This window comes from Pectobacterium polonicum, from assembly GCF_005497185.1.
Lineage (GTDB): Bacteria > Pseudomonadota > Gammaproteobacteria > Enterobacterales > Enterobacteriaceae > Pectobacterium > Pectobacterium polonicum.
In genome coordinates this window covers 345,701-461,043 of sequence record NZ_RJTN01000001.1, presented here as the reverse complement: position 1 = coordinate 461,043, position 115,343 = coordinate 345,701, and the positions used below count along the sequence as shown (strand labels likewise).

Below are 115,343 nucleotides of genomic sequence, written 5' to 3'. Positions count from 1 at the left end.
CGATGCCCAACGCCGTCCATGCAGCAGGCGTCACTTCAGATGCCGTTGCAGGCTGCTGTGGCATACGGTTTGCGTCGATCGGGTTGAATTTACCGCTGTTACGCAAATCAGCACCAACGATGCCGCCTACGTCTTCAGGCGCAGCGCCTGGCCCAGCCCATTTAAATGGAACCACACCAATAGGACGCGCAGAGTCTACCCCTTGGGTAATCTCTATACGTACTTCCGCGTGCAGCACCGCTGCCCACAGCATTAAAAAGCTTACTGCAACTTTCAGTACTTGCTTCATCTCATCTCCCTTATCCAGACGCGAAGTCTACGATAAATTAGCAGAATTTTAACAAAAACAAACCAATGTCAACAAAACAACATAACCTGGTTTATTTACCATCGTAATAATCTTAAATCTATTGGGTAAACAGCCCGGTTACTGCGGTTTAAAGTCTATTGGCGCATTTTTGAAAGCCTCATAAACATCCGTACTCGGTGGCTTCGGTATTTTGGCCTGTTTGGCAGCCGCAATAGCCGCCTGACATAGCGCCGGATCGCCACCTTCAGCCGTGACATCAATCAGCAGACCATCTGGCGCCAGCTTAATCCGTAATGTACAGGTACGTCCTTTGTAGAGCTGCCAGTCATAAAACTTACTCTGAATGGCTGAACGAACCTGACTACCATAACTATCGAGAGCCGCACCTGATGCACCGCTCTTCTTATTGTTACCCGCGCCCGCAGGTGCGCCACCGCCAGACTTCGGCGCATTTTTCGATGAGGCCAACCCACCCAGCAAATCATCAACGGCGCTTTCCTGCTTAGCCGCTTCTGCTGCCGCTTTCTTTTTATCATCAGCGGCTTTTTTAGCCGCCGCAGCGGCTTCAGCCTTTTTCGCTGCATCAGCGTCAGCTTTTTGTTTCGCTGCCTCTGCTGCTGCTTTTTGTTTAGCTTGTTCAGCCTCTTTTGCTGCCTCTGCGGCAGCCTTGGCTGCTTCTGCTTTCGCGGTTTCTGCTGCCTTTTGCTTGGCAGCCTCAGCGGCTTTTTCTTTAGCCTCTTCTTCCGCCTGCTTCTTAGCAGCAGCGGCCGCAGCCGCTTGTTTCTTCGCTTCGTCTTCCGCTTTCTTTTTAGCGTCCGCTGCCGCTTTCGCCTGCTGTTCAGCTTCAGCTTTCGCTTTTGCCGCAGCGGCTTCGGCCTGCTTCTGCTGTTCTTTTGCCTGCTGAGCCGCCGCTTCAGACTGCTTACGCTGTTCAGCCTGCTCCTGAGCCTGCTTTTTCGCTTCTTCCTGCGCTTGAAGACGCTCTTTTTCTAGCTCTTTCAGCCGCTGCTGTTCAGCGGCTTGCTTCTGTTGAAGCTCTTCGGCCTGCCGTTCAGCCTGCTTTTGACGCTGCTGTTCAGAACGTTTCGCATCGGTCTGCTGCTGCTGTTGGCGGTTATACTGCTCTACCACCGCGCTCGGATCGACCATCACTGCATCAATTGACGAGCCTCCACCGCCCCCGCTGGCATCCATCGTTTGCGTCGACGAACTCCAGAGCAGCAAAGCAATCAGTATGATGTGCAGAACAGCCGAGATAATAACGGCGCGTTTCAGCTTATCGTTTTGTTCGTTTGCCTTTAGCACAAGCGATTCCCAAAAACAGTGTTGCCAGAAATAGGCTTAACGATCATAACCGTGATGCACTCATTTAAATCGGTTGCGTCATCAAACCAACGGACTTTACGCCAGCTTGATGCAACAAATTCAACGCTTTAATGATCTCATCATAAGGAACATCTTTCGCCCCCCCAATCAAAAAGACCGTCTTGGGGTTAGTAGCCAGTCGTGATTGCGCTTCAGCAACCACCTGCTCTGCCGGAAGCTGTTCCATACGGTTTTGCTCAACAACCAGGCTATATTGCCCTATGCCTGAAACCTCTACGATCACGGGCGGATTGTCATTGCTGGAGACCGTTTTTGAATCGGTTGCATCCGGCAGGTCTACCTCAACGCTCTGCGTAATAATCGGCGCTGTCGCCATAAAAATCAGCAACAGCACCAACAGCACGTCCAATAGCGGAACAATGTTGATCTCGGATTTCAGCTCACGACGACCTCTGCGTACTCGTGCCATGATCCCCCCTGATTACTTGCTGTTGTCGCTGGAGAATGCCTGACGGTGCAGGATCGCGATGAACTCTTCCGTAAAGTTGTCGTAGTTCTGCTCCAGTTTACCCACCCGCAGGCTAAGGCGGTTATACGCCATGACCGCAGGAATCGCAGCAAACAGGCCGATTGCCGTAGCAATCAAAGCTTCGGCAATACCAGGTGCGACCATTTGTAAGGTTGCCTGCTTCACGGCGCCCAGCGCGATAAAAGCGTGCATAATCCCCCAAACGGTACCGAACAGGCCGATATACGGGCTGATAGACCCCACGGTGCCCAAGAAGGGAATGTGCGTTTCCAGCGTTTCCAATTCACGATTCATTGAAATACGCATCGCACGGGATGCACCTTCTACCACCGCTTCCGGCGCATGGCTGTTAACACGATGCAACCGCGCAAATTCTTTGAAACCTGAATGGAAGATTTGTTCAGTGCCCGTCAGACTATCGCGACGGCTTTGGCTTTCCTGATAGAGACGCGACAGTTCGATACCCGACCAAAATTTGTCCTCGAACGCCTCAGCCTCACGCGTCGCCGTATTCAAAATTCGGGTACGTTGAATAATGATCGCCCAGGAAGCGATAGAAAAACAGATTAAAATCAGCATGATTAGTTTGACCAGAAGGCTTGCCTTCAGGAACAAATCAAAAACGTTCATGTCAGTCACTGCTTGAACTCCGCGACAATAGACTTAGGAAGCGCAATTGGCTTCATTTGATGTGGATCGATGCATGCGATCAAAACTTCAGCATGGCTTAGCAGGGTGCCCTGAGCATTGAGAATACGCTGTGCGAAAGTCAGAGAAGCACCACGCAGCGAGATAATCTCGCTCTGCACTTCCAGCATGTCGTCGAGGCGCGCAGGAGCAAGATACTCCACCGTCATCCGACGAACAGCAAACGCGACATGCTCACTTAGCAAGGCTTGCTGGTGAAAGTTACGTTCCCGCAACGCTTCGGTTCTTGCCCTTTCATAAAAGGCAACATAGCGCGCATGGTAGACAACGCCACCTGCATCAGTGTCTTCAAAGTAGACTCGAACTGGCCAGCGAAACAACGAATTACTCACTCTACATCCCGGTAATGCATTAAACCTCGCTACTATACGCAAGAGAAATGAGGTTTGGAATGGATTGTGACAGCGGAAAGAAAATAATTATGGGTCGCAAGCAACCCATAACTAAATGGAATAGGAGACTATTTTAACCGAAGAAATAGTACAATCCTGCGCACAGGATCACAAAGGCGGGAAGTGGTGCGAAAAACGCGCGCCAAAGCAGGCGATGTGGACGGAAACCCACGCCATGAACAACGCCAGCGCAAACGGCCCAAATCAACAGCAGCCCCTGCCAAACCGCGAGTTCGCTGGTCCGCGCAGCAAAGCGCGTCGGGTCCCAGAAGACACAGCCAGCGAGTAGCAACGCCATGATAAGGGAAAGAGCCCTTAACGGGCTCTTATCCATCAGGCGATAGAGTTTATCGACCAGATCATTCATTGCTTATCGTCTTCAGCCGCTTTACTTGCCTCACTCTGCTCAATAGCCAGGGCCGTGATGATCCCCAGTGAGCAAGCAAGAAGCGTTCCGAGTATCCAGGCAAAATACCACATAAATTAAGCTCCTTACTTAGTACATAGAGTGAGTGTTTTGCTCAATCTGCTCTTTAGTAATACGACCGAACATCTTGTAGTAGCACCACGCAGTGTAAGAAAGCACGATGGGAACGAAAATAATCGCAACCACAGTCATCACTTTCAACGTCAGCAGACTCGATGTCGCATCCCATACCGTCAAGCTGACGTTAGGCACGGTGACTGACGGCATAATGAACGGGAACATAGCGATCCCAGCGGTCAGAATCACACAAGCGATAGTCAGAGAAGAGAACAAGAATGCCCATGCTCCTTTCTCTGCACGCGCCATAAGGGTAGTCAGCACTGGCAATACCACGCCCAGTACGGGAATAGCCCACAGCACAGGATGGTTATTGAAGTTGACCAGCCAGGCACCTGCCTGCTGAACGACTTCTTTACGCAGTGGGTTAGACTCAGCAGCGGTGTTAATCGCCGACGTCACCACATAACCATCAATGCCATAAATCACCCATACGCCAGCCAGAGCAAACGTCACCATCATCACCAGCGCGGAAATTTGCGCGGCTGATTTGGAACGCACGTGCAAATCGCCCGTGGTCCTCATCATCAGGTAGGTTGCACCCTGAGTAAGAATCATCGTCAGACTCACCACACCAGCCAGTAAACCAAACGGATTCAGCAGTTGGAAGAAGTTTCCGGTGTAGTACAGGCGCAGATATTCATCGACGTGGAACGGCACGCCCTGCAACAAATTGCCAAACGCTACACCAATGACAACCGGCGGCACAAAACTGCCAATAAAGATGCCCCAGTCCCACATGCCACGCCAGCGCGGATCTTCGATTTTTGAACGATAATCGAAGCCGACAGGACGGAAGAACAATGAGGCCAGCACCAGAATCATAGCAATGTAGAAACCGGAGAACGCAGCGGCATAAACCATCGGCCAGGCAGCAAACAGCGCGCCACCAGCGGTGATCAACCAGACCTGGTTACCGTCCCAGTGCGGAGCAATACTGTTAATCATAACGCGACGCTCGGTATCCCCACGCCCCATCAGACGCACCAGAATGCCCACGCCCATGTCAAAACCATCAGTGATGGCGAAGCCAATCAGCAAAATACCGATCAACAGCCACCAGATAAAACGTAAGACTTCATATTCAAACATAGTGGACTCCTGTTTACCGTGCTTCCTGCGCAGCCGCTATAGGTTGTTCAAAATGGTAACGTCCTGTTTTCAGGCTGCTTGGCCCCAGACGTGCAAATTTGAACATCAGATACATTTCTGCAATCAGGAAGAGCGTATACAGACCACAGATCAGTCCCATGGAGAACAGAATATCGCCTGCTGTCAACGATGAGGTCGCGACAGCTGTTGGCAGGATTTCACCGATAGCCCAAGGTTGACGGCCGTATTCGGCAACAAACCAGCCTGCTTCGATAGCAATCCACGGCAGCGGAATACCATACAGTGCGATGCGGTGCAGCCAGCGTTTCTGACCAATTTTGCCACGCAGAACAGTCCAGAAAGAGAGACCAATGATCAACAGCATCAGAATGCCGCAACCTACCATGATACGGAAAGAGAAATACAGCGGTGCTACACGTGGGATAGAATCTTTAACTGCTTGTTTAATCTGAGTTTCTGATGCATCAGAGACTTTCGGCGTATAGCGTTTCAGCAACAGACCATAGCCCAAGTCTTTCTTAGACTGATCGAACGCTTCTTTTATTGCCGGGTCGGTGTTGCCCGCGCGTAATTCTTCCAGCAAGTGGTACGCTTTCATACCATTGCGAATACGCACTTCATGCATCGCCATCAGCTCTTTCAGACCCGTCACTTCTTTGTCAGTTGAACGGGTGGCAATTATCCCCAAAGCGTAAGGGATCTTGATGGCATAGTTGTTTTCCATCGTATCCTGGTTCGGGATGCCAATCAGCGTAAAGGATGCAGGAGCTGGCTGTGTTTCCCATTCGGCTTCAATCGCTGCCAGTTTGGTTTTCTGCACGTCACCCATTTCATAACCGGATTCATCACCCAGTACGATAACAGACAAGACAGAAGCCAGACCGAAGCTTGCTGCGATAGCAAATGAACGCTTGGCAAACGCAATGTCACGGCCTTTCAACAGATAGTAGGAACTGATACCCAGAATGAACATCGCGCCGGTACAGTAACCTGCTGCCACCGTGTGAACGAATTTCACCTGAGCAACGGGGTTCAGCACCAGGTCAGCGAAACTCACCATTTCCATACGCATGGTTTCAAAATTGAAATCTGATGCGATGGGGTTTTGCATCCAGCCATTGGCGACCAGAATCCACAGTGCAGAGAAGTTAGAACCCAGTGCGACCAGCCAGGTCACGGCCATATGCTGCACTTTTCCTAAACGGTCCCAACCGAAGAAGAACAAGCCAACAAAGGTCGATTCCAGGAAGAATGCCATCAAGCCTTCAATAGCCAGCGGCGCGCCGAAAATATCCCCGACGTAGTGAGAGAAATATGACCAGTTGGTCCCGAATTGAAACTCCATAGTCAATCCGGTAGCAACCCCAAGAGCAAAGTTAATTGCGAATAACTTGCCCCAGAATTTGGTCATATCTTTATAGATTTGTTTGCCGGACAGCACATATACCGTTTCCATAATCGCCAGCAAAAACGCCATCCCCAGCGTTAATGGTACGAATAGAAAATGGTACATTGCAGTTAAGGCAAACTGTAAACGTGACAGTTCGACTACATCAAACATTTTGACTCCTTGCTCCTCGCAGGAAGGGATTAGCTTGCAAACGCTGACAAGCCGCCAAACATTCGGCCATTACACCCAAAAAGAACACAACAAGAATTGCTTTAACATCGGCTGTAACAAACACTAAAAATACCGTTCACCAGGGCAGTCACATCGCGATGCCCCGACAGCAAGCTCAAGATAAATCACAAGTATTACAAATAGCGTACCCCATAAGGAGGTAGCCGTATATTACGCCTGTAATCCCCTACAATAAATAGGTTTTTACGTGACCTAGACTAGGTTTTTGGCTTCAAATCAACTTTCCCGCCCAAAGGTGCAAAAGGTGATAATTGACCTCGCGCAATTTAAGCCTATTTCATAAATTATATCCAGAGGCGTTTTTTGATCTAAAACAATTTAACGTCTTTCTGGTGATTAATGCGTTGCATTAATTTCTTTATTGCGCTTATTGTTAATGCAATGTAATTTTTAGGTTTAAGTTAAATTAATTCAGCAATATAATCGCTACTTTCCGTTATCGATTATTTACATACAATAAGGCACATTTTTTATTCTTTTTTTTGTATGTTTTTTATTATTTTATTACTGATTATTCCGTTTTTTTATTGTTTTATAATTGTTGCATGAATTAACAATATTCTCTCATATTTGATCTTATTGAATTCCATTCTCTTTTGCACAAAAAAGCCACCCGGAGGTGGCTGGTATGTTTAATCGACTAATCGATTAACGTGCTAATATTGCTTTTACAGCATCACCGATATCCGCCAGGCTGCGAACGGTTTTGACACCGGCCGCTTCTAACGCTGCGAATTTATCATCGGCAGTACCTTTACCACCGGCAATGATGGCACCAGCATGGCCCATACGCTTGCCTTTCGGCGCAGTCACGCCCGCGATGTAGCCAACAACGGGTTTAGTCACGTGCTCTTTAATGTACGCCGCCGCTTCTTCTTCCGCTGTACCACCGATTTCACCAATCATGACGATGGCTTCTGTCTGTGGGTCCTGTTCAAACAGCTTCAGAATATCGATGAAGTTAGAACCAGGGATCGGGTCACCACCGATACCCACACAGCTGGACTGACCCAGCCCGGCATCAGTTGTTTGCTTCACCGCTTCATACGTCAGCGTACCTGAACGAGAAACGATACCCACTTTGCCCGGCAGGTGAATATGACCCGGCATAATACCGATCTTACATTCGCCCGGCGTGATCACACCTGGGCAGTTCGGACCGATCATCCGCACACCGCTCTGGTCAAGCTTCACTTTCACCGTCAGCATATCCAGCGTCGGGATACCTTCGGTGATACAGATAATCAGCTCGATGCCTGCGTCAATCGCTTCCAGAATGGAGTCTTTACAGAACGGAGCGGGAACGTAGATAACCGATGCCGTTGCGCCCGTCGCTTCTACCGCTTCACGCACCGTATTAAATACGGGCAGGCCCAGATGTTCCGTGCCGCCTTTACCCGGCGTCACACCACCGACCATTTGTGTACCGTAAGCAAGCGCTTGCTCAGAGTGGAATGTCCCCTGACTACCGGTAAAACCCTGACAGATAACTTTGGTATTTTTATTAATCAGAATGGACATTATTTATCCCCCACTGCTGCAACAACCTGCTGAGCCGCACCCGTCAGGCTGGTCGCGGCAATAATATTCAGGCCGCTATCCGCCAGTTTCTTGGCACCCAGTTCCGCATTGTTTCCTTCAAGACGCACAACAACCGGTACGTTAACGCCCACTTCGGCTACCGCGCCGATGATACCGTCAGCGATCAAATCGCAACGTACGATGCCACCAAAGATGTTAACAAAGACGGCTTTTACCTTGTCGTCAGACAGGATAATTTTGAACGCCTCTGTCACACGTTCTTTCGTCGCACCGCCGCCAACATCAAGGAAGTTAGCAGGAGAACCGCCGTGCAGCTTCACGATGTCCATCGTACCCATCGCCAAACCCGCACCGTTGACCATACAGCCAATATTACCGTCCAGCGCAACATAGTTCAGTTCCCACTGTGCCGCATGCGCTTCACGAGAGTCTTCCTGGCTTGGGTCACGCATTTCGCGCAGCTCAGGCTGGCGGAACAGGGCATTGCCGTCCGCACCCAGCTTGCCATCCAGACAGATCAGATCGCCCTGCTTGGTGATAACCAGCGGATTGATTTCTACCAGCGCCAGATCGCGCTCAAGGAACAGCGTCGCCAGACCCATGAAGATTTTGGTGAACTGAGCCACTTGCTTACCACTCAGACCCAGTTTGAAAGCCAGTTCACGGCCCTGATAAGGCTGTGGACCGACCAGTGGATCGATCGCCGCTTTATGGATCAGCTCCGGCGTTTCTTCCGCCACTTTTTCAATTTCTACACCACCTTCGGTGGACGCCATGAACACCACGCGACGCGTGCCACGGTCAACAACCGCGCCCAGATACAGCTCTTTGTCGATATCCGTTGCGGCTTCAACCAGGATCTGATGAACCGGCTGACCCTGTGCGTCAGTTTGATAAGTAACGAGTTTTTTACCCAGCCAGTTTTCAGCAAAGGCGCGGATATCTTCTTTATTGCTGACGACTTTAACGCCGCCCGCTTTACCGCGACCGCCTGCGTGAACCTGACATTTTACGACCCACGGACCCGCACCAATTTTAGACGCGGCTTCTTCCGCTTCACGCGGTGTGGTACAGGCATAGCCGGTCGGTGCCGGTAAACCATATCGAGCAAAGAGTTGTTTTGCCTGATACTCGTGTAAATTCATGATGTTCTATCCATTTAGGTTTGGAGATAAGTCGGCAGACGGTTTTTCATCACCGAGTCTTTCGGTAGAGAAAAGCGCCATTAACTCTCTGATATATTTGGATAACGCCGCTGAGAAGAAGCGGCCTGCATAGCACATAATCTGTGTATTTCGGGCGGAAACCGTCAGGGTTACCGCCCGAAAGTCTACCTGTCGGACTACACGTCTAACAGCAGACGCGCTGGATCTTCCAGCATCTCTTTCACCGTCACCAGGAAACCAACGGACTCACGGCCGTCGACCAAACGGTGATCGTAAGACAGTGCCAGATACATCATCGGCAGAATAACGACCTGACCATCAACCGCCATCGGACGATCTTTAATGGCATGCATACCCAGAATCGCACTCTGCGGTGGGTTGATGATCGGGGTAGACATCAGAGAGCCAAAGACGCCGCCGTTGGTAATCGTGAAGTTACCGCCCAACAGTTCTTCAACCGTCAGTTTGCCGTCACGGCCTTTCACCGCCAGCTCTTTGATACGCTTCTCGATGTCGGCCATGCCCAGCGCATCCACATCACGCAGCACTGGCGTAACCAGACCACGCGGGGTAGACACCGCGATGCTGACATCGAAGTAGTTGTGGTACACCACATCTTCGCCATCAATAGACGCATTCACTTCTGGATAACGTTTCAGCGCTTCGACCACAGCTTTGATGTAGAAGGACATGAAGCCCAGACGCACACCGTGACGCTTCTCAAATGCGTCACCGTACTGCTTGCGCAGATCCATGATTGGCTGCATGTTGATTTCGTTGAACGTCGTCAACATTGCCGTGCTGTTTTTCGCTTCCAGCAGACGTTCTGCAACGCGCTTACGCAGACGCGTCATCGGTACGCGTTTTTCGCTGCGCGCGCCCAGAGTCGGTGCCGGAGAAGCCGCCGGAGCCTCGGACTTAGCCGCTTTAGCAGGCTCTTTCTTCTGGGCAGCCAAATGCTTATCCACGTCTTCACGGGTAATTCGACCGCCTACGCCGCTGCCTTTGATCGCAGCTGCATCGAGATCGTGCTCTGCAATCAGACGGCGGATGGCTGGGCTCAGCGCATCGCTGTTCTCTTCTTCCAGCCCAGCCGTATGGCGCTGTGCCGGTGTTGATTCTTTGCTCTGTGACTTCTCGCTGGTTTCTTTACCGGAGCTATCGCCACGGCGAATACGGCCCAAAAGCTGGCGAGACGTTACGGTCGCGCCTTCTTCTTCCAGCACGGCATCCAGAATGCCCGCTTCAGAGGCAGGCACTTCCAACACAACTTTGTCAGTTTCAATTTCAACCAGCACTTCATCACGCTGAACGCTATCGCCTGGTTTTTTATGCCAGGTAGCAACGGTGGCGTCAGCGACGGATTCAGGCAGGTCGGGTACATGAATATCTACGCTACTCATTATCTATCCTTTTATTTAATCAACGTTCAGCGCGTCATCAACCAGATCTTGCTGTTGTTTCTGGTGTACGGACATATAGCCAACGGCGGGTGATGCAGACGCCGGGCGTCCTGCGTAACGTAAAGAAGCCCCAAACGGAATCACTTCACGGAAATGGTGCTGACTGCAATACCAGGCTCCCTGATTCAGCGGCTCTTCCTGACACCACACGAAATCGTGAACATGGGCAAACGGTTCCAACGCAGCTTGAACGGACTGATGCGGGAACGGGTAAAGCTGTTCGATACGGACGATCGCGACATTCTTTTGCTCGTTCTTGCGGCGCTGTTCCAGCAAATCATAGTAGACCTTACCGGAACAAAGCACGACACGCTTCACGGCTGCCGGATCTAATTCTTCTACTTCACCAATCGCCGGCTGGAAGGAACCATTTGCCAGTTCATCCAGTGAAGAAATCGCCAGCGGATGGCGCAACAGAGATTTCGGTGACATGACCACCAGCGGACGGCGCATACCGCGCAGCGCCTGACGGCGAAGCATGTGATACACCTGTGCTGGCGTTGACGGAATACAGACCTGCATATTTTGCTCAGCGCACAGTTGCAGATAACGTTCCAGTCTGGCAGACGAGTGCTCTGGACCTTGCCCTTCGTAACCGTGCGGCAGCAGCATGACCAGACCACACATCCGGCCCCACTTCTGCTCACCGGAGCTGATGAACTGGTCGATTACCACCTGCGCACCGTTGGCGAAGTCACCAAACTGCGCTTCCCAGATGGTCAGGGTGCGCGGTTCTGCGGTCGCATAGCCGTATTCAAACGCCAGAATCGCTTCTTCGGAAAGTACGGAGTCCCAAACGTTGAACTCGCCCTGCCCGTTGTGTACGTGGTTCAACGGCGTGTAGCTGGAACCATTTTTCTGGTTATGCACGACAGCATGACGATGGAAGAACGTACCACGCCCGCTGTCTTCACCAGACAAACGAATCGGAATGCCTTCATCGACCAATGTGGCGTAGGCCAGCGTTTCAGCTCCGCCCCAGTCGAACGGTTTGTTACCCGCAGCCATCTCAGCACGGTCGGTATAAACCTTGGCAACGCGAGGATGAACGTCAATCCCTTCCGGCACTTCACTGATACGCTTCGCCAGTTCCTGCAAACGTTTCATTTCTGTGGCGTGCGGATAAGGCTCATCCCACTCATGGTTCAGATACGGCGTCCAGGTAAAGGACTGCATATCCATCTCACGCCATTCTTCCACCACACATTCGCCCGCATCCAGCGCATCGCGGTACAGGTTGACCATCTCGGTGGCATCTTCCAGCGTGATGGATTTTTCCTGCTCCAGACGATCGGCGTATACCTTACGCGGCGTCGGGTGCTTCTTGATCTTCTGGTACATCATCGGCTGCGTTGCACTTGGCTCGTCAGCTTCGTTATGACCATGACGGCGATAACAAATCAGATCGATGAATACATCGCGTTTGAAGGTATTACGGAAATCCAGCGCCAGACGCGTAACAAACGCCACCGCTTCCGGGTCGTCTGCGTTAACGTGGAAAATCGGTGCCTGCACCATTTTTCCGATATCGGTACAGTATTCAGTGGAGCGAATATCCAGCGGGTTAGAGGTGGTGAAGCCGATACGGTTGTTGATCACAATACGCAGCGTACCGCCAACTTCGTAGCCACGCACCGTCGACATATTCAACAGTTCCTGCACCACCCCCTGACCACTCACTGCCGCATCGCCATGAATGGTGATTGGCAGAACACGCGGACCACTCTGACTATTAAGACGGTCAAGACGCGCACGAACCGATCCCGTCACGACCGGGCTAACGATTTCCAGGTGCGATGGATTGAACGCCAACGCCAAGTGCACCAGACCACCAGCCGTCTCGAATTCAGACGAGAAACCCTGATGATATTTCACGTCACCTGTACCCAAGTGTTCTTTATGCTTGCCAGCAAACTCGTCGAACAGATCCTGAGATTTTTTGCCCAATACGTTGATCAGCACGTTGAGGCGACCACGGTGTGCCATCCCCAATACCACTTCGCGAGTGTCGTTTGCACCCGCATGGCGAATCAGCTCTTTCAGCATCGGAACCAGTGCATCACCGCCTTCCAGCGAGAAACGCTTGGCGCCGGGATACTTGGCACCCAGATAACGCTCCAGCCCTTCGGCTGCGGTTAGCTCTTTCAGGAAACGGCGCTTTTCTTCTACCGTAAATGACGGCTGCCCCATTACCGATTCGATGCGTTGCTGTATCCAGCGTTTCTCTTCCGTGCTGGTCATATGCATATATTCCGCACCGATAGAACCGCAATAGGTGCGTTTCAGCGCGTCATACAGATCTTCCAGCTTCATGGTGTCTTTGCCAATAGCAAAAGACCCCACATTGAAGGATTCCTGTAGGTCATCCTGCGTCAGGTTATGGTAATCCAGATCCAATTCTGCAACGGGTTCCTGCGGACGCAGGAAGATTGGGTCCAGGTTAGCTTGCTGATGTCCACGGAAACGGAACGCATTGATCAGCTGTAATACCTTGACCTGCTTAGCATCAATATCGGGATCGGTGACTGACGAGGTAAAGCGCGAAGCGTCTTTCGCCAGACGGCGGAAATATTCACGCGTTTTAGAATGGAGTTGATCCGGTTTGACCCCACTCGTAGGCAATTGCTGGAAGATCGAGCGCCAGCTATGTTCGATCGAGTCAGGATCGGTTAAAAAATCTTCATAGAGTTGCTCTATGTAGGACTGATTCGCACCCGCCAAATAGGAGGAATCCAGCCAGGCCTTCATCGCGCCGTTCTGCATTATGATCCCTTAAGCTAATAAGCTTCAGTTTTCGCCATGGTTAACATGTAATTAGTGTCCGTATATCGTGTGCCGTACAAACGGTTCACTTGTCGTACATCGGTACGTGCTTAGAGTATCCATCCCCCTAAGGAACCTTTAAAAACCGGTTCGGGCGCGTAAGCCGGTTTTTAAAGGTTTCCTGCGCCCCCTCTGAAGAATAGCAACTTCAGAGGGAGATACATGTTTTACTACTTAATCTTTATGCAATAACGCGTTACGTAATGGCTATCCGTTACGCGCTGCGATGCAACAGCATCGACTTAATATGGCCAATAGCCTTGGTCGGGTTCAGCCCTTTCGGACACACGTTGACGCAGTTCATGATGCCGTGGCAGCGGAAAACGCTGAATGCATCGTCCAGATCGTCCAGTCGTGGCGTGGTTTCCGTATCACGACTATCAATCAGGAAGCGGTACGCTGCCAGCAATCCCGCAGGCCCAACGAACTTATCCGGGTTCCACCAGAACGACGGGCAAGACGTTGAGCAGCAAGCACACATAATGCATTCATACAACCCATCCAACTTGGCACGTTGTTCAGGCGATTGCAGATGCTCACGCGCCGGCGGATTTTTCCCATTATTCAACAGGTAAGGCTTTATTTTCTCATATTGAGCATAGAACTGTCCCATGTCCACTACCAAATCACGGACAACCGGTAATCCAGGTAGAGGACGGATAACAATTTTGCTTTTTCCGCGCCGTAACGCGGAAACAGGCGTAATGCAGGCCAGCCCATTCTTGCCGTTCATGTTAACGCCGTCAGAACCACAGACGCCTTCACGGCAGGAGCGGCGGAATGAGAGCGTCGGATCTTGCTCTTTCAGCAGCATCAGCGCATCCAGCAGCATCATGTCGCGGCCTTCTTCCGCCTCCAACTGGTAATCCTGCATCCGCGGAGCATCGTCAACATCCGGGTTGTAACGATAAATAGAAAATTCGAGTTTCATCGTTTGATCTCCGCAATTAATAAGTACGTACTTTCGGCGGGAACGCCGGACGCAGTTTAGGCTGCATGTTCACCTCACGGCGCGTCATGCTGTCGGTTTGCGGCAGATACAACGAATGGCACAGCCAATTTTCATCGTCGCGCTCTGGGTAGTCGAAGCGGCTGTGTGCGCCACGGCTTTCGGTACGGAAGTTAGCCGATACCGCTGTCGCGTACGCGGTTTCCATCAGGTTATCCAGCTCCAGACACTCGATACGCTGGGTGTTGAACTCGCTTGAGGTGTCATCCAGACGCGCATTTTTCAGGCGCTCACGGATCACTTTCAGCTCTTCCAGCCCTTTCGCCATTGCATCGCCTTCACGGAAGACCGAGAAGTTATTCTGCATACAGGATTGCAGCGCTTTGCGAATTTCAACCGGATCTTCACCGGAGCGAGTATTATTCCAGCGGTTCAGACGGTCGAGCGAGGCTTCAATATCGGATTCGCTGGCATCACGGCTTTCGCCCTGCTCATCCAGCGATTCTTGCAAATGAATACCGGCTGAACGACCAAACACCACCAGGTCGAGCAATGAGTTGCCGCCCAGACGGTTGGCACCATGCACCGACACGCAGGCAATTTCACCCACGGCAAACAGCCCTGGAATCACCACATCTTCGCCTTTCTCATTTACCGTCAATGCCTGACCACTCACTTTGGTCGGAATACCGCCCATCATGTAGTGACAGGTTGGGATAACAGGAATCGGCTCTTTTACCGGATCGACGTGGGCAAACGTGCGGGACAACTCCAAAATGCCCGGCAGACGGGATTCCAGAACGTCTTTACCCAGATGATCCAGTTTCAGTTTGGCGTGTGGTCCCCACGGGCCTTCACAACCGCGGCCTTCACGAATTTCGATCATAATGGAACGGGCAACCACATCACGACCGGCCAGATCTTTCGCGTTTGGCGCATAGCGTTCCATGAAACGCTCACCGTGCTTATTCAGCAAATAGCCGCCTTCACCACGGCAGCCTTCGGTGACCAGCACACCCGCCCCCGCAATGCCAGTTGGGTGGAACTGCCACATTTCCATGTCCTGCAACGGAACACCGGCACGCAATGCCATGCCTACGCCATCACCCGTATTAATGTGCGCATTGGTGGTGGACTGATAGATACGGCCCGCACCGCCGGTTGCCAGCACGGTTGCTTTCGCTTTGAAATAGACCACTTCACCGGTTTCGATGCAGATCGCCGTACAACCGACAACCGCACCATCCTGATTTTTCACCAGATCGAGGGCATACCACTCGGAGAAGATAGTGGTGTGATTTTTCAGGTTCTGCTGATACAGCGTGTGCAACAGCGCATGGCCTGTACGGTCAGCGGCAGCGGCGGTACGGGCAGCCTGCTCGCCGCCAAAATTCTTGGATTGACCACCGAACGGACGCTGATAAATGCTGCCATCATCCAGACGGGAGAACGGTAACCCCATGTGTTCCAGTTCCAGAATCGCTTCCGGGCCGGTTTTACACATATATTCAATGGCGTCCTGATCGCCAATGTAATCCGACCCTTTTACGGTGTCATACATGTGCCATTCCCAGTTATCCTCATGGGTGTTACCCAGCGCAACGGTAATACCGCCCTGCGCGGACACAGTATGGGAACGGGTTGGGAACACTTTCGATAACAGGGCACAGGACAGGCCCATTTGGGAGATTTGCAGCGCGGCGCGCATACCTGCGCCACCTGCACCAACAACGACTGCATCAAATTCTCTGACTGGCAAATTCATCACGCACCCCACACCACAACAGTTCCATAAATGACGTACACCAACAGCGCTACCACAATTGCCAACTGTAAAGTCAGGCGTAAGGCCAGCGGTTTAATGTAGTCGGTCAGCACTTGCCACATCCCTATCCAGGCATGAACCAGAATGGAAAATAACGTTAGCAGTGTGAATACTTTGGTGAGGGCCATCGCGAAGAAACCACGCCAGATTTCATACGTGATGTCACCAGCCGTAGCAATAAAACCAATAAGATAAATTACATACAGAACAATGACGATGGCGGAAGCGCGAATCAGTAACCAATCGTGTACGCCATTGCGTCCTAACGCAGAAGCATTGCTTACCATACGAGGACTCCAGCCAGAATTGAAAGCACGACAGTAATAATAAAGGAGATATTTGCAGAACGCTTACCTGCGGCAAGGTCTTCTTCTATATAGCCAAAATCCATCAACAGGTGGCGTATACCACCAACAATGTGATAAGCCAACGCGACGAGGATGCCCCAAACGATAAATTTGACGATGAAGCTATCCATAATTTCCGCAGCACGCAGGAACCCTTCCTCTGAAGAAAGAGAAGTGCCTAACAGCCACAGTAAAATACCGACAGCGACAAAGGTGATAACGCCGGAGACGCGGTGAAGAATAGATGCTATCGCAGTAACGGGAAACTGGATCGTCTGCAATTCCAGATTGACAGGTCTTTGTTTTTTCACAGATTTGCCCACACAGCTTTTATTATTGTTTCTTCCTCCGGGCCTGATGTGAGGTCAGACAGCATGAAAGTTACAGCCCTGAGAGTGGGTTTACGATACGCGCTCAAACATCGACATTCCGGTGTCTAAACAGCGCATGATCCTTTCATACTGGGTGCTCCTACTGCAGGGTGATTCCGGAGACCTGGCGGGAGTATAGGTCCTTCACATTCCTATTACAATTCCCATACAAACTGTTTGGTGACATTTGCCTCGAACAGTGATTTAGATCACGAACTTCACAATTTATATAAAATTAATTATCTGATTTGACAAAACTTCAACATTTCAATTACAACTAGGGGATTGAATTTCTTATGATGTGTTAAAGCACGGCGGGACACTTCCACACTGACGTAACTTATGTAACAGTGAAGAGAGTCCACGTAAAAGTCATAGGTAATGGCTACAATCTATTCAGAACGTGATTAATTATCTGATAATTGTTAATCGCCTGGAGAACGAATTTTTCATCCTGAATGCGGCTACCCGCCTTACTCTGTATCCTATTTGACGACTGTGTCACGACAGAGTTTCACCGGCCATTACTCGTCCGGTGCACAGGCATGACGGTATTTCTTCAGTGAGAATTTTTAAAATTAAAGCGCTAAGGAGACTGTAAATGGCTGATAAAAAAGCAACACTTACCCTAGAAGGTAAAGAACCGATTGAGCTAAATGTCCTATCTGGTACGCTAGGATATGATGAGATTGATATTCGTCCCCTCGGTTCCAAAGGTTACTTCACATTTGACCCAGGCTTTACCTCTACCGCATCTTGCGAATCAAAAATTACCTATATCGACGGCGACGAAGGCATTCTGCTGCACCGGGGCTTCCCGATTGCCCAACTGGCTGAAAAATCTAATTATCTTGAAGTTTGTTATATCCTATTGTTCGGTGAAGTCCCTACGGTCGAACAATATGAAACGTTCAAGACAACGGTAACGCGTCACACCATGATCCATGAGCAGATTACTCGTCTGTTCCACGGTTTCCGTCGTGATTCACATCCAATGGCCGTATTGTGCGGCGTCACTGGTGCACTGGCCGCGTTTTACCACGATTCTCTCGACATTAATATCGAGCGTCACCGCGAAATCGCGGCCTATCGCCTGCTGTCGAAAATGCCGACCGTCGCTGCGATGTGCTATAAATACTCACTGGGTCAGCCGTTTGTTTATCCGAAAAACAACCTGTCCTACGCGGGTAATTTCCTGCACATGATGTTCTCCACCCCTTGTGAAGAATATGTTGTGAACCCGGTGCTGGAACGCGCCATGGATCGCATTCTTATCCTGCATGCCGATCACGAACAAAACGCCTCAACCTCTACCGTGCGTACGGCTGGTTCGTCCGGTGCAAACCCATTTGCCTGTATCGCCGCGGGGATCGCCTCGCTGTGGGGACCTGCACACGGCGGTGCGAACGAAGCCTGTCTGCGTATGCTGGAGGAAATCAGCAGCGTGGAGCACATCCCGGCGTTTATCGAACGTGCAAAAGATAAGAACGACTCCTTCCGCCTGATGGGCTTCGGTCACCGTGTGTACAAAAACCACGACCCGCGCGCTACCGTCATGCGTGAAACCTGCCATGAAGTGCTGAAAGAGCTGGGCAGAAAAGACGATCTGCTGGAAGTGGCGATGGAGCTGGAGCATATCGCGCTGAACGACCCGTACTTCATTGAGAAGAAACTGTACCCGAACGTGGACTTCTACTCTGGCATCATCCTGAAAGCGATGGGTATTCCGTCTTCCATGTTTACCGTTATCTTTGCGATGGCGCGTACCGTGGGTTGGATTGCGCATTGGAGCGAAATGCACGCCGACGGCATCAAGATTGCCCGTCCACGTCAGCTGTATACCGGCTACGACAAACGTGACTTCTCGTCCAACCTGAAACACGATTAATCCATTCAGCCTGTGCAATAAGGCCGGACTATCCGGCCTTTGTTGCTTCAGAACCGAATTTCTCTTACTTCTACTACCTCTGGCAGTGCGGGCACCAATAAAACGGGCGCGATGACAGCATCGTTCTTTCAATGATTCCACCGCAGCGCTCACAGCCTTCCCCTTCACGGTGGAAAACCTTGAACGAGAAAATTGCACCATGATGGTGGTTTTCATCAGCGGTGCCGCGCGTGTTGTAGGACAGCCGGGGAATATCCAGCAGTGCCCGACTCAGCGTCTGTAACTGTTCTTCATTCAACTGTGACGCCGTATGTTGAGGTGCCAATCGAGCCTGCCAGAGAATCTCAACGCGCAGGTAATTTCCCAACCCCGCGAGAAAAGCCTGATCCAGCAACAACCCGCTGAACCGGCGGCGACGAAAACGCGGGAGTAACAAACGCTCACAGACCTGTTCTGGCGTCAGCGAAAGATCCAACACATCCGGGCCAATACGTTGCAGAAAAGGATGTGTGGCAAGTGCCTCCGGCGTCAGCATTTCAATATCTGATGCGCTATAGAGCAAAATGGCACGATCCTGCGTTTCTAGCCGGATGCGCAAATCTCGTTTTGTTTCCGGCGACTCGCCCGCATTCACAACTCGCCATACGCCATAGAGCTGATTGTGGCTATACAGCACCCGTTCGTTGCTAAAATAGGTCAGCAACGCCTTCCCGCGCGTTTCGATCTGCCTGACCTGCTGCCCGACCAATTGTGTTTCGTACGGCTTCAGTTCTGGAAACGCAAACCAGACACGCGTCAGCGTTTTCCCCACCACTGCCTCAACCAGCTTATCGGCCACCCGGCGAATTTCCGGTCCTTCCGGCATACTTTACTCCCTGAAATCAGACGCTCTGCGACAGAGCGATTCGCTAGACTAATGTAATGAACCACCAGTCAGTGCCACATCACCCTGCTGCATCAGCGACTGCTTGATCATCACTTCTAGCGCCGTTGTGACTAGCGACGTGGGCATACTCGGCTCACCGGGGTGTTGTGCGGCCTGTTCCGGCGAATAGGGAATATGCACAAAACCACCACGTACCACATCGCCCTGCTGATGGAGATGATGTAAGAGCCCGTACATCACGTGATTGCAGACAAACGTCCCCGCAGTTTGCGATATCGCAGCGGGAATGCCCGCCACGCGTAATGCCTGGACCAGCGCTTTCACCGGCAGCGTCGAGAAATACGCCGCTGGCCCGTTTTCTACCACGGGCGTATCAATCGGCTGGTTGCCTCGGTTATCAGGAATTCGCGCATCATTAATGTTAATCGCCACACGTTCGACGGTAATATCGGCACGACCGCCTGCCTGTCCCACTGCGATCACCACTTCCGGCTGCCATTCAGCCATCGCACGGTAAAGCTGCTCCAGCGACAGATCGAAGACGCAAGATAAACGGCAGGCCACCACGCGCGCACCGCCAACTTCTCGCTGATGAAGGACTTTTACCGCTTCCCAGGAGGGGTTAATCGCTTCCCCCCCAAAAGGTTCAAACGCCGTAATTAAAACGGTTTTCATCGGTTATCCCCGTCATACAAAAATAATGATTACGCGGCAGCAACAGCGATCTGATGCTGGCTAAAACAGTTACGCAGCTTGCGGGCAAACAACAGCGAATGCTGCCCATCGCCGTGGATACATACGGTATCGGCTTGTACGTTAACCCAGGAGCCGTCGATCGCCCTAACCCGCTGGCGCTGAATCATTTCCAACGTCTGCGCCAGTGCCAGTTCATCGCTGTTAATCAATGCCCCAGCCTGAGTGCGTGGTACTAGCGCCCCGTCTGGCAGATAGCAGCGATCGGCGAACACTTCCTGACGCGTCTCCAACCCCAGCCGTTGCCCAGCGCGGATTAATTCGCTTCCCGCCAACCCAACCAAACGCAATGCCGGATTGACGACCTTCACCGCCTTGGCTATCGCATCGGCTAACTCTGGCTGGCTGGCAGCCTGATTGTAAAGCATACCGTGAGGCTTTACGTGCGACAGCGTTCCCCCTTCAGCAGCAACGATCGCACTGAGTGCACCAAGCTGATAGACCATCTGCGCAAAGACAATTTCTGCGGGTACATTCATCGCCTTGCGACCAAAATGTTCACGATCGAGAAAACTTGGGTGAGCACCAAGCGCGACCCCATAGCCCATCCCCCAGCGCACTGACTGGCGCATGGTCTGTGCATCGCCGGCGTGAAACCCACAGGCAATATTGGCCGATGTCACCAACTTCAGCAGCGCTTCATCGTTCTCACCGCCCTCGCCCAAATCGGCATTTAGATCAATAATCATGCAGCCTCCACGCCAATTGTTCGAGGTAACGCCGCTGTTCTTCTGCGGCTTTTTGCGCCTGAGCCGGCGTACAGTGAATAAAATGTATCGGTTCACCGAGCCGGATTTGCGCCAAATGGAATAAATCCGCTTCAATCACACTCGCAATACGCGGGTAACCGCCGGTAGTCTGCGCATCCGCCAGCAATACAATAGGATGACCATTGTGGGGAACCTGGACGACGCCCGGCAACAGCCCATGTGAAGGCAGCTCACGCGGTTTATTACCTGATGACGTAGTGCGCTGTAGCTCAGCCCCCATCAAACGATACCCCATGCGGTTACTTTGCGGGCTCAGTTGCCAGGAGGTGCGCCAGAACAGATCCTGCATCTCTTCGCTGAACTCCTGATACTCCGGCCCCGGCAATGCCCGCACGCGGTTGCTGAATAACAACTGCTTAATACCGACTTCTCGCGTCAATTCACGAATCGGCGTCCCCAACGGAAGCTCATCGCCATCCCTTAATAAACGCCCGTCAAAACCACCAAACCCGGCTTTCAAATCGGTACTGCGCGAACCCAATGCTTCCGGCACATCCACGCCGCCGGACAACGCCAGATAGCTGCGCATTCCGTTACGCGGCAGGCGCATTTTCAACGTTTGCCCCGGCTTCACGGCGAAACGCCAGCCTGTCCAGAGCGGCTTCCCATCCAGCTCGGCATGGCAGTCCGCGCCGGTTAGCGCCACCCAGCAGGCGGTGGTGAATGTTGCGCTAAACTTGCCCAGCGTAATTTCCAGCGCGGCAGCATTCTCCGCGTTGCCCACCAGCAGGTTAGCCATTTGTAGAGCAGGCAGATCGAGCGCACCTGACTGGCTGATGCCCAAACGACGAAAACCGACGCGACCGCCGTCCTGCACCGACGTATGTAATCCGGCATGGATAACCTTCAGCATACGCCCTCCTTCTGTGGCAAAAACCGAACGTTATCACCGGGACGCAGCAGCGTTGGCGGCATCGTTTGTGGATTAAACAATTTCAGCGAGGTGCGACCAATCAGTTGCCAGCCCCCCGGCGTCGCCAGCGGATAAATCCCCGTCTGGGCGCCACCAATCCCGACCGATCCTGCGGCCACGCGCAGGCGCGGCTCAGCGCGGCGCGGCATATGCAGTTTTTCATTTAATCCGCCGAGGTAGGCAAAACCCGGCTGGAAGCCCAAAAAATAAACCACATACTGTGCGGCCGCATGTGCTTCCACAACCTGACTCACTGTCAGGCCACTGTGAGCGGCAACCTCCACCAAGTCCGGCCCTGCATCTCCACCATACACGACGGGAATGTCGATATCGCGTGGGTCAAACGCCAGCGATTCGCTCTCTTCCCACCAGCGCTGCAAGCGTTCAATCGCATCCAGCGCCACCTGCTGTGGATGCGCCAACAGCACCGTCAGATTGTTCATACCCGGAATCGCTTCCAGCACCTCTTCATGGTGATTCAGGCGCTCGGCAAGTCCCCATATCCGCTGCTGGCTCTCCAGAGACATGGGCGGTTCCAGTTCCAGAACGACAGCCCTCTCGCCCAGAAGGTAACACCGTGCTCGTTGCAATTTTTCCTCCTGAATCGCGTTTTATCCATCATGGTGAACATGGCTAAATGATTAGCACTGCTTACTGTTCTATTTTCTTCTCAATAGCTAAGCAACAACGATGCCAACATAAAAAATACGCCATCATTCCTGTGCGATACCGATATTTTCAGCCCATCAGGCCGGGTTAGGAATATCAATAAATGTCACATCAAAACCATGTTGCGCCGCCAGCCATTCACCCAACGCACGAATGCCGCCGCGCTCGGTAGCGTGGTGTCCGGCAGCGAAGAAGTGCAGCCCCATCTCACGAGCAATATGGATGGTTTGCTCAGACACTTCACCAGTAATAAAGGCATCAACGCCGAACCGGGCCGCTTGTTCAATAAACCCTTGGCCGCCACCGGTACACCAGGCCACACGCTGTATCTGTTGCGGTGCATTATCCCCACAATGCAGCACACTACGCCCCAGCCGCTTTTCTACGCGACGGCAAAATGCCTCTGCTGTCATGGGCTGCACCAGCTCGCCATACGGCACCAGCGGTTCGATCATGCCCAGCACCTGAATCTCCAGCAGCGCTGCCAACTGTGCGTTATTCCCCAATTCCGGGTGTGCATCCAACGGCAGATGATAGCCATACAGGTTGATATCATTGAGCAGCAGCGTTTTCAGTCGATTACGCTTCATACCACAGACTATTTGCGGTTCGTTTTTCCAAAAATAGCCGTGGTGAACCAGAATCGTATCGGCCTGCTTTTCTACCGCCGCATCCAACAGCGCCTGTGAGGCCGTTACGCCCGTCACAATACGTTTGACTTCGGCACGTCCCTCAACCTGTAAACCATTAGGCGCGTAATCCTGAAACGCCGCGGTACTCAGCTTCTCGTTAATGACCCTTTCCAATTCCGTATTACGCATACTTACTCTTCTCTTCTCGATCGTTATTCGCCATACCGATATTTTTTGCCGCTTCAAATGCCGCCAACGTATCCTGACGGGCGGTTTTGTGGTCGACGATTGGCAGCGGATAGCTAAGCTTAAAATGTTGTTTGTCTGCCCAGCGATGGGGCTGATGAATGTCTTTATCCGGCACGGCGGCCAGTTCGGGTAGCCAATGACGAATAAACCGACCGTCGGGATCAAAACGCTCGCCCTGCGTTGTCGGATTAAAAATACGAAAATAAGGTGCCGCATCGGTGCCGGTCGAGGCAGCCCACTGCCAGCCGCCGTTATTCGCCGCCAGATCGCCATCCAGCAGTTGCGACATAAAGTAGCGCTCACCTTCACGCCAATCGATCAGTAAATCTTTGACGAGAAAACTGGCGCAAATCATACGCAAGCGATTGTGCATCCATCCCGTTTCATTCAGTTGACGCATCGCGGCATCCACAATCGGATAGCCGGTTTTCCCCTGCTGCCAGGCGGCTAAATCCTCCGGTGATTCCCGCCATGTCACCCACTGCGTCCATGCGGTGAATGGTCGGTGTTTACACAACTGCGGCCAGGAGACGATCAGGTGACGGTAAAACTCACGCCAGACCAGTTCGTTAAACCAGGTAAATGCCCCCCCTTCACGCTGTTCCAGCATCTCTGGGCATTCAGTACGCAGGCGGTTAAAACATTGCCGTGGCGATACGATGCCAAGTGCCAGATACGGAGACAGTTTACTGGTGCCTGGCTGCGCGGGGAAATCCCGCTGCTGATCGTAATCCTGTACCTGTTCTCGGCAAAAACGGCGTAATTGTTGCAAAGCCGCGCGTTCGCCGCGAGGAAAATCCTCACTGTCCACTTCGCGCTGCGGATAGCTGAACGGTGCCAGTTCCACCGTGTTATCTATCGGCTCACCGCGTGCATCCGGTGCCGGTACGCACGTGGTATCCGACTCCAGCAGGCGTTTGATAAAGGCCTGACGAAAGGGCGTAAACACTTTATACATCTCGCCGTTGCCCGTCAGCACGCTGCCAGGCGGCAGCAACAGGCTGTCATGATAGCCGTGACAAACCACGCTCTCCGCCAGCCGATCTTTCATCTGCTTATCACGCAGGCGCTCGTTGATTTCATACTGATAATTGTAGAAAAGATCGGTAGCCTGCTGCTGCGCACAAAAGTGCACCAGCCAGTCAACCGACGCCGCAAAGTCAGCACATTCATGGTAATGCAGCGGGATACCCTTTTCGGCCAGCGCGTGCTGCACCAGCGTCAGGTTCTCTAACAGAAAAGTCGCCTGACGCGGTGCCATATCATGCTGCTTCCACTGCGCAGGCGTCGCGATGAATACCGCCAGCACGGTCGCATTCGGATTCTGACAGGCCGCATACAGTGCCAGATTATCGGTAACGCGCAGGTCATTGCGCAGCCAGACAACATGTGTAACGACAGGCGTGGTCATGAAACCCCTCAGGCGATCAAATTAGTGTCCATAACGCAGGCGCAATGCTTCTGGGTACGGCTCAAAGTAACGCTGCTGAGCCAGATACGCATCGGGATATTCCGCCATGTAATGTTTTAGCAACGTGATAGGTGCCAATAGCGGCTGCAAACCCTGTCTATAGCGATCGATAAGCTGCGCCAGTTCCTGTCGCTGTTGAGAATTTAGCTGACGTCGGAAGTAACCTTGCACGTGCATCAGCACATTGGTGTGGTTGCGTCGCGTCGCAGGTGTCGATAGCAGCTTCATCAACCGCATCCGGTATTCAACAATGTAGTCTTCCAGCGATTCCCACTTATCGATTCCCGCAACAAACGGTCCCAACTCACGGTATTCCGGCTGGGAGTGCGCCAACAGCAGTAACTTATAGCGGCTATGAAAGGCAATAAGCGCACCACGGCTCAGCCCGTTTTGCCATAGCTGATTCAGTTCGTGCAGCGCATAAACGCGCTCAATGAAATTTTCCCGCAAGCCGGGATCTTGCAGTCGTCCGTCTTCCTCAACCGGTAGCCAAGGCATTTGCCGCATCAGCTCCTGCGTAAACAGGCCGATACCACTTTTACGCGCATCCTTTTGCGTTTCATTGTAAACCTTCACGCGCTCCATACCGCAGCTCGGCGATTTGGCGCAGACGATATAACCGCATAAGTGCTGAAGCTGACTGACTTTATCAGCGGAAAACACCGTCATCTGCTGGGTAACATCCAGCGGCGAACCATTGCTGGCGCGTAGTGTGATGTGGCTTTCCCCTTCGCGCACCAGTCTGAGTGCCGGACGCGGTACCGGTAAACCAATTGCCATTTCCGGGCAGACCGGCTCAAAACGAAAATAGGGTGCCAATTGTTCAGCGGCAAACGTCAAACGCTTGTGTCCGCCATCAAACCGCACGGGGTTACCGAGCAGGCAGGCGCTGATACCAACAGGGATGAGTTCGAGCGTCATGATTTATCCTTATACCCGTCATAGTTCAAGCTGCATGTGCGTTGGCATTCTGCAAACCCTCTGACCAGCATAGCGGATTTCACCGCGATTCAGTGCAGTCACAGCAAAGAATAAAGTAATAAATCATAAGATTGGAGAGGGATAATGGGATAGCTGGCGGGAAAGGAAACGGACAGACAGCATCGGAAGATCGCTTAACCGCTACCCCAGCAATAAAATGCGGTTCATTTTTCGTGCTTATCTGCCATTCCCGTTTCAGGTATACAGCAGATAAACACGACAGATCTTACACGCTGGCCTTAATAGAAATCGCAGGCGGCGGCTTCGGACTGCGCCATCCATACCGGCTTATCGCTGGTTTTCAGCCAGACACGGTGTAAATAGCTGTAAAAACGCGCCCGATCGCGGCGGAACAGCATCACCGGTAATGCCAACACGCCGATGGCAACCACGGCGGTGCGACGCAGGAGAATACGGTGCAAGGGATAAGTAGTATAAAGCGACATAACGATCCTCCTCTGGGATAAGCACCCTTGTTCAGCGGCGCTTTTCATAACGATAAAATAAGAACTGTGACATTGGTTAAAATTTTACCGCCTTTCCTGAAAGTTTACTACTCATCTGACCAGTAAAAGATGAAATAATCGCCAATTTTTTCGCCATCGTGTCATTAAGTTACAATAACGTTAATAATAAATTTACCATTGGTTAATTTATAGTTTTTAGATTGGATCAATTCATTCCTTCCGCTTAATACCCTTTTCTTGCCGCAGACGATTTTGTTAATCCCATAACGCCACTCCCCCTTCCATCGCCTACTTTTCATCCCATTTTTATACTTTTTTTACGCTCGCAGATGGGAAATTTGCACCTTCTTTTCCTGCGTTTTCCTACCCTGACGCTGTCTATTTTGTTCTGGAGGTGTGTTGTGACGCTTAGCATCGTCTTAGGCGGCCTACTCGTGCTGCTGTTACTGGTCTATCTGGTTTATGCCTTATTGAAGGCGGAGGAATTCTGATGGCCGCTGATGCTTTTTTACTGATCTTTGGTCTGCTGCTCACCGTGCTGATCGTCGCCCAGCCGTTGGGTAGCGGGCTGGCCCGTCTGATTGAGGGCGAAACAGGTGCGCTCCTGCAAAAGTTTGAAGCGGGAACGACGCGCCTTTTCGCTTTGGATACAACGGAAATGCGCTGGCAGCAGTATGCGGCGGCCATTCTGACACTTAACCTGATCGGCATTCTCGTGCTGTTTGTGCTGTTAATGGCGCAGGGTGCTCTGCCGCTTAACCCAGAAAATATGCCGGGGCTGTCGTGGCATTTGGCGTTAAACACGGCAGTCAGCTTTGTCACCAATACCAACTGGCAGGCTTACAGCGGCGAAAACACGCTGAGCTACCTGAGTCAGATGGTCGGGCTAACGGTACAAAACTTCCTTTCTGCCGCCAGCGGCATGGCGGTGGCTTTCGCGTTAATCCGCGCGTTTTCCCGTCGCTGCGTCGATACGCTGGGCAATGCGTGGCTCGATCTATTTCGCATCACGCTGTACGTGTTGCTGCCATTGTCTCTGCTGCTGGCGCTGTTTTTTGTCAGTCAGGGCGTATTGCAGAACCTGCTGCCTTATCAGCATTTGACCACGCTAGACGGCGCAGCCCAAACGCTGCCGATGGGGCCTGTTGCCTCACAGGAAGCGATTAAACTGCTAGGCACCAACGGCGGCGGCTTCTTTGGTGCCAACTCGGCACATCCGTTTGAAAACCCGACGGCACTCAGCAACATGGTACAAATGCTGGCGATCCTATTGATCCCTACTGCGCTGTGCTTCGCCTTTGGCAAAGCCGTCAGCGATAAGCGGCAAGGCCACGCACTGCTGTGGGCGATGACGCTGATCTTTATCGTCGCGGCGGCTGTGGTGATGAAAATGGAGGTCAACGGCAACCCGCATCTGCTGGCATTAGGCTCGGACAACGTAGCGAATCTGGAGGGTAAAGAGACGCGCTTTGGCGTCCTGACGTCCAGCCTGTATGCCGTTGTCACCACGGCCACCTCGACAGGCGCGGTAAACGCCATGCATGACTCCTTCACGGCACTCGGCGGCATGGTTCCCATGTGGCTGATGCAAATTGGCGAAGTGGTGTTCGGCGGCGTCGGCTCTGGCCTGTACGGCATGCTGCTATTCGTGCTTCTGACCGTCTTTATTGCCGGCCTAATGATTGGTCGTTCGCCGGAATATCTGGGCAAAAAGATCGAAGTCTATGAGATGAAGATGACGGCGCTGGCGATTCTGATTCCCCCTGCGCTGGTGTTGCTCGGTACGGCGCTGGCGCTGAGTACGGAAGCGGGGCGCAGCGGCATTCTGAACCCCGGCGCGCACGGCTTTAGCGAAGTGCTCTATGCGGTGTCTTCCGCCGCAAACAACAACGGCAGTGCGTTTGCTGGCCTCAGCGTTAACACGCCGTTCTATAACGTCCTGCTCGCTGTCGCCATGCTGCTGGGCCGCTTTGCCGTCATGGTGCCCGTGCTGGCAATCGCTGGCTCGTTGGTCGTGAAAAAGCGTCAGCCGGAAAGCAAAGGCTCACTGTCAACGCGCAGCCCGCTGTTTATCGGCATGCTCATCGCCATCGTTCTGCTGATTGGTGCGCTGACGTTTATCCCTGCACTGGCGTTAGGGCCAGTTGCTGAACATTTACAGTTCGGCCTGACTCACTAAGGCTGGAGACTCTTTATGACTCGTCACACGATGAATCATCAGGCAACACAGGAACCGACCTCAGCCCAACAGGGTGAGGCTCGCCACATTGGCAAACGTAAACAACAAACGCTGTTTGACAGCACGTTAATCCGTTCGGCGCTGAAAGATGCGTTGAAGAAACTCGACCCGCGCATACAGTGGCGCAACCCGGTCATGTTTGTGGTGTATCTCGGCAGTATGCTGACCACCCTTGTCTGGCTGACTATTCTGGCAGGTAAAACGGAAGGAAATGCCGTGTTTACCGGGCTGGTGTCACTCTGGCTGTGGTTTACCGTGCTGTTCGCCAACATGGCCGAAGCACTGGCGGAAGGCCGCAGCAAAGCGCAGGCAAACGCGCTGAAAGGCGTCAAGAAAACCAGTTGGGCTAACAAGCTCTCCGCGCCGAATCACGATGCCAGTTCAGAATCGGTACCAGCAGACAGCCTGCGTAAAGGCGATATCGTGCTGGTCAGTGCGGGTGAAACCATTCCGTGCGACGGTGAAGTGCTGGAAGGCGGCGCATCCGTCGATGAAAGCGCCATTACCGGGGAATCCGCGCCGGTGATCCGCGAGTCCGGCGGTGATTTCGCTTCCGTCACGGGTGGCACCCGCGTGCTGTCCGACTGGCTGGTGATTCAGTGCAGCGTTAACCCCGGAGAAACCTTCCTCGACCGAATGATTGCTATGGTTGAAGGTGCACAGCGTCGAAAAACGCCGAACGAAATCGCCTTAACCATTCTGCTGATCGAGCTTACGCTCATCTTCTTGCTGGTGACTGCCACGCTCTACCCGTTCTCCTGGTTCGGCGTACAGGCGAATAACAGTGGCGATGTCGTCGGTGTGACCGTGCTTGTCGCCCTGCTCGTCTGCCTGATCCCGACCACTATCGGTGGCCTGCTGTCAGCGATCGGCGTAGCGGGGATGAGCCGGATGCTGGGGGCTAACGTGATCGCCACCAGCGGCCGCGCTGTTGAAGCGGCGGGCGATATCGACGTTCTGCTGCTGGATAAAACCGGCACCATTACGCTGGGTAACCGTCAGGCTTCCGCTTTTCTGCCCGCGCCGGGCGTGACCGAACAGGCACTGGCTGACGCCGCGCGCCTTGCCTCTTTAGCCGATGAAACGCCAGAAGGCCGCAGCATCGTGGTGCTGGCAAAGCAGCGCTTTAACCTGCCGGAGCAGGACTTAACGTCGCTGGACGCTACCTTTGTTCCCTTTACCGCCCAGACGCGCATGAGTGGTGTCAATTTCGGCCAACGTACCATTCGTAAAGGCGCTGTCGATGCCTTGCGTCGCTACATTGAAGCGAACAATGGCGATTTTCCGCATCAGGTCGAAGAGGCGGTATCCAACGTCGCACGCAGCGGGGGCACACCGCTGGTCGTTGCAGAAGGCAAACGCGTGCTTGGCGTGGTGGAGCTGAAAGATATCGTCAAAAGCGGCATCAAGGCGCGCTTCGCCGAGCTGCGCAGTATGGGGATCAAAACCGTGATGATCACCGGCGACAACCCGCTCACGGCGGCAGCGATTGCCGCAGAAGCGGGCGTCGATGATTTTCTGGCAGAAGCGACACCGGAAACCAAGCTGGCGTTGATTCGCCAGTATCAAGCCGAAGGGCGACTGGTGGCGATGACCGGCGACGGCACTAATGATGCGCCCGCACTGGCGCAGGCCGATGTCGCGGTGGCGATGAACTCCGGCACGCAGGCAGCAAAAGAAGCAGGCAACATGGTCGATCTGGATTCCAACCCGACCAAGCTGATCGAAGTGGTGCATATCGGCAAGCAGATGCTGATGACGCGCGGTTCGCTGACGACGTTCAGTATCGCCAACGATGTGGCAAAATATTTCGCCATTATCCCGGCCGCTTTTGCTGCTACCTATCCGCAGCTCAATACGCTAAACGTGATGCAACTGCACTCCCCTACCTCGGCCATGCTGTCAGCGGTGATCTTCAACGCGCTGATTATCGTGTTTCTGATCCCGCTGGCGCTCAAAGGGATTAGCTATCACCCCATGAGCGCGGCGGCACAGCTAAGCCGCAATTTGTGGATTTATGGTCTTGGCGGGCTGCTGGTGCCGTTCCTCGGTATCAAGCTCATCGATATGTTACTGACCGGGCTGAGTTTGGCTTAAGGACTGACGGGTATGCGCTATTTACGTTCTTCTTTGTTTTTATTCTTGTTATTACTGCTGTTTACCGGTCTGGCCTACCCGCTGCTGACCACCGTGCTGGCACAGTGGCTGTTCCCGACACAGGCAAACGGATCGCTGATTTACCGTGAGAATGCCGTCGTCGGTTCATCCCTGATCGGGCAGCCGTTCAATCGTGCTGGCTATTTTCAGGGGCGTCCGTCGGCCACGTCAGATGCCCCGTATAACGCACTGGCGTCCGGCGGTAGCAATCTGGCCGCCAGCAATCCGGTGCTCGATCAGCAGATAAGCGAACGCGCCATTCATTGGCATCAGGTCGTCGGCAATCAGCAGCCCATTCCTACCGAGCTGTTGGCCGCATCCGGCAGCGGACTCGATCCACAGATTTCCCCGGAGGCGGCACGCTATCAGGCACTTTACGTCGCACAGGCCAGAGGGCTGTCGCTCCAGCAGATACAACAATTGATCGATCGCTTTACCGAGACCAGCAAGCCTGCGTTCATTGGACAGCCGACGGTCAATGTCCTGTTGTTAAATCTGGCGCTGGATAAGGAAAAGCCACTGCCTTAATCGACAGTGCGTTACTATTAATTATTATACGGAACCCCGCCGAGGCTGCAGAGCGGTGGTAATGGGTAGATCGTAAAGACGCTGTGAATACGTCCCTGTACGCTCGGATTGCGCAGATATGAATCTCATCCCTGAGATTCACCCTTTCAGGGCCGTCGCAAGCGACGTTCAAAAACGTTCCTGACGTTTTTGTCCATGGCGCAAACGCTTTACTCTTCTATCCATTACCACCGTTTTCGTTCCATACATCGCTTTATCTGCGGCCTGGCCACCGTTCAGGCCGCGCTAATAAGGGATAGAACATGATTGACGGTGAAGATCGTCGCCCAGACCCCGATAACCTGCTGGCACAGATCGGTGCGCCGCCGCGTGGCAAGCTGAAAATCTTTTTTGGCGCCTGTGCGGGCGTAGGGAAAACCTATGCCATGTTGCAGGAAGCCCAGCGGCTGCGGGCGCAAGGACTGGATATTCTTGTCGGCGTGGTCGAAACCCACGGCCGTAGCGAAACCGCCGCGCTGTTGGATGGATTGCCGCAGTTGCCACTCAAGCATCTTCGCCATCACGGTCGTCACACTGTCGAATTCGATCTGGATGCCGCGCTGGCACGCTGTCCGGCACTGATTCTGATCGATGAGCTGGCGCACAGCAATGTGAATGGATCTCGTCACCCCAAACGCTGGCAGGACGTACAGGAACTGCTCGATGCCGGAATCGATGTCTTTACCACAGTGAACGTCCAGCATCTGGAAAGCCTGAACGACGTGGTCGGCGGCGTAACTGGCATCAGAGTCCGGGAAACCGTGCCGGACCCCATCTTCGATCAGGCCAGCGAAGTCATTTTGGTGGATCTGCCGCCGGACGATCTGCGCCAGCGTTTAAATGAAGGCAAAGTGTATTTGCCGCTACAGGCCGAACGCGCCGTCGAGAACTTTTTTCGTAAAGGCAATTTGATCGCCCTGCGTGAATTAGCGCTGCGGCGCATGGCAGATCGGGTTGACGATCAAATGCGCGCTATGCGTGCGGGACAAGGGCGCGAGCAGGTCTGGCATACGCGCGATGCCATTCTGTTATGCATCGGCCACGGCACGGGCAATGAAAAGCTGGTACGCACGGCAGCACGGCTTGCGGCACGGCTGGGGAGTGTCTGGCACGCGGTTTACGTCGAAACGCCGCGCTTGCACCGGTTACCCGAACCGCAGCGGCGTGCCATCTTGCGGGCTCTCAAGCTAGCACAGGATCTTGGGGCTGAAACCGTTACGCTATCGGAACCCGACGAAGAGCTTGCCGTCCTGCGCTATGCGCGTGAGCACAACCTCGGCAAAATCGTCATTGGTCGCCATGTGGAGCAGCGCTTCGGCTGGTGGTGGCGCACGCGCTTTGCCGAACGGCTCGGCAGGCTGGGGCCGGATCTCGATCTGGTCGTCGTCGCCGTACAGGATGATGCGCCAGCCGCACCGATTAAAACACCGGATGCCCGCGGACTGGTAGAAAAATGGCGCATGCAGCTATTCGGTTGCGGGCTGGCAACGCTGCTGTGCGCCTTTATCACCCTGCTTGCCTCGTGGTCACCGTTTGCCATGCTGGAATCGGTCAATCTGGTGATGATTTATCTGCTGGCTGTCGTCATCGTCGCGCTATTCTTCGGTCGTTGGCCGTCGGTGTTCGCTGCCGTGATTAACGTCGCCAGTTTCGATCTCTTTTTCATTCTGCCGCGCGGTACGTTTGCCGTATCGGATGCACAATATCTGCTTACTTTTGCCGTGATGCTCGGCGTCGGCCTGCTGGTTGGTAATCTGACGGCAGGCGTGCGCTATCAGGCCAGAGTCGCTCGTTATCGTGAGCAGCGCGTCCGCCATCTGTATGAGATGTCCAAGGCGCTGAACCGCAGCCTGTCCAGCGCGGATATCGTCGAGACCAGTCAGCATTTTCTCAGCACCACGTTTCAGGCCAAGATCGCCGTTCTGTTGGCCGATAGCCTGCCCCCCTCGCCCGACCGCCAACAGCCTACGCGCGATAGCCAGTCCTTGATTGTCGATAACGCTATCGCGCGCTGGAGCTTCGATCATCGTGCGCCTGCTGGTGCGGGAACGTCCACCCTGCCCGGTGTGTCGTATCAGGTTCTGCCACTCACCACCACACAGCAAATCTTCGGCGTGCTGGCGATCGAGCCTAATAACGCTAGGCAGTTGATGATTCCTGAGCAGCAGCGGCTGTTGGAAACCTTTACCGTGCTGATCGCTAATGCGCTGGAGCGTCTGCACCTGATGCAAAGTACAGAAAATGCCCGGCTGGATGCCGAACGTGAGCAGTTGCGTAACTCGCTGCTTGCCGCACTCTCGCACGATCTGCGCACGCCGCTGACGGTACTTTTTGGTCAGGCTGAGATTCTGACGTTGAATCTGGCGAGCGCAGGGTCACCTTACGCTCAGCAGGCCAATCAGATTCGCCAGCACATTTTGAACACGACGCGATTGGTTAATAATCTGCTCGACATGGCACGTATTCAGTCGGATGGCTTTAACCTGCGCAAAGAGTGGCAAACCCCCGAGGAGTTAATCGGCAGCGCCCTGCAACAGCTGGAAAACGCGCTGGCGAAAAACACCATTCAGGTTAATCTACCTGGTGAGATGGTTCTGGTTTATTGTGATGCAGGGCTGGTGGAACGCGTGTTCATTAACCTGTTGGAGAACGCGCTAAAGTATGCCGGAGAGCAGGCCACCATCGTCATTACGGCACACGCTATCCCGCAGGCCGATACGCAGGAAAATGCGTTGGAAATCATCGTGCAGGACAATGGACCGGGAATTGAGCCCGGCCAGGAAAGTATGATTTTTGATAAATTTTCCCGTGGTCACAAAGAGTCATCGATTCCCGGCGTGGGGCTGGGGCTAGCGATCTGTCGGGCAATCGTGGAAATTCACGGTGGTCATATCTGGGCAACAAATGCAGAAAGTGGCGGTGCCGCTTTCCATTTCACGCTACCGCTCTCAGCACCGCCGGATCTCGCACCAGAAGATATTGAGGAGCACTAAATCCATTGCAGGCCACTATTCTGATCGTTGAAGATGAAAAAGAGATCCGTCGTTTTGTACGTCAGGCGCTGGAAGGCGAAGGTTGCCGCGTGTTTGATGCAGAAACGATGCAGCGCGGCCTGTTAGAAGCGGCCACGCGCAAACCCGATCTGATTATTCTCGATTTGGGCCTGCCAGACGGCAACGGTATCGACTACATCCGCGATTTACGTCAGTGGAGCAGCCTGCCCATTATTGTGCTATCTGCCCGTACCGACGAGCAGGATAAAATAGATGCGCTGGATGCCGGTGCCGATGATTACCTAACCAAACCGTTTGGCATCGGCGAGCTGCTGGCACGGTTGCGCGTTGCGCTCCGTCGCCACAGCCATACCCAGCAGGAAACGCCGCTGGTGAGCTTCGGTGCGATCACCGTAGATTTGCTTAATCGGCAGGTGAATCGCGACGGTCAGGAACTGCACCTGACGCCCATCGAATTTCGTCTGCTGGCAACCTTGCTCGCCAGCCCCGGCAAAGTGCTGACGCAGCGCCAACTCCTGACGCAGGTCTGGGGGCCAAACGCCGTCGAGCACAGCCACTATCTGCGTATTTATATGGGGCACCTACGCCAGAAGCTGGAAAGCGACCCGGCAAGACCTCGCCATCTCTTGACTGAAACCGCTATCGGTTATCGATTTATACCGTAAAATCATCCTTCTGTATCAGGCAGCGTCCTTGGCGAACTTCTCCCACGGTACGCGCCTGCCTTCTCTTCAGGGATACGCCGTCATGAGTAGTTGGTTAATTTATGCTTTGTTGTCTGCCGTATGTGCCGCGATGGTGGCAATATTTGGCAAAATCGGTCTGCAAAATTTGGACGCCAATACGGCGACCGCGATTCGTGCCGTCATCATGGCACTTTTTCTGGTGGGGGTAGTGGTCGCGCAAGGTAAGCTGGCGCTGGTCGGTGAAGTTATCGCGAATAAGAAAGCGCTGTTGTTCATTGTGCTCAGCGGCGTCGCGGGAGCGCTATCGTGGCTGTTTTACTTTGTCGCGTTGAAGAACGGCAACGTTGCACAGGTCGCGCCGATCGATAAGCTCAGCGTGGTATTTGCCGTCGTGCTGGCGGTCATACTGCTGGGAGAAAAAATTTCGCTGATGGCAGGAGCCGGTGTGGCACTGATTTCTGTGGGAGCGTTGCTGGTTGCCTTGGGATAAATACACTCTACGTTTTATCGCTGCACAAGATTAAAAAAGGCGCTGCAAGCAGCGCCTTTCCACTTATTTAGCCGTTGCCAGAACCGCGCTAACAATCTCTACCGCTTCTTTCTCGATACGCTCGCGGTGTTCCACCCCGAGGAAACTTTCACAGTAGATCTTGTAGGCTTCTTCTGTACCGGAAGGACGCGCGGCAAACCAGCCGTTCTCCGTCATCACTTTCAGGCCACCAATCGATGCCCCATTACCCGGTGCAGCGGTCAGACGTGCAGTAATCGGATCGCCCGCCAGCGTACTGGCCGACACCTGCTCAGGCGACAGCTTAGACAGCGCCGCTTTTTGTGCATGTGTCGCAGAAGCCTGAATACGGTTGTAGCTCGGTGCACCAAAGCGCTGTGCCAGCTCATCATAGTGCTGCTGCGGGTTTTTACCCGTCACGGCCGTAATTTCCGCCGCCAGCAGACACAGAATGATGCCGTCTTTGTCCGTCGACCACGGCGTGCCATCGAAACGCAGGAAAGACGCCCCCGCACTTTCTTCACCACCGAAGCCAAAGCTGCCGTCATACAGGCCGTCAACGAACCATTTGAAGCCAACCGGCACTTCCACCAGCTTACGACCCAAATCTGCCACCACGCGGTCGATCATTGCGCTGGATACCAGCGTTTTGCCGACGGCAACAGACTGCCCCCACTGTGGGCGATGCTGGAACAGATAGTTGATTGCCACTGCCAGATAGTGGTTCGGGTTCATCAGCCCTGCCGGGGTAACAATACCGTGGCGGTCATAGTCAGGATCGTTGGCAAATGCCAGATCAAACTTGTCACGCAGCGCCAGCAGCCCAGCCATAGCGAATTCTGACGAGCAGTCCATACGGATCACACCGTCGTGATCCAGCGACATAAAGCGGAATGTCTGATCGACGGCATCGTTAACCAGTGTCAGATCCAGCTTGTAGTGCTCTGCGATACGCTGCCAGTAGGCAATGCCGGAACCACCCAGCGGGTCGACGCCCAGTTTCAGACCCGCGCGTTGAATCGCCGCCATGTCCACCACACTAGCCAGCCCTTCTACATAGGCCTGAACCAAATCCTGTTCATGGACGTGTCCGCTTTTCAACGCCTGATCCAGCGTAATACGTTTCACGTCACGCAGTTCATCCGCCAGCAGCGCATTGGCACGCGTCTCAATCACACTGGTGAGGTTGGTATCTGCCGGGCCACCGTTTGGCGGATTATATTTAATGCCACCATCTTCCGGCGGGTTGTGGGACGGCGTAATTACAATGCCATCCGCCAGCGCACCGCCCTGACGATTGTGAACCAGTATCGCGTTAGACACCGCAGGCGTTGGGGTAAAGCCATTATCCAACTGAACGATCACATCCACGCCGTTGGCAGCCAGCACCTCAAGCACGGAGATAAACGCCGGCTCGGAGAGCGCGTGAGTATCTTTACCGACATAGCACGGGCCGCTGATACCTTGCTTTTTACGCTCTTCAGCAATCGCCTGCGCAATTGCCAAAATGTGCGGTTCATTAAAGCTATGGCGCCCCGCGCTACCGCGATGACCAGACGTACCGAATTTCACCGCGTGCGCTGTGTTGCCGACTTCCGGGCGCAGCACATAATATTGTGACGTTAACTGTGCCACATTAATCAAATCGCTCTGCTGGGCAGGCTGTCCGGCCCTTGGGTGATTAGCCATTGGCGCTTCTCCCTAACGCTGTAGTTAGATAAGTAGTTAATAAATAATTAGATGGTTCCGCACACTTTTTCTGTCAGTTCCGCTGGGAACTGCATCGTCAGCATGATGTGCTCAACCATGCTGCGTTTACGACCGGTATTCGTGTTGGTAATCACCCAGTATGGCGTGCCCGGAATATGTTTGGGCTTGGTGTGTGTGCCATGCTGAAGCAACGTTTGCTGGTCGCCCGCGAAATAGACGCGGGTGCGGCCATGAAGGGATTCTGTCGCGGCAGCAAATTCCTGCGGCGATAAGGTATACAGCGTGGACAGAACCAGCATAAAGCGATTGATGGCTTTATTCTGTTCAGCGTATTCATCCGACAGCAGCAGTTCACGCAGGGTTCGTACCCGATCGCGCGGGCTCGGCGCAGCGGCAGGCTGAGACGTCGTCGTTGTTGCAACAGCCGCTACCGCTGGCGTTGTGACAGGCTGCCCAGCAGTAAATTTCAGCATACGCCGTAAAATATCCGATGCGCTCTCACCAATATGCTGTGTGTGGCTGGCAATATAACGATAAAGCTCTTCGTCGACTTCAATAGTTTTCATCTTTATCCAGTGCTGTTTTTACCCATTACCGTGCAAATTACAGAGACGCTTCCCTTCTGCAACCCGACATCGATGGGTAGATGACTCAAATCAAAAGGATTATACAGGCGTTCAAACATTATCGAACAGCGGCATAATGGGACAATACCAAAAGTCAGACTATGCCCCAATGCCTTTCACATCCATTCAAGTAGCTATACGTGTCCCTTACCATTCCTTCAGTGACAACATTGCTTCTAAAGTCATGATACCCTAAGCCTATGTCTCTCTGAATGAACTTCACCATGAAATTGAATCATCGCTGGCAAAATGCGCACCAGTCCACAGATAAACGTCCTGTTGTCTTGATTCATGGCCTGTTTGGCACATTAGATAACCTTGGTGTATTAGGGCGGGATTTGCAAAATACGCATGACATCCTGCAAATCGATTTACGCAACCACGGTTTGTCGCCACGTTCATCACAGATGAACTACCCCGCCATGGCAGAGGATGTGTTGGCACTGTTAGATGAATTGCATATCGAACGCGCTATCGTTATTGGCCATTCGATGGGCGGAAAAGTCGCCATGGCGCTCAGTGCACTCATTCCTGAACGACTGGACAAACTGGTCGCGATTGATATCGCCCCGGTGGATTATCAAGTGCGCCGCCACGACACCATTTTCGCTGCACTACGTGCCGTAACGGAAGCAGGCCTGACATCACGAACCGAAGCGACAGCCCTCATGCGTCAACACATAAAAGAAGAGGGCGTGATTCAGTTTTTGCTGAAATCTTTCCAGCAGGGAGAGTGGCGTTTTAACGTACCGGTCTTGTGGGATGAGTACGAAAACATTGTTGGCTGGCAAGAGGTCCCGGCCTGGCAAGGGCCAATATTGTTCATCCGCGGCGGCGATTCCCCCTATCTGGACGATCGCTACCGTGATTCGCTGCTGCGTCAGTTCCCGGCGGCACGGGCGCATGTTGTCAGTGGAGCGGGTCACTGGGTTCATTCAGAAAAACCCGATGCCGTTTTGCGCGCTATCCACCGTTTTCTGGACGCGAATTAACCAGACCATACTCACACTGGCGGATTCATGGCAACAGCGGTAGTTAACCGTTGTCGCCGCCAGTGCGGCTAGGGTATGATGGCGCTCGCAGTAGAGGGACGGCTGATTCAGCCACAAGTCATTGTAACCACTTCATCAAAGTGCACGCGTAATTTCCCGGCATGTTCAACAGATAGCCAAACCGCACCCTGACAATCCTATTGCAGAGTGAGAGTAGGCATCGACTTTATCTGTAGGACAGAACGGGCAACGCGGTGTATTTTGGTCCGAATACCTTGCAGTATCATTACTTATGGCAAAAGAACAAACGGATCGCACTACACTGGATCTGTTCGCAGATGAGCGTCGTCCGGGCCGCCCCAAGACCAACCCGCTCACACGTGACGAACAACTAAGAATTAACAAGCGTAATCAACTACGTCGCGATAAAGTGCGTGGCTTGCGCCGTGTTGAATTAAAGATTAATAGCGACGCCGTCGATATCCTGAACAGCCTTGCTGAACAGCGGAACATTAGCCGCAGTGAATTGATTGAAGAGATGCTGCTGGCACAGTTGGCCGAACAACAGTCCTGATTGGCTTAACGCGATATTCACATAATGCAGTATTCACATCTTGTGCGGCGCCATTTCTGACGCCGCCTGAACATTCACCCAAGATTAAATACGCTATCTCAGATTAAAACGACGCTTAGAATTTTTCCCAGTTGTCGTTACTGGGCGGTAGCGCCTTGCCGGCACGCGGGGCAATCACCGGCGTTTTCTGCACTGGCTTTGCCGCCACTTGCAGCCCTGACTGCGTATCGGACAGTTGGAACAGCGATACGGTCTGGTTCAACAGCGCCGCCTGCTCTTCCAACGACAAAGCGGCTGACGAGGCCTGTTCAACCAACGCGGCGTTTTGCTGCGTTACGCTGTCCATTTCCGCCACGGCCTGACCCACCTGTGCGATGCCTTTGCTCTGTTCTTCCGATGCCGACGCAATTTCACCCATGATATCCGTCACGTTAGTCACCGCACGGACGATATCCTGCATCGTGTCACCCGCATCACTAACCAGATTGGAACCGGTATCCACACAGCGAACAGACTCAGAAATCAGCCCTTCAATCTCTTTCGCCGCCTGTGCACTACGCTGCGCCAGACTGCGTACTTCGCCCGCCACCACGGCAAACCCACGGCCTTGTTCACCCGCACGCGCCGCTTCTACCGCCGCGTTCAGCGCCAGAATGTTGGTCTGGAACGCGATGCCGTTAATCACGGTGGTGATCTCTGCGATTTTTCTCGAACTGCCGGAGATCTCTGCCATGGTTTTCACCACGTTCTCAACGATTTCACCGCCCTTCTTCGCCGTTGTCGAGGCTTGTAATGCCAGTTGGCTGGCATGGTTGGCGTTTTCGGCGTTCTGTTTCACCGTTGCCGTCAGTTGCTCCATACTGGCCGCGGTTTCTTCCAGCGCGGAAGCCTGCTCTTCGGTACGTGAAGACAGATCGTTGTTGCCTGCGGCAATTTCAGAAGCGCCCTGATAGATGGAATCCGTGCTGTTTCTAATGGTGCTAACGGTGCTAGCCAAACTCCCCTGCATGTCACGCAGCAGTGGGAACAAGCGACCCACGCAGTTATTACCAAAGTCCAGAATCGGCTTACCCAGGTGACCAGAAGCAATCACGCTAAAGTGATAGCGCAGATCGTTTAACGGACGAACCAGACACACCACCAGATAGCGGTCGGTCAGGAACAGCATGATCAGACCGATAACCAACCCGCTCAGCAAAATATTCTGTCCAATCGTGGTGATTTGTTCGAAACGGACACCCGCCGCATCGAATTTTTCAGCGCTGGCGTTACTGAATGCGGAAAGAGAGGCACCAAACTGACGGCTCAATGGCGGCACAACGTTTTTGGCCTGATTTTGGTAATCATCCAGCGCGTTGGCAGCGGCCTTTTGATAAAGCGGTTCAACTCCCTGAACAACCAGATTATTCCAGTCACGACTGACAGCCTGCACCAGAGCATCATCCAGGCTCGCATGATCGATAGCATTAAACGCCACCAAGTCAGATTTCAGTTTATCCAGCGCGACGAGCGCGGAGGCCTGCTCTTTATCTGCGGTTGCATTATCACCGCTGCGACGCGCATCTACGGCACGCGCCAGACGAGTGACCATACGGAAGTATTGATCGTTGCCCTGGTTGATAAAGTTCATGTTCTGAACCAGCAAAGTGCTGGTTTTCGAGGTCGCTGTCATCTCTTTAAAAGAGAACATGGTATATATTGATACGCCCCCCCAAAGAACACAAAAAATGCCCAGCACCCATAGCATAGCGGTTCTGATGGCAATATTTTTAATAAGTCTCATCGCTCACTCCAAATCAGGAAAATGGTTAAAAAGATTTTTATCGCTAATCAACCGATATGAATCAGAAAATTCACACCATGAAACAGGTCACTTCTCCCTAGCGTTCACATTTCACCGAGTTGAAAACTCAAAAACCACGCTAACTCATCGGCTAAATACAGAGAATATTTAGCACTCTTGCTATATTTATTAATATAATTTTTCGCACGGCTAATAAATTAGCCTATTTTTATAAATATAAGGTTTTTAATCATAGGGTTGAAAGCAAACCGACTGTCACCCGCTTCCCACGCGGATTGGCGTGGGTATGCAGCCAGGCTGGTAAAGCAATTTGGGCATCATTTTCATTTTATTCTTTAACATCAAAAAGCTAAAATTTTTCTCTTTAAGGTTGCATCGTTTCAGCTGTAAATGGTTATAATTCTTATCTTCTTTATTAGGAATTTTCCCGCGAAATGTTACAAGCCTTCAATTCGATAAAACATTATCTTTTGTATGCATTTTAATTTCCCTGAATAGGGATGTACCGCTACGTGACTTTTATTTCTCACAAACAGAAGTCTGCTTTTAATTACAATCGAAACAAACCATAAAATAAAAACATCATTCATAAAAAATGAAACGACGTTGCAAATAAACAACCTTTATAATACTAAGGGCGTATGTGCCTAATCTCAGAAGACATCATACTCACACAATTAAGATGGGTATTTTAACGCCTGCGGAGAGGGTTTTTCGTTTCTTTTATTGCCCTCAGCATTTCGCATACTCTTGATTTACGTCTCTATACCGATACGAGTTTCTCCTGATGTGAGTGTCTGTTATTATTAACAGATAAGTGGGTGAAATATTACACCATACCATTAGGAATCAAGAGGTTATTCAATTCATGGCACTCATCGGAATATTCTTTGGCAGTGATACGGGCAACACGGAAAACATCGCCAAAACGATCCAACAGCAGTTAGGCACCAACGTTGCTGATGTTCATGACATCGCCAAAAGCAGCAAAGAAGACCTCGAAGGTTTTGATATTCTGCTGCTGGGTATTCCAACCTGGTATTACGGTGAAGCTCAGTGCGATTGGGATGACTTCTTCCCTTCGCTGGAAGAAGTTGATTTCACCGGAAAATTGGTTGCCTTGTTTGGCTGCGGCGATCAGGAAGACTATGCGGAATACTTCTGTGATGCCATGGGCACCATTCGTGACATCATTGAGCCTCGCGGCGCGACGATTGTCGGCCACTGGCCAACTGAAGGCTATTACTTTGAAGCCTCTAAAGGGCTCGCCGACGACAATCACTTCATTGGTTTGGCTATCGATGAAGACCGTCAGCCTGAACTGACCAGCGAGCGCGTAACGACGTGGGTAAAACAGATCGGTGATGAACTGAATCTGAAAGAGCTGGTTGGCTAAGCCATTTTGGCCCTGATAATTTCGTTCAGGGCCAAAATAGTATCGATAGGTAAAACCTTTCATAATAATTGATACATTTTTTTAACTTCTATCAGTAAACCTGTACAATAATCCCATCGGTTTTATACGTGCTTCATCCTTTCTTCATTCATCAACAATGGACTGCGCTGTATATCAGTAGTATGAATGGGGACAATATTGTTAACATTCCCTTGTTTTCATTTTGTATGCGCGGTTCTATAATTGAGACGCAATTACATTTTTTGAGCCGACCGATGTCATAGGCTAGGCAGCCTCCATTGATAAGTAAGCAACAGGACTAAACCCGCATGACTGACAACAATACCGCATTAAAGAAGGCCGGCCTGAAAGTCACTCTTCCAAGACTGAAAATACTGGAAGTGCTACAGGACCCGGTCTGTCATCACGTCAGTGCGGAAGATTTATATAAGAGACTGATTGATATGGGCGAAGAGATCGGGCTTGCTACCGTCTATCGCGTACTCAACCAGTTTGATGATGCAGGCATCGTAACCCGTCATAACTTCGAAGGGGGTAAATCCGTCTTTGAACTGACGCAGCAACATCATCACGATCACTTAATTTGCCTCGACTGTGGCAAAGTCATTGAATTCCGCGATGAATCTATCGAAGCACGTCAGCGTGAGATCGCAGAAAGACATGGTATTAAACTGACCAACCACAGTTTGTATCTCTATGGGCATTGCAGTGAAGGGGATTGTCGAGAAGACGAAACTCTGCATGAGTCCACACGATAAATCGACCGCATCAAAAAATAAAACCGCCGAGGCGGTTTTATTTTTGTCTTTTACCTCGTGGCGTTAGCCAACCCAGGTATCGCGCAGCCCGACCGTTCGGTTAAATACCAGATGTTCTGTACTGGAGTAAACACGATCGGCACAGAAGTAACCTTCGCGCTCAAACTGATACGCTTTCTCTACTTCCGCCTGTGCCAAGCTCTCCTCGACAAAACCTTGCGTAACTTTCAGTGAATCTGGGTTAATCGTCGACAGGAAGTCATCCGCCGCGCCAGGGTTTGCCACACTGAACAGGCGATCGTACAAGCGGAATTCCGCAGGGACGCCATGCGCAGCGGAAACCCAGTGGATGACGCCTTTCACTTTACGGCCGTCAGCCGGGTCTTTGCTCAGCGTTTCCGCATCATAGCTGCAATAGATCGTGGTGATGGTACCCTGCTCGTCTTTCTCAATGCGCTCTGCTTTGATCACATAGGCATTACGCAGACGCACTTCTTTACCTAACACCAGACGTTTGTACTGCTTGTTGGCTTCTTCGCGGAAGTCAGCGCGATCGATGTAAACTTCACGGCTGAATGCCACCTGACGTGAACCCATTTCCGGCTTATTAGGATGATTTGGCATCGCAACAAACTCTTCGTGCTCAGCAGACAGATTCTCGATCACAACTTTGACCGGATCGAGTACTGCCATCGCACGCGGAGCATTTTCATTCAGATCGTCACGGATACAGGATTCAAGCGCGGCCATTTCCACGTTATTGTCCTGCTTCGTTACGCCGATACGCACACAGAATTCACGGACCGAGGCCGCACTATAGCCACGACGACGCAGGCCTGAGATGGTCGGCATACGCGGATCGTCCCAGCCTTCAACCACGTTTTCCACGACCAATTGGTTCAGCTTACGCTTGGACATAATCGCGTATTCGAGATTGAGACGGGAGAATTCGTACTGGCGTGGGTGGCAAGGAATCGTGATGTTATCCAGCACCCAGTCATACAGACGGCGGTTATCCTGGAATTCCAGCGTACACAGCGAATGCGTGATCCCTTCCAGCGCATCGGAAATGCAGTGGGTGAAGTCATACATCGGGTAGATGCACCACTTATTGCCCGTCTGGTGGTGATCGGCGAACTTAATGCGATACAACACCGGATCGCGCATCACTATAAAGGATGATGCCATATCGATTTTTGCACGCAGACAAGCAGTACCTTCAGCAAATCCGCCGTTGCGCATTTTTTCAAACAGCGACAGGTTTTCCTGCACGGTACGGTCACGGTAAGGGCTATTTTTACCCGGTGCCGTCAGCGTACCGCGGTATTCACGGATCTGCTCGGGCGTCAGTTCATCAACGTAAGCCAGCCCTTTACCGATCAGCTCAACCGCATAAGCGTGCAGTTGATCGAAATAATCAGAAGAATAGCGAACGTCGCCGCTCCATGAAAAACCCAGCCACTCGACGTCACGTTTGATCGACTCAACGTATTCGATATCTTCTTTTACCGGGTTGGTGTCGTCAAAACGCAGGTTGCATTGCCCCTGATAGTCACGCGCGATACCAAAATTCAGGCAAATAGATTTTGCATGCCCAATATGCAGGTAGCCGTTCGGCTCTGGCGGGAAACGCGTCTGAATATGGTCATGTTTACCGGACGCCAGATCTTCATCGATAATCTGACGGATAAAGTTGGTTGGGCGGGCTTCAGCCTCACTCATTCTTCATTCCTCAATGCTAAAACGACGTATAACCGACAATGATCCAACAAGCTACGCTGGGAAACAACCGTTAGTTTCATTTAATTATTCATAACGAAAAAAAAGGGCGAGATTGCTATCTCGCCCTATCCATTTCATCGGTATAACACCACGTTAAACGATCACATCGTCATATTACGCCTTGTCATACTATATCTTGTCATACTCGGCTTTCAGCGCGGTCGCTATCGATTCAGCCTGCGTACCCACCACAATCTGTACGCTCTGCTTATTCAGACGAATAACGCCCGCCGCACCAAGACGTTTTGCCTGTGCATCATCAACCAGAGAGGAATCAGCCACGTTCAAACGCAGGCGTGTGATACAGGCATCAATGCCCGTCAGATTGGCTTTTCCGCCCAGCGCCTGCAAATAGCCCCGCGCCAACGCCGCTGCATCGCTTGATTTCTCGCCCGCAGACGCTGTACTCACGTCATAGCCATCGGCTTCGCTACCGCTCACAGCCAGTTCACGCCCCGGCGTTAACAGATTGAAGCGAGTGATGGTAAAACGGAACACCACATAGTAAATGACGAAGAATACCAGTCCCTGAGCAAGCAGCATGTACCACTGAGTGGCCAGCGGGTTACGTGAGGACAGCACCATATCTACCAGACCCGCACTGAAACCAAATCCGGCAATCCAATGCATACTGGCCGCGATAAAGACGGAAAAACCGGTCAGCAACGCATGCAGGAAATACAGCACTGGCGCGACAAACATGAAGGAGAATTCCAGCGGCTCGGTGATCCCAGTAAAGAAGGAGGCAAATGCCGCCGCCAACATAATCCCGGCCACTTTGCTTTTGTTTTCAGGGCGCGCACAGTGATAAATCGCCAGCGCCGCTCCCGGCAGGCCGAACATCATAATCGGGAAGAAGCCCGCTTGATAACGTCCGGTGATCCCCACTACGGCTTTACCAGAGTCGATAGACTGTTGGCCAGCCAGGAAGTTAGGAATATCGTTGATACCCGCGACATCAAACCAGAACACGGAATTCAGCGCGTGGTGCAACCCAACAGGAATCAGCAAACGGTTAAAGAAGGCATAAACCCCAGCGCCAACCGAACCCAACTGCTGAATATGTTCACCGAACGCGACCAGCGCATTGTAAATGACTGGCCATACGTACATTAAAATGAACGCGACCAGAATCATCAGGAAAGAAACCAGAATCGGCACCAGGCGGCGTCCGCTGAAGAACGACAGCGCCTTAGGCAGTTCAACCTGACTGAAGCGGTTATACAGCTCAGCAGACATGACACCGACCAGAATCCCGATAAACTGATTTTCAATCTTGCCAAACGCAGCAGGTACCTGTTCAACGGGGATCCGCTGGATCATAGCAACAACGGCCGGCGAACACAGCGTGGTCAGCACCAGATAACCGACAAAGCCGGTCAATGCCGCCGCACCATCTTTATCTTTAGACATACCGTATGCGACACCAACGGCAAACAGCACGGCCATATGCCCGATAATCGCCTCACCCGATTTGATGAGGAGTGCCGCCAACGCGTTCTCGCTTCCCCAGCCAACCGGATCAATCCAGTAACCTATCCCCATCAGGATAGCGGCAGCAGGCAGCGTCGCGACAGGCACCATCAATGCCCGACCGACTTTTTGTAAATAGCTCAGAGTACTCACTTTTCCCTCTCTTACCTTTGCGAGGTAATGAAATGTTGTGGGGCAAACAAACCTGCCAATAAATTTCACTGCCGAAGAACGTCGCTGTCGAAAAACGCCATTGTCGAAAAAATGTGGCAGCGGTGGTTCTTAGGGGGAGTGTAAGAAAAATAATTCGCTACACAAATTAAACCCCGTAATTATGTGATAAAAATCACCAAAAAACTGCATACAAAAAGTTTATACCTGAATAAAACCCCAACTTATTTCAAGATTAAAAAAAACGGAGTAGACTAATTTTAATGCATAGACAAAACGCGCAGCTGGCGCGATTTGCGCAATAACGTATTTAATTCCACTAAAAATCAGGAGAGCGCCGATGAGACTCATTCCTTTAACCACCGCCGCCGACGTCGGAAAATGGGCCGCCCGCCACATCGTTGAGAAAATTAACGCTTTCAAGCCCAGTGCAGATCGCCCTTTTATTCTGGGATTGCCGACAGGCAGTTCACCGCTGGAGGCCTACAAATCGCTGGTCGCCATGCACAAGGCGGGACTGGTGAGCTTCAAACACGTCATCACCTTCAATATGGATGAATATGTCGGTCTGCCGACCGACCACCCAGAAAGCTATCATACCTTCATGCATCAGAATTTCTTCAATCACGTTGATATTCCGCGTGAAAACATTAACCTGTTGAACGGCAACGCAGAAGACACCACAGCAGAATGTCGCCGCTATGAAGAGAAAATAAAGTCCTACGGGAAAATTCATCTTTTCATGGGCGGCGTGGGCAATGATGGACATATCGCCTTCAATGAACCCGCCTCCTCTCTGGCCTCCCGCACACGCATCAAAACGTTGACAGAAGAAACTCGTATCGCCAATTCCCGTTTCTTCGGCGGGGACGTCAATCTGGTGCCTAAATTTGCCCTGACCGTGGGCGTCGGTACGCTGCTGGATGCCGAAGAAGTGATGATTCTGGTGACCGGTCGTAACAAGGCACAGGCACTACAGGCTGCGGTAGAAGGCAATGTTAACCATATGTGGACCATTAGCTGCCTGCAACTTCATGCCAAAGCCATCATGGTTTGTGACGAGCCTTCAACAATGGAACTGAAGGTAAAAACCGTTAAATACTTCCGTGAATTAGAAACGGAAAGTATGAAAAATCTCTAACCGATGCAGGAGTCAATGATGTACGCGTTAACCCATAGCCGGATTTTCACCGGCCATCAGATTCTGGATAATCACGCCGTCGTGATTGCCGATGGGCTGATAGAACAAATCTGCCCACTTGCCGAACTTCCTGCCGGCATTGAACAACATGACCTGGGCAGTGCATTCCTCTCCCCGGGATTTATCGATCTTCAGTTGAACGGCTGCGGCGGCGTGCAGTTCAACGACTCGCTGGACACGATCTCCGTCAAGACATTGGAGATCATGCAGCAGGCAAACGAGCGTTCAGGCTGTACCAGTTTTTTGCCTACGCTGATTACCTCCAGCGATGCCTTTATGAAGCACAGCATCGGCGTGATGAGAGACTGGCTGGCTCAGAATCAGTATCAGGCGCTTGGGTTACATCTCGAAGGTCCATGGCTGAATGTGCTAAAGAAAGGCACGCATGACCCTGCTTTTATCCGCAAACCAACGCAAGAGTTGGTCGACTTCCTGTGCGCCAACGCGGACGCCATTACGAAAATCACGCTGGCACCGGAAGAAGTCGAACCGTCGGTTATCCGTCAGCTAACGGCGGCGGGCATTATCGTGTCCGCTGGGCATTCCAACGCCACCTGGGAACAGGCTAAGCAGGGTTTTTCCGCCGGTATTCGTTTCGCTACCCACCTGTTCAACGCCATGCCGTATCTGACCGGCCGAGAACCTGGATTGGTCGGCGCGATTTACGACGCCCCGGAAGTCTATTGCGGTATTATCGCGGATGGACGACACGTTGACTGGGCCAATATTCGCAACAGTAAACGTATCAAGGGCGATAAACTGGTGCTGGTGACCGACGCCACGGCACCAGCCGGTGCGGATATTGACCAGTTCATTTTTGCTGGTAAAACCATATACTACCGCGATGGTATTTGTGTCGATGAACACGGCACTCTGAGCGGTTCGGCACTGACTATGATCGAAGCCGTGCGTAATAGCGTCGAACATGCGGGTATTGCGCTGGATGAAGCAATTCGGATGGCAACGCTCTATCCCGCTCGCGCTATCGGCGTCGATAAGCAGTTAGGCAGTATTGAAAGCGGTAAAGTGGCCAACCTGACCGTCTTTGACCGTGACTATCACATTCTCAAGACGTTTGTTAACGGTAATCCTGTTTGGGGATAAAACGAGAAACGCCTTGGGGTAAAGCGGAAATACGTTGGGTAAACTGCGATAAGGTTTACCCAACGTTGAGTTAAACCTAAGCGAGTAACTTCTTAATGACCACAGGCGGACAAGCGCAGATAGGGAATGTCGATCTGGTTAAACAATTAAACAGTGCCGTGGTTTATCGCCTGATTGACCAGCAGGGTCCGATCTCACGAATTCAGATAGCAGAACAGAGCCAGCTTGCCCCCGCCAGCGTTACCAAAATCACCCGCCAGCTTCTGGAACGTGGGCTTATCAAAGAAGTCGATCAGCAAGCTTCCACCGGCGGCAGACGCGCCATTTCGATTATTACCGAAAACCGCCCTTTCCATAGCATCGCCGTACGCCTTGGCCGTTACGACGCCACTATTGCGCTGTACGATTTGCAGGGAAAAGCGCTGGAAGAAGCGCACTACGAACTGCAAGAAAAAACGCAGGAGTCGCTGGAATCCGCACTCTTTCAGGCCATCGGCGGCTTTATCACCAGCCATCAACGCCGTATTCGCGAGCTCATTGCGATCTCCGTTGTGCTGCCGGGGCTGGTTGATCCCGTTGCAGGCATCGTCCGCTATATGCCGCACATCAGCGTGGATAACTGGCAACTGGTCGAAAACCTGCAACGCCAATTCAATGTTACCAGCTTTGTCGGTCACGATATCCGCAGCCTGGCGCTAGCAGAACACTATTTCGGTGCCACACACGATTCACTGGATTCTATTCTGGTACGCGTCCATCGCGGCACAGGTGCGGGTATTCTCGTCAACGGGCAAATTTTTCTTGGCAGCAACGGCAACGTGGGCGAAATCGGCCATATTCAGATCGACCCGCTCGGCGATCGCTGCCACTGCGGCAATTTCGGCTGTCTGGAAACCGTCGTCGCCAACGCCGCCATTGAACAGCGCGTACGACACCTGCTGGGTCAGGGCTACCCCAGCAAGCTTTCTACCGATAACTGTACCATTTCTACGATTTGCAAAGCGGCAAACCGAGGTGATGCCCTCGCCCGTGAAGTTATCGAACAGGCTGGGCTCAATCTCGGCAAAGCACTGTCCATCGCGATCAATCTATTCAATCCTCAGAAAGTCGTGATTGCCGGTGAAATTACCGAAGCAGAAAAGACGCTGCTTCCTGCAATTCAACGCTGCATCAACACGCAAGTGCTGAAAGAATTTCGTCATAACCTGCCGATTGAGGTCTCCAGCCTCAATCATCTTTCCGCTATCAGCGCGTTCGCGTTGGTCAAACGAGCGATGCTAAACGGCGTGCTGCTACAGCAATTGCTCGAAAACGCCTGATTCCCTTTCTGGCCGGATTATGTAATCACTAAAAATCCGGCCTTTCCCCTTCATTAATTTGACGAATCAACACTAAAATCGTTAAAGAATTATCGAAACACCACACCAACCGCTTTTTTCATTAAATAATATTGAATTCCCATAGCACTTTGATGCTAAATCAATAGCACTGAGGTCGAATTCGTAATTACTGGGAGTCATGTATGTGTTCTATTTTTGGTGTGCTTGATCTGAAAAGCGATCCTGTTGAACTGCGTAAAAAAGCGTTGGAGTTATCTCGTTTGATGCGTCACCGCGGGCCAGACTGGTCCGGCGTTTATGCCAGCGACAAAGCGATTCTGGCTCACGAACGTCTGTCTATCGTTGACGTCAACACGGGCGCACAGCCGCTTTACAACGCCGAGCGCACCCACATTCTGGCCGTTAACGGTGAAATTTATAACCATCAAGCATTGCGTCAGCAATACGGTGACCGTTACGCGTTTCAGACAGGCTCCGACTGCGAAGTGATTCTGGCGCTGTATCAGGAAAAAGGCCCAGAATTCCTGGATGAACTGCGCGGCATGTTCGCTTTTGCGCTGTATGACAGCGAAAAAGACGCCTACCTGATTGGCCGTGACCACCTCGGCATCATCCCGCTGTATATGGGTTACGATGAGCACGGCAACCTCTACGTCGCATCTGAAATGAAAGCGCTGGTGCCGGTTTGCCGCACCATCAAAGAATTCCCAGCAGGTAGCTACCTGTGGAGCAAAGACGGGGAAATCCGTGAATATTACCAGCGTGACTGGTTTGATTACGACGCAGTAAAAGACAACGAAACGGATAAAGAAGCGCTGCGCGACGCGCTGGAAGAAGCGGTGAAAAGCCACCTGATGTCTGACGTGCCATACGGCGTGTTGCTCTCTGGCGGTCTGGATTCCTCCGTTATCTCCGCAATCACCAAAAAATATGCCGCACGTCGCGTAGAAGATGACGAGCGCAGTGAAGCCTGGTGGCCTCAGTTACACTCTTTTGCTGTCGGTTTGGAAGGTGCGCCAGATTTGAAAGCGGCGCAGGAAGTGGCTAATCACTTAGGCACCGTGCACCACGAAATTCACTTCACCGTGCAGGAAGGGCTGGATGCGATTCGCGACGTGATTTATCACATCGAAACCTATGACGTCACCACGATTCGCGCTTCAACGCCAATGTACCTGATGTCGCGTAAAATCAAAGCGATGGGCATCAAGATGGTGCTGTCTGGTGAAGGTTCTGACGAAGTATTCGGCGGCTACCTCTATTTCCACAAAGCGCCAAACGCCAAAGAACTGCATGAAGAAACCGTGCGTAAGCTGCTGGCACTGCACCAGTACGACTGCGCCCGCGCCAACAAAGCGATGTCAGCCTGGGGCGTGGAAGCTCGCGTACCGTTCCTGGACAAAAACTTCCTCGATGTCGCGATGCGCATCAACCCGCGCGACAAAATGTGTGGCAACGGCAAGATGGAAAAACACATCCTGCGTGAGTGCTTTGAATCCTACCTGCCGCACAGCGTTGCATGGCGTCAGAAAGAACAGTTCTCTGATGGCGTGGGCTACAGCTGGATAGACACGTTGAAAGAAGTGGCGGCTAATCAGGTTACCGACCAACAGTTGGAAACCGCACGCTTCCGATTCCCGTACAACACGCCGGGCTCCAAAGAAGCGTACCTGTACCGTGAAATCTTCGAAGAGCTGTTCCCCGTTCCAAGCGCGGCAGAATGCGTACCGGGTGGCCCATCCGTCGCCTGTTCGTCTGCGAAAGCGATTGAGTGGGATGAATCCTTCAAGAAACTGGATGATCCATCAGGCCGCGCGGTTGGCGTACACCAGTCCGCCTACAAATAATTCGATTTAATTTCTTCAGTCAACGGGCCTTTCATGGCCCGTTTTTGTACGCTTAATTGGCTGGGATTACGTGCTTTTTGGCGCTTTTCTCACCATACTGTTCACAACCCAAACAAACGATACACCGAGGGCACTTTTCGGGAAAAAACTAGTTGACGCAATTAGGCCAACTACGCATAATGCGCCCCGCAACGCCGATGAAGGTGGCGCGGAAAAAGATGGCTACGTAGCTCAGCTGGTTAGAGCACAGCACTCATAATGCTGGGGTCACAGGTTCGATTCCCGTCGTAGCCACCATCTTTTTGCGGGAGTGGCGAAATTGGTAGACGCACCAGATTTAGGTTCTGGCGCCGCAAGGTGTGCGAGTTCAAGTCTCGCCTCCCGCACCATGTTATCTTTTCGGTTTAACATCGCTTTTCGAAGCCTGTTAGTGTTTTGTAGTGATTGGGGTATCGCCAAGCGGTAAGGCACCGGTTTTTGATACCGGCATTCCCTGGTTCGAATCCAGGTACCCCAGCCATTTCAAAACACATGCTGAAAAATTTGTTGTTCTGTTGGGGTATCGCCAAGCGGTAAGGCACTGGTTTTTGATACCAGCATTCCCTGGTTCGAATCCAGGTACCCCAGCCATCTACTTGATAGTAGAAGATTTTCTTGAAGTGAATTGATAATAGCAGTACATTTGGCTACGTAGCTCAGCTGGTTAGAGCACAGCACTCATAATGCTGGGGTCACAGGTTCGATTCCCGTCGTAGCCACCACATTTTTGGGGTATCGCCAAGCGGTAAGGCACCGGATTCTGATTCCGGCATTCCGAGGTTCGAATCCTCGTACCCCAGCCAAATTAAGCTGGTAAAACAGCGAAGAAACGGGGCGATAGTCGAAAGACATCGCCCCGTTTTGTTATGTCTGGTATTAACATCGTCTGTGATTAACAGAGTCTGGTGCTAACATATCCCAATCAATCATTCGATTTTCCCAAAAGGGCGGCATGAAGGTTTTATCTACATTCTTTGTTACTCACGATCTCAGTCTCTCCGTATCATCGCGGCAAAAGCACATCAACCCATCGTGGCAATCCGCTATACGCGAGCAGTTAAGCACCTTGCTACTCAGTCTAGCCCTGCTGTTTTGCTTCACCGCTCCAACTTATGCCGCTAATATCGCTTCTTTCAAGATTTCATCACAAGAGTTTGCTGACAGAATGAACGCCAACCTGACGCAACTCAATATCCCTCTCAAACTGACCATTAATCTGGAGAAAGGGCATTCCGTTGATGATTTTCAGCATATTTTCAATGAGCACGTCGGGTTAATCGGATCGGCTGAGAAAAAAAATCAACAACTCACGGGGCTCATAGTATTTAGCGCTTCATCAGAATCCGTCGAAACCGCGACACAAAACCTGCAAATCGTCACAGCCGCATTTTCTGCACTATTGGGTGGAGATAATATCGAAAACCGTGAAGTGACCGAGATGATGTACGGCCTACTTCAGGATAGCCGGACCTCAGCTAAAGGCATTCGGCAGATAGGAAATACTCGCTTTACGGCAACTACTAATGAGGACACCGATATTATCTTTACCGCCGAGCCAGTGCGGTAGCAGGCGGCGTCCTCATTATCATCAATCAAACACCAATGGCATATTTCAATGCGCGCTGTTTTAACACGCCAGCGCGCTGTGCGACCATCAGCGCCATATTACGAGCAAAGCTCAGCGGCGGTAATGCGTTACTGAACGCGTTATAAAATAAATCCATCCCACTTTGCATCATCAGGTTATCCGGCATACGACGGCACTGATAACGGCGTAAAATCCGTTCAGAAGCCCATTCCTCCCCCGCATTACGCGCGTTTATCAACACATCCAGCAGTGCCTCAACATCTCGATACCCTAGATTAACCCCCTGCCCTGCCAGCGGATTAATGGTATGCGCGGCATCGCCCAGCAGCACCAAACCGGATTTGATATAGGTTTGCGCATGACGCCTGACCAGAGGGAATGACCCCGCGGAGAATGCCTTGACCGTACCCAAGCGCTCTGGAAACGCAGCCGCAATTTCTTTATCCAACTGTGTCAGCGGCATAGCCTGAAGCTGGCGAATACGCTGCGGGCTGTCATACCACACTAGCGAACCCCATTGGTCAAACAGCGGTAAAAATGCACGCGGGCCGCTCGGCGTGAACTGCTGCCAGGTCACATCCTGCTGCGGTTGCGAAGTCTCAACGCCGATCAACATACAAGACTGACGATACTGCCAGCCGCTGATACCAATTCCCGCCCACTGGCGAACCTGAGAGTTCGCGCCATCAGCACCAACCACCAGTGAAGCCGTCAGTTGTCGCCCATCAGCAAGCTGTAAACACCAGCCATTATCTGTGCGTTGCAGGTTATGCGGCGTGGCCGGGCAGTAACATTGGCAATGTTCTTCTTCCTGTAAGCTTTCCCAGAGCGCCCGTTGCAGCACGCGATTTTCCACCATAAAGCCCAGCTCAGGCAGGTGAATGTCCGCGGCATCAAAAACCACTCTGGCATTCGCCCATTCCCAGGTTTCCAGCCGACGATAAGGCGCACTACGCATCTGCTGCACTCGCGGCCATACGCCCAGCGCTTTCAGCAACGCAACCGACGCGTAGCCAATCGCCGAGATCCGTAAATCTGGCGGGCTGGCAGCATCAAACGGCACCGGCATATCCTGCTCAATGACCGCAACCTGAAATCCCTGTTGTGCTAGCCCAAGCGCCGCAGCCGCGCCGACCATACCACCGCCAACCACAATCGCATCGTAATGCATATTGGCTTTATCCCCTCTGATTCTGGTTTATTCACACCAGTAAAAATGCATGAAAATAGTGTACTGGATTTACGGGGGATTTTTCAGAAAAGCCGCATTTTTATAGAAAGTAAGGGGTTATCAAATCAGCACGACTTCCAGCACTGGTCACAACGTCAGCGAACGATTACAATACCCGCCCCAAATGAGGGGAATTTTTCTTATCCGCACTGAGTAATGGCAAGTCGATGACAAAAAAACTGCATATTAAAACCTGGGGCTGTCAGATGAATGAGTACGATTCATCAAAGATGGCTGATTTACTGGGAAGTACGCACGGCTATGAGCTGACTGAAATCGCTGAAGAAGCCGATGTCCTGCTGCTCAATACCTGTTCGATCCGTGAAAAGGCGCAGGAAAAGGTCTTCCATCAACTTGGTCGCTGGAAAGCGCTGAAAGATCTTAATCCGAACCTGATTATTGGCGTCGGTGGCTGCGTTGCCTCGCAGGAAGGCGCACATATTCGTGAACGTGCGCACTACGTTGACGTTATTTTTGGCCCGCAAACCCTGCACCGCCTGCCGGAAATGATTAATCACGTTCAGGGTACGCGTAGCCCCATCGTTGACATCAGCTTCCCTGAAATCGAAAAATTTGACCGTCTGCCAGAACCGCGCGCCGAAGGGCCGACGGCGTTCGTCTCCATCATGGAAGGCTGCAACAAATACTGCACATTCTGCGTGGTGCCTTATACCCGCGGCGAAGAAGTCAGCCGCCCGTGTGATGATGTATTGTTCGAAATCGCTCAGCTTGCAGCGCAAGGCGTGCGTGAAGTTAACCTTTTAGGACAGAACGTCAACGCCTATCGCGGCGAAACCTATGACGGTGAAATTTGCTCCTTTGCTGAGCTGCTGCGCCTGGTCGCTGCCATCGACGGGATCGATCGTGTCCGTTTCACTACCAGCCATCCTATTGAATTCACAGACGATATCATCAGCGTTTATGAAGATACGCCAGAGCTGGTCAGCTTCCTGCATTTGCCGGTACAAAGCGGCTCTGACCGCGTATTGACGATGATGAAACGCCGTCATACCGCGCTGGAATACAAAGCCATCATTCGTAAGTTGCACAACGCGCGTCCGGGTATCCTGATTAGTTCTGACTTTATCGTCGGTTTCCCTGGCGAAACGCAGGCTGACTTTGAACAGACCATGAAGTTGATTGCCGATGTGAATTTCGACATGAGCTACAGCTTTGTCTATTCCGCTCGTCCGGGAACGCCGGCTGCGGATATGGTCGATGACGTGCCGGAAGAAGAGAAAAAACAGCGTCTATACCTTCTGCAAGAACGTATTACCCAGCAGGCAATGCGGTTTAGTCGCCTTATGCTGGGCACCGTCCAGCGTATTCTGGTGGAAGGCACGTCGCGTAAGAGCGTGATGGAGCTGTCTGGCCGTACGGAAAACAACCGCGTTGTCAACTTTGAAGGCACGCCGGATATGATCGGTAAATTTGTCGATGTTGAAATCGTTGACGTTTATACCAACTCATTGCGTGGCATCGTGGTGCGTACCGAAGAGCAAATGGATCTGCGCGTACATGAATCACCGTCTTCCGTGATTGCGCGTACCCGTAAAGAGAACGAGATCGGCGTCGGATTCTACCAGCCATAACCGACGTTCATTCGTTCGAATATTATTGTGGGTGGCTTTGCCACCCATTTTTTATGGCAGGCTATCCTTGCCTGCCACCCTTCGGGTCGTTGCTCTGCAACGTTGAAAAACGTTCCCTGCATTTTTTTATGGCAGGCAGAGATAACCTTCAGTCAGTTTCAATTTCATGGCGCTTACATTTGCTTTTGCGAGGCGGCATCCCAATATCATTATTGTGACTTGCACCATCGGGCATTCACGATGAATAATTCACTCATAGGGCGGGCACATCAGGCCGTCTGACAACAGTTCATTTTGTGTGGGCAGAATAGCGCCTGTACAGTAACGCTCAAGAGGAATAATTTGAACGTAACGACAAAAGAGATTGCCCTTGAACCCGCAGATAACCAACGCCTACTCAGCCTTTGCGGTCCGTTTGATGACAATATTAAACAGCTAGAGCGCCGCTTAGGCATCGAAATTAGTCGCCGAGATAATCAGTTCAAACTGGTCGGAAAAAGCCTGTTGACGCAGGCTGCGGCAGATATCCTGCAACGTCTGTATGTTGATACAGCACCGGTACGTGGCGTCATCGGTGATATCGATCCTGAGCAAATTCACCTTGCGATTAAAGAATCTCGCGTGCTGGAGCAGTCTGCGGAACACGTTCCTGATTATGGCAAAGTGGTCAATATCCGAACGAAACGCGGCGTGATCAAACCGCGCACGCCAAATCAGGCACAGTATGTCGCCAATATCCTCGATCACGACATCACATTCGGCGTTGGCCCTGCGGGAACGGGGAAAACCTACTTAGCTGTCGCTGCCGCCGTAGATGCGTTGGAGCGTCAGGATATTCGCCGTATTCTGTTAACGCGCCCGGCAGTCGAAGCGGGTGAAAAACTGGGTTTCCTGCCTGGCGATCTCAGCCAGAAAGTCGATCCTTATTTGCGCCCACTTTATGATGCCCTGTTTGAAATGCTGGGCTTTGAGCGCGTCGAGAAGCTTATCGAACGCAACGTGATTGAAGTCGCGCCACTGGCTTACATGCGTGGCCGAACGCTGAACGATGCCTTCATCATTCTGGATGAAAGCCAGAACACCACCATCGAACAAATGAAAATGTTCCTGACGCGCATCGGGTTCAACTCAAAAGCGGTCATCACGGGTGACGTCACGCAGATCGACCTGCCGAAAAATCTGAAATCCGGCTTACGCCACGCGATAGAAGTGCTGGCCGATGTGGAAGAGATCAGCTTTAACTTTTTCCACAGCGAAGACGTGGTGCGCCATCCGGTGGTCGCACGGATTGTGAATGCCTATGAAGCGTGGGAAAATGCCGAACAGAAACGTAAAGATGCCTTAGCAGAACAGCGTAAGCGTGAAGCACAGGCTGCGGCATCAGATCAGGAGCAAAAATGAGTCAGGTGATTCTGGATTTACAAATCGCCAGCGAGCAAGCACAGGGGCTACCGGAAGAAAAAGACTTTCAGCGCTGGCTGGAAGGCGTTCTGCCGCAGTTTCAGGAAGTCGCTGAAGTCACCATCCGTATCGTGGATGAGGCCGAAAGCCGCGACCTGAATAACACCTATCGCGGTAAAGACAAGCCGACCAACGTGCTGTCGTTTCCTTTTGAGGCACCGCCTGAAGTCGAACTTCCTCTGCTTGGCGATTTAATCATCTGCCGTCAGGTTGTCGAGCGTGAAGCCGCCGAGCAGGAAAAAACCGTAGAAGAGCACTGGGCGCACATGGTTGTCCATGGTAGCCTGCATCTGCTAGGGTACGACCATATTGAGGACAGCGAAGCCGAAGAAATGGAAGCGCTGGAAACCGAGATTATGCAAGGTATGGGTTATGCCGATCCCTATCTTGCAGAAAAAGATGGCCTCACCGAATAAATAGAAATACATTTTGTCTAGCCCGAGATCGGGAAGATACCGGGCATTTATCTTCACACATCAGCCACTGTGCCGCTTCCAGTTGCTGGCAATAATCCTTTAACAAGAGTGATGTTAATTAAAACGCATGAGCGACGACCATTCTCAAAACAGCGATGCACCCAGTCCCAAAAAGGGCTTCTTTTCTCTTATTCTTAATCAGCTTTTTCACGGCGAGCCAAAAGATCGTAACGGTTTACTTACTCTGATTCGTGACTCCGAACAGAATGACCTGATCGATCCTGAAACACGAGATATGCTCGAAGGCGTCATGGATATCGCCGACCAGCGTGTACGTGACATCATGATCCCTCGCTCGCAGATGATTACGCTCAAGCGCGATCAAACGCTGGAAGAGTGTCTGGACGTGATTATCGAATCCGCCCACTCTCGTTTCCCCGTCATTAGCGAAGATAAAGACCATATTGAAGGCATCCTGATGGCCAAGGATTTGCTGCCGTTTATGCGCAGCGATTCCGAACCGTTCAGTATGGATAAAGTCCTGCGTTCCGCCGTGGTTGTGCCGGAAAGCAAACGCGTTGATCGGATGCTGAATGAGTTCCGCTCACTGCGCTATCACATGGCGATTGTCATTGATGAATTTGGTGGCGTATCTGGCCTGGTCACGATTGAAGATATCCTTGAGCTGATCGTTGGCGAAATTGAAGACGAATACGACGATGAAGAAGACAGAGATATTCGTCAGCTTAATCGCCAGACTTACACCGTTCGTGCGTTAACCGATATTGAAGATTTTAATGAGGCTTTTGGCACACGGTTCAGTGATGATGAAGTCGACACCATCGGCGGCTTGGTCATGCAGTCTTTCGGCCATCTTCCTGCTCGTGGCGAAACCATCGACATAGAAGGTTACCTGTTTAAGGTTGCGATGGCAGACAGTCGTCGTATTATTCAGGTTCATGTCAGAATTCCTGACAATGCCCCTCAACCAAAATTGGAAGAATAATTTGGCAATGGTTGTCGCTTCTTTTCTACAACGCCAGCAGGTTAAAGCCCTGCTGGCGCTCTTATTTGGTGCTTGTGGCACGCTGGCATTTTCTCCCTTTGATTTCTGGCCTGCGGCGATTATCTCGCTCATGGGTCTACAGGCACTGACGCTCAACCGCACGAGTCGCCAGTCAGCCTGGATAGGATTTTGCTGGGGGTTAGGTCTGTTCGGCAGCGGCGTAAACTGGGTTTACGTCAGTATCGCGCAATTCGGCGGGATGCCAGGCCCTGTCAATGTTGCGCTGGTCATTCTGCTCGCCGCCTATTTGTCACTCTATCCTCTGCTGTTTTCTGCCCTGCTCTCACGCCTGTGGCCGAAAACCACGCTGTGGCGTCTGGCGCTTGCCGCTCCCGTACTCTGGCAGTTAACTGAATTTCTGCGCGGCTGGGTGCTCACCGGTTTTCCGTGGCTGCAATTCGGCTACAGCCAAATTGACGGCCCACTGAAAGGTATCGCGCCCATTCTGGGTATCGACACCATTACCTTCCTGTTGATGAGCCTCAGCGGGCTGTTCGTTTATGCCATCAGCCAACGAAAAATCGTACCGGCGGCCATTGCTATCGGCGTTTTCGTTTTATCATGGCCGCTGCGCAACGTGCAGTGGTACACCCTGCAACCTGAACGTGCCGTCAATGTCGCGCTGGTACAGGGCAATATCCCGCAGGCTATGAAGTGGGAACAAGACGAGCTGTTGAATACGCTGAGGATCTATCTGGATAACAGCCTGCCTTATATGGACAAGGCACCTATCGTTATCTGGCCGGAAACGGCAATTCCTGATATTGAAAGCCGTCAGAACGCTTATTTAAAGCAGATTGACGATATTCTACGTAGTCGTAACAGCAGCCTGATTACGGGTATCGTTGATATCCGGCGTGAGGGTAATAAGACCGATTTCTATAACTCAATTATCGTACTCGGCGACAAAGAGCCATACCGCTACCCCACGACGAACCGCTACAACAAAAACCACCTGGTGCCTTTTGGCGAGTTTGTCCCGCTGGAAACGTTGTTACGCCCGCTAGCGCCGTTCTTCGATCTTCCGATGTCGTCGTTTAGTCGAGGGGACTATGTTCAGCCCCAGCTTTCTGTGCATGGCTTCAAGCTTAATGCCGCTATTTGTTATGAAATCATCTTAGGCCAACAGGTGCGTGATAACTTCCGGCCAGACACCGATATGCTATTGACCATCTCGAACGATGCCTGGTTCGGCCACTCAATCGGCCCGTGGCAACACTTCCAGATGGCACGTATGCGCGCGCTGGAATTAGGGCGCCCTCTGGTTCGTAGTACCAACAACGGCGTCACAGCGGTGATTACGCCAGATGGCAAGGTCAGCGCCAGTCTGCCGCAGTTCACGCGTGCAGTGCTGGACACGCAGGTCGTTCCCGCGACGGGAATAACACCTTATGCCCGTTTCGGTTCCTGGCCGCTCTGGATCGTTACGCTACTAGGCGGTATCACTGCCGTTTTCTTCGGTTTACGTCGCCGATAACCCCCCCTCACTTTCCTAAGGGCATGCTTTTGCATGCCTTTTTTATTTTTGGCACGCTATTTGCCTCTTATTACCCTGTAAAGGGTTGTTTCTGTATTTTTTTGGATATTACGTCGACTTAAAGCTCTCTTAGGGGGCAAGTGACGCACCAAATTGGTGCCACCCTCTGACATTGCTGCTATTTGGTGCGGCGGATATCGCAAAAAACAAACATTCCTATTTCAATCTATTTACAATCAGCTACTTTTTAACTGTATAGACAGTAACTTCGCGCTTTAACGGTGCAGCGTTATCACAGAGAAGTAGCAAAGCGTCATGAATGATTCAGCGACACGGGTACGATGTTAACTTGAAGATAACGGGCACAGTAACCATACGGTTATTAATGACAGCGCTATAACTATTGCACTGTAACGACAGCAAAGGAGTTAGAACATGCAAATGCGTAAACTGGCATTATCACTGCTTCTGCTTGGCACCGCCGCCAGCGTAGCTCAGGCTGAAGATCTGGCTGGTACATTGAAAAAGGTCAAAGATAATGGCGTGATCGTCATTGGTCACCGCGAATCATCCGTCCCTTTTTCTTACTACGATAATACGCAGAAAGTCGTCGGCTATTCCCAAGCCTACTCTGACAAAATTGTCGAAGCGATTAAGAAAAAACTGGATGCGCCTAACCTGCAAGTCAAACTGCTCCCTATCACTTCTCAAAACCGCATCCCACTGTTACAGAACGGCACATTCGATTTGGAATGTGGCTCAACGACCAACAACCTGGAACGTCAGAAACAAGCCGCGTTCTCTAACACCATTTTCGTGGTCGGTACGCGTCTGTTAACCAAAAAAGATTCCGGCGTAAAAGACTTCCCGGATTTGGCGGGTAAAACGGTCGTGGTGACCTCCGGTACAACGTCTGAAGTTCTGCTGAATAAGCTGAATGAAGAAAAACAGATGAAGATGCGCATCATCAGTGCAAAAGACCATGGCGACTCTTTCCGCACGCTGGAAAGCGGCCGTGCAGTCGCCTTTATGATGGATGATGCACTGCTGGCTGGCGAACGAGCGAAAGCGAAAAGCGCCGATCAGTGGGATATCGTCGGTAAAGCGCAATCTGAAGAAGCCTACGGCTGTATGTTGCGTAAAGACGATCCGCAATTCAAAAAACTGGTTGATGACACTATCGCCGAAGTTCAGACCTCCGGTGAAGCTGAAAAATGGTTCGATCGCTGGTTCAAACAGCCCATTCCACCAAAAGATCTTAACTTGAACTTTGCCCTGTCAGACGAAATGAAAGCGCTGTTCAAAGCGCCAAATGACAAAGCGCTAAACTAATTAATAATGAGAATAAGGGCAGAATCACCTGTCCTCTGATTGCTGATTCGTGGCAGGACAGACAGGCATGTGATGGTCGTTCCCCATCACATGTTGTCCCGAGAAATTTCGATAAACAGGAAAATAAACAATACGCCTGTAGTTTGAAACAGAACGGGAATATGGCCGCTCATCAATCTTCAGGGTAGCTTCGCTACCCTTTTTTTACCGGAGTTCGTTATGTCAATAGATTGGAACTGGGGCATATTTCTACAAGCCGCCCCCTTCGGCAACACAACCTACCTCGGGTGGATTTTGTCCGGTCTGCAAGTCACCGTCACATTATCTATCTGTGCCTGGATTATCGCTTTTCTCATTGGTTCTTTATTTGGAATCCTGCGTACCGTCCCAAATCGTTTCCTTGCAGGCATTGGCACCTGCTACGTCGAGCTATTTCGCAACGTCCCACTGATTGTCCAGTTCTTTACCTGGTATCTGGTGGTTCCCGAGCTGCTTCCCGTCAACATCGGCATGTGGTTTAAAGCCGAGCTAGACCCGAATATTCAATTCTTCCTGTCATCGATGATTTGTCTAGGGCTCTTCACCGCAGCGCGTGTGTGTGAGCAGGTGCGTGCGGGGATTCAGTCGCTACCACGCGGGCAAAAAGCAGCCGGGCTGGCGATGGGCCTGACGCTGCCGCAAACCTACCGCTATGTGTTACTGCCCAATGCGTATCGCGTGATCGTTCCGCCGTTGACGTCAGAGATGCTGAACCTGGTAAAAAACTCGGCTATCGCTTCCACGATTGGTCTGGTTGATATGGCAGCACAGGCAGGGAAGCTGCTGGATTACTCCGCCCACGCTTATGAATCTTTTACCGCTATCACGCTGGCATACGTTGGCATCAACGCCATTATTATGTTGATCATGCAAGTCGTTGAGCGAAAAACCCGTTTGCCGGGCAACATGGGGAGCAAATAAATCATGTATGAATTTGACTGGAGCTCAATTGGGCCAAGCATGCCGTACCTGATTCAGGGGATGGTCGTCACACTCAAAATTACGCTAACGGCGGTGGTATTCGGGATTGTCTGGGGCACGATTCTGGCAGTAATGCGCCTGTCGCCGATAAAGCCCATTAGTTGGTTCGCCAAACTGTATGTGAACCTATTCCGCTCCGTTCCGCTCGTCATGGTGCTGCTGTGGTTCTATCTGGTGGTTCCTAGCTTATTACAAAATGTGCTTGGGCTATCGCCGAAAACCGATATTCGACTGATTTCAGCTATGGTAGCCTTCTCGCTGTTCGAGGCAGCCTATTATTCGGAAATCATTCGTGCGGGTATTCTCAGCGTGTCACGCGGTCAATCTTCCGCGGCGTTAGCATTAGGCATGACACACTGGCAATCCATGAAGCTGGTTATTCTGCCACAGGCATTCCGCGCCATGGTGCCGCTGCTGCTGACGCAAGGTATTGTCCTGTTTCAGGATACCTCACTGGTTTACGTACTCAGCCTCGCTGATTTCTTCCGTACCGCCTCAACCATCGGCGAGCGTGACGGAACACAAGTTGAAATGATCCTATTTGCTGGGTTCATTTATTTTCTCTTCAGCATTACTGCCTCAATGCTGGTCAGTTACCTGAAAAAAAGGACGGTTTGATGATTTCCCTGAAAAATGTTTCTAAATGGTATGGCCAATTTCAGGTGCTAGCCGACTGCTCCACAGAAGTAAAAAAAGGTGAAGTTGTGGTCGTCTGCGGGCCTTCTGGCTCTGGTAAATCAACCCTGATCAAAACCGTAAACGGTCTGGAACCGATTCAGAAAGGTGAAATTACCGTCAATGGCACTGCTGTTAACGATAAAAAAACCAATCTGGCCCAGTTACGTTCCAAAGTCGGGATGGTGTTCCAGCACTTTGAACTGTTCCCACACTTGTCGATTATCGAGAACCTGACGCTGGCGCAGGTAAAAGTGCTAAAGCGTAAGCGCGAAGACGCCAAAGCCAAAGCGCAGAAGCTGTTAGAACGTGTGGGGCTGGCGGCACACGCTAACAAATACCCTGGGCAGCTATCTGGCGGCCAGCAGCAGCGTGTCGCGATTGCCCGCGCACTGTGTATGGACCCTATCGCGATGTTATTTGACGAGCCGACATCCGCGCTCGATCCAGAGATGATCAACGAAGTGCTGGACGTTATGGTTGAACTGGCACAGGAAGGTATGACCATGATGGTCGTCACCCATGAAATGGGCTTTGCCCGTAAAGTGGCACACCGCGTGATCTTTATGGATGAGGGCAAAATCGTTGAGGATACCCGCAAGGATGATTTCTTCAACAACCCACAGTCTGAACGTGCGAAAGACTTCCTGGCGAAAATCCTGCATTAATACTCAGATAAAGCGTGCCGCAAGGCACGCTTATTTACCCCCAAAAGCCCTACGGCTGAAACGGCTGGCGGTGGAACAGATCGTGCGAGCATTTCGGGCAGAGTGGCAGAACCTCCGGCGTGTAGAACGCAATATGATGATGGCAGTTCTCGCACACCAGATTACCTAGCCCTACTACTTCACCGCTGTGGTACACCCCGTGATGATTCACATCTTTGAAGATCTCGCGCCACTCTAGCTGCGTTTTATCCGTAATATCCGCCAGTTCCTGCCACAGACTTTCCTTGATGACTCGCATAAAAACGCTATCGGTAAACTCATCCTGACTTTCGTTATAGCTGCGGGCAAACTCTTCGAGATCGCGCTGAACAGCCTGAATCACCTGTTCTATTTCTTTCTGCGTCAGCTCCGAGCCTTCCTGCAAGGTTTTGCGGGCGCTCTGCACCAGACTATCAAGATCGCGTTCACCGTTGTTCAGCCGAGCTGTAACTGAAGCCATTAACTCGCGGTAATAGCGGGCTAGTTTATTCATGCTTCCTCCTGAATAAGCGGGTTGAGGGGCGATAAAGCACGACTATTCGCCGTCTGGCGCACCAAATCAAAAACCGATATGTTGCCTATCTCTCTCTATTTTAGATTATTTTTCCCGCACAACTGAGGAAATTGTCGTCAATTTGCGCAATTCCTCGCAGTATGCCGCTCACAAATCATAAATATTCCTCAGTCAGGCGCTGGGTGTTGTTGCCTGCGTCGCTTACGGCTATGCTATGCGGATCTTTTGTTATGAATCAGAACAGGCTACTCACGTAGCGATTCTCCACTAAACAGGACCCCTGGCAGCCATGCAAGAGCAATACCGCCCAGAAGAGATAGAAGCGGACGTCCAGCTTCACTGGCAAGAGAAGCAGACATTTAAAGTCACCGAACAGCCTGGCAAGGAAAAATACTATTGCCTTTCCATGCTACCTTACCCTTCTGGTCGACTACATATGGGCCACGTCCGTAACTACACCATCGGTGACGTGATTTCCCGCTATCAGCGCATGTTGGGCAAAAACGTTCTGCAACCAATCGGTTGGGATGCGTTTGGCTTGCCAGCTGAAGGTGCTGCGGTCAAAAATAATACCGCGCCAGCGCCCTGGACCTATGCCAACATCGATTACATGAAAAACCAGCTCAAACTGTTGGGCTTTGGCTATGACTGGGATCGTGAAGTCGCGACCTGTAAACCAGACTACTACCGTTGGGAGCAGTGGTTCTTCACCAAGCTGTACGAAAAAGGTCTGGTGTATAAAAAAACCTCCGCCGTTAACTGGTGCCCGAATGACCAGACCGTACTGGCGAACGAACAGGTTATCGATGGCTGCTGCTGGCGCTGTGATACTAAAGTCGAGCGCAAAGAGATTCCGCAGTGGTTTATCAAAATCACCGCTTATGCAGACCAACTACTGAACGATTTGGATACGCTGGAAAGCTGGCCTGAGCAGGTCAAAACCATGCAGCGTAACTGGATTGGTCGTTCCGAAGGTGTAGAAATCACCTTTGACGTGGCAGACAGCGCAGAGAAACTGACTGTCTATACCACGCGTCCGGATACGTTCATGGGCGTGACCTACGTTGCCGTTGCCGCCGGTCACCCTCTCGCTGCGCAAGCTGCTGCAACCAACCCAGCGCTGGCCGATTTCATTGCTGAATGCCGTAATACCAAAGTCGCCGAAGCCGATATGGCGACGATGGAGAAAAAAGGCGTGGCCACTGGCCTGTATGCTATTCACCCGCTGAACGGTGAGAAAGTCGCTATCTGGGTCGCCAACTTCGTCCTGATGGAATACGGTACGGGCGCAGTGATGGCCGTTCCGGGCCACGACCAGCGTGACTGGGAATTCGCCACCAAATATGACTTGTCCATCAAGCCCGTTATTCTGAATGCCGACGGCAGCGAACCCGATCTGTCCGCTCAGGCGATGACCGAAAAAGGCAGCCTGTTCAACTCTGGTGAGTTTGACGGTCTGGATTTCGAGACTGGATTCAATGCCATTGCCGATAAGCTGGTAGAAAAAGGCATTGGCGAACGTAAAGTCAACTATCGCCTGCGCGACTGGGGCGTATCCCGCCAGCGTTATTGGGGGGCTCCAATCCCAATGGTGACGTTGGAAGATGGCACCGTCATCCCTACGCCAGAAGATCAGTTGCCGGTGATCCTGCCGGAAGATGTCGTGATGGATGGCATCACCAGCCCGCTGAAATCTAACCCAGAATGGGCGAAGACCACCGTTAACGGCCAGCCAGCGCTGCGTGAAACCGACACGTTCGACACCTTTATGGAATCCTCCTGGTACTACGCGCGCTACACCTGCCCGCAGTACGACCAAGGAATGTTAGATCCGGCTGCCGCCAACTACTGGCTGCCCGTTGACCAATATGTCGGCGGTATCGAACACGCCATCATGCACCTGATGTATTTCCGCTTCTTCCACAAACTGATGCGCGATGCGGGTCTGGTGACGTCGGATGAACCCGCCAAACGCCTGCTGTGTCAGGGTATGGTACTGGCGGATGCCTTCTACTATCTGGGTAATAACGGCGAGCGCATCTGGGTTTCACCTACCGACGTTACCGTTGAGCGTGATGAGAAAGGTCGCATCGTCAAAGCCATCGATAACGAAGGCCGTGACGTGATCTACGCCGGTATGAGCAAAATGTCGAAGTCCAAAAACAACGGCATCGACCCGCAGGTTATGGTAGAGAAATACGGTGCAGATACCGTTCGTCTGTTCATGATGTTTGCTTCTCCGGCGGAAATGACGCTGGAATGGCAGGAATCCGGCGTAGAAGGCGCAAACCGCTTCCTGAAACGCGTCTGGAGACAAGCCTTCGAGCATACCGAGAAAGGTGCGGTAACGGCTCTGGATATCGCTACACTGACTGAAGATCAGAAGTCACTGCGCCGCGATCTGCACAAAACGATCGCTAAAGTGACCGATGATATCGGCCGTCGCCAGACCTTCAACACCGCGATCGCCGCCATCATGGAACTGATGAACAAGTTAGCGAAAGCACCGCAGGAAAGCGATCAGGATCGCGCGCTGACGCAGGAAACCCTGCTGGCCGTCGTTCGTATGCTCTATCCGTTCACGCCGCACGTTTGCTTCACACTGTGGCAGGCGCTGCAAGGTGAAGGCGATGTGGATACTGCACCGTGGCCGGTTGCGGATGAGAACGCGATGGTGGAAGATTCCAAACTGGTCGTCGTTCAGGTTAACGGTAAAGTACGGGGTAAAATTACCGTTGCCGCTGACGCCAGTGAAGAACAGGTTCGCGAACGCGCTGCTCAGGAACCGCTGGTCGCGAAATATCTGGACGGCGTCACGGTTCGCAAAGTGATTTATGTCCCTGGCAAACTGCTTAACCTGGTTGTGGGTTAAGGCAAGGAGGAACTGTGCGACATCGTCTATTCACGTTGTTGCTGGGGTTGGCGGTGTTAATCACCGCTGGCTGCGGTTTTCATCTGCGCGGCACGACACAAGTGCCCGCGCAGTTACAAACACTCATCGTCGACAGCAATGATCCTTATGGTCCGCTAACACGCGCGGTACGTGAGCAGCTCCGTCTCAGCGATGTAAAAATCGTTGAAGATGCGACGCGTCAGGACATCCCGTCTCTGCGGGTACTGGGCTCAAGCGAAACGCGCGATACTGTCTCTATTTTTCAGGACGGTAAAACAGCGGAGTACCAGATGGTGCTAACGTTGCAGGCGCAGGTGCTGATGCCGGGTGAAGATATTTACCCACTCAGTGTGACGGTGTTCCGCACGTTCTTTGATAACCCGCTGGCTGCACTGGCGAAAGATGCCGAACAGGAGATCGTCCGTCAGGAAATGCGTGAACAGGCTGCTCAGCAGTTGGTACGTAAGTTGCTGACTATCAACGGTAGTCAGGAAGTCAAAAATCGGTTGCAGTCCACTGATTCTACTGCCTCCGCTAAGCGTTCATGATTCGGCTTTACCCCGAACAACTCACCGCGCAGCTCCATGAGGGGCTGCGCGGTTGTTATTTGGTCTTTGGCTCAGATCCTCTCCTGCTGCAAGAAAGCCTCGATAACATCAAACGCGTCGCTCAACAGCACGAATTCAGCGAGCATTTCAGCTTCATTCTGGATCTGCATACCGACTGGGATGCGATTTTCAGTACCTGTCAGGCGCTCAGCCTGTTCGCCTCGCGCCAATCGCTTCTACTGGTCTTGCCGGAAAACGGCCCGAATGCGGCGATGAGCGAAAATCTAGTCAAGCTTTCTGGATTATTGCACCCCGATATTTTACTGATTCTGCGCGGCCATAAGCTGACCAAAGCGCAGGAAAACAGCGCCTGGTTTAAAGCGCTGGCACAAGACAGCGTCTATATCAATTGCCTGACGCCGGAACAAGCACAGCTCCCCCGTTGGGTTGCTCAACGCGCCAAAGCCATGAAGTTGACGCTAGATGAACAGGCCACGCAGCTCATTTGTTACTGTTATGAAGGCAACCTTCTCGCGCTGTCTCAGGCGTTAGAACGGCTGGCGCTGCTGTATCCCGATGGCAAGCTGACGCTGCCGCGCGTAGAAAATGCGGTAAACGATGCCGCTCACTTCACGCCTTTCCACTGGCTTGATGCATTGCTGGCAGGTAAAGCCAAACGCGCCTGGCACATTTTGCAGCAGCTGAAGCAGGAAGATTGCGAACCTGTCATTTTGCTGCGTACGCTACAGCGCGAGCTGCTACAGTTGTTGGCGCTGAAACGACACATGTCAGACACACCGCTGCGTACGTTATTCGATCAGCAAAAAGTGTGGCAAAACCGGCGTGACCTGCTCACTCAGGCATTACAGCGGCTCTCTCTTCAGCAACTACAGCAGGCCGTGCGGTTGCTGACTCAGGTGGAAATAACCCTAAAGCAAGACTACGGCCAGTCCGTGTGGCCTGAACTTGAATCGCTTGCCATGCTGCTGTGCGGCAAAACCTTGCCGGAGGCATTCATTTGAATAAGCCATCCACTTCACCATCGTTGACCGCCTTTTTTGGTGGCACGTTCGATCCCATTCATTACGGCCACCTTCAACCGGTGACCGCGCTGGCAAAACTCGTGGGGCTGACTCAAGTCGTCCTGATGCCCAATAATGTTCCACCGCACCGACAGCAGCCCGAAGCCAGCTCCCAGCAGCGTTTTCATATGGCTGAACTTGCCGTTGAAGATAATCCACTCTTTACCGTGGACGATCGTGAACTACAGCGACAAACGCCCTCCTACACGATTGATACGCTGGAAGCGTTGCGGGTGGAAAAAGGCTTCAATGCGCCGCTGGGATTTATCATCGGGCAGGACTCACTGCTGACGCTACACCGTTGGCACCGCTGGCAAGATCTACTCAGCGTTTGCCATTTGCTGGTGTGTGCTCGCCCCGGCTATCGCTCGACGATGGAAACACCCGCATTACAGCAGTGGTTGGACGATCATCTGACGCACACGCCGGACGCTCTCCATCAGCACTCGCACGGGCGGATCTTTTTGGCAGACACGCCACTGGTCACCATTTCCGCAACGGACATTCGCCAGCGGCGACAGCACGGTCTGAACTGCCACGATTTATTGCCTCCCATCGTACTCAATTACATCGACGAACACGGCCTGTACCAATAGCACAGGTTTTCCCGTCCATCAGCCACGGGCTTTATACCACTCGGCAAAAGTGCGTGATATACTCCGCGGCTGGTTTCAATCACCGGGAAAAGCGGGAATTCTCGGCAATTACTCGGTGATTTACGTTTTTCTTAAACAATTCAGCGCCACACGCGTTCATCAGTGACTGATAGAACGCCATTGAGGGGGAACCTTTGCAAGGTCAAGCACTCCAAGACTTCGTTATTGATAAGGTCGATGACTTAAAAGCCCAGGATATCGTTGCACTCAACGTCCAGGGTAAATCCAGCATCACCGATTACATGGTTATCTGTACGGGCACCTCTACACGCCATGTCGCGTCTATTGCCGATCACGTCGTGCAATCCTCACGCGCCGCGGGTCTGATCCCACTCGGAGTAGAAGGCGAAAGCGCCGCTGACTGGGTTGTTGTCGATTTAGGTGACGTGATGGTTCATGTCATGCAGGAAGAAAGTCGCCAGTTGTACGAACTGGAAAAACTGTGGGGCTAGCATGAAACTGCAACTGGTCGCCGTTGGCACCAAAATGCCCGACTGGGTGCAGACTGGTTTCACCGATTATCTGCGTCGCTTCCCGAAGGACATGCCTTTCGAATTACTCGAAATTCCGGCGGGGAAGCGGGGTAAAAATGCCGATATTAAACGCATTCTGGAGCGCGAAGGCGAACAGATGCTGGCTGCGGTGGGCAAAGGCAACCGTATTGTTACGCTGGATATTCCAGGTACTCGCTGGGAAACGCCACAGTTGGCGCAACAGCTTGAGCGCTGGAAACAGGATGGGCGCGATGTCAGTCTGTTGATTGGCGGACCAGAAGGGCTGGCGCCAGAATGCAAAGCCGCGGCGGAACAAAGCTGGTCGCTCTCGCCATTAACGCTGCCGCACCCGCTCGTTCGCGTGCTGGTGGCAGAGAGCCTGTATCGCGCATGGAGCATTACGACTAATCACCCTTACCATCGGGAGTAAGGCGATACGATGAAACATGTGAAATAACACTGGATGAAAGTAGAACGCAAACCCTTTCGTGATTATACCGCGGAGTCCGCTCTGTTCGTGCGCCGTGCTTTGGTAGCCTTTCTGGGCATTTTGCTGCTTTCTGGTGTATTAGTCGCTAATCTTTATCATCTGCAAATTTTGCGTGTCGATGACTATCGCACACGCTCTAACGAGAACCGCATTAAGCTGGTTCCTATCGCGCCCAGCCGCGGTATCATTTACGACCGTAACGGCACCCCGTTGGCGCTGAACCGCACCATCTATCAATTAGAACTGGTGCCTGACAAAGTCGACAACCTGAAAGAAACGCTGGAAGCACTGCGCCCCATCGTTAATCTGACCGATGACGATCTGGAAAATTTTGAAAAAGAACGCAAGCGTTCACGCCGTTTTACCTCCATTCCAGTAAAAACTGGGCTTGATGAGATTCAGGTCGCTCGTTTTGCCGTCAACCAATACCGCTTTCCTGGCGTTGAGGTTAAAGGCTATCAACGCCGCTATTATCCTTACGGTTCTGCGTTAACGCACGTTACGGGCTATGTCTCCAAAATCAACGATAAAGACGTAGAACGGCTGACCAAAGAAGAAAAAATTGCAGACTATGCCGCGACGCGTGACATCGGCAAGCTGGGTATCGAACGTCATTATGAGGATTTGCTGCACGGCAAACCCGGTTATGAAGAAGTTGAAGTTAACAACCGTGGCCGCGTGATCCGCCAACTTCACGAACAGCCACCGCAGGCCGGGCGCGATATTTATCTAACGTTAGATCTGAGCCTACAAATCTACATCGAGAAACTGCTGGAAGGCAGCCGCGCCGCCGTCATTGTCACCGACCCACGCGACGGCGGTATTCTGGCGATGGTTTCCACCCCCAGCTATGACCCCAATCTGTTTGTCGACGGGATTTCCACCAAAAATTATACCAAACTACAAAACGATCCCGATCGTCCACTGATCAATCGTGCAACGCAGGGCATTTACCCTCCAGCCTCCACCGTTAAACCCTATATTGCGGTTTCCGCCCTGACTGCTGGCGTTATCACCACTAACACTAGCCTGTTCGATCCTGGCTGGTGGCAATTACCCGGCTCCGAAAAGCGCTTCCGCGACTGGAAAAAATGGGGGCATGGTCGTCTTAACCTCACCAAATCACTGGAAGAATCCGCGGATACTTTCTTCTATCAGGTCGCTTATGACATGGGAATCGATCGCCTATCCGAATGGATGAATAAATTTGGTTATGGCGAGAAAACCGGCATTGATATTTCGGAAGAAAGCGCCGGTAACATGCCAACCCGTGAGTGGAAACTCAGGCGATTTAAGAAACCGTGGTATCAGGGGGATACCATTCCCGTCGGGATCGGCCAAGGTTACTGGACGGCAACCCCTATCCAGATGAATAAGGCACTGGTCACGCTCATCAACGACGGCAAGGTCAAAACGCCACACCTGCTTTATAGTTCGCGGGAAAATGGCGTTATCGTGCCTTTCCGACAAACTGAGAATCTACAGATTGGCAATATCCACTCGGGCTATTGGGAAGTGGCGAAGGACGGGATGTATGGCGTTGCTAACCGCGCTAACGGCACCGCCCACAAGAGTTTCGATGATGCGCCTTATAAAATTGCGGCAAAATCCGGTACGGCGCAGGTTTTCGGCCTGAAAGAAAACGAAACGTATAATGCGCACAAGATCGCAGAGCATCTGCGTGACCATAAATTAATGGTCGCATTTGCCCCGTATAAGGACCCAAAAGTCGCGATGTCGATTATTCTGGAAAACGGTGGGGCTGGTCCGACCGTGGGCGCTATCACCCGCCAGATCCTTGATCATATCCTGCTGGGTGATAACAATACCGATTTACCTAGCGCGCCTCCTGCGCCGCCGGGTAGTGAGAGTGAGTAACAGACAGTCATGACCGATAGCCAACAAAAAGGTTCGTTCTGGGCGAAAATCCACATCGACCTTCCGTTCCTTCTCTGCATCCTGGCACTGCTGGGCTATAGTCTATTTGTCTTATGGAGCGCGAGCGGACAGGACGTCGGCATGATGGAGCGAAAAGTCGTTCAGATCGTGCTAGGGTTTACGGTAATGATCGTAATGGCGCAAATTCCTCCTCGCGTCTATGAAGGCTGGGCTCCCTACCTCTATGTAGTTTGTGTCATTTTGCTGCTGATCGTAGATATTTTCGGACAAATAAGTAAAGGCGCACAGCGCTGGCTGGATTTAGGTTTTATTCGCTTCCAGCCATCGGAAATAGCCAAGATCGCCGTGCCACTGATGGTTGCCCGTTTTATTAACCGTGATATGTGTCCACCGTCGCTAAAAAATACTGCGATCGCGTTGATCCTGATTTTTGTTCCAACACTGCTGGTTGCCGCACAGCCGGATTTAGGCACCTCGATCCTGATTGCATTATCTGGCCTGTTTGTGCTTTTTCTCGCTGGTATGAGCTGGAGCTTGATTGGCATCGCCGTGCTGCTACTCGCTGCGTTTATTCCGATACTCTGGTTCTTCCTGATGCACGATTATCAACGTGCCAGGGTCATGATGCTGCTCGATCCAGAAAGCGATCCGCTCGGTGCGGGATACCATATTATTCAGTCGAAAATTGCGATAGGCTCAGGTGGCCTGTCTGGCAAAGGCTGGCTGCATGGTACACAGTCTCAGTTAGAGTTTCTGCCAGAGCGACACACTGACTTTATCTTTGCCGTGTTGGCAGAAGAGCTTGGCTTAATCGGCGTCTTGATTCTGCTCGCGATGTATCTGTTCATGATTATGCGCGGTCTGGTCATTGCCGCTAATGCGCAAACCTCGTTCGGCAGGGTTATGGTCGGCGGGCTGATGTTAATTCTGTTTTTCTATGTTTTCGTCAATATCGGGATGGTCAGCGGTATACTTCCCGTCGTTGGCGTGCCGCTACCGCTAATCAGCTACGGCGGATCGGCGCTGGTCGTTTTAATGGCGGGATTCGGTATCGTCATGTCGATACATACTCACCGCAAACTGCTATCCAAGAATTTATAACACGAGGTGAGCGATGCGTAAGGATTGGCTTTGGGTCGGCGTAGCAACTCTGGCGCTTGCGGCCTGTACCACAACGGAACAGCGGCAGCCTGCACCGCCCGTTACTCAGGTTTACAGCGGCCCGACGGAAGAGATCGGCGGCGCGGAACCGCGTTATGAACCCTACAATCAGGGTACGCTGCAAGACTACAGCGTCAAAGGCAAGAGCTATAAAATTGTCAAAGATCCACAAAACTTTAGTGAGACAGGCTTAGCCGCATGGTACGGCGAGGAAGCAAGCGGCAACCGCACGTCAATCGGCGAAACGTTTGACCCTAACGCGATAACTGCTGCCCACCCAACGCTGCCGCTGCCAAGCTATGTCCGCGTCACCAACCTGAGCAACGGCCGTCGTCTGGTTGTACGCGTCAACGATCGCGGGCCATACACGCCGGGCAGAATTATCGATCTGTCGAAGGCCGCAGGCGATCGTCTGAATATCTCGAACAATACCAAAGTGAAAGTGGATTTCATCAACGTCGCGCCAGACGGCACGCTTTCCGGTCCCGGGACCGTGGGTACCACCGTCGCCAAGCAAAGCTTCGCCCTGCCGGAACGTCCGAGCTTCGGTGCCAGCGGGCTGGGTACACCGATGATGGAAACGACGTCACCCACACCCAACAGCGCCGTACGCCCGATCAGCAATAGCAGCCTGAGTGCACCAGCAGAAAGCACACAGCCGCAGAGCAGCGCGCCGTCACACAGCGGCGGTTTTTTGGGTGCGCCTTCCGCCCTGCGTGCTGGCGTGGTTGAGTCCAGCATGACGCCAACAGTCGCGCCATCGTCATCCGCTGCACCAATGAACATCGCGCCAGCTGCTGCTGCGGTTACTGTTCCCGCCGCCGCACTACCATCTTCTACGGGTCGCTATGTCGTTCAGGTCGGTGCGTTGAGCGATCAGCAGCGCGCGCAAACCTGGCAGCGTAGCCTGAGTGAACGCTTCCGCGTGGCGGGTAAAGTCACAGCGAGTGGTGGACTGTACCGTATCCAACTGGGGCCATTCCAGAATCGTCAGCAAGCCGCTGAACTTCAACAACGTTTGTCAGTCGAAGCTCAGCAGCAGTCGTTTATTACCGCCGCACCCGGTACTCTCTAGTCACGGATAATCGGCAGGCTCACGAAGCGAAAGCGGCGGCTATGGCATTGAACATACCGCCCTTTTGCAAAATCACGTAACGTAATGCCTGATGCCTGCCCATTCCCCATCTGCTATAGTGTGGCTCGTTTTTTAACTCATACCCACGGATGTTGTTGTTCCAATCATGAATACTGTAAACACGTCTCGTTTTACTAAGCGTACTGCGCTTGGCGCACTGCTCGTCATTAGTGCCTCTTCCTTTGCCTATGCCGAAGATATCAATCTTAAAACGATGATCCCCGGCGTCCCGCAAATTGATGCTGAATCCTACATCCTGATTGATTACAACTCTGGGAAAGTGTTGGCAGAAATGAATGCCGACACGCGCCGCGATCCGGCCAGCTTAACGAAAATGATGACCAGCTATGTTATTGGTCAGGCGATTAAATCAGGAAAAATCAGCCCGAACGACATCGTTACCGTCGGTAAAGATGCTTGGGCAACCGGCAATCCGACCTTCCAGGGGTCTTCCCTGATGTTCCTGAAGCCAGGCGACCGTGTTCCTGTTTCCCAACTCAATCGCGGTATTATCCTGCAATCCGGTAACGATGCCTGCGTCGCGATGGCCGACTACGTTGCAGGCAGCCAGGATGCTTTCGTTAATCTGATGAATGGTTACGTAAAAGCGCTGGGGCTGCAAAACACCAATTTTGAAACCGTACACGGTCTTGATGCTCCGGGTCAGTTCAGTTCGGCGCGTGATATGGCGTTGATCGGCCAGGCGCTGATCCGAGATGTTCCAGAAGAGTACGCGACCTACAAAGAAAAAGAGTTCACGTTCAACAATATTCGTCAGCCTAACCGTAACGGCTTGCTGTGGGATTCCAGCCTGAATGTTGACGGTATCAAAACCGGCCATACGTCATCAGCGGGCTTTAATCTGGTTGCCTCGGCAACAGAAGGCCAGATGCGCCTGATTTCAGCGGTACTGGGTGGACGTAATGCCAAAGGTCGCGAATCAGAAAGTAAGAAACTGCTGACCTGGGGCTTCCGCTTCTTTGAAACTGTCGCACCATTGAAAGCAGGCAAAGAATTTGCTTCTGAGCCCGTCTGGTTTGGCGACAGCGACCGCGTTGCGTTAGGCGTGGAGAAAGATGCCTATCTGACCATTCCACGTGGCCGTATGAAAGATCTGAAAGCCAGCTATGTTCTGGACAATACAGAACTGCATGCACCGTTAGCCAAAAATCAGGTTGTGGGTTCCATCAACTTCCAACTGGATGGCAAAACCATCGATCAGCGCCCGCTGGTCGTCATGAATGAAGTGAAAGAAGGCGGGATCTTTGGCCGCATGATCGACTACATCAAACTGATGTTCCACCACTGGTTCGGCTAATCCCCCTTGTCTGGGGCCAAAACGCCCCCATATAAATACCATCCATCACTCCCGCACAACGCGGGAGTGATATTTTTTAGTATAATGTCGTTATGTCAGTGCTAATACCGTCGTATTACCCTCTCTGGAGCGCAAATGAAAACCAAATTAAACGAACTGCTTGAATTCCCGTGTGTTTTTACCTACAAAGTCATGGGTGAGGCAAAACCAGAGTTAGTCGATCTGGTCGTTGAAGTGGTACAGCGTCACGCGCCTGGCGACTACACCCCACAGATCAAACCCAGCAGCAAAGGGAACTATCACTCGGTTTCTATCACTATCACGGCGACTCACATTGAGCAGGTGGAAACGCTGTACGAAGAACTGGGCAACATCGACATCGTGCGTATGGTGCTGTAAGAAGAGCAAGCGGGAACATTAGCGAGTGCGGCATGGCTTTACAACGTGCAGTCTAGTTTTGCCCTATAGCACTGCGTAATTTTGTATAGTACTGTTCGCTGAGGCTTCCCGCCGTTATAATCCCCCCACCTTTCCTTAACCTGAAGATGACACACTTGCTACAGGATAAGATCATCGTACGCCAATTTGACGTACAGCCGTATGAACCCGTCTCTCTGGCGATGCATAATTTCACCGACCGACGTGATGAGAATACTCCAGACGAACTCTGGCTGGTTCAGCACCCTCGTGTATTTACGCAGGGTCAGGCAGGCAAAGCCGAACATGTCCTTATGCCCGGCGATATTCCCGTGATTCAAAGCGACAGAGGCGGTCAGGTGACCTACCACGGCCCCGGTCAGCAGGTTATGTACGTGTTGATTGACCTAAAGCGTCGCAAGCTCGGCGTTCGTCAGCTCGTCACCGCGATTGAAAATACCGTGATTGGTACACTCGCACACTTCCAGATTGACGCCCATGCGCGTCCTGATGCACCCGGCGTCTATGTAGGTGAGCGTAAAATCTGTTCGCTAGGACTGCGTATTCGCAAAGGCTGCTCTTTTCACGGGCTGGCGCTGAATATCGCCATGGATCTTTCTCCTTTCTTGCGCATTAACCCCTGCGGTTACGCAGGTATGGAGATGACACAAATCAGCGATCTGGTGGCGGGCGTCACGCTGGATGATACCGCGCCAGTGTTGGTAAACACCTTTTTACAGTTAGTCGGCTATTCCGCACCCGAATATATTCCTTGGAATCTGGACACACAGGGTGAGCCGCTTTCTGGTTAATCTGTTTCATCCTGTCAATAAAAATCAGTCGGTTAGACGATCATTTTTTGATAAATTACATTTTATTCACATAATTTCTTCATTTTGATCGCGCAAGGGCTGATTGTGATTAGGCAAGATGATATAATTTTTATAGTTTTTTAAAAAAAAGTTTAACCAAAACATAATCCTTTGAATTTTAATAATAAATTTAAAGAAACGATTCAGAACTGGAACTTACGCAAACATGAGTAAACCGATTCAGATCGAACGCGGCGTCAAATACCGCGATGCCGATAAGATGGCGCTAATCCCGGTACGTACCGTTGTTACCGAACGCCAAGAGCTTCTGCGCAAACCTGAATGGATGAAGATTAAACTTCCGGCGGATTCAAGCCGTATTCAGGGAATCAAAGCGGCCATGCGCAAAAACGGGTTGCACTCAGTTTGCGAAGAAGCGTCCTGTCCGAATCTGGCGGAGTGTTTCAACCACGGTACCGCCACCTTCATGATTCTGGGCGCTATTTGTACGCGTCGCTGCCCGTTCTGTGACGTTGCCCACGGCCGCCCGCTTACACCGGATGCCAATGAGCCTGAGAAACTGGCACAGACCATTCATGACATGGGCTTGCGTTATGTCGTGATCACCTCTGTTGACCGTGATGACCTGCGCGACGGTGGTGCTCAGCACTTTGCAGATTGTATTAGCGCTATTCGCCGCAAGAACCCGAATATCCGTATCGAAACGCTGGTGCCAGACTTCCGTGGTCGTATGGATCGCGCGTTAGAGATCCTGACCGCCACGCCGCCGGATGTGTTCAACCACAACCTGGAAAACGTCCCACGCGTTTATCGTCAGGTTCGTCCTGGCGCGAATTATGAGTGGTCACTGAAGCTGCTGGAAAACTTCAAAAAAGCGCATCCAGATATCCCAACCAAATCTGGCCTGATGGTTGGATTGGGGGAAACCAATGCTGAAATCGTGGAAGTGATGCGCGATCTGCGCCGCCACGGTGTGACGATGCTGACGCTGGGGCAATATTTACAGCCGAGCCGTCATCACCTGCCGGTACAGCGCTACGTCAGCCCAGATGAGTTCGATGAAATGAAGGCCGAAGCGATGGCGATGGGCTTTACCCACGCGGCCTGCGGTCCATTTGTTCGCTCGTCCTACCATGCCGACCTACAGGCAAAGGGCATCGAAGTAAAATAAGCGCTCATACATATTTACACATTTTCTGTGTGGAATAAAAAACGGACGGCTATTGCCGTCCGTTTTGCTGTGTGAGGCGCGATCAGGATTCTTTACGAGAAGAATCATTCAGCGCTGTCGTATCATCCGTTTTCGCCGGTTGATCGTCATTCATTGCCTTCTTGAAGCCTTTAATCGCCGCGCCCAAATCGCCGCCTAAGCTACGAAGTTTATTCGTACCGAACAGCAGAATGATTAATGCGCCAATCACCAACAGCTTGGCAATACTGATACCTTCCATACAAACCTACCTGATTTACAGAGGCTGGAGACGCCAGCAAACGAGACTATTCTCTTCTCTACAAAGCACGCTGTAGAAAAAATCTTCAGCGCTTTATACTCTAAATAATTCGAGTTGCAGGACAAAACGTTAACGTTTTGAACAGCGCTTGCGCTGACCCCAAAGGGGTGAGGCCACAAGGCCGAATCACGCGGCAAGAGAAGGACAAATTCGTCGGGAACGAATTTGACCAGCCAATGGCTGACCTCCGGTGAGAGACAGGATGTCTCTCATTTCATCCCGATGAGCTTACTCAAGTAAGTGATTCGGGTGAGTGAATGCAGCCAACGCACATGCAGCTTGAAGTATGACGAGTATATGTAAAACCTTATGCAGCACGACACAATCTCCATCTGTAACAAAGTAAGACGCGCACGAGCGTTTTCGCCCGTATTCAGATTGCTTTACAACTTTCCCCTCTGCATCACTACAAAAATCCCGTCTGACGGCGTACACTTCCCACACTACGCGGAGATGACATTCCTCCCTACCCTGGCGCAGCCAAAGCGCTGACAGCCTCAAAACAGGGTACAACCGCCACTCGGCTAATGATGTCTACGTCCACCTCGCAGAGAGGGCGTAGCGTCCTGCCCAACACTCTCCGAGATCGCAAAAACAATCTAGGTAAAAAAACAATCCAAGAAAGGTTTCTATGCTTAGTACATTACTCGCAGTATTTATTGGTGGCGGAGTCGGTAGCGTGGCGCGCTGGCAGTTAGGCGTTAAGTTTAACAATCTGTATCCAACGTTGCCTTTAGGTACCCTGCTTGCCAACCTGATTGGTGCTTTCGTTATTGGCGGCGCGTTAGCCTTCTTCCTGCGTCATCCTCATCTTGATCAAGACTGGAAAATATTGATTACCACCGGTCTGTGCGGCGGTTTAACGACGTTTTCGACCTTTTCTGCCGAAGTCATTATGTTTCTGCAAAGCGGGCAGCTAGCGGCGGCGGGGTTGCACGTGCTGTTGAATCTGGCGGGTTCATTGCTTATGACCGCACTGGCGTTTGCCTTGGTCACTTGGGTGGCAACACTCTGACACCATCATGAAAAATAAAGCAAAAAAAACCCGCCATTGGCGGGTTTTTCACGAAATCGGTATAATTAAATAGCGTTAACGTTAGCAGCAGAAGGACCTTTGGCACCGTCAGTGATTTCGAACTCTACACGCTGACCTTCAGCCAGAGTTTTGAAACCATTGCTCTGGATGGCAGAGAAGTGTACGAACACGTCTTTGCTACCATCTTCTGGAGTAATGAAACCGAAGCCCTTGGACTCATTAAACCACTTAACACTACCTTTAATCTTAGACATCAAACTTACCTTTACATGAATGAAAGACACAAAATCTGTGTCACGTACAGTACAACAATAGATTGACCTTTTGTCCAGTTGAAGTTGGATAAAAAGTGATAAAAGTCGCTAAAAATGTATACCGAGTCCCCCCGTTGTCCTATTTTAATCCGATGCAGAACGCGGAGAGTTCAGTTCTGGCTGATTCATTACTTTTTATGATATCGAAGGGAGACACGATGGTAAGCAAAACGCTGGGTCTGATCGGGGGCATGAGCTGGGAATCCACTATCCCGTATTATCGCATGATTAACGAATATGTGAAAAACCAACTGGGTGGCCTGCACTCCGCCAAAATCATCCTGCACAGCGTGGATTTTCACGAGATCGAACGGTTGCAGTCACAAGGTGATTGGGCGCAGGCCGCTACCGTGCTGGGTAATATCGCCATAGGATTACGTCAGGCGGGGGCAGACGCTATCATCATCTGTACCAACACGATGCATAAGGTCGCTGATGACGTTGAACGCGCCAGCCAGCGGCCCCTTTTACATATTGCCGATGCTACCGGAGCCAGTCTGAAACAGCACGGATTGAAGAAAGTCGGTTTGCTCGGCACCCGCTACACGATGGAACAAGACTTTTATCGCCAGCGCATTCAGGAACGGTTTGGCGTAGACGTGATTGTTCCCGACCCGGTGGGGAAAGAAGCCGTTAACCGCATCATTTACGACGAACTGTGTCTGGGGAACATTAACGACACCTCGCGACAGGTGTATCGGGACATTATCCAGCAGCTTGAACAGCAAGGCGCAGAAGGTATCATTCTTGGCTGTACAGAGATCCCACTATTAATCGGCGCTGAAGATGCGAAAGTTCCTCTTTTTGATACCAGCAAGCTCCACGCGATTGCCGCTGCGAAATTCGCGCTTAATATGGCGTAAACCGATGTAATAGCGCATACAGATAAAACAAACAGTATCACCCGGTTGCCACTAATATAGGCACCGGTGATACGTTCATTAGCGCGGCCTAAGCGTTAGACAGATTCCTACTACTGTGGCTAACCTTTACCATCTGTTTACCGTTAGCCCAGAATGTAGCAATTATAGTGACGACATCATTAACGAAGGGCTTCTTGAACCTTCTCGCTGTCCACATACTGCTCCATTTTCACGATCTTGCCATCTTGAAGATGATATAAATGCGCAAACGTTGCGGTCATGGATTTACCCGTTTTAAGATAAGTACCCGAATACACGCCAAATGCGGCAACACGATCGCCATCCGCCAAGTAAGTATGTACTTTGGCCTGATAGTCTTTCCACTCCGTACCTAACCGGTGAAAGACCCCATCAACAATCTGCTGAGGCCCAACATAAGTCCCCGCATAGGGAAAGCCAGCCGCCTCTGTCCATGTTGCATCCGGTGCCAAAACAGCCAGTAGATTTTTACCATTCTCTGCGGACGTCCCTTCATAGGTCGCTTTAATAATATCCAAATTTGTTGTCATAACCATTAACCCCATTTTATCTTGCTGGTCGCTACTTTCGCACCGATTTGCAGCGCAACATCCAATTTAACATCAGGATAACGCGCAGTTAATGCCGCAATCAATGCGGTGCGATATATTTATGCTGTATTTCCTATCGCACGCTTTCGCCCTGCGAAAGTTAACGCCGCCATTGAAATGCTCACACGCCGAATCGCCCCATGTCCTAGCACAGTAAGATGCAGGATCAGCCAAAGTAGCTAAGCTCATAGCACAATAGCTGTCATTTGAGATAAATTTCCTCTTTTTTAGCGCCATATCGATCGTGACTGCATCACTAAGGGAAACGAGACGAATCCAATAATTTATTGAATTTAATAAATATTAAAAATCATAGCCAATATTTAATAATACCCTCTTTTATTCACTCAGGTTTCCCCTTTTCACATAGAAAAAAAGCAGTATTGAGAGACTCAATACTGCTTATTCGTATGATTTTATTCCTGGTATGCAATGACTAACAGTACTTCTCGTTATTATTTACGTAACATTGCTTCAATAAAATCTTTCCAAGTACTCACTTCTACTTCTACCATGCGAACCTCTTGGTGATTAACGGCGACGCATTATACGCACACTTTTTAATCAGGTAAAAGTGTTATGAAAGTATAAAAAGTGTACTAGCACCTATTTCTGCTACACAGTTCACAGTAGATCTCCCCGCCTTTTTTCGGCATGCTGGGCTATCGCACGATTAGGCTCCGTCGAGCCATGCTGCCCAGTACAGCAATCGTCATGCAACCCAATAAGCAGAAAGGATTTTCCCTCTATGGCGCTGACCATGTACGGCATTAAAAATTGTGACACTATAAAGAAAGCGCGCCGCTGGCTGGAAGATCAACAGGTAGCGTACCATTTTCATGATTATCGCGCCGATGGTCTGGATGCACAGCAACTACAGCGTTTTATCGACCAATTGGGTTTTCAGGCCTTACTCAACACGCGCGGAACGACCTGGCGTAAACTCAGCGAAGAACTGCGTGAACGGATCAACAGCGATACCGGTGACAGCGCAGAAGCTGCCAAAAATCTGATGCTGGAACAGCCAGCTGTGATTAAACGACCGTTGCTGATTGCCGATGACGGTAATGCGCTACTTGGATTCAGTATCGACAGCTATCAGAAATTTATTGCGGAGAACAAATAACGTGTCTTGCCCAGTCATAGAGCTCGCTCAACAGTTAATTAAACGCCCTTCCCTCAGCCCAAATGACGAGGGCTGCCAGGCACTCATGATTGAACGCCTGACGGCGATCGGCTTTACCGTCGAAGCGATGGATTTTGGCGATACCCAAAATTTCTGGGCATGGCGCGGCACAGGAAAAACATTGGCCTTCGCCGGACACACCGACGTGGTTCCCAGCGGCGATGAAAGCCACTGGCAGCATCCGCCGTTTGAACCCATCATTCGTGACGGCATGTTGTACGGCCGCGGCGCGGCGGACATGAAAGGTTCACTGGCCGCCATGGTGATTGCCGCCGAGCGTTTCGTCGCTGCCCATCCCAACCATCAGGGGCGTCTGGCGTTTCTGATTACGTCGGACGAAGAAGCCAGCGCCGTTAACGGCACGGTAAAAGTGGTCGAGGCGCTGATGGCCCGTAACGAGCGGTTGGACTATTGCCTGGTCGGCGAACCGTCCAGTACGCATGTCGTGGGCGATGTGGTAAAAAATGGCCGCCGTGGTTCTATCACCGCGAATTTGCGCGTACACGGCGTGCAAGGACACGTTGCCTATCCTCATCTGGCAGACAACCCGGTTCACCGTGCAGCACCGGCACTCAACGAGCTGATCGCTACCGAGTGGGATCAGGGCAACGAATTCTTCCCGCCAACCACCATGCAAATCGCCAATATTCAGGCGGGTACGGGTAGCAATAACGTCATTCCAGGTGAGCTGTTTGTACAGTTCAATTTCCGCTTCAGCACCGAATTAACGGATGTGTTAATTCAGCAGCGTGTAGCTGAATTACTGGATCGCCACCAGCTTAATTACACCATTGACTGGAAGCTCTCCGGCCAGCCATTCCTGACCGCACGCGGCGAGCTGGTCGATGCCGTGGTGAATGCCGTCGAGCATTACAACGAGGTCACCCCAGAGCTGCTGACAAATGGCGGCACCTCCGATGGCCGATTCATTGCGCGCATGGGCGCACAGGTGGTTGAACTGGGGCCCGTCAATGCCACGATCCATAAAGTGGACGAATGCGTCAGCGCGGCAGACCTGCAACTACTGAGCCGCATGTACCAGCGCATTATGGAGCAGCTCATCGCATGATGACGCCAGCTATGTTAACCGGTAAAAGCGACCAGCATCTGGTCGCTTTACACGGTCGCCATCGTCTTCAGCCAGAGGCGGTAATGGCGTTTCTGGCACTACAGCACGCGGCCAAAACGGCAGGATTCAACCTACAGCCCGCCAGCACGTTTCGCGATTTTGAGCGCCAGCGTCAGATCTGGAATAGCAAGTTTCGCGGCGAGCGTCCCGTCATGGATGCCAACAGCCAGCCGCTGGATGTCTCGTCTATGGACGACGGCGAGCGCTGTGAAGCTATTCTACGCTGGTCAGCCATGCCCGGCTCCAGCCGTCACCATTGGGGCAGCGATCTCGATGTCTACGATCCCGATTTATTACCCTCAGGCCGTTCGCTTCAGTTGGAACCGTGGGAATATGAAGAAGGCGGTTATTTTACCGCGCTGAATGCGTGGCTGAGTGCACACATGCATGAATACGGTTTTTATCGGCCTTATGCGCACGATCTCGGCGGTGTCGCAGTCGAACCCTGGCATATCAGCTATTATCCATTAGCGCAGTATGCGGAAGAACTGCTTACACCGGATCTCATCCTTGCCGCCTGGCAAGATGAAGATATTGCAGGCTACCACTGGCTTTGCCAGCACTTGCCGCAGCTGTTTACCCGTTACATTCATAACGTTGATGAGGCGTGACCATGGCATGGCTGGCTGATTACTGGTGGATAATCCTGATTATCCTGATAGGCATGCTGATTAACGGCATCAAAGAATTGCGCAACGTTGACCATACGCGTTTTCTGCTCAATAAACCGAAATTGCCCCCGCATCGTGACAACAACGACAAATGGGACAATGAAGACGACGACTGGCCACAGAAAAAACCCTGATATCTGTCATCGCCAAACCGCCTGCACGTGAGTTAAGCCTCACGCTGCGGGCGGTTTGGATTCTCACGCAGCGGGAACAAAACTTTCCGCCCGCTCCAGAAGAAAATCATAAAACTCTTTCGCGCACACCGACAGCCGGCGTTCTTTATCCGTCACCAGATAGATGCCGCGCTGCAACGATAAATCCCGGAACGGAATAATCGCAATGTCTTTGTGCTGGAACTGGAACAGCGTCAGCCCCGTTACAATACTCACACCATAATTTGCCGCTACCAGCCCCATCATGGTGGTCAACTGGCGTACTTCCAGCACATAGTTAAAGCCCTCCGGCTCGATAAGCTGATCGGTGTACTGCCGGATGCTGGTGCCTTTACAGAACCCGACAAACGGGTATTGCGCCACATCGGTCACATCAACACTGTCGCGCTGCGCCAGCGGGTGCGAGTTCTGGCAGATCAGATAAAAACTGTCTGCAAACAGCATGCGAGAGCTGAACGTTCCCGGCGATGGCTGTCCTGCCGTCAGCGCCAGATCGGCGCGACCGTCCAGCACCGCTTTCAGGCAGCGATCCCACTGCGTATCCAGCAGTTCAACCTTAATCTTGGGGTAAGCACGGTGATATTGCGCCAGCACCTGAGGCAACCATTCCACCGCCATTGACGGCAATACCGCCAGCACAATCTTCCCTTTGTACCCCGTAGCATACGACTTGATCTCACCGACGGCATCATCATGGGTTTGCACCAGCCGACGGGCAATATCAATGAAATGGAGACCATCAGCATTGAGTTGCACTTTACGTGTATCGCGGTCAAATAGCCGATAGCCGACCTCTTCTTCTAACCCGGCAATTAATGAACTAAATGCAGGCTGAGAGAGATTTATTTTCTGGGCAGCACGCGTGAAATTATCGGTTTCCGTCAACGCGATAAAGGCTCGTAATTGTTTTATCGATAAGTTCATAGTGTTTTTATATAAATAAAATTAAGTTTCCGGTAAGAAAGGAACAAATTCAATAGAAAAAAACAGTAACTGCCATTTTTATGATCCTTCCCGCATTTATTTAATTCCATTCAAGCACTGCCCACTATTCATAAAAATGGACATTCTGGATAAATATCACAAATCATAAAAAACAATTACGTAAAAAGACTCAGTTAAACAAACCAAATCAATCAATTAGAAATTGATAAGAAAATTGGAACAGTTAATACCATTAACAAATAAAATAAACCCATCAGATTTACGAATAAAACCATTGCGATTACGAGTTAGTATAAAGAGGGTTGAGGGTGATAAAAATAGTGCAGACAAAAAATCAAATGACTCTGGGGTAAGCACTCATTTGTTTTGTTAGTTATGACAAGGATTGTTATTGAGTTGTTTAATTTATTGTAAATAAAACAAATAGGCAACATACAAATATATTATTAAAGAGGAACTTTTATGCTAGCTCTCATCGGGGTGCTAACCATAGCCACCCTGCTCTTTTTTATCATGACAAAGCGAATGTCGCCTCTGGTGGCGCTCATCGTTATTCCGGTTCTCGGTGCGCTCGCCGCAGGTAGCGGCACCGATACTGCGAAATACGTGGTGGACGGTATCACCAAACTAGCACCGATGGCGGCGATGTTTGTTTTTGCCATCGCCTTCTTCGGTGTGGTAACCGATGCCGGTATGTTTGATCCTATTATCAAAGGGATCTTACGTATGGTCGGCACCAACCCGGTAAAAATCATTATCGGTACGGGCGTGTTAGCACTGATTGCACACCTGGACGGTAACGGTGCCGTCACCTTCCTGATCACCATTCCCGCGATGCTGCCGCTATTTAATAAGCTCGGCATGGATAAGCGCATCCTGGTTGGTATTACTGCACTCAGCGCGGGGGTTAACTTCCTGCCGTGGACCGGGCCGATGATCCGTGCTGCCGCCGCGTTGAACACCACCACGCACGACCTATTTATCCCCCTCATCCCAGCGCAACTTTGCGGCCTGACCTTCATGGTACTCATGGGCTATTACTGGGGTAAGAAAGAAGAGAAGCGCCTGGGGCTGGCATCAGGTAATCCGCTAGCAGGTGGTACGCAATCCATCACGGCTGAAGCACATGTGAAAGAGCTGACCGATGCGGAAAAAGCGCTGCGCCGCCCGAAAATGTTCTGGGTCAACATTGCACTGGTTCTTGCCGTTATCGGCACCATGGTGTTTACCAAAATTTCACCGACGGTCGCCTTTATGATCGCCCTGACGCTGGCGTTGATGTTCAACTACCCCAACGTTGAAATGCAGAAAGAACGCATTAATGCCCATGCTAAAGCGGCGCTGATGATGGCTAGCATCCTGTTTGCGGCGGGTGCCTTCACCGGCATCATGAGCGGTACTGGCATGCTGAAAGCCATGTCGCTCTCGGCGGTCAGCTTTGTGCCAGAATCTTTTGCTTCCCACATTCCGTTTATCGTCGGCCTGATCTCCATGCCACTGAGCCTGGTGTTCGACCCCGACTCGTACTACTTCGGCATCATGCCAGTCATTGCTCACACGGTGGACATGCTGGGCGTACCGCCGATTCAGGTCGCGCAGGCTTCCGTATTAGGACAGATGACGACAGGCTTCCCGGTTAGTCCGCTGACGCCAGCCACCTTCCTGCTGGTCAGTCTCGCGGGTGTCGATCTCGCCGACCATCAGAAATTCTCTATTCCTGTGCTCTGGGCCGCCAGCGTCATCATGACGTTCGCCTGCGTCATCTTCGGGGTCTTCCCCTTGTAGGGAACATACGGTTTCCCATTGATGATGCCAACAGACACATTTCATTGATAAAGGTAAGTTTATGAAAACAATTCGTATTGGTTCCGGGGCTGGCTATGCCGGCGATCGCATCGAACCGGCCGTAGAACTGGCTCAAAAAGGCGACATTCAGTATCTGGTATTTGAATGTCTGGCAGAACGTACGATCGCCATCGGCCAAAAGCAAAAGCAGCAAAATCCAGAAAAAGGCTACAACGAGCTGCTGGCAGACCGTATGCACGCCGTGCTACCGCTCTGCCTGGAAAAAGGTATCAAGATCATCACTAATATGGGATCGGCTAATCCTGTCGCCGCCGGTCAGCGCGTATTGGAAATCGCCAAAGAACTCGGCGCAGACAAACTGAAGATTGCGATCGTCACCGGTGACGATGTGCATTCAGTTCTGATCGCACAAGATTCCAAATTGGATGAGATTGGCCAGCCTGTTTCACGCTGCGGTAAAGACATTCTTTCCGCCAATGCCTATCTGGGTGCGGATGCGCTGGTTGAAGCGCTGCATCAGGGTGCAGACGTAATTATCGCCGGTCGCGTTTCCGATCCGTCTCTGTTCCTGTCCGCGATGATGTATGAATTCGGCTGGGCTGCCGATGACTGGGATCGTCTGGGTAAAGGCACCTGCCTCGGACACCTGCTGGAATGCGCAGGTCAAATTACCGGCGGTTACTATGCCGATCCCGGCGTTAAAGATATCCCCAATCTTGACCGCCTTGGCTTCCCAATTGCAGAAATCACTGAAGATGGCAGCGCCGTGATCACCAAGGTTGAAGGTTCCGGCGGCTGCGTCTGTGTGGATACCTGTAAAGAACAGCTGCTGTATGAGATCCACCGCCCGGACAGCTACATCACCCCGGATGTGATTGCCGATTTCAGCCACGTCACCTTTACGCAGGACGGTGAGAACCGCGTACGTGTACAGGGCGCAACCGGACGGGCAAAAACCGACACGCTGAAAGTGTCTGTCGGCTATCAGGATGGGTTTATCGGTGAAGGCGAAATTTCTTACGCCGGCCCCGGTGCGGTGGCGCGTGGCCGTTTAGCGCTGGATATCGTCAAAGGGCGCTTTGCGCTGTGCCAGATCGATTTTCAGGAAGTGCGCTATGACCTGATCGGCGTTGATGCCCTGCACGGCGCACAGCGGTCGCAAAGCAGCGAACCGTATGAAGTTCGCGCTCGCGTCGCAGCACGCTGCACCTCCAGAGCGCAGGCGGTGAAAGTAGGCAATGAAGTTGAAACGCTCTATACCAACGGCCCGGCAGGCGGCGGCGGTGTTAACAAAGCGGTGAAAGAAATACTGGCGATGGATTCCACCCTGCTGTCTCGCGCCTGCGTCACACCAGCCGTTGATTATCTGGAGATTAAATAATGAAACTGCGTGAAATTGCTCACTCTCGTACCGGCGATAAAGGAAATACCTCCAATATTTCGCTGATTGCTTACCGTGCGGAAGATTACGACGTGCTGAAAGAGAAGATCACGGCCGAAAAAGTAAAATCCTGGTTTGCCGATATCGTGACGGGTGATGTCGTCCGCTATGAGTTACCCAGCATCGGCGCACTGAACTTCGTCATGTATGGCGCACTCGGCGGCGGCGTTACCCGTTCGCTGGCGCTGGACATGCATGGCAAAGGACTAAGCTCAGCCATACTGGATATCGATATTTAATTCGATAACAGGGAACAGGTGGAGTTATTCAATTCCCTCTGTTCCCGCTAAATAACGTACATGCGCCGCCATGATTAGCAGATATTTATTTATCTGCGGGGATTCGTGCGGCCATTTTTCAGAGCAACAACTTTCAGAGTCATTATTTAAGAGTAAATATGCAATGAACAATAAAGTCATTGATGCCAGCCATTTCCGTTCTTATTTATTTGACGGAATGACAATTATGTTCGGTGGTTTTATGGGCGTCGGAACACCGAAATTATTGGTAGATGAAATCATTAAATCCGGCGTCTCTGATTTAACGCTGATTGGAAATGATACCGGATTTGTTGATACCGGCGTTGGGCCGTTAATTGTCAGCGGTCAGGTAAAAAAACTGATTACTTCACACATTGGTACGAACCCGGAAACCGGGCGCCGTATGCTCTCCGGGGAACTCGACGTAGAGTTGGTGCCACAAGGGACGCTGGCGGAACGTATTCGCAGCGGCGGCGCGGGCTTAGGCGGTTTTTTGACGCCAACTGGCGTTGGCACCATCGTCGAAGAGAATAAACAAAAAATAACCATTAACGATATTACCTATTTATTAGAACTGCCACTTAAAGCAGATCTCGCCCTATTACAGGCCAGCATTGCCGACACCAGCGGAAATCTTATTTATCACCTCACCGCACGTAATTTTAACCCGCTTATTGCGCTTGCAGCGAAGAAAGTCGTGGCGCAATGCGAGCAGGTTATTCCGGTTGGTCAACTTGCGCCGGAATGTATTGTCACCCCAGCGGCGCTGGTCGATCACCTTTATTTGGGAGAGAAATAATGGATGCGAAAGAATTAATCGCCCGCCGCGTCGCGCAGGAACTGAAAAACGGTGACGTGGTGAATTTAGGCATTGGCTTACCCACCAAAGTGGCGAATTACGTGCCGCACGGCATCGAAGTCACTTTCCAATCAGAGAACGGCTTTTTGGGACTCGGCGCGGTTACCGAGCCGGATGGCAATCTGGTTAACGCCGGTGGTCAGGCATGCGGCATGGTGCCGGGTGCTGCGATGTTCGACAGCGCCTTTTCCTTTGCGCTGATTCGCGGTGGCCATGTCGATGTCTGCGTGTTGGGCGGTTTGCAGGTCGATGAACATGGCAACCTCGCCAACTGGATGGTGCCAGGAAAAATGGTGCCCGGTATGGGCGGCGCAATGGATCTGGTTGTCGGCGCCAAGAAGGTCATCATCGCACTTGAGCACTGCGCCAAAAATGGCGATGCGAAGCTATTGCATCAGTGTACCTACCCACTGACCGCCGCCAATAAAGTCAGCATGGTCGTCACTGAACTGGCGGTCTTCCAGTTTATCGATCGGCAAATGGTGCTGACCGAAATCAGCGCTGACATCAGCGTGGACGAACTGCGCCAGAAAACCGAGGCGAACTTCATCGTGTCCGCCGATTTAACCCCCTTCAGTATTCATTAATCGAGGCGACCATGAACGACTCTGTTGTTATTGTTAGTGCCAAACGTACCGCAATTGGTAAATTTGCAGGCAGTCTGGCCAATACGTCCGCTATTGAGATGGCATCAGCCACTATTCGTGACTGTCTATCGACGCTGCCGGACACGTTGGCGATTGATGAAGTGATTCTCGGCAACGTGCTGCAAGCCGGTCTGGGGCAAAACCCCGCGCATCAGGCGAGTCAGGCCGCCGGTATCGCCTTTGAAACACCCTCGCTGACCGTCAGCAAAGTATGTGGTTCCGGCTTAAAAGCGGTTGTGCTGGGTGCGCAGTCTATTCTGTCTGGAGATAACCAGGTCTGCGTGACGGGCGGGATGGAAAACATGAGTGCCGCGCCTTATCTGCTGGAAAAAGCACGCCACGGTTACCGCATGGGGGATGGCAAGCTCGTTGACATCATGATTAAGGATGGCCTGTGGTGCGCGTTTAACGATTACCACATGGGTACCACCGCGGAGAATATCGCCGAGCGCTATCAGCTCACGCGGGAAGAGCAGGATCGGGTGGCGCTGGCATCGCAGCAGAAAGCGGTCGCCGCGATTGAAGCGGGTCGCTTCAAGGCGGAAATTACCCCGCTGTCACTGCGCAGCAAAAAAGAGACGCGGATTTTCGATCGGGACGAATTCCCTCGCGCAGACACCACGCTGGCGTCGCTGGCGGCATTACGTCCGGCATTTTCTGCGAACGGCACGGTTACCGCAGGCAATGCATCCGGCATTAACGATGCGGCCGCGACGCTAGTGTTAATGCGTGAGTCGGAAGCGAAAAAACAGGGCATTACCCCGCTGGCGCGCATCCGTAGTTGGGCCTCTGCCGGCGTGCCGAGTGACGTCATGGGACTGGGACCGATTCCGGCGACGCAGAAAGCGCTGCTCAAGGCTGGATTGACAATTGGTGATATTGACCTGATCGAGGCCAATGAAGCCTTTGCCGCACAGTTCCTAGCGGTACAGCGCGATCTCCAGCTCGACCCAGAAAAAGTGAACGTTAACGGCGGCGCGATTGCGCTGGGTCACCCTATTGGTGCAAGCGGTGCGCGTATTCTCGTCACGCTGGTACATGCGCTGCACAGCTATAACAAAACGCTGGGGTTGGCAACGCTGTGCATCGGCGGTGGTCAAGGTATCGCCATGATCGTTGAACGCGTTTAAACGGGATTATTTCTGCGAAAACGACAAAGGCCGTCGAGCGGTAGTAACGGATAGATCGTAAAGACGCTGTAAACACCTATATGGACGCTCGGCTTGCGCGGATATGAATCTCATCCCTGAGATTCACCCTTTCAGGGCCGTCGCAAGCGACGTTCAAAAACGTTCCTGACGTTTTTGTCCCTGCCGCAAACGCTTTACTCTTCTATTCCGTTACTCCCGTTTTCGTTCGGTGAATAGATTTGTCAACGGTTAGACTGCTTTGTTAGTGCGACATGCTTTGAACAAAAATAACCCAACACCTCGGTTAAAACTTCTCCCAATTCGCATTTGATGAGCCAGCAGATGCGGGTTTGGGCAGCAGCGATGTCGGTAATGCAGCAGGAGACGGCACGCCCTCGACACGATGTGCCTGCGCTGTCGCCGGGTTAATATTGAACACCTCAACCGCATTCTGCAAAAACCTGGCCTGCTCTTCCAATGCCGCAGCGGCAGAAGCCGACTCTTCAACCAACGAGGCATTTTGCTGCGTGACGCGATCCATTTCATTGATCGCCTGCCCGACCTGATCGATACCCCGGCTTTGCTCATCCGATGCTGATGCGATTTCGCCCATAATATCCGTTACCCGGCTCACGGCACTGACGATTTCCTTCATCGTATCGCCCGCGTCTTTCACCTGCAAAGAACCGGTATTAGCGCGGCTAACCGAATCATCAATCAGCGCTTTAATCTCTTTTGCGGCCTGCGCACTGCGCTGTGCCAGCGTGCGCACTTCGCCCGCCACCACGGCAAAGCCGCGCCCTTGCTCCCCGGCGCGCGCAGCTTCAACCGCCGCATTCAGCGCAAGAATATTGGTTTGGAAAGCAATACCATCAATTACGCTGGTAATGTGGGCAATTTTCCGTGAGCTATCAGATATCTCATCCATTGTTTTCACGACGTTATTGACCACAACGCCACCTTTGTTCGCCGTCTCCGACGCATTTTTTGCCAGCAACGTGGCCTGACGTGCATTGTCTGAGTTTTGCTTCACCGTTGAGGTCAGTTGTTCCATGCTGGCAGCGGTTTCCTGTAGCGAGGCGGCCTGCTGCTCCGTGCGCGAAGACAGGTCATTACTGCCCGCGGAAATTTCACTGGCACCCGCATGGATAGAGTGGGAACTGTCGCGCACCAAACTCACGGTGCGAGTTAATGACTGCTGCATATGGTGCAGCCCCGCCGCCAGTTGGCTCATCTCATTACGGCCACTGGTATCAATATGCTGCGTTAGATTACCTTCGGCAATGGCGCTGATATGTCGCATGAGCGCGCGCAGCGGATGTAAAAGGATGCGCTGCAACCCGATCCAACTGAGGATAATCACCAGCACGACAACCACAGAGAGTGCGCCTAAAAGCCACAACATCGTTTCAAACGCGACGTGGTTTTCCTGTAAGCCATCGTCCGACAGCTGGTTTTGCGCCGCACGCCACGTAATATAGGCGTCCTGCATCGCCACGTTAAACGGCGTCGCCCCGCTGCTCAATTTCATCGCAGCCCCCGCTAACCCACCGGAAAGCGAATCCACAATATCATTCAGCAGCTTATTGTAGGCGGTATAACTCGCCTCAAGTTTTTTAGATAATGACTCATCCAATCCAGGCGTATTAGGCAGAGACAAATAGTATTTATAACTACTCTCTGAGGCGGCCAATTGCGATTTGGCTTGCTGTAAGAGTGCCTGCATAGCCTCTTTATCCGCATTCCCCATCATCATATTTTGTATAATAGATCCGATAGCGATGCGTGTCTGATTCATCATAATCCAGGCATCAGTAAAGGCGGCCACATTCTGGTTAGAGCGTTGGGAAACCAGGAAGCTGTCTCTATCGTTCATCAATGCCCGAACGGATAGCGCCCCCGTTAAAAACTGAGATATTCCTAGAACAAACAAGAGAATAACAAGAATGGTAATGACTTTAATACGCTTAAACATGGCACACCCTCTTTTTCCATAAGGATGTGATAGTTATATCCGAAAAAAGAAGGTAAATATTGAACACTCAACACAAATAAAAACATTGCCTATATTATTTAACATCCCGATATGGATGATATTATTTTTAATATGGATAAAATCTCATTCCTAAAACAATAGCCTCTCATTTGAATGAGACAGTAAAAAACGCTCAATAAGCTATTCCTATGGAATAAACCCTCAATCATTCAAATAACGTGGTAAAACATTCATTGGTTGAACGGCGTAAAGCGTTGGTTCTTTAAAATCCGTCCATAGAAAACCGGGTATTTAAAAGAAACCAACGCACAGGCAACTCGAAGTATGACGGGTAGAGCGGGAGATATTTTTATTTGAGGTAAGCCAATGCCTGTTTCAGCATCCGTTCATCAATGCCGTGCCCAACGCCGGGTATACTATCCACCGTAAACGACGTCCCCAGTTCCTGAAAGCGATGAGCAGCAGCGTGCGCATGCCCAACCACAATGACGCCGTCCGCTTCACCATGAATCAGGTGTACCACGACATCGGCAAATGCAGTCTCCGGTAAAACAGCAAAGCGACCGCTGAAAGCGATAATGTGCCCAGCGAGTGAGGCTTCGGACTTCAACGCCTCCAGCGACATAATGCTCCCCTGCGAGAACCCCACCAGTACGGTGTGTTCTGCACTAATGCCGCTTTGCTTCTGCCAGTGGCGCACCGTATCAATAAAACGCGGCAGGTTGGCTTCAATACGGGATAATCGATTCTCTTCCGTCACGCTCTGGACAGAGAACCACTGCCGTCCATCGCCATAGCCAGTACTAAACGGCCCAGCAATACTGACCACCATCGCCTGCGGTAATGCAGCAGCAAAATAGCGCCCAATTTGCGCCATACCAGCCGCGGTATCACCCACGCCATGAAACAGCAGGATTAAGCGATTCGCCTCCGAGGGCTGCTGAACAACAATATAATCTTGATTCATGTTTCTCTCCTGACGTCGTGCACCGAGCGCATCATCTGCCGACATTCGTCATAAAATACGGTTAATTCTCACTATACGCCGCACGCTGACAGGAGAAATCGGGAATTACTGAACGAGATGTTCCATTTTTTGCAATGACAGGGAGGGATACCCTACGCCCTGTCAGTGCGGTTTGATGATGCGGATCGTTGAGGCTGGATCGTTCACCAGACAACGTGCCGGACGCACAGGCCGTTTGACCAGCTCACCACCGCAGTTCGGGCAGGCGTGATGAAATACGGCATCCGCACAGGCAGGACAGAACGTGCATTCATAGGAGCAGATATACGTTTCGGCATCCGGCGGCAAATCACAATCGCAGCGTTCACAGTTAGGGCGTAATTCCAGCATCGGCTTATCCTGAATCAGAAAAAGAGAAGCATTGAGTCTACACCGCTTACGCTCTGCTTTTGCCATATCCAATTCCAATAAAAATACTGCACCAATACGCTGACGCTTTTTATGACTCATCCCACAAAGAGAATGAAAGCGAAATAATCAGCCATTTTTCCAAGGTTATTACTCCCGAAAAACGGCCAACACCATTATTCGCCACTAGATGACACCTGTTATTTCATCCCTACGTCACTCGGAAGGGCGTTTTTATCTCTTATATTTTTCCCAGAGAAACGACTATGGCACATAAGGACAAACGATCATTGACTTTATCTCGCGCGAGAAAACCGTTATTTCAACGCTCGCTGCTCGCGGCGCACATTGGGCTAGCTGTACTCGTACTGGCAGGGTGTACGGGGAATGGAGGCACGGGAGTAAATATTATTTCCCCTACCGATACGGTGTCTCCCACACCACCAACGACTCCACCAACACCTACGCAACCAAACCCCACATCCGGGGCGGTGAAAGTCGGTATTATCGACTCCGGTCTGGAGGCTGGACGCCCAGAGTTTAATTATAGCAATGTGCAATTTTCTTCTTTTGTCGGTGGTGGCACACAACTGAATGACAATCAGGGTCTTAACGGTCATGGTACTCTGGTTGCGCTTGCTGTTGCTGGCCTTTCAACGGGGATCAACCCTGGGGGTATTGCACCAGACAGTGAGCTTTATATTGCGCAAACATCGCTCAATAACCGTTTTAACGATCAAGACACCACCTCTGCGGTTAGCTGGCTGCTCGATTCAGGCGTGAAGATCATCAACATGTCCTATGCCAGCGATGAGCGATTAACCACGACGACCGAACTGAATAATGCCCGTAACAGCTTTAATTACCTCTTAGTCCGTAACCAACTCGCAAACATTGTTAGCGCCGAAGCACTGAGTATTGTTGCCACGGGGAATAACGCGACATCAACCCCCTCGCCCAATACCCAGATCCCCATTATTTTTGACGATGCCTCGCTGCAAAGAGGTATTTTAGCCGTGACGGGTTATCTTCCCGACTGGGTTGGCAACGAAGGCACCACGCGCCCTGCCGAGCTCTATCGCTTCGATGCCTGCGGTAACGTCGCGGCATACTGCATGAGCGCACCGGGCTATGTTGATTATCCCGCAGAAGAAAACACTACCCTGTATCGCAGTGAAGGCACATCGTTCGCCGCACCGCGCGTCGCTGGCGGTGCCTCACGGGTGCTGGCGACTTACCCGTGGATGACTGGATACAACCTGCAACAAACCTTACTCACGACTGCCACCTACCACACCGATGCGTATACCCAATACGACCCAGATAATTCAGGCTACCAGAGAGATGAAAACGGCAACTTAATAAGAGATGAGAACGGCAACTTAATTTTCCATCGTGCAGTCATCCAGCACGCGGACACGGCGAACGGTCGCCCTTATAACGACACCTTCGGCTGGGGCGATCTCAACGTCGATAACGCGATAAAAGGCCCGGCGATGTTTTATGCCGATAATTTCACCGCCCGTTTAACCGCAGGCGACTACACGTTCGCTAACGACATCAGCGGCGACTACGGCCTGATCGTTAATGGTGCCAGCAATGCCGGCGGTATTCTGCGTCTGACTGGCAACAATACCTATAGAGGCGATACGCAAATCACCGCCAACAGCCTATACGTTGATGGCGCGATCGCCGGTAACGCGGCGGTATCCGGCTCCGGCACACTGGCAGGGAGAGGACGCATTGGCGGTAATGTGAGTAACACAGGCACCGTTGCCACCACCGCAGAAGGTGGGCTGACCGTCGCAGGCAATTATACCCAAGGCAACAACGGCCTGCTGAGCGTAACGCTCGCCAATCCGTTCACCGTTGAAGGCAGCGCGGCGCTGGATGGCACATTGCGCGTTGGCTTGCCCAGCAATACCTACATCGTCCAAACGCAGGAAACCCTGCTGCACAGCAATCAGGGGATCAGCGGTACGTTTCGCACCACCGATCTTGGGCTATTCCTGACGGGCAATCTGACTTACGGCAGCAACGACGTGACCGGCGCATTCAGCCGCTTGAATACCGTAGATGCAGTCACCAGCAGCGGCTTACAAAGCGCGGCACAGTTGCAGACCGCTGCCAATATCGAATCGGCGCTACAGGTTGCCGACCGCTGGTCAGCGTTGTCCTCAACCAATGAGCAGCAATCCGGTTTACTGGCGAAAGCTGCCGCCTTCCAGCAGTTAGGCAGCGCGAGTGCCGCAGCCGTTGCACTGGACTCATTGTCTGGTCAAGCACACGCCTCCAGCAACGCGATTCTGTTTAACAGCCTGGATTATCAGAACCAACTCCTGAACAACCGACTGGATCTGTTAGGAGACGGGAAAAACTACGGGCTGTGGATTGAAACCGGTAAGCTGCGCGGCGACCTGAAACAGTCCGGCTATCTGGGCAGCCATTATGATATCACCCTGACGGCCATCGGTACGGACACCGACTTCAACACGCCGGGATTACGCGCCGGGATTGCCTATACCAACAGCCAAATCAAAGCTGATTACGCCGGCAGCGGCGGCAGCAGCGAGAATGAGCTGCACGGGGTGATGACCTACGCACGTTATAACCTCACGCCAGAATGGTATGTTCAGGGCAACCTGAGCTATCAGCACGGCCGCGATAAGCTGAACCGTTCGATCCTACTGAATAATGTCGAAGCCGTTTCCAGCAGTACCTCAAGCGATAGCTGGCAGAGCCTGCTCAAAACCGGTTACGAATGGGCGCTCAACGATATCTTTAGCGTACAGCCCTATGCAGGACTCAAATACAGCTACCTGTCCACCGGCGGTTTTACGGATACCGGCAGCGCATTCGGTCTGACGGGGGAAGGCAACGATTATTCCCGTACCGTCGGTCTGACAGGGCTTAACCTGCGCGCCCTGCTGCAATGGAATCAGGGATGGTGGAGCAGCATCGGCATTAACGGTGAGTACCAACATGCGTTTACCAATCCATCGCTGGATGTGACGGCACGCTGGAGCGGTTTGGGTCGCGAAGGAGAACGCCTGGATATTCCCGGTATCCGACTGGACAAAGACTCCCAGTGGGCAGGCGTGAGGCTGGACGTGGGTAAAGCGGCCGATGCCCGTTTCTTCCTGCGTGCTGACAAACACTTTGCTGACCGGGGTAACGAAGAGGTGCTGCGCGGCGGCGTCGACGTGTCCTTCTGATAGTCCATGACGCCGACGGTATCATCCGTCGGCGTCAACGCGATCTCTCCCTTCTCACTTAAAAAACGCGCTATATTCTTGGGAAAATACCGTCACTATTTTCAAATCTCGTTGTTCCTACAACATCAGCCACCACGATTCTGCACCATAAAGAAATAAAGAAATGACACAGGACAAAAATGAAATCTATCGGCTCGTGAGTGAGCTGTTGCGCGGCATCCAACATGGCGATCCGGCTACTCTGGTGAATTTTGGCGTAAGCCCTGCTATTTACGAAGAGATTATTGAGGAGTTGGATAGCGCGGGGGAAAACATGGCTGAGCTGACGGTTCCGTCTTACGACGTTGCTTTCACACCCGATAAAACAGGAAGAATTCCTCTCTACTGTTATGCGATGGATACCATCCCGCAGCAAATAAGAATCGAGTGCCAGCTCTGGTCTGGAAAGAAAAAGACCGAACTCACGTTAATTGCCGATTACCCAGACAAACAGGGAAAAGCGCCTCTGATTTTCCGGCTCTTAGAGACGCAATAACCTGTCTATGCTCGACGAACCGATCGAGCATTCCTGTGATGATTTAACACATCACAGGAACTGAGCAACCCACACCACGAGTTTCAGAAAACATCATTCACGACGTCAGGCAAAACCGCGATCGTTAAACTCGCTATCCGAAGCTTGATGAAACGACGCTTCATTGCCAGTCTGACCTTCCCTGTCATGCTCGTGACGCCCTCCAGTTGGCGGTGTCAGATGCAGATGATGAGTATGGAAAGTCGCCAACGTTTCCCGGTGCGCCACGCTGATAATGGCGCTGTCAGGTAAGCTCGTCACCAGCGCCCGATAAACCCGCTGCTCGGTTTCTGGATCGAGCGCACTGGTCGCTTCATCCAGAAAAATAAAGTCGGGCCGATGCAGCAACGTGCGGGCTATCGCCATTCGCTGCTGTTCACCGCCGGATAGCCGCTGCTGCCAGCGATCTTCATTCTCTAACTGCGTGACCATATCCGGTAATTCACTGTCCACCAGCGCCTGGCGGCACTGCTCGTCGGTAAAATCTCGCACGTTGCCGGGGTAGCATAATGCCGCTTTCAGCGTCCCTGTCGGGAGATAACTTTTTTGCGGTAAAAAGAGATAATGGCCGCTGCGAGGACGCACAATCTCCCCCGTACCGTGCTGCCATAGCCCGGCACAGGCACGCAGCAGCGTGCTCTTGCCCACACCGGATACGCCGTTCACCATCCAACGTTCACCCGGTAAGATCTGCCAGTCGTCTAGCGCCGTCAGCGCGCGCCCATCCGGCGTTAACAGATTCAGCGCCCGGCAGGAGAACCCCGGCACATCCAGCGCCGTCACACGGATAGGGGATGGCGACTGCACACTTTTGTTCAGCGCGAATTCCATATCTTGCAAACGCTTCGCCAACGCCAGCCAACGTGTAAAGGACTGATAGGCTTGCATAAAATAACTTAGCACCGAGCCCAGAGAACCGTAAGCCATCTGAATCCGTGTCAAATCGCCAAAGGTGATCTCGCCGCGTAACAATTGTGGCAATGCTAGCAGCGTCGGTAACGGAGAGAGGAAATGGCTAAACAGGCTCTGCCCAAACGACACTTTGAAGCCGCGCAGCAGCACAGACAGCGCATTATCACGCACGCGGGCAAACCGCTGCGCGAGCCGATCCCCTTCCCGATTACCGCCTTGATAAAAGGCAATCTGCTCTGCATTTTCACGCAGTTGAACGCCCAAAAAGCGGAAATCGCCTTCCGCATTCTGCTGATTCATATTCAGCTTAATCAATGCCTTACCAAGCCAGTGCGAAAGGGCAACCTGAAGGACATATTCGATATAAAGGGCATAGACCATATAGCCCGGTATCGCCCAGTCGCTGCCCATAAATGAGAAGCGTAATACGCCAGACACCGACCACAATAGCGCGGTGTAGGTAACGGTACTGATGACAACCGAGAGAATATTGAGAAAAAAATTCAGCGAGGCTGACACTAGCTCATTCACGTCATCGGCAATGCGCTGATCGATATTCGGCAGTACCCCTTCCCTTTCTATTTGGTAATAAGCCGATGTACTCGTCCAGCGTCGGATATAGTGGAGCGTCATCCAGGTGCGCCAGCGCAATGCCAGATAGCCTTGGCCCAGTACGTTTACCCATTTCAGCATCATGGCCCCTAAGCCAAGTATAAAGCTGAAGATAAATAACGGTTTTATTTGCTCCCAATCCACCCCAATCAGCGCATCAGTAAATTTTCCGGCGACACGGTTTGCCTCCACGCTAATGTAGGCTGTCCCCAGATTGATGCTAATAATCATGGCAAGAATCAGCAGCGCCAGATACTTCTCTGACGTCAGCCAATAGGGCACCAGAATCTGGGCGATGCCCGGTCTTGTCGTACTCATCTCTCTCACACTCATGCGCCGTGCCTACCTGCTGATTCGTCTGGATGGCCACACTGGCCATCCGTTAGACGGGTTATCAGAACGAGTACGTTCCGGTGAGACGCCATGTCCGCCCCTCTTTCATACCGATATACAACGGCGTCGTGCTGGTGTAGTAGATATCGCGATCGAAGACGTTATTGGCACCAAAAGTGACTGACCAGATTGGCTGGCGATAAAAGACGGTGACATCGGTTGAAGCCTGGCTGCCGATCGAGAAGTATTGTCTTCTATCTCCATTTTCAGTTTTTGACGTTCCGCTAATACCGGCAGACGCACCAAAGCCCTGATAACGCCCAGATTGGACCTCATAGGAGGTCCAAATATTACCGGTATGGCGCGGCGTGTTGGTCCGAATCCCCACGTTATCCGGATCTTTACTGGTGGAGTAGGTGTAGCTGGCTGAGACATCCCATCCCGGCAAGAGTGAGCCATTCAAATCGATATCAAAACCTTCGCTCTTTCTCCCCGTGGAGGCGATAGGAAAGCCGTTACTGTCCGTTACCCTCAGGTTATTTTGTTCAATATTGAATACCGCCGTCGTCAGCGTCAGCTCATCGTCCAGCAGGCTAAATTTCAGCCCCGCTTCCTTCGATTGCCCGGTGGTCGGTGGAAGTTGGACTCCTGAGCGCGTAATGGCTGCATTCCCGCTAAAACTGTTCAGTAAATTGGCGTAAATCGTCACATCTGGCGTGATATCAAAACTGACACCATAGTTAGGAATCCATTTACTGGCGGTGTAGGTCGATGGAATTGTGCCGACCAGATACGCGTTATTCCACGTTGAGCGTTTAACCGAGAGCTGGAAATGCAGGCGTTCAAACACATCGATCTGATCCTGAAACAGGAAACCGCTCTGGATTAATTTCGTAGTGTAAGACCGAAAACTTGGTTCGCCGATACCTGGATAGTTCAGAGAGTCTGAGTTAAAGATATTGCCATCAGTTAACAGAATAAAATCATTATCGTAGCTGGCAAAGCGCTCGTGCTTATAGTCATGGCCGAACAACAAGGTCTGTGTGACAGGCCCGGTCTCGATTTTCCCCCGGATATCATTTTGTAGGCTAAACGTCTGATTGGTGGATTTATAGGCTAACGGATGGCTGATCTTATCGCCGTTAGGCATGATATCCAGCGTTTCATTCATCTTCATCTGTGACGAGGTGCTTTGGAAGCCCGCTTTACTATTGAATGACCAGTCATCCACTAATTTGTGTTGCAATTCATAGTACGCATTCGTCGTTTTTGCTTTATTGTGATCGTCTTTATCGCCCAAACGATATTTGGGTAATTGCTGAATACCGCCGTTTAGATAAATCGTGCCAGCCGGGCCAGAACGTCGACTTTGGCTGGTTTCCGCCCCAAACGTCAGCGTGGTGTTGTCATTTTTCCAGGTCAATGCGGGTGCTAAATAATCACTGTGGTTACCGTTAAAATCGGGGAAGGAATTGCGTGATTTCATGCTCGATACATTGAGACGATAGCTCCAGGATTTGTCATCCGTAATCGCATCACCGACATCAACGGCAGTTTTGATTTCACCGTAGCTTGCCGTTTCAACTTTCACCCGACGTAGCGGCTCCGTCACTGGCTTTTTCCGCACCACGTTGATCGTCCCCGCCGCAGAGCTGCTCCCGGCCAGAACCGACTGTGGCCCTTTCAGCACTTCAACACGCTCAACCCCTTCGATCTCAGTCCCGCGCCCAATCCCCGCATTGCTGGAGCCTGACAGCCCATCGGTTGCGCCGGAGGTAACGGCATAACCACGAATCCAGTAGGTGGGATCGCCACGGTTCGATTTTACCGTCACCACGCTGCCTGAGTTTTTCAGCACATCCTCCAGAGAGGTCGCCTGACGTTCAGTAATCAATTTATTACTGATGACCTGCACCGACTGCGCCGTTTGCTGTAACGAGGTGCTAGTGCGCAAGGCTGAAGACGAGGTGCCAGGGTTCAATACCGTTTCATCTTCGCTACCTGCGTTGACAGTAATCGCAGGCAACGCGTTATCACTGGCCTGCGCCACTTCCGCATCGTTGGCACGGGAAGAAATAATGGTCAGCGTACCGTTATCGGTGGTCGTTAATAACAACGGCGTTCCTTGTAATAAACGCAAAATGGCCTGACGCGTGGAGTAGTTGCCATTCAGCGCGGCGCTTTGATAATTCGCCACCAGCGCAGGATTAAATGAGAGGGTCTGCTGACTTTGGTTGGCAATTGCCAGTAACCCTTTTTGCAGGTCACCAGCCGGAATAGAAAAGGCAATCGTGTCGTTTTCACCCGCTGCGTAGACAGCAATCGGTATGGTTGTCGCACCGACGAATAAAGCGGTATTGATCGTCAATATTTTGGTAAGAAGCAGGCGTTGCTTAAAACCCAGCCCCAGAGCGGGAGAGATACCATCTCGTTTTTTCATATTTCCCTCGTCAATTGCTTCAAAAAATCAGTTTTTATTGGTTTCCGTATGATTTGTGCAATGACGATGAAAAAGTGACAGCAATAATCATTTTTTTTTATGAAGTAAATTTCATCTGGCAATAATCGACCTGATTAAAAAGACGCCGGCTCATTTTTCTCCCCAAATAAACCGGTTCGTCGTCATTCAGGCTGGCCCGCAGGCAAGGGAGAGTCTATCTGGAGCCCCGATTTGTTTACTTCACCATGCTCTTTCGTATTACCCCCCAACTGATTTTTTTTACAAATCTCTCAGCAACATAACAATTTTAAATAAACATATAAGAAAATCGTTGTTTGACTCTTCCGTTTTTTGTCTTAAAAACGCAATACAGAATGCTCTTATTCGGGAATAACGATTTTCCCTGTATTAGCAGCTTCGGGGTATCCCGGTTCAAAGATTGTCTGTTTAGGTTATGGTTTATGTTACTGAGGATGCTCCATGTATACCGAGTCTGTTAAAAAAACCGACTTACTGTCGCTTATTTTTCGCAGCGATTATCGCTGGTTAACGGACAGATTACGCCGCCGTATTGCTTACGGCTGTGAAGCAGAAGACGTCGCCTCAGAAGCATTCTTACGTTTAGCGTCACTACCGGATCTCGCCAGCGTGCAGGAGCCACGCGCGATGCTGACCACGCTGGCTAAACGAGTGCTGTACGAAAACTGGCGTCGGCGCGATCTGGAAAAAGCCTATCTCACGGCGCTGGCGAGTAAGCCAGAATTTCACCACCCATCGCCGGAAGACCAACAGCTATTAATGGAAGCGCTGTTGACTATCGATCAAGCCTTGGACGGGCTTTCTACCAATGCACGGCGGGCTTTTTTGTACAGCCAGCTTGATGGTATGACCTACGCTGACATTGCCGAAAAGCTCGATGTTTCCGTCAGCATGGTAAGAAAATATATCGCCAAAGCACTAACCAACTGCTATCTGGCAACACAAGACAGCAGTGATTTATAGGTGAACCGCATGGCCAGAAGACACATGGATGACCCGATTGCCGAACAGGCAATTGAATGGATGGTACTGCTGCGTTCCGGTGAAGCAACGCAGACCGACTATGACGATTACCGCCATTGGCGAGGTGAAAACGTTCTGCATGAGCGTGCCTGCCAGCGCATTGAGAAAACGCTGGGACAATTTCAGCCGCTTCTCGCCGCGTTACCCAACGACCCGATTCGTCAGGCGTTGTTAGCGCCGTCAGGTCGGCGAAAAGTGTTGCAATACGGATTAGGTATGGTGGCTATCGCCTCGTTGAGCAGTCTATTGCTCAATCAGCACTACCCGCTATCGCCGCTACTGTCTGATGTGAAAACCGCGACAGCACAGCGCCAGCAAGTGCCACTCAGCGATGGCAGCACGCTCACGCTCAATGCGCGTACCGCCGTCGACGTTAATGTACAACCCGAGAGCCATGCACGTCAGGTCGCCCTGCACACCGGTGGCATTTTCGCGGAAATCAAACCCGATACCCAACGACCCTTCGTTATCGCGACCCAAATGGGTGATATTGTCGCCCTCCAGGCCAATGTGAACGTGCGCTATGAAAGCGGCGGCATCCACGTCGGCGTACTGGATAACATCGCCAAAATTACCAACCGAGCCGGGCAAAGTCTGCGCCTTAATGCGGGTCAGGGCGTATGGTTCGATGACGCGACGCTCTATCAGGTCGCTATTACGCCAGAATCAGAAATAGCGTGGCTGAAAGGTCGACTGGAAGTCCGCGATCGTTCACTCGCTTCCGTGATTAATTCGCTACGTGACTACACGCCAGGCGTCATCAGGCTCGATCCTGCCATCGCTGATTTACGCGTCAGCGGAAATTTCCCCCTCAATGATATTAACTACACGCTGGATTCGCTCGCGCAAACCATGCCTATCGCTATCGTGCACACCACAGATTACTGGATTCACATCCGTGCTATCAGGCACGGGTAAAAAATTCACGCTATGTGGTGACACTTTTTCTGCCTCGTTGCACATCATTAATAAAGAGTATGACGATTGGTCGGCTAATGTCGCCAACACAGTAAGCTAAGAGCAGTAGGGGAAAACGTGCAACAGGCATCCGTGCAACACCTATCGTTAAACGCGCGCGCTGAGGCGACTCCCGCAGCACGGTATGAAAACGTCACCACGCTGTCATCACTAAGCGTCGGGGCATCTACTCAGAGAGAAACCAGCAGGATCGCCATCAGCTTTCTGGCGGTGGCGTTGATCCATGCTGGCGTTGCAGCATGGATCATCACTCGCACCACCGAATATAAGCCGATCAACCTGCTTAATCCGGCTGCCAGCGTGAGTATTCAGGCCTCGATGGTTGAAGCCCCAGAACCCGAGCCGGTTCCCGTACTGTCACCGGAACCGCCGGTACTCACATCGGAACAAGGCGAACGTGAAATTGCGCCTGTCGTGGAAAAAACGATTGTTGAACAGCAAGAAACACCGCCACCACCGGTCAAGAAAGACGTCCCGAAACCGCCCGTAAAACCGGTGGTTAAACCGCAGCCCGTCCGGCCAAAAACGACGGCCGAGCGTCAGCCTGCCGCGCCCCCAGCCCCAGAAAGCGTGCCAGCTGTACCTGATGCCACAGCAGGGGCGCTCACCAGCGCCAGCAAAGGCAATATGATGCAGAACACACCCGGTGCGCAGCCCAAACAGGTGGCGTCCGTTGGCTGCATCGTGCCACAGCCGGATTACCCCCGCCGTGCTAAACGTCTCCAGCAGGAGGGCGACGTGCTAGTACGTCTGGTCATCAGCCCGGAAGGCCGCTTAATTCGGCACGATATTGCTCGCAGCAGCGGGGTTGAGGCGTTAGATCAGGCGGCTATGGATGCCGTCGCGCAAGCACGTTGTACGCCTTATCGCGAAAACGGACAGGCAATCACCGTCATGACCGTTCAGCCCGTCAACTTCCGATTGGCTCGTTAACACACAACTCGCGTCGAAATGGCATCACACGCCGTTTCACTGACGCCCCGAATCAGTCTATTGCACAAGAGGTCACACATGAACACGTTAGATATTCAACATTTTTGGCAGCAGGGCGATGCAGTTACCCACTCGGTAGCGATTATTTTGCTGATCATGTCGCTACTGTCATGGACCGTCATTCTGGTGAAAGCGCGGCAGCTATTGACACTGAACAAGAGCGTTCAACACAGCCGACACGCTTTTTGGCAGGCCACAAACCTGCAAGAAAGTCTCGGCCAGTTTGGTAAACAACACTTTAATCCGTTCCGTGATTTGGTGGTTGAAGGCCACGCGCTGCTGAAACACCCGCATAAATTCTCCTCCACGCTGGGTGGAAACGTCGATCTCAGCGACTGGCTGGTACGCGGCCTGAGCAACACGCTGGACACCAACGCAGGAAAACTGCAATCCGGCCTGGGAACCTTGGCGTCTATCGGCAGCACTGCGCCGTTTATCGGCCTACTAGGCACCGTCTGGGGTATTTTCCACGCGCTGCAAACCATCAGCACCATCGGCCAGCCCGATCTGGCACAGGTTGCCGGCCCCGTCGGCGAAGCACTGATCATGACGGCGTTCGGCCTGTTCGTCGCAATCCCCGCCGTATTAGGGTTTAATGCGATCAACCGCCGTAACCGCGTCGTTCTGCATGCCATGAACCGCTTTGCCCACGACCTTCACGCTTATCTGCTGACTGGCGCACGTGTCGAAACCAGCCTCACCGATCTGAACACGGCGATCCCGCATGAATCATCTCATCCCGTTGAGCGCTCAGCCTGAAGAGGAACACTGCAATGAGTATGTCATCCCCGTTTGAAAGTCAGGACGACGCCCTGCTCAACGATATCAACATGACGCCGTTTATTGATGTCATGCTGGTGCTGCTGATCGTATTTATGATTACCCTGCCGGTCATTAACCACGCCGTCAAAGTGGAACTGCCGCGCGCCAGCGTTGAGAAAATCACGAAAGATCCGCAAGCCGTGGATATCGCGATTACCGCAACAGGGCAGATTAACTGGAATAAAGAAGCGGTTGATGATGCGCAACTGCTCGCCAAACTCGATGCCGCCTCAGCCGAAGGCACTCATCCGAATATACGACTGTTTGCCGATCAGGCCGTCGAGTATGGTCGAGTCGCCTATGTCATGACCAGTGCTCAGCAGCGCGGCCTGAGCAAAATAGATTTCGTCCTGCAACCGGTCAAAGCCCCCTGATTTTTCCTTCCCCGCAGAGGCTAACGGCCTGCCGTCAGCTTCTGCGGACCACATCCCCCCTTGCCTCTTAGCATCTCGTAAAAAAGTCTCGCCTCGCGCTGACGCTTTTCTGTCTTCGTTGCACATCATGAGTAGAACACTGCTACGCATGGATACCCAATATGCCTTCTCTTGATGAATCTCCCGTTCTTGCTACGCCGCAATCTGGCACGCTCCAATCGCTGGCCGGAAACGTGCTGGACCTCGCTGCCGCAAAAGGCGCAAGTCAGGCAGTCGTCAACGTTTCTCAGGGAAACCGCCGCACGATCCGCGTCAGAAAGGGTGATATGGATACGCTGACGCAAAATCAGAGCCAGTTTCTGTCCGTTACGGTTTACTTTGGTCAGCGTTCAGGCACCGTGTCATCCACCTTGTTTAGTCAGGAAGCCTTGCAGGACGCCGTTGATGCCGCCAGTACGCTGGCTAAATATGCGGATGAAGATGCGTGTAGCGGCCTGCCAGAAGCCCAGTATTTCGCCCGAGACATTTACGATCTTAAACTGCACCACGACGACACGCTAACAGTCGAGCAAGCGCTGTCACTGGCATTGCGTGCCGAGCAGGCCGCCAATACCGCACACGAACACAGCTATAACGAGAGTACGGAGATTACCTCACAGCAGGGGGACTTTATCCTGGCAAACTCTGCGGGTTTTTGCGCGGGCTACCCCACCTCGCTGCACACGCTGTGGAGTCAGGCCATCGCCCGTGACGACACGGCACGTCAGAAAGGATTCTGGCACACCACGGGACGATCGCCAGCATTCCTGGCAACGCCGGAAACGGTCGGGCACACCGCCGCACAACGAGCCATCGCACAGTTAAAGGCACGTAAACTCTCTACCCGACGCTGCCCTGTGTTGTTTGAAGCGCCCGTCGCGCACAGCCTGATTCATCATCTGGTCAATGCGCTCAGCGGTCAGTCACTCTACCACACTACGTCATTCTTAGGCCGGTGTCAGGGAGACACCATCACATCACCGCATCTCAGCCTGCATGAGAACCCGTTTATTCCAGGGGCGCTGGCCAGCGCCTGTTTTGATACCGAAGGCGTCGCAGCCTCCGCTCGCCACGCCATTCTCAACGGCGTCGCACAAGGCTATTTTCTATCAAACTACAGCGCCAAACGGCTGGGGCTCTCCCCTACCGGCCATGCTGGCGGAGCGTATAACCTGTCGCTTAGCAGCAGTTTGACGCATCCCGGCGACGATCTGCCGACGCTACTGCGCACTATGCAGACAGGTCTACTGGTCACCACGTTGCTGGGGCACGGGCTAAATCCGATGACGGGCGACTATTCACAGGGCGTGGCGGGATTTTGGGTCGAAAACGGCGAAATTCAGTATCCGGTCGATGAGATCACCATTGCAGGCAACCTGAAAACGCTGCTCCTGCAATGCGTCGCTCTCGGTGCGGATATCCACACGCAGGGCAACCTCTCCTGCGGTTCCCTATTGATTGAAGAGATGCAGATCGCCGGGCAGTAATCCCACATCGCGTCACAGAAACAGGATCATCATCATGGCAATACACGCTTCCAGAGCGGGAGTTTCGCCTGCGCTGTCGGCATTTTCGCTGGAAACGGCGGAGATAACGCACGCGCTGAACCACATCATGCAGCGTCAGGTGGACTATGCCGATCTCTATTTTCAGCGTCGCCAGCAGGAAGGCTGGCAGCTCGAAAATGGTATCGTGCGCCCGACAGGATTCAGCCGCGATCAAGGCGTTGGCGTTCGTGCCGTCAGCGGTGAGAAAACGGCATTCTCCTACACCAATGATCTGCGCCCACAGGCCATTCTGCAAGCCGCCAACACCGTCAGGGAAATCAGCCGACAGGGGCAAACGGCTAGCGTCGCGCTTCCCGCGTCTTTACCACACGGGGCCACCACACTTTATCCGTCAAATAACCCGCTGCTTGCCGTGACCGAAGAGCATAAGCGGCAATTGCTGTTTTCGATCGATCGTCAGGCGCGCGCACGTGACCCACGCGTGACGCAGGTAACGGCCTACCTGAATGCTTCGCATGAGACCATTCTCATCGCCCGCCACGACGGCAAGCTAGCGACGGACGTTCGCCCGTTGGTTAATCTGTTCATCAGCGTCGTCGTGGAACAGCAGGGCCGCAGAGAGAATGGGTCCAGCGGCGGTGGAAGACGCCTCGACTACGGTTTTTTCGATGAAGCAGCCATCACTCACTGGGTGAACCGAGCGGTCGATCAGGCATTGAATAATCTGGATGCGAGCCCCGTACCAGCAGGGACGTACAGCGTAGTACTCGGTGCTGGCTCACCCGGCATTCTGCTGCATGAAGCCATCGGACATGGGTTAGAAGGCGACTTTAACCGCAAAGGCAGTTCCGCTTTTTCCAACTTGTTAGGGGAACGGGTTGCCGCACCGGGAATTACCGTCGTTGATGATGGCACGATCGCCACCCGCCGGGGCTCACTGCATGTAGACGATGAAGGCACGCCATCACAGTGCACGACGCTAATTGAAGACGGCATACTACGCGGTTATTTACAGGACAACCTCAACGCCAAACTGATGAACACCGCATTAACGGGCAACGCACGCCGTTCCTCCTACTCTGCACTGCCGCTGCCACGTATGACCAACACCTACATGCTGGCGGGACAGTACCCCGCAGAAGAAGTGATTGCCTCTATCAAAAATGGCCTCTATGCCGTCGGTTTCGGTGGCGGGCAGGTGGATATCAGCAGCGGCAAGTATGTCTTTTCTACCACCGAAGCCTACCTGATTGAGAATGGCAAAGTGACCCGTCCCGTTAAAGGCGCGACGCTAATTGGTCACGGGCCAGAAGCCCTGCTGCACGTCTCAATGGTGGGCAACGATCTGGCGTTGGATGACGGCAATATCGTGTGCAGTAAAGAAGGACAAACCTTGCCCGTCAGCGTCGGACAACCGACGCTGCGCATCGACAACATGACCGTAGGGGGTTCGCAGTAAACCCCGCCTACCCTATTTATTTTTAAAGATTTTTAATGGAGACACTATGTCCAACGCCATTGTTACCGTCAGCGATACATCGCTGGATACGCTACTCGCGACTCACGACAAGCCCGTTTTGCTTGACCTCTGGGCTCCCTGGTGCCAGCCCTGTAAAGCGCTGGCACCCCTGCTGGACACCCTCGCCGATAGCACGCCAGACAATTTGACCGTGGCCAAGCTGGATGTGGAGCAATACCCCGCGTTCATGCGACGCTTTGGCGTGCGCGGTATTCCCACCCTACTACTGTTCAAAAATGGACAGGAAGTTTCACGACAGATCGGCGTAAAAACGCTGGCTCAGCTACGCGGCTGGCTGGAATCACACCAGGTTGCGATACAAAAAACCACACAACCCCTGGCAGATGCCAACGTAGCGTGGGGGACGTTTTATGGCGATCCGTCGCTGCGCGATTTTTTACACCAGCGTCTGCACCAACACGCTATCAATAGCGACATCCAGCAAGCCTACGCCCCTTACTGGCAAGATAATAAAGGCACCATCTCCGCCGTGCTGGCGCACAGCGCGGATATTCGCATCTTTGAACGTTTAACCGGGTTTCCTGCCGCGCTTGGCCTGCTACTGGAAAAACTGCCCTGCACGACGCCAGCGCAGGTTGATGCATTCTTTGATGCAATTGCCCCTGGAAAAGCGGTAGAGGGCATCGCACTACAATGGCTGCATCACTGGTTAAGTAACAACGGAAATCCGTGGAGCGAGTGGCTAGCAGACGGCACACTAAATGACCTACGCCAGCAGTGGTTGCAGCGCGTTGCACCGCTGTTGGCTGGTGAAAGCGTGACCGAAAGCGAATGGGCCGAACTGCACCAGCAGACCGCTAACCTGGCAGAAGCCACCACCAGCGAGCAGGGGATGGAGAAAAGCCTGGCATCGCTATTGTCTCACCTTTCTCCTCCCCCAGCGCCCTCTGATGCGGAGAGCTGGCGAGGTATCTCTGTGCAGCTTGGCTTTACGCTGTCGCAGATACTGCAAATTCAAGAGGGCTGGAGTGCCGAAGAACGAGCAACACCCGCCAAACGCGAACTCTGGTTTGAGAAACAGGAAGATGCCACGCCCAATAAGCAGCTAACGCGTGAGCAAATCACCCAATTACGTGAGCAATGGCTTCAGGAAAATCCGGTGTTTTCCGCCAAAGAAGAGGCATTTCATCAGCGTTATCCCGAGCTGATCGAAAATCAGAAAACCCCCTTACAGGAAATACTCTGGGAATTACTTCGTCGCGCCCCCGCCTTCAAATCGCAGTTGGACTGACGCCACAGTCTGCGTTTCGATAACAATGCGTCTCAGGGATGAGATGCATCGCCCGTCGAATGGACAGAAAGCCCCCATTGTCGCCAACGCTCACAGCGTTGCGCATCAAGATCGATTAGCGCAGTGGCAGTTTCTTCTCGCCAGCGCTTCAAGAGCGCTTTCCTGCCCGTTAGCCCCAACATAGCGACTATCTGTTCGCCTTCATCCGGTTTATCCACCAGCAGGCGTAGCGCAGGCAGCGGCAATGTAGTGTGAATCAGCAAGCGACAAATAGCGGCGAAGCTGGCTTCCATCGGCCGATACGCAAAGGCAAATCCCGCCAGTTCACGCCAGTCATCGTCATTCAGTTCAGTACTCTCGGCATCCGACGCCGTATTTTCTGTCTGCGGCAGCGCGAGGTTCAGCGGAATAAGGCGTTGTAGCCAATACCAGTCACGCGCTAATTGCTGGCTCCCCTGCTCCGCCAGCTTATGGCCCGATTCACTCAGCGGCAGTATCGCCATCGCGCTGTAACAGCCACTGCTGGCCTCAAGATGGCTACCAATGCGCACCAGTTGAAACCCACACGATTGCCAGAACGCCCACAGCGCTGGCTGATAGCCGAAACTGACTGACAGGTAATCCAGCGCCTGTTGTTGTGCTTCGCGTGTCTGCTCTGCGATTAACGCTCGCCCTATTCCCTGTCGGCGAGATGACGATGCCACCGCAATCCGGCTTATGCGACGCGCACGCAGCGTCGGTGCATTCCACAGTCCAGCATGTGCCGCCAGCGATTGGGCGACCAGATTACCGCGCGGGCGTCGCCGCCCCGCCCACACCTCATGAGCCAGTGAGGCAGACAGCCCGCCTTCCTCCACCAGCCACAGTACGCCACACATCTCGCCCGCTACCTGTGCGCTGGCGATGTGCATACCTGGCGCATCCATCAGACGGCGCAAATCCAACGGCGAGGTACGGTAATGTGCGCTGCACAATAGCGCGTAGCACCCAGCCAGGCGTTCGGGATGTGTCAGCCAGTCGGCGGCACGTTCAGTTCGAATATCCAGCGAGGGCAAAGCCAGCGAGCCAGCAACGGGATGTAGCGGAGAATGAAACGAGGTAGGCTCGTTGAACAGCAGCGCCTGATCCAACACGCGCTCCAGCGGATCGTTAACCGCCCAGCGCAGCGGATCGTCCAGCGTAAACGCCCGCCACTGCGGCAGCGAAGCACAGAATTTGAGCAAAAAGCCCCGTCCGGTGCCTTCATATCCCTGCACAGTCGTGGTCATCAAAATACGGGGAAAATAGGGTAACAGCGCCGCGAGGAGAGACGATGGAATCGCAGCCGCCTCATCAATCAGCAGCCAATCGATATCGGATACACCATGAAGGCGACAGTGTGCCAATAGCGCATCCGGTGCCCAAAACTGCGCATCAGCACGCGCGTGCTGATGCAGGATATCCGTCGCAACGCGAGAAGGCGCAGTGAGCCAGCAGGTTCCGCGACTACGCTGCGTTAGCATACCCGCCAGCGTCGATTTCCCCCGACCACGCGGCGCGGTAATCACAAATATGCCAGACTCGGCGGCGCTCAGTTCATGCAGAATATGCTGCTGTCGTACGGTCGGTTCACCGTTTACAGACTGCCAGTAGACCCGCTCGGCCAAAGGCCGAACCGTTAATTCCAGCCCCTGTTGCCAGAGAACGACGTCCTCATCAGCCAACAGCTGGCGCTGGAAATGCTGAATAAAGTGCGGGGTGGCAATCGGCTGTTGCTGTTCGCTCCAGCGCAGGCTGTCTTCATCCGGTAAGGTCGGCCATGACTGCCACGACGGCACCAGCATAATCAGCCAGCTACCGGCCTGTAGCGTGCCTGACAGCATAGCCAGTGCTTCAACATCCACACCGCTACGTGCATCAAACACCGCGTGAAGAAACTCCCGTCCCAGCAGTGTCCGCACTCGACTGGCAGAGAGTGAAGGGACGGAATCCGGCGCATCTTCGCTAATCCACAGCC

The 115,343-nt window shown here is 52.2% G+C and carries 105 protein-coding genes, 6 tRNA genes and 1 riboswitch (2 of these 112 running past the window's edge); of the genes, 67 read left to right on the top strand and 44 right to left on the bottom strand.

The annotated features are described in order from the left end of the window. The 17 genes from tolB to sdhC all read right to left on the bottom strand — a co-directional run. On the bottom strand, nt 1-289 hold the 5' portion of the coding sequence (gene tolB, locus EDI29_RS02040; RefSeq protein WP_137739494.1) for a Tol-Pal system beta propeller repeat protein TolB. Its footprint begins 1,004 nt before the window's first position; only the first 289 of its 1,293 coding nucleotides appear in the window; it begins with the start codon at nt 287-289; its stop codon lies beyond the left edge, outside the window. A 138-nt stretch (nt 290-427) separates the two neighbouring features. Then, nucleotides 428-1,615, bottom strand: coding sequence for a cell envelope integrity protein TolA (tolA, locus tag EDI29_RS02035; protein ID WP_137739493.1), 1,188 nt, complete (start codon nt 1,613-1,615; stop codon nt 428-430). Between the two features lie 64 nt (nt 1,616-1,679). Then, nucleotides 1,680-2,105, bottom strand: a complete 426-nt coding sequence (gene tolR, locus EDI29_RS02030; RefSeq protein ID WP_005973933.1) for a colicin uptake protein TolR — start codon at nt 2,103-2,105, stop codon at nt 1,680-1,682. Between the two features lie 12 nt (nt 2,106-2,117). Beyond that, on the bottom strand, nt 2,118-2,804 hold the full coding sequence (gene tolQ, locus EDI29_RS02025; protein ID WP_137739492.1) for a Tol-Pal system protein TolQ: 687 nt from the start codon (nt 2,802-2,804) through the stop codon (nt 2,118-2,120). Then, nucleotides 2,801-3,205, bottom strand: coding sequence for a tol-pal system-associated acyl-CoA thioesterase (ybgC, locus tag EDI29_RS02020; protein WP_107169827.1), 405 nt, complete (start codon nt 3,203-3,205; stop codon nt 2,801-2,803). Before ybgC ends, tolQ begins: the two co-directional genes overlap by 4 nt. 133 nt (nt 3,206-3,338) lie before the next feature. Further along, nucleotides 3,339-3,632 (bottom strand): cyd operon protein YbgE, encoded by a 294-nt coding sequence (gene ybgE / locus EDI29_RS02015; RefSeq protein WP_107169826.1) that lies wholly within the window; start codon nt 3,630-3,632, stop codon nt 3,339-3,341. Beyond that, nucleotides 3,629-3,745, bottom strand: a complete 117-nt coding sequence (gene cydX, locus EDI29_RS02010) for a cytochrome bd-I oxidase subunit CydX (RefSeq protein WP_069956042.1) — start codon at nt 3,743-3,745, stop codon at nt 3,629-3,631. The genes ybgE and cydX overlap by 4 nt, the downstream gene beginning before the upstream one ends. A gap of 16 nt (nt 3,746-3,761) precedes the next feature. Continuing rightward, entirely contained in the window at nt 3,762-4,901 is a 1,140-nt protein-coding gene (gene cydB, locus EDI29_RS02005; protein ID WP_107169825.1) for a cytochrome d ubiquinol oxidase subunit II, read from the bottom strand. Between the two features lie 13 nt (nt 4,902-4,914). Next, on the bottom strand, nt 4,915-6,483 hold the full coding sequence (gene cydA, locus EDI29_RS02000; protein ID WP_137739491.1) for a cytochrome ubiquinol oxidase subunit I: 1,569 nt from the start codon (nt 6,481-6,483) through the stop codon (nt 4,915-4,917). A gap of 729 nt (nt 6,484-7,212) precedes the next feature. Then, nucleotides 7,213-8,085 carry a succinate--CoA ligase subunit alpha gene (gene sucD / locus EDI29_RS01995; protein ID WP_014914674.1) on the bottom strand — a complete coding sequence of 291 codons (873 nt, stop codon included), beginning with the start codon at nt 8,083-8,085 and terminating at the stop codon, nt 7,213-7,215. After that, on the bottom strand, nt 8,085-9,251 hold the full coding sequence (gene sucC / locus EDI29_RS01990) for an ADP-forming succinate--CoA ligase subunit beta (RefSeq protein WP_010299192.1): 1,167 nt from the start codon (nt 9,249-9,251) through the stop codon (nt 8,085-8,087). Before sucC ends, sucD begins: the two co-directional genes overlap by 1 nt. A gap of 197 nt (nt 9,252-9,448) precedes the next feature. Continuing rightward, a complete protein-coding gene (odhB, locus tag EDI29_RS01985; protein ID WP_137739490.1) occupies nt 9,449-10,675 on the bottom strand; it encodes a 2-oxoglutarate dehydrogenase complex dihydrolipoyllysine-residue succinyltransferase in 1,227 nt (408 codons plus the stop codon). 15 nt (nt 10,676-10,690) lie between these two features. Next, on the bottom strand, nt 10,691-13,498 hold the full coding sequence (sucA, locus tag EDI29_RS01980) for a 2-oxoglutarate dehydrogenase E1 component (RefSeq protein ID WP_137739489.1): 2,808 nt from the start codon (nt 13,496-13,498) through the stop codon (nt 10,691-10,693). A 274-nt stretch (nt 13,499-13,772) separates the two neighbouring features. After that, nucleotides 13,773-14,489 carry a succinate dehydrogenase iron-sulfur subunit gene (locus tag EDI29_RS01975; protein WP_137739488.1) on the bottom strand — a complete coding sequence of 239 codons (717 nt, stop codon included), beginning with the start codon at nt 14,487-14,489 and terminating at the stop codon, nt 13,773-13,775. A gap of 16 nt (nt 14,490-14,505) precedes the next feature. Further along, the gene (gene sdhA, locus EDI29_RS01970; RefSeq protein ID WP_039506619.1) at nt 14,506-16,272 is read right to left on the bottom strand and encodes a succinate dehydrogenase flavoprotein subunit; all 1,767 of its coding nucleotides are present in this window, start codon (nt 16,270-16,272) and stop codon (nt 14,506-14,508) included. Next, nucleotides 16,272-16,619, bottom strand: a complete 348-nt coding sequence (sdhD, locus tag EDI29_RS01965; RefSeq protein WP_107168270.1) for a succinate dehydrogenase membrane anchor subunit — start codon at nt 16,617-16,619, stop codon at nt 16,272-16,274. Before sdhD ends, sdhA begins: the two co-directional genes overlap by 1 nt. After that, on the bottom strand, nt 16,613-17,002 hold the full coding sequence (gene sdhC, locus EDI29_RS01960) for a succinate dehydrogenase cytochrome b556 subunit (RefSeq protein ID WP_039275597.1): 390 nt from the start codon (nt 17,000-17,002) through the stop codon (nt 16,613-16,615). The genes sdhD and sdhC overlap by 7 nt, the downstream gene beginning before the upstream one ends. Nucleotides 17,003-17,651: 649 nt before the next feature. Between sdhC and EDI29_RS01955 the strand changes: the two genes are divergently transcribed. After that, on the top strand, nt 17,652-18,938 hold the full coding sequence (locus EDI29_RS01955; protein ID WP_137739487.1) for a citrate synthase: 1,287 nt from the start codon (nt 17,652-17,654) through the stop codon (nt 18,936-18,938). Between the two features lie 73 nt (nt 18,939-19,011). Here the strand turns inward: EDI29_RS01955 and nei are convergent, their stop codons facing one another. The 9 genes from nei to EDI29_RS01910 form a co-directional block, all read right to left on the bottom strand. After that, nucleotides 19,012-19,803: an endonuclease VIII gene (gene nei / locus EDI29_RS01950; RefSeq protein ID WP_137739486.1), complete on the bottom strand. Its 792-nt coding sequence runs from the start codon at nt 19,801-19,803 to the stop codon at nt 19,012-19,014. Nucleotides 19,804-19,851: 48 nt separating this feature from the next. Beyond that, on the bottom strand, nt 19,852-20,499 hold the full coding sequence (gene pcp / locus EDI29_RS01945) for a pyroglutamyl-peptidase I (protein WP_137739485.1): 648 nt from the start codon (nt 20,497-20,499) through the stop codon (nt 19,852-19,854). Nucleotides 20,500-20,528: 29 nt separating this feature from the next. Further along, nucleotides 20,529-21,266, bottom strand: a complete 738-nt coding sequence (gene pxpA / locus EDI29_RS01940; protein ID WP_137739484.1) for a 5-oxoprolinase subunit PxpA — start codon at nt 21,264-21,266, stop codon at nt 20,529-20,531. After that, a complete protein-coding gene (gene pxpC / locus EDI29_RS01935; protein ID WP_137739483.1) occupies nt 21,256-22,200 on the bottom strand; it encodes a 5-oxoprolinase subunit PxpC in 945 nt (314 codons plus the stop codon). The genes pxpA and pxpC overlap by 11 nt, the downstream gene beginning before the upstream one ends. Beyond that, nucleotides 22,194-22,850 carry a 5-oxoprolinase subunit PxpB gene (gene pxpB, locus EDI29_RS01930; protein WP_137739482.1) on the bottom strand — a complete coding sequence of 219 codons (657 nt, stop codon included), beginning with the start codon at nt 22,848-22,850 and terminating at the stop codon, nt 22,194-22,196. Before pxpB ends, pxpC begins: the two co-directional genes overlap by 7 nt. 156 nt (nt 22,851-23,006) lie before the next feature. After that, entirely contained in the window at nt 23,007-23,750 is a 744-nt protein-coding gene (locus tag EDI29_RS01925) for a type 2 GTP cyclohydrolase I (protein ID WP_137739481.1), read from the bottom strand. Then, nucleotides 23,743-25,221, bottom strand: a complete 1,479-nt coding sequence (phrB, locus tag EDI29_RS01920; RefSeq protein WP_137739480.1) for a deoxyribodipyrimidine photo-lyase — start codon at nt 25,219-25,221, stop codon at nt 23,743-23,745. Before phrB ends, EDI29_RS01925 begins: the two co-directional genes overlap by 8 nt. Nucleotides 25,222-25,242: 21 nt before the next feature. Then, nucleotides 25,243-26,202: a YbgA family protein gene (locus tag EDI29_RS01915; RefSeq protein WP_137739479.1), complete on the bottom strand. Its 960-nt coding sequence runs from the start codon at nt 26,200-26,202 to the stop codon at nt 25,243-25,245. A 299-nt stretch (nt 26,203-26,501) separates the two neighbouring features. Then, nucleotides 26,502-26,708, bottom strand: a complete 207-nt coding sequence (locus tag EDI29_RS01910) for a YbfA family protein (RefSeq protein ID WP_137739478.1) — start codon at nt 26,706-26,708, stop codon at nt 26,502-26,504. A gap of 422 nt (nt 26,709-27,130) precedes the next feature. On the opposite strand from EDI29_RS01910, the gene kdpF reads away from it, so the two are divergent. From kdpF to EDI29_RS01875, 7 genes are all read left to right on the top strand, one after another. Further along, nucleotides 27,131-27,220 carry a K(+)-transporting ATPase subunit F gene (kdpF, locus tag EDI29_RS01905; RefSeq protein WP_014914657.1) on the top strand — a complete coding sequence of 30 codons (90 nt, stop codon included), beginning with the start codon at nt 27,131-27,133 and terminating at the stop codon, nt 27,218-27,220. After that, nucleotides 27,220-28,908 (top strand): potassium-transporting ATPase subunit KdpA, encoded by a 1,689-nt coding sequence (kdpA, locus tag EDI29_RS01900; protein WP_137739477.1) that lies wholly within the window; start codon nt 27,220-27,222, stop codon nt 28,906-28,908. Before kdpF ends, kdpA begins: the two co-directional genes overlap by 1 nt. A 30-nt stretch (nt 28,909-28,938) precedes the next feature. Then, nucleotides 28,939-31,065 carry a potassium-transporting ATPase subunit KdpB gene (kdpB, locus tag EDI29_RS01895; protein WP_395303344.1) on the top strand — a complete coding sequence of 709 codons (2,127 nt, stop codon included), beginning with the start codon at nt 28,939-28,941 and terminating at the stop codon, nt 31,063-31,065. Nucleotides 31,066-31,077: 12 nt separating this feature from the next. Next, on the top strand, nt 31,078-31,653 hold the full coding sequence (gene kdpC / locus EDI29_RS01890; RefSeq protein WP_137739476.1) for a potassium-transporting ATPase subunit KdpC: 576 nt from the start codon (nt 31,078-31,080) through the stop codon (nt 31,651-31,653). A gap of 302 nt (nt 31,654-31,955) precedes the next feature. Next, nucleotides 31,956-34,685: a two-component system sensor histidine kinase KdpD gene (gene kdpD, locus EDI29_RS01885; protein ID WP_137739475.1), complete on the top strand. Its 2,730-nt coding sequence runs from the start codon at nt 31,956-31,958 to the stop codon at nt 34,683-34,685. Between the two features lie 5 nt (nt 34,686-34,690). After that, entirely contained in the window at nt 34,691-35,371 is a 681-nt protein-coding gene (kdpE, locus tag EDI29_RS01880; protein ID WP_137739474.1) for a two-component system response regulator KdpE, read from the top strand. An 82-nt stretch (nt 35,372-35,453) separates the two neighbouring features. After that, on the top strand, nt 35,454-35,882 hold the full coding sequence (locus tag EDI29_RS01875) for an EamA family transporter (RefSeq protein WP_039535892.1): 429 nt from the start codon (nt 35,454-35,456) through the stop codon (nt 35,880-35,882). A gap of 63 nt (nt 35,883-35,945) precedes the next feature. Here EDI29_RS01875 and pgm read toward each other — a convergent pair whose 3' ends face one another. Together pgm and seqA are read right to left on the bottom strand one after the other, a co-directional pair. After that, nucleotides 35,946-37,589 carry a phosphoglucomutase (alpha-D-glucose-1,6-bisphosphate-dependent) gene (gene pgm, locus EDI29_RS01870; protein ID WP_039472539.1) on the bottom strand — a complete coding sequence of 548 codons (1,644 nt, stop codon included), beginning with the start codon at nt 37,587-37,589 and terminating at the stop codon, nt 35,946-35,948. A gap of 47 nt (nt 37,590-37,636) precedes the next feature. Beyond that, nucleotides 37,637-38,176 carry a replication initiation negative regulator SeqA gene (seqA, locus tag EDI29_RS01865; protein ID WP_039472538.1) on the bottom strand — a complete coding sequence of 180 codons (540 nt, stop codon included), beginning with the start codon at nt 38,174-38,176 and terminating at the stop codon, nt 37,637-37,639. A 284-nt stretch (nt 38,177-38,460) separates the two neighbouring features. Between seqA and ybfF the strand changes: the two genes are divergently transcribed. Together ybfF and ybfE are read left to right on the top strand one after the other, a co-directional pair. After that, nucleotides 38,461-39,228 (top strand): esterase, encoded by a 768-nt coding sequence (gene ybfF, locus EDI29_RS01860; RefSeq protein WP_137739473.1) that lies wholly within the window; start codon nt 38,461-38,463, stop codon nt 39,226-39,228. 292 nt (nt 39,229-39,520) lie between these two features. Continuing rightward, complete coding sequence (gene ybfE / locus EDI29_RS01855; protein WP_107168289.1) at nt 39,521-39,802, top strand: LexA regulated protein; 282 nt, start codon at nt 39,521-39,523, stop codon at nt 39,800-39,802. A 115-nt stretch (nt 39,803-39,917) separates the two neighbouring features. Here ybfE and EDI29_RS01850 read toward each other — a convergent pair whose 3' ends face one another. Further along, on the bottom strand, nt 39,918-41,585 hold the full coding sequence (locus EDI29_RS01850) for a methyl-accepting chemotaxis protein (protein WP_137739472.1): 1,668 nt from the start codon (nt 41,583-41,585) through the stop codon (nt 39,918-39,920). Nucleotides 41,586-42,474: 889 nt separating this feature from the next. On the opposite strand from EDI29_RS01850, the gene fldA reads away from it, so the two are divergent. Both fldA and fur read left to right on the top strand, forming a co-directional pair. Beyond that, a complete protein-coding gene (gene fldA, locus EDI29_RS01845) occupies nt 42,475-43,002 on the top strand; it encodes a flavodoxin FldA (protein WP_005973844.1) in 528 nt (175 codons plus the stop codon). Nucleotides 43,003-43,331: 329 nt separating this feature from the next. Next, nucleotides 43,332-43,781: a ferric iron uptake transcriptional regulator gene (gene fur / locus EDI29_RS01840; protein ID WP_005973843.1), complete on the top strand. Its 450-nt coding sequence runs from the start codon at nt 43,332-43,334 to the stop codon at nt 43,779-43,781. Between the two features lie 63 nt (nt 43,782-43,844). Here fur and glnS read toward each other — a convergent pair whose 3' ends face one another. Together glnS and nagE are read right to left on the bottom strand one after the other, a co-directional pair. Continuing rightward, nucleotides 43,845-45,503 carry a glutamine--tRNA ligase gene (glnS, locus tag EDI29_RS01835; RefSeq protein WP_137739471.1) on the bottom strand — a complete coding sequence of 553 codons (1,659 nt, stop codon included), beginning with the start codon at nt 45,501-45,503 and terminating at the stop codon, nt 43,845-43,847. 189 nt (nt 45,504-45,692) lie between these two features. Beyond that, entirely contained in the window at nt 45,693-47,189 is a 1,497-nt protein-coding gene (nagE, locus tag EDI29_RS01830; RefSeq protein ID WP_137739470.1) for an N-acetylglucosamine-specific PTS transporter subunit IIBC, read from the bottom strand. Between the two features lie 358 nt (nt 47,190-47,547). Here nagE and nagB point away from each other — a divergent pair, with 358 nt between their 5' ends. The 11 genes from nagB to EDI29_RS01775 all read left to right on the top strand — a co-directional run bounded on the left by nagB (nt 47,548) and on the right by EDI29_RS01775 (nt 54,305). Next, complete coding sequence (gene nagB / locus EDI29_RS01825; protein ID WP_137739469.1) at nt 47,548-48,348, top strand: glucosamine-6-phosphate deaminase; 801 nt, start codon at nt 47,548-47,550, stop codon at nt 48,346-48,348. Nucleotides 48,349-48,366: 18 nt separating this feature from the next. Further along, entirely contained in the window at nt 48,367-49,512 is a 1,146-nt protein-coding gene (gene nagA, locus EDI29_RS01820; RefSeq protein ID WP_137739555.1) for an N-acetylglucosamine-6-phosphate deacetylase, read from the top strand. Nucleotides 49,513-49,607: 95 nt separating this feature from the next. Further along, nucleotides 49,608-50,831 (top strand): DNA-binding transcriptional regulator NagC, encoded by a 1,224-nt coding sequence (nagC, locus tag EDI29_RS01815; RefSeq protein WP_137739468.1) that lies wholly within the window; start codon nt 49,608-49,610, stop codon nt 50,829-50,831. Between the two features lie 203 nt (nt 50,832-51,034). Further along, on the top strand, nt 51,035-52,699 hold the full coding sequence (gene asnB / locus EDI29_RS01810) for an asparagine synthase B (protein ID WP_039472522.1): 1,665 nt from the start codon (nt 51,035-51,037) through the stop codon (nt 52,697-52,699). A 220-nt stretch (nt 52,700-52,919) separates the two neighbouring features. After that, nucleotides 52,920-52,996, top strand: a tRNA-Met gene (locus EDI29_RS01805). A 7-nt stretch (nt 52,997-53,003) separates the two neighbouring features. Next, nucleotides 53,004-53,088 (top strand) — tRNA-Leu (locus tag EDI29_RS01800). Between the two features lie 56 nt (nt 53,089-53,144). Continuing rightward, nucleotides 53,145-53,219 (top strand) — tRNA-Gln (locus tag EDI29_RS01795). A gap of 35 nt (nt 53,220-53,254) precedes the next feature. Further along, nucleotides 53,255-53,329: transfer RNA gene (locus tag EDI29_RS01790), tRNA-Gln, on the top strand. Between the two features lie 54 nt (nt 53,330-53,383). Further along, nucleotides 53,384-53,460 (top strand) — tRNA-Met (locus EDI29_RS01785). A 6-nt stretch (nt 53,461-53,466) separates the two neighbouring features. Beyond that, a tRNA-Gln gene (locus EDI29_RS01780) sits at nt 53,467-53,541 on the top strand. 149 nt (nt 53,542-53,690) lie between these two features. Beyond that, complete coding sequence (locus EDI29_RS01775; protein ID WP_137739467.1) at nt 53,691-54,305, top strand: hypothetical protein; 615 nt, start codon at nt 53,691-53,693, stop codon at nt 54,303-54,305. A 25-nt stretch (nt 54,306-54,330) separates the two neighbouring features. Here the strand turns inward: EDI29_RS01775 and ubiF are convergent, their stop codons facing one another. Next, the gene (gene ubiF / locus EDI29_RS01770) at nt 54,331-55,497 is read right to left on the bottom strand and encodes a 3-demethoxyubiquinol 3-hydroxylase (RefSeq protein WP_137739466.1); all 1,167 of its coding nucleotides are present in this window, start codon (nt 55,495-55,497) and stop codon (nt 54,331-54,333) included. A gap of 227 nt (nt 55,498-55,724) precedes the next feature. Between ubiF and miaB the strand changes: the two genes are divergently transcribed. The 9 genes from miaB to EDI29_RS01725 all read left to right on the top strand — a co-directional run bounded on the left by miaB (nt 55,725) and on the right by EDI29_RS01725 (nt 65,264). Next, a complete protein-coding gene (miaB, locus tag EDI29_RS01765; RefSeq protein ID WP_137739465.1) occupies nt 55,725-57,149 on the top strand; it encodes a tRNA (N6-isopentenyl adenosine(37)-C2)-methylthiotransferase MiaB in 1,425 nt (474 codons plus the stop codon). Nucleotides 57,150-57,491: 342 nt separating this feature from the next. Then, complete coding sequence (locus tag EDI29_RS01760; RefSeq protein WP_137739464.1) at nt 57,492-58,550, top strand: PhoH family protein; 1,059 nt, start codon at nt 57,492-57,494, stop codon at nt 58,548-58,550. Further along, entirely contained in the window at nt 58,547-59,026 is a 480-nt protein-coding gene (ybeY, locus tag EDI29_RS01755) for an rRNA maturation RNase YbeY (RefSeq protein WP_039472514.1), read from the top strand. Before EDI29_RS01760 ends, ybeY begins: the two co-directional genes overlap by 4 nt. A 127-nt stretch (nt 59,027-59,153) precedes the next feature. Then, nucleotides 59,154-60,032, top strand: a complete 879-nt coding sequence (corC, locus tag EDI29_RS01750) for a CNNM family magnesium/cobalt transport protein CorC (RefSeq protein ID WP_010298789.1) — start codon at nt 59,154-59,156, stop codon at nt 60,030-60,032. A gap of 7 nt (nt 60,033-60,039) precedes the next feature. Next, nucleotides 60,040-61,569, top strand: a complete 1,530-nt coding sequence (gene lnt, locus EDI29_RS01745; RefSeq protein ID WP_137739463.1) for an apolipoprotein N-acyltransferase — start codon at nt 60,040-60,042, stop codon at nt 61,567-61,569. 435 nt (nt 61,570-62,004) lie between these two features. Further along, nucleotides 62,005-62,901: an amino acid ABC transporter substrate-binding protein gene (locus EDI29_RS01740; RefSeq protein ID WP_137739462.1), complete on the top strand. Its 897-nt coding sequence runs from the start codon at nt 62,005-62,007 to the stop codon at nt 62,899-62,901. Nucleotides 62,902-63,120: 219 nt separating this feature from the next. Further along, nucleotides 63,121-63,861, top strand: coding sequence for an amino acid ABC transporter permease (locus tag EDI29_RS01735; RefSeq protein ID WP_010285409.1), 741 nt, complete (start codon nt 63,121-63,123; stop codon nt 63,859-63,861). A gap of 3 nt (nt 63,862-63,864) precedes the next feature. Further along, entirely contained in the window at nt 63,865-64,539 is a 675-nt protein-coding gene (gltK, locus tag EDI29_RS01730) for a glutamate/aspartate ABC transporter permease GltK (protein ID WP_010298783.1), read from the top strand. Further along, the gene (locus EDI29_RS01725) at nt 64,539-65,264 is read left to right on the top strand and encodes an amino acid ABC transporter ATP-binding protein (protein WP_005976306.1); all 726 of its coding nucleotides are present in this window, start codon (nt 64,539-64,541) and stop codon (nt 65,262-65,264) included. The genes gltK and EDI29_RS01725 overlap by 1 nt, the downstream gene beginning before the upstream one ends. A gap of 49 nt (nt 65,265-65,313) precedes the next feature. On the opposite strand, the gene EDI29_RS01720 is transcribed toward EDI29_RS01725, so the two are convergent. Beyond that, nucleotides 65,314-65,796, bottom strand: coding sequence for a zinc ribbon-containing protein (locus tag EDI29_RS01720; RefSeq protein WP_014914629.1), 483 nt, complete (start codon nt 65,794-65,796; stop codon nt 65,314-65,316). Between the two features lie 310 nt (nt 65,797-66,106). On the opposite strand from EDI29_RS01720, the gene leuS reads away from it, so the two are divergent. From leuS to lipA, 13 genes are all read left to right on the top strand, one after another. After that, nucleotides 66,107-68,689, top strand: coding sequence for a leucine--tRNA ligase (gene leuS / locus EDI29_RS01715; RefSeq protein WP_137739461.1), 2,583 nt, complete (start codon nt 66,107-66,109; stop codon nt 68,687-68,689). A 14-nt stretch (nt 68,690-68,703) separates the two neighbouring features. Further along, the gene (gene lptE, locus EDI29_RS01710; RefSeq protein WP_137739460.1) at nt 68,704-69,258 is read left to right on the top strand and encodes an LPS assembly lipoprotein LptE; all 555 of its coding nucleotides are present in this window, start codon (nt 68,704-68,706) and stop codon (nt 69,256-69,258) included. Continuing rightward, nucleotides 69,255-70,280 (top strand): DNA polymerase III subunit delta, encoded by a 1,026-nt coding sequence (holA, locus tag EDI29_RS01705; RefSeq protein WP_137739459.1) that lies wholly within the window; start codon nt 69,255-69,257, stop codon nt 70,278-70,280. The genes lptE and holA overlap by 4 nt, the downstream gene beginning before the upstream one ends. Beyond that, nucleotides 70,247-70,936 carry a nicotinate-nucleotide adenylyltransferase gene (gene nadD / locus EDI29_RS01700; protein ID WP_137739458.1) on the top strand — a complete coding sequence of 230 codons (690 nt, stop codon included), beginning with the start codon at nt 70,247-70,249 and terminating at the stop codon, nt 70,934-70,936. Before holA ends, nadD begins: the two co-directional genes overlap by 34 nt. Before the next feature lie 194 nt (nt 70,937-71,130). Further along, the gene (gene rsfS / locus EDI29_RS01695; RefSeq protein WP_010284049.1) at nt 71,131-71,448 is read left to right on the top strand and encodes a ribosome silencing factor; all 318 of its coding nucleotides are present in this window, start codon (nt 71,131-71,133) and stop codon (nt 71,446-71,448) included. Between the two features lies 1 nt (nt 71,449). Next, a complete protein-coding gene (rlmH, locus tag EDI29_RS01690) occupies nt 71,450-71,920 on the top strand; it encodes a 23S rRNA (pseudouridine(1915)-N(3))-methyltransferase RlmH (protein WP_015730925.1) in 471 nt (156 codons plus the stop codon). 33 nt (nt 71,921-71,953) lie between these two features. Further along, nucleotides 71,954-73,858, top strand: coding sequence for a peptidoglycan DD-transpeptidase MrdA (mrdA, locus tag EDI29_RS01685; protein ID WP_137739457.1), 1,905 nt, complete (start codon nt 71,954-71,956; stop codon nt 73,856-73,858). A 9-nt stretch (nt 73,859-73,867) separates the two neighbouring features. Then, nucleotides 73,868-74,980, top strand: a complete 1,113-nt coding sequence (gene mrdB, locus EDI29_RS01680) for a peptidoglycan glycosyltransferase MrdB (protein ID WP_107168308.1) — start codon at nt 73,868-73,870, stop codon at nt 74,978-74,980. 13 nt (nt 74,981-74,993) lie between these two features. Further along, nucleotides 74,994-76,115 (top strand): endolytic peptidoglycan transglycosylase RlpA, encoded by a 1,122-nt coding sequence (gene rlpA / locus EDI29_RS01675; RefSeq protein WP_137739456.1) that lies wholly within the window; start codon nt 74,994-74,996, stop codon nt 76,113-76,115. 166 nt (nt 76,116-76,281) lie between these two features. After that, nucleotides 76,282-77,493 (top strand): D-alanyl-D-alanine carboxypeptidase DacA, encoded by a 1,212-nt coding sequence (gene dacA / locus EDI29_RS01670; protein ID WP_014700744.1) that lies wholly within the window; start codon nt 76,282-76,284, stop codon nt 77,491-77,493. Nucleotides 77,494-77,628: 135 nt separating this feature from the next. Next, complete coding sequence (gene ybeD, locus EDI29_RS01665) at nt 77,629-77,892, top strand: DUF493 family protein YbeD (RefSeq protein ID WP_005976281.1); 264 nt, start codon at nt 77,629-77,631, stop codon at nt 77,890-77,892. Between the two features lie 146 nt (nt 77,893-78,038). Continuing rightward, nucleotides 78,039-78,722, top strand: a complete 684-nt coding sequence (gene lipB, locus EDI29_RS01660) for a lipoyl(octanoyl) transferase LipB (RefSeq protein ID WP_193555629.1) — start codon at nt 78,039-78,041, stop codon at nt 78,720-78,722. Between the two features lie 226 nt (nt 78,723-78,948). Further along, nucleotides 78,949-79,914, top strand: coding sequence for a lipoyl synthase (gene lipA, locus EDI29_RS01655; RefSeq protein ID WP_010298756.1), 966 nt, complete (start codon nt 78,949-78,951; stop codon nt 79,912-79,914). 82 nt (nt 79,915-79,996) lie between these two features. Here the strand turns inward: lipA and tatA are convergent, their stop codons facing one another. Further along, nucleotides 79,997-80,194, bottom strand: a complete 198-nt coding sequence (gene tatA, locus EDI29_RS01650; RefSeq protein WP_010298753.1) for a Sec-independent protein translocase subunit TatA — start codon at nt 80,192-80,194, stop codon at nt 79,997-79,999. 500 nt (nt 80,195-80,694) lie between these two features. Beyond that, nucleotides 80,695-80,798, top strand: a riboswitch (Fluoride riboswitch). 87 nt (nt 80,799-80,885) lie between these two features. Between tatA and crcB the strand changes: the two genes are divergently transcribed. Next, the gene (crcB, locus tag EDI29_RS01645) at nt 80,886-81,269 is read left to right on the top strand and encodes a fluoride efflux transporter CrcB (protein WP_137739454.1); all 384 of its coding nucleotides are present in this window, start codon (nt 80,886-80,888) and stop codon (nt 81,267-81,269) included. Between the two features lie 65 nt (nt 81,270-81,334). Here the strand turns inward: crcB and cspE are convergent, their stop codons facing one another. Continuing rightward, nucleotides 81,335-81,544 (bottom strand): transcription antiterminator/RNA stability regulator CspE, encoded by a 210-nt coding sequence (cspE, locus tag EDI29_RS01640; protein ID WP_005976270.1) that lies wholly within the window; start codon nt 81,542-81,544, stop codon nt 81,335-81,337. A 218-nt stretch (nt 81,545-81,762) separates the two neighbouring features. Here cspE and EDI29_RS01635 point away from each other — a divergent pair, with 218 nt between their 5' ends. Further along, on the top strand, nt 81,763-82,467 hold the full coding sequence (locus EDI29_RS01635) for an aspartate/glutamate racemase family protein (protein WP_137739453.1): 705 nt from the start codon (nt 81,763-81,765) through the stop codon (nt 82,465-82,467). Nucleotides 82,468-82,646: 179 nt separating this feature from the next. On the opposite strand, the gene EDI29_RS01630 is transcribed toward EDI29_RS01635, so the two are convergent. Together EDI29_RS01630 and ypfM are read right to left on the bottom strand one after the other, a co-directional pair. After that, nucleotides 82,647-83,036: a nuclear transport factor 2 family protein gene (locus EDI29_RS01630; protein WP_137739452.1), complete on the bottom strand. Its 390-nt coding sequence runs from the start codon at nt 83,034-83,036 to the stop codon at nt 82,647-82,649. Nucleotides 83,037-83,551: 515 nt separating this feature from the next. Beyond that, a complete protein-coding gene (ypfM, locus tag EDI29_RS23175; RefSeq protein WP_137739554.1) occupies nt 83,552-83,611 on the bottom strand; it encodes a protein YpfM in 60 nt (19 codons plus the stop codon). A 233-nt stretch (nt 83,612-83,844) separates the two neighbouring features. Between ypfM and EDI29_RS01615 the strand changes: the two genes are divergently transcribed. The 4 genes from EDI29_RS01615 to EDI29_RS01600 are packed head-to-tail and all read left to right on the top strand — an operon-like array spanning nt 83,845 to nt 86,216. After that, nucleotides 83,845-84,222: an ArsC family reductase gene (locus EDI29_RS01615; RefSeq protein ID WP_137739451.1), complete on the top strand. Its 378-nt coding sequence runs from the start codon at nt 83,845-83,847 to the stop codon at nt 84,220-84,222. A 1-nt stretch (nt 84,223) separates the two neighbouring features. Continuing rightward, nucleotides 84,224-85,351, top strand: a complete 1,128-nt coding sequence (dapE, locus tag EDI29_RS01610; protein WP_137739450.1) for a succinyl-diaminopimelate desuccinylase — start codon at nt 84,224-84,226, stop codon at nt 85,349-85,351. Continuing rightward, nucleotides 85,348-86,022, top strand: a complete 675-nt coding sequence (locus EDI29_RS01605; protein ID WP_137739449.1) for a M15 family metallopeptidase — start codon at nt 85,348-85,350, stop codon at nt 86,020-86,022. Before dapE ends, EDI29_RS01605 begins: the two co-directional genes overlap by 4 nt. A 2-nt stretch (nt 86,023-86,024) precedes the next feature. Beyond that, nucleotides 86,025-86,216 (top strand): YpfN family protein, encoded by a 192-nt coding sequence (locus EDI29_RS01600; RefSeq protein WP_014700752.1) that lies wholly within the window; start codon nt 86,025-86,027, stop codon nt 86,214-86,216. Between the two features lie 63 nt (nt 86,217-86,279). Here the strand turns inward: EDI29_RS01600 and EDI29_RS01595 are convergent, their stop codons facing one another. Then, entirely contained in the window at nt 86,280-87,179 is a 900-nt protein-coding gene (locus tag EDI29_RS01595; RefSeq protein WP_137739448.1) for a LysR family transcriptional regulator, read from the bottom strand. Nucleotides 87,180-87,662: 483 nt separating this feature from the next. Between EDI29_RS01595 and EDI29_RS01590 the strand changes: the two genes are divergently transcribed. The 6 genes from EDI29_RS01590 (at nt 87,663) to EDI29_RS01565 (ending at nt 93,343) form a co-directional block, all read left to right on the top strand. After that, on the top strand, nt 87,663-88,985 hold the full coding sequence (locus EDI29_RS01590; protein WP_107168318.1) for a CitMHS family transporter: 1,323 nt from the start codon (nt 87,663-87,665) through the stop codon (nt 88,983-88,985). A 61-nt stretch (nt 88,986-89,046) separates the two neighbouring features. Next, nucleotides 89,047-90,387 carry an acyclic terpene utilization AtuA family protein gene (locus EDI29_RS01585; protein WP_137739447.1) on the top strand — a complete coding sequence of 447 codons (1,341 nt, stop codon included), beginning with the start codon at nt 89,047-89,049 and terminating at the stop codon, nt 90,385-90,387. Continuing rightward, entirely contained in the window at nt 90,387-90,686 is a 300-nt protein-coding gene (locus tag EDI29_RS01580) for an AtuA-related protein (RefSeq protein WP_005976252.1), read from the top strand. Before EDI29_RS01585 ends, EDI29_RS01580 begins: the two co-directional genes overlap by 1 nt. A 163-nt stretch (nt 90,687-90,849) precedes the next feature. Further along, nucleotides 90,850-91,506 (top strand): acetate CoA-transferase subunit alpha, encoded by a 657-nt coding sequence (atoD, locus tag EDI29_RS01575; RefSeq protein ID WP_137739446.1) that lies wholly within the window; start codon nt 90,850-90,852, stop codon nt 91,504-91,506. Then, nucleotides 91,506-92,153 (top strand): 3-oxoacid CoA-transferase subunit B, encoded by a 648-nt coding sequence (locus EDI29_RS01570; RefSeq protein WP_137739445.1) that lies wholly within the window; start codon nt 91,506-91,508, stop codon nt 92,151-92,153. Before atoD ends, EDI29_RS01570 begins: the two co-directional genes overlap by 1 nt. 11 nt (nt 92,154-92,164) lie before the next feature. Then, nucleotides 92,165-93,343 carry an acetyl-CoA C-acetyltransferase gene (locus tag EDI29_RS01565; RefSeq protein WP_137739444.1) on the top strand — a complete coding sequence of 393 codons (1,179 nt, stop codon included), beginning with the start codon at nt 92,165-92,167 and terminating at the stop codon, nt 93,341-93,343. A 304-nt stretch (nt 93,344-93,647) separates the two neighbouring features. Here EDI29_RS01565 and EDI29_RS01560 read toward each other — a convergent pair whose 3' ends face one another. The 3 genes from EDI29_RS01560 to EDI29_RS01550 all read right to left on the bottom strand — a co-directional run bounded on the left by EDI29_RS01560 (nt 93,648) and on the right by EDI29_RS01550 (nt 96,696). After that, nucleotides 93,648-95,318 carry a methyl-accepting chemotaxis protein gene (locus EDI29_RS01560; RefSeq protein ID WP_137739443.1) on the bottom strand — a complete coding sequence of 557 codons (1,671 nt, stop codon included), beginning with the start codon at nt 95,316-95,318 and terminating at the stop codon, nt 93,648-93,650. A gap of 370 nt (nt 95,319-95,688) precedes the next feature. Further along, nucleotides 95,689-96,306 (bottom strand): esterase, encoded by a 618-nt coding sequence (gene ypfH, locus EDI29_RS01555; RefSeq protein ID WP_137739442.1) that lies wholly within the window; start codon nt 96,304-96,306, stop codon nt 95,689-95,691. 162 nt (nt 96,307-96,468) lie between these two features. Continuing rightward, the gene (locus tag EDI29_RS01550; RefSeq protein WP_137739553.1) at nt 96,469-96,696 is read right to left on the bottom strand and encodes a DUF1272 domain-containing protein; all 228 of its coding nucleotides are present in this window, start codon (nt 96,694-96,696) and stop codon (nt 96,469-96,471) included. Between the two features lie 308 nt (nt 96,697-97,004). Here EDI29_RS01550 and EDI29_RS01545 point away from each other — a divergent pair, with 308 nt between their 5' ends. Together EDI29_RS01545 and EDI29_RS01540 are read left to right on the top strand one after the other, a co-directional pair. After that, a complete protein-coding gene (locus EDI29_RS01545) occupies nt 97,005-99,929 on the top strand; it encodes an autotransporter domain-containing protein (protein WP_395303213.1) in 2,925 nt (974 codons plus the stop codon). Nucleotides 99,930-100,092: 163 nt separating this feature from the next. Further along, complete coding sequence (locus EDI29_RS01540) at nt 100,093-100,464, top strand: hypothetical protein (RefSeq protein WP_137739440.1); 372 nt, start codon at nt 100,093-100,095, stop codon at nt 100,462-100,464. Between the two features lie 105 nt (nt 100,465-100,569). Here EDI29_RS01540 and EDI29_RS01535 read toward each other — a convergent pair whose 3' ends face one another. Continuing rightward, on the bottom strand, nt 100,570-102,360 hold the full coding sequence (locus EDI29_RS01535; protein ID WP_137739439.1) for an ABC transporter ATP-binding protein/permease: 1,791 nt from the start codon (nt 102,358-102,360) through the stop codon (nt 100,570-100,572). A 61-nt stretch (nt 102,361-102,421) separates the two neighbouring features. After that, nucleotides 102,422-104,800 carry a TonB-dependent siderophore receptor gene (locus EDI29_RS01530; protein WP_137739438.1) on the bottom strand — a complete coding sequence of 793 codons (2,379 nt, stop codon included), beginning with the start codon at nt 104,798-104,800 and terminating at the stop codon, nt 102,422-102,424. Between the two features lie 480 nt (nt 104,801-105,280). Here EDI29_RS01530 and EDI29_RS01525 point away from each other — a divergent pair, with 480 nt between their 5' ends. The 8 genes from EDI29_RS01525 to trxA all read left to right on the top strand — a co-directional run bounded on the left by EDI29_RS01525 (nt 105,281) and on the right by trxA (nt 113,347). Then, entirely contained in the window at nt 105,281-105,802 is a 522-nt protein-coding gene (locus EDI29_RS01525; protein WP_137739437.1) for a sigma-70 family RNA polymerase sigma factor, read from the top strand. Between the two features lie 9 nt (nt 105,803-105,811). After that, nucleotides 105,812-106,780, top strand: a complete 969-nt coding sequence (locus EDI29_RS01520; RefSeq protein ID WP_241664875.1) for a FecR family protein — start codon at nt 105,812-105,814, stop codon at nt 106,778-106,780. A gap of 117 nt (nt 106,781-106,897) precedes the next feature. Continuing rightward, the gene (locus EDI29_RS01515) at nt 106,898-107,773 is read left to right on the top strand and encodes an energy transducer TonB (RefSeq protein ID WP_137739436.1); all 876 of its coding nucleotides are present in this window, start codon (nt 106,898-106,900) and stop codon (nt 107,771-107,773) included. 78 nt (nt 107,774-107,851) lie between these two features. Then, the gene (locus EDI29_RS01510; RefSeq protein ID WP_137739435.1) at nt 107,852-108,592 is read left to right on the top strand and encodes a MotA/TolQ/ExbB proton channel family protein; all 741 of its coding nucleotides are present in this window, start codon (nt 107,852-107,854) and stop codon (nt 108,590-108,592) included. A gap of 14 nt (nt 108,593-108,606) precedes the next feature. Next, entirely contained in the window at nt 108,607-109,029 is a 423-nt protein-coding gene (locus EDI29_RS01505) for an ExbD/TolR family protein (protein WP_137739434.1), read from the top strand. Nucleotides 109,030-109,190: 161 nt separating this feature from the next. Continuing rightward, nucleotides 109,191-110,555 carry a metallopeptidase TldD-related protein gene (locus EDI29_RS01500; RefSeq protein ID WP_137739433.1) on the top strand — a complete coding sequence of 455 codons (1,365 nt, stop codon included), beginning with the start codon at nt 109,191-109,193 and terminating at the stop codon, nt 110,553-110,555. 34 nt (nt 110,556-110,589) lie between these two features. Further along, nucleotides 110,590-112,035, top strand: coding sequence for a metalloprotease TldD (gene tldD / locus EDI29_RS01495; RefSeq protein WP_137739432.1), 1,446 nt, complete (start codon nt 110,590-110,592; stop codon nt 112,033-112,035). A gap of 46 nt (nt 112,036-112,081) precedes the next feature. After that, nucleotides 112,082-113,347 carry a thioredoxin gene (trxA, locus tag EDI29_RS01490; RefSeq protein ID WP_137739431.1) on the top strand — a complete coding sequence of 422 codons (1,266 nt, stop codon included), beginning with the start codon at nt 112,082-112,084 and terminating at the stop codon, nt 113,345-113,347. Between the two features lie 32 nt (nt 113,348-113,379). Here trxA and EDI29_RS01485 read toward each other — a convergent pair whose 3' ends face one another. Then, nucleotides 113,380-115,343, bottom strand: the 3' portion of a protein-coding gene (locus EDI29_RS01485) for a tRNA(Met) cytidine acetyltransferase TmcA (RefSeq protein ID WP_137739430.1). It continues 136 nt past the right edge of the window; only the last 1,964 of its 2,100 coding nucleotides appear in the window; its start codon lies beyond the right edge, outside the window — the gene reads right to left on this strand; its stop codon occupies nt 113,380-113,382.

What these genes read in the sequence shown, in the direction of transcription:
- mrdB (WP_107168308.1), top strand. Translation starts at nt 73,868, where the DNA reads ATGACCGATAGCCAACAAAAAGGTTCGTTCTGGGCGAAAATCCACATC.
- EDI29_RS01915 (WP_137739479.1), bottom strand. Translation starts at nt 26,202, where the DNA reads ATGACGCTCGAACTCATCCCTGTTGGTATCAGCGCCTGCCTGCTCGGT.
- EDI29_RS01520 (WP_241664875.1), top strand. Translation starts at nt 105,812, where the DNA reads ATGGCCAGAAGACACATGGATGACCCGATTGCCGAACAGGCAATTGAA.
- EDI29_RS01615 (WP_137739451.1), top strand. Translation starts at nt 83,845, where the DNA reads ATGGCGCTGACCATGTACGGCATTAAAAATTGTGACACTATAAAGAAA.
- pxpC (WP_137739483.1), bottom strand. Translation starts at nt 22,200, where the DNA reads ATGCTGAAGGTTATCCATGCCGGATTACATACGTCGGTGCAGGACGGC.
- tatA (WP_010298753.1), bottom strand. Translation starts at nt 80,194, where the DNA reads ATGGAAGGTATCAGTATTGCCAAGCTGTTGGTGATTGGCGCATTAATC.
- EDI29_RS01570 (WP_137739445.1), top strand. Translation starts at nt 91,506, where the DNA reads ATGGATGCGAAAGAATTAATCGCCCGCCGCGTCGCGCAGGAACTGAAA.
- EDI29_RS01630 (WP_137739452.1), bottom strand. Translation starts at nt 83,036, where the DNA reads ATGACAACAAATTTGGATATTATTAAAGCGACCTATGAAGGGACGTCC.
- kdpA (WP_137739477.1), top strand. Translation starts at nt 27,220, where the DNA reads ATGGCCGCTGATGCTTTTTTACTGATCTTTGGTCTGCTGCTCACCGTG.
- EDI29_RS01540 (WP_137739440.1), top strand. Translation starts at nt 100,093, where the DNA reads ATGACACAGGACAAAAATGAAATCTATCGGCTCGTGAGTGAGCTGTTG.
- nagC (WP_137739468.1), top strand. Translation starts at nt 49,608, where the DNA reads ATGACCACAGGCGGACAAGCGCAGATAGGGAATGTCGATCTGGTTAAA.
- asnB (WP_039472522.1), top strand. Translation starts at nt 51,035, where the DNA reads ATGTGTTCTATTTTTGGTGTGCTTGATCTGAAAAGCGATCCTGTTGAA.
- EDI29_RS01925 (WP_137739481.1), bottom strand. Translation starts at nt 23,750, where the DNA reads ATGCGTAATACGGAATTGGAAAGGGTCATTAACGAGAAGCTGAGTACC.
- lipA (WP_010298756.1), top strand. Translation starts at nt 78,949, where the DNA reads ATGAGTAAACCGATTCAGATCGAACGCGGCGTCAAATACCGCGATGCC.
- EDI29_RS01725 (WP_005976306.1), top strand. Translation starts at nt 64,539, where the DNA reads ATGATTTCCCTGAAAAATGTTTCTAAATGGTATGGCCAATTTCAGGTG.
- crcB (WP_137739454.1), top strand. Translation starts at nt 80,886, where the DNA reads ATGCTTAGTACATTACTCGCAGTATTTATTGGTGGCGGAGTCGGTAGC.
- glnS (WP_137739471.1), bottom strand. Translation starts at nt 45,503, where the DNA reads ATGAGTGAGGCTGAAGCCCGCCCAACCAACTTTATCCGTCAGATTATC.
- sdhA (WP_039506619.1), bottom strand. Translation starts at nt 16,272, where the DNA reads ATGAATTTGCCAGTCAGAGAATTTGATGCAGTCGTTGTTGGTGCAGGT.
- EDI29_RS01560 (WP_137739443.1), bottom strand. Translation starts at nt 95,318, where the DNA reads ATGTTTAAGCGTATTAAAGTCATTACCATTCTTGTTATTCTCTTGTTT.
- ybeD (WP_005976281.1), top strand. Translation starts at nt 77,629, where the DNA reads ATGAAAACCAAATTAAACGAACTGCTTGAATTCCCGTGTGTTTTTACC.
- EDI29_RS01605 (WP_137739449.1), top strand. Translation starts at nt 85,348, where the DNA reads ATGATGACGCCAGCTATGTTAACCGGTAAAAGCGACCAGCATCTGGTC.
- gltK (WP_010298783.1), top strand. Translation starts at nt 63,865, where the DNA reads ATGTATGAATTTGACTGGAGCTCAATTGGGCCAAGCATGCCGTACCTG.
- EDI29_RS01565 (WP_137739444.1), top strand. Translation starts at nt 92,165, where the DNA reads ATGAACGACTCTGTTGTTATTGTTAGTGCCAAACGTACCGCAATTGGT.
- EDI29_RS01580 (WP_005976252.1), top strand. Translation starts at nt 90,387, where the DNA reads ATGAAACTGCGTGAAATTGCTCACTCTCGTACCGGCGATAAAGGAAAT.
- cydB (WP_107169825.1), bottom strand. Translation starts at nt 4,901, where the DNA reads ATGTTTGAATATGAAGTCTTACGTTTTATCTGGTGGCTGTTGATCGGT.
- phrB (WP_137739480.1), bottom strand. Translation starts at nt 25,221, where the DNA reads ATGACCACGCCTGTCGTTACACATGTTGTCTGGCTGCGCAATGACCTG.
- EDI29_RS01510 (WP_137739435.1), top strand. Translation starts at nt 107,852, where the DNA reads ATGAACACGTTAGATATTCAACATTTTTGGCAGCAGGGCGATGCAGTT.
- pxpA (WP_137739484.1), bottom strand. Translation starts at nt 21,266, where the DNA reads ATGATTATTGATCTAAATGCCGATTTGGGCGAGGGCGGTGAGAACGAT.
- nagB (WP_137739469.1), top strand. Translation starts at nt 47,548, where the DNA reads ATGAGACTCATTCCTTTAACCACCGCCGCCGACGTCGGAAAATGGGCC.
- EDI29_RS01850 (WP_137739472.1), bottom strand. Translation starts at nt 41,585, where the DNA reads ATGAGACTTATTAAAAATATTGCCATCAGAACCGCTATGCTATGGGTG.
- EDI29_RS01775 (WP_137739467.1), top strand. Translation starts at nt 53,691, where the DNA reads ATGAAGGTTTTATCTACATTCTTTGTTACTCACGATCTCAGTCTCTCC.
- cydA (WP_137739491.1), bottom strand. Translation starts at nt 6,483, where the DNA reads ATGTTTGATGTAGTCGAACTGTCACGTTTACAGTTTGCCTTAACTGCA.
- cspE (WP_005976270.1), bottom strand. Translation starts at nt 81,544, where the DNA reads ATGTCTAAGATTAAAGGTAGTGTTAAGTGGTTTAATGAGTCCAAGGGC.
- lipB (WP_193555629.1), top strand. Translation starts at nt 78,039, where the DNA reads ATGACACACTTGCTACAGGATAAGATCATCGTACGCCAATTTGACGTA.
- EDI29_RS01955 (WP_137739487.1), top strand. Translation starts at nt 17,652, where the DNA reads ATGGCTGATAAAAAAGCAACACTTACCCTAGAAGGTAAAGAACCGATT.
- nei (WP_137739486.1), bottom strand. Translation starts at nt 19,803, where the DNA reads ATGCCGGAAGGACCGGAAATTCGCCGGGTGGCCGATAAGCTGGTTGAG.
- EDI29_RS01525 (WP_137739437.1), top strand. Translation starts at nt 105,281, where the DNA reads ATGTATACCGAGTCTGTTAAAAAAACCGACTTACTGTCGCTTATTTTT.
- EDI29_RS01975 (WP_137739488.1), bottom strand. Translation starts at nt 14,489, where the DNA reads ATGAAACTCGAATTTTCTATTTATCGTTACAACCCGGATGTTGACGAT.
- EDI29_RS01910 (WP_137739478.1), bottom strand. Translation starts at nt 26,708, where the DNA reads ATGTCGCTTTATACTACTTATCCCTTGCACCGTATTCTCCTGCGTCGC.
- EDI29_RS01875 (WP_039535892.1), top strand. Translation starts at nt 35,454, where the DNA reads ATGAGTAGTTGGTTAATTTATGCTTTGTTGTCTGCCGTATGTGCCGCG.
- EDI29_RS01585 (WP_137739447.1), top strand. Translation starts at nt 89,047, where the DNA reads ATGAAAACAATTCGTATTGGTTCCGGGGCTGGCTATGCCGGCGATCGC.
- holA (WP_137739459.1), top strand. Translation starts at nt 69,255, where the DNA reads ATGATTCGGCTTTACCCCGAACAACTCACCGCGCAGCTCCATGAGGGG.
- EDI29_RS01550 (WP_137739553.1), bottom strand. Translation starts at nt 96,696, where the DNA reads ATGCTGGAATTACGCCCTAACTGTGAACGCTGCGATTGTGATTTGCCG.
- ybeY (WP_039472514.1), top strand. Translation starts at nt 58,547, where the DNA reads ATGAGTCAGGTGATTCTGGATTTACAAATCGCCAGCGAGCAAGCACAG.
- EDI29_RS01500 (WP_137739433.1), top strand. Translation starts at nt 109,191, where the DNA reads ATGCCTTCTCTTGATGAATCTCCCGTTCTTGCTACGCCGCAATCTGGC.
- miaB (WP_137739465.1), top strand. Translation starts at nt 55,725, where the DNA reads ATGACAAAAAAACTGCATATTAAAACCTGGGGCTGTCAGATGAATGAG.
- kdpC (WP_137739476.1), top strand. Translation starts at nt 31,078, where the DNA reads ATGCGCTATTTACGTTCTTCTTTGTTTTTATTCTTGTTATTACTGCTG.
- ybfF (WP_137739473.1), top strand. Translation starts at nt 38,461, where the DNA reads ATGAAATTGAATCATCGCTGGCAAAATGCGCACCAGTCCACAGATAAA.
- sucA (WP_137739489.1), bottom strand. Translation starts at nt 13,498, where the DNA reads ATGCAGAACGGCGCGATGAAGGCCTGGCTGGATTCCTCCTATTTGGCG.
- lnt (WP_137739463.1), top strand. Translation starts at nt 60,040, where the DNA reads ATGGTTGTCGCTTCTTTTCTACAACGCCAGCAGGTTAAAGCCCTGCTG.
- EDI29_RS01635 (WP_137739453.1), top strand. Translation starts at nt 81,763, where the DNA reads ATGGTAAGCAAAACGCTGGGTCTGATCGGGGGCATGAGCTGGGAATCC.
- sucC (WP_010299192.1), bottom strand. Translation starts at nt 9,251, where the DNA reads ATGAATTTACACGAGTATCAGGCAAAACAACTCTTTGCTCGATATGGT.
- EDI29_RS01590 (WP_107168318.1), top strand. Translation starts at nt 87,663, where the DNA reads ATGCTAGCTCTCATCGGGGTGCTAACCATAGCCACCCTGCTCTTTTTT.
- ybgE (WP_107169826.1), bottom strand. Translation starts at nt 3,632, where the DNA reads ATGAATGATCTGGTCGATAAACTCTATCGCCTGATGGATAAGAGCCCG.
- sdhD (WP_107168270.1), bottom strand. Translation starts at nt 16,619, where the DNA reads ATGGTAAGCAATGCTTCTGCGTTAGGACGCAATGGCGTACACGATTGG.
- rlmH (WP_015730925.1), top strand. Translation starts at nt 71,450, where the DNA reads ATGAAACTGCAACTGGTCGCCGTTGGCACCAAAATGCCCGACTGGGTG.
- corC (WP_010298789.1), top strand. Translation starts at nt 59,154, where the DNA reads ATGAGCGACGACCATTCTCAAAACAGCGATGCACCCAGTCCCAAAAAG.
- nagA (WP_137739555.1), top strand. Translation starts at nt 48,367, where the DNA reads ATGTACGCGTTAACCCATAGCCGGATTTTCACCGGCCATCAGATTCTG.
- EDI29_RS01735 (WP_010285409.1), top strand. Translation starts at nt 63,121, where the DNA reads ATGTCAATAGATTGGAACTGGGGCATATTTCTACAAGCCGCCCCCTTC.
- pgm (WP_039472539.1), bottom strand. Translation starts at nt 37,589, where the DNA reads ATGGCTAATCACCCAAGGGCCGGACAGCCTGCCCAGCAGAGCGATTTG.
- ubiF (WP_137739466.1), bottom strand. Translation starts at nt 55,497, where the DNA reads ATGCATTACGATGCGATTGTGGTTGGCGGTGGTATGGTCGGCGCGGCT.
- EDI29_RS01720 (WP_014914629.1), bottom strand. Translation starts at nt 65,796, where the DNA reads ATGAATAAACTAGCCCGCTATTACCGCGAGTTAATGGCTTCAGTTACA.
- mrdA (WP_137739457.1), top strand. Translation starts at nt 71,954, where the DNA reads ATGAAAGTAGAACGCAAACCCTTTCGTGATTATACCGCGGAGTCCGCT.
- EDI29_RS01505 (WP_137739434.1), top strand. Translation starts at nt 108,607, where the DNA reads ATGAGTATGTCATCCCCGTTTGAAAGTCAGGACGACGCCCTGCTCAAC.
- dacA (WP_014700744.1), top strand. Translation starts at nt 76,282, where the DNA reads ATGAATACTGTAAACACGTCTCGTTTTACTAAGCGTACTGCGCTTGGC.
- seqA (WP_039472538.1), bottom strand. Translation starts at nt 38,176, where the DNA reads ATGAAAACTATTGAAGTCGACGAAGAGCTTTATCGTTATATTGCCAGC.
- fur (WP_005973843.1), top strand. Translation starts at nt 43,332, where the DNA reads ATGACTGACAACAATACCGCATTAAAGAAGGCCGGCCTGAAAGTCACT.
- rlpA (WP_137739456.1), top strand. Translation starts at nt 74,994, where the DNA reads ATGCGTAAGGATTGGCTTTGGGTCGGCGTAGCAACTCTGGCGCTTGCG.
- EDI29_RS01740 (WP_137739462.1), top strand. Translation starts at nt 62,005, where the DNA reads ATGCAAATGCGTAAACTGGCATTATCACTGCTTCTGCTTGGCACCGCC.
- cydX (WP_069956042.1), bottom strand. Translation starts at nt 3,745, where the DNA reads ATGTGGTATTTTGCCTGGATACTCGGAACGCTTCTTGCTTGCTCACTG.
- fldA (WP_005973844.1), top strand. Translation starts at nt 42,475, where the DNA reads ATGGCACTCATCGGAATATTCTTTGGCAGTGATACGGGCAACACGGAA.
- EDI29_RS01535 (WP_137739439.1), bottom strand. Translation starts at nt 102,360, where the DNA reads ATGAGTGTGAGAGAGATGAGTACGACAAGACCGGGCATCGCCCAGATT.
- pcp (WP_137739485.1), bottom strand. Translation starts at nt 20,499, where the DNA reads ATGAAAACCGTTTTAATTACGGCGTTTGAACCTTTTGGGGGGGAAGCG.
- ybfE (WP_107168289.1), top strand. Translation starts at nt 39,521, where the DNA reads ATGGCAAAAGAACAAACGGATCGCACTACACTGGATCTGTTCGCAGAT.
- trxA (WP_137739431.1), top strand. Translation starts at nt 112,082, where the DNA reads ATGTCCAACGCCATTGTTACCGTCAGCGATACATCGCTGGATACGCTA.
- EDI29_RS01600 (WP_014700752.1), top strand. Translation starts at nt 86,025, where the DNA reads ATGGCATGGCTGGCTGATTACTGGTGGATAATCCTGATTATCCTGATA.
- ypfH (WP_137739442.1), bottom strand. Translation starts at nt 96,306, where the DNA reads ATGAATCAAGATTATATTGTTGTTCAGCAGCCCTCGGAGGCGAATCGC.
- tldD (WP_137739432.1), top strand. Translation starts at nt 110,590, where the DNA reads ATGGCAATACACGCTTCCAGAGCGGGAGTTTCGCCTGCGCTGTCGGCA.
- odhB (WP_137739490.1), bottom strand. Translation starts at nt 10,675, where the DNA reads ATGAGTAGCGTAGATATTCATGTACCCGACCTGCCTGAATCCGTCGCT.
- atoD (WP_137739446.1), top strand. Translation starts at nt 90,850, where the DNA reads ATGAACAATAAAGTCATTGATGCCAGCCATTTCCGTTCTTATTTATTT.
- tolR (WP_005973933.1), bottom strand. Translation starts at nt 2,105, where the DNA reads ATGGCACGAGTACGCAGAGGTCGTCGTGAGCTGAAATCCGAGATCAAC.
- EDI29_RS01595 (WP_137739448.1), bottom strand. Translation starts at nt 87,179, where the DNA reads ATGAACTTATCGATAAAACAATTACGAGCCTTTATCGCGTTGACGGAA.
- sucD (WP_014914674.1), bottom strand. Translation starts at nt 8,085, where the DNA reads ATGTCCATTCTGATTAATAAAAATACCAAAGTTATCTGTCAGGGTTTT.
- kdpD (WP_137739475.1), top strand. Translation starts at nt 31,956, where the DNA reads ATGATTGACGGTGAAGATCGTCGCCCAGACCCCGATAACCTGCTGGCA.
- kdpB (WP_395303344.1), top strand. Translation starts at nt 28,939, where the DNA reads ATGAATCATCAGGCAACACAGGAACCGACCTCAGCCCAACAGGGTGAG.
- leuS (WP_137739461.1), top strand. Translation starts at nt 66,107, where the DNA reads ATGCAAGAGCAATACCGCCCAGAAGAGATAGAAGCGGACGTCCAGCTT.
- EDI29_RS01530 (WP_137739438.1), bottom strand. Translation starts at nt 104,800, where the DNA reads ATGAAAAAACGAGATGGTATCTCTCCCGCTCTGGGGCTGGGTTTTAAG.